The 112,161-nt window shown below is 60.2% G+C and carries 105 protein-coding genes, 2 tRNA genes, 1 other RNA gene, 3 pseudogenes and 1 riboswitch (2 of these 112 cut by a window edge); of the genes and pseudogenes, 61 read left to right on the forward strand and 50 right to left on the reverse strand.

The genetic code is table 11. From position 1 onward, the window contains the following. Together K5Y35_RS12200 and rimI are read left to right on the forward strand one after the other, a co-directional pair. On the forward strand, nt 1-489 hold the 3' portion of the coding sequence (locus K5Y35_RS12200; protein ID WP_222834454.1) for an energy transducer TonB. The gene continues 258 nt to the left of window position 1, outside the view; 489 of the gene's 747 nt are visible here — the last part of the coding sequence; the start codon falls outside the window, past its left edge; the stop codon is at nt 487-489. Continuing rightward, the gene (gene rimI / locus K5Y35_RS12205) at nt 482-934 is read left to right on the forward strand and encodes a ribosomal protein S18-alanine N-acetyltransferase (RefSeq protein ID WP_128614071.1); all 453 of its coding nucleotides are present in this window, start codon (nt 482-484) and stop codon (nt 932-934) included. The genes K5Y35_RS12200 and rimI overlap by 8 nt, the downstream gene beginning before the upstream one ends. A gap of 132 nt (nt 935-1,066) precedes the next feature. Here the strand turns inward: rimI and K5Y35_RS12210 are convergent, their stop codons facing one another. Beyond that, entirely contained in the window at nt 1,067-1,471 is a 405-nt protein-coding gene (locus K5Y35_RS12210; RefSeq protein WP_222834297.1) for a serine kinase/phosphatase, read from the reverse strand. Between the two features lie 140 nt (nt 1,472-1,611). On the opposite strand from K5Y35_RS12210, the gene can reads away from it, so the two are divergent. Further along, entirely contained in the window at nt 1,612-2,256 is a 645-nt protein-coding gene (gene can, locus K5Y35_RS12215) for a carbonate dehydratase (RefSeq protein WP_123376595.1), read from the forward strand. Nucleotides 2,257-2,263: 7 nt separating this feature from the next. On the opposite strand, the gene K5Y35_RS12220 is transcribed toward can, so the two are convergent. The 4 genes from K5Y35_RS12220 to K5Y35_RS12235 all read right to left on the reverse strand — a co-directional run bounded on the left by K5Y35_RS12220 (nt 2,264) and on the right by K5Y35_RS12235 (nt 7,542). Beyond that, entirely contained in the window at nt 2,264-2,788 is a 525-nt protein-coding gene (locus K5Y35_RS12220) for an SET domain-containing protein-lysine N-methyltransferase (RefSeq protein ID WP_123462996.1), read from the reverse strand. 183 nt (nt 2,789-2,971) lie between these two features. Beyond that, entirely contained in the window at nt 2,972-4,159 is a 1,188-nt protein-coding gene (locus K5Y35_RS12225; RefSeq protein ID WP_123462998.1) for a hypothetical protein, read from the reverse strand. A 120-nt stretch (nt 4,160-4,279) separates the two neighbouring features. Further along, complete coding sequence (acpA, locus tag K5Y35_RS12230; RefSeq protein ID WP_186748008.1) at nt 4,280-5,974, reverse strand: acid phosphatase; 1,695 nt, start codon at nt 5,972-5,974, stop codon at nt 4,280-4,282. Between the two features lie 149 nt (nt 5,975-6,123). After that, nucleotides 6,124-7,542, reverse strand: coding sequence for a short-chain fatty acid transporter (locus K5Y35_RS12235; protein WP_222834298.1), 1,419 nt, complete (start codon nt 7,540-7,542; stop codon nt 6,124-6,126). A gap of 259 nt (nt 7,543-7,801) precedes the next feature. Between K5Y35_RS12235 and K5Y35_RS12240 the strand changes: the two genes are divergently transcribed. The 5 genes and pseudogenes from K5Y35_RS12240 (at nt 7,802) to K5Y35_RS12255 (ending at nt 12,017) form a co-directional block, all read left to right on the forward strand. Then, nucleotides 7,802-9,115 carry an MFS transporter gene (locus K5Y35_RS12240; protein ID WP_123463004.1) on the forward strand — a complete coding sequence of 438 codons (1,314 nt, stop codon included), beginning with the start codon at nt 7,802-7,804 and terminating at the stop codon, nt 9,113-9,115. A gap of 204 nt (nt 9,116-9,319) precedes the next feature. Continuing rightward, nucleotides 9,320-9,958, forward strand: a pseudogene (locus K5Y35_RS28165) (PAS domain-containing protein); the annotation flags it as partial. Nucleotides 9,959-10,108: 150 nt separating this feature from the next. Next, a pseudogene (locus tag K5Y35_RS28170) lies at nt 10,109-10,546 on the forward strand (methyl-accepting chemotaxis protein); the annotation flags it as partial. Nucleotides 10,547-10,720: 174 nt separating this feature from the next. Then, complete coding sequence (locus K5Y35_RS12250) at nt 10,721-11,320, forward strand: flavin reductase family protein (RefSeq protein WP_222834299.1); 600 nt, start codon at nt 10,721-10,723, stop codon at nt 11,318-11,320. 64 nt (nt 11,321-11,384) lie between these two features. Beyond that, the gene (locus K5Y35_RS12255; RefSeq protein WP_222834300.1) at nt 11,385-12,017 is read left to right on the forward strand and encodes a LysE family translocator; all 633 of its coding nucleotides are present in this window, start codon (nt 11,385-11,387) and stop codon (nt 12,015-12,017) included. An 81-nt stretch (nt 12,018-12,098) separates the two neighbouring features. On the opposite strand, the gene ggt is transcribed toward K5Y35_RS12255, so the two are convergent. Then, nucleotides 12,099-13,931: a gamma-glutamyltransferase gene (gene ggt, locus K5Y35_RS12260; RefSeq protein WP_222834455.1), complete on the reverse strand. Its 1,833-nt coding sequence runs from the start codon at nt 13,929-13,931 to the stop codon at nt 12,099-12,101. Between the two features lie 263 nt (nt 13,932-14,194). On the opposite strand from ggt, the gene K5Y35_RS12265 reads away from it, so the two are divergent. Next, complete coding sequence (locus K5Y35_RS12265; protein ID WP_222834301.1) at nt 14,195-15,307, forward strand: DUF2817 domain-containing protein; 1,113 nt, start codon at nt 14,195-14,197, stop codon at nt 15,305-15,307. Between the two features lie 77 nt (nt 15,308-15,384). On the opposite strand, the gene K5Y35_RS12270 is transcribed toward K5Y35_RS12265, so the two are convergent. Beyond that, the gene (locus K5Y35_RS12270; RefSeq protein WP_128616316.1) at nt 15,385-15,657 is read right to left on the reverse strand and encodes a bacteriocin immunity protein; all 273 of its coding nucleotides are present in this window, start codon (nt 15,655-15,657) and stop codon (nt 15,385-15,387) included. 7 nt (nt 15,658-15,664) lie between these two features. Continuing rightward, complete coding sequence (locus K5Y35_RS12275; RefSeq protein ID WP_222834302.1) at nt 15,665-16,912, reverse strand: S-type pyocin domain-containing protein; 1,248 nt, start codon at nt 16,910-16,912, stop codon at nt 15,665-15,667. Between the two features lie 235 nt (nt 16,913-17,147). Between K5Y35_RS12275 and K5Y35_RS12280 the strand changes: the two genes are divergently transcribed. Next, the gene (locus tag K5Y35_RS12280; protein WP_222834303.1) at nt 17,148-17,684 is read left to right on the forward strand and encodes a helix-turn-helix domain-containing protein; all 537 of its coding nucleotides are present in this window, start codon (nt 17,148-17,150) and stop codon (nt 17,682-17,684) included. A gap of 68 nt (nt 17,685-17,752) precedes the next feature. Here the strand turns inward: K5Y35_RS12280 and K5Y35_RS12285 are convergent. Both K5Y35_RS12285 and K5Y35_RS12290 read right to left on the reverse strand, forming a co-directional pair. Continuing rightward, nucleotides 17,753-17,829 (reverse strand) — tRNA-Met (locus tag K5Y35_RS12285). Between the two features lie 115 nt (nt 17,830-17,944). Then, nucleotides 17,945-20,002 (reverse strand): methyl-accepting chemotaxis protein, encoded by a 2,058-nt coding sequence (locus tag K5Y35_RS12290; protein WP_222834304.1) that lies wholly within the window; start codon nt 20,000-20,002, stop codon nt 17,945-17,947. Between the two features lie 332 nt (nt 20,003-20,334). Here K5Y35_RS12290 and K5Y35_RS12295 point away from each other — a divergent pair, with 332 nt between their 5' ends. After that, nucleotides 20,335-21,552 carry an MFS transporter gene (locus K5Y35_RS12295; protein ID WP_186748002.1) on the forward strand — a complete coding sequence of 406 codons (1,218 nt, stop codon included), beginning with the start codon at nt 20,335-20,337 and terminating at the stop codon, nt 21,550-21,552. 187 nt (nt 21,553-21,739) lie between these two features. Here the strand turns inward: K5Y35_RS12295 and ychF are convergent, their stop codons facing one another. The 8 genes from ychF to K5Y35_RS12335 all read right to left on the reverse strand — a co-directional run bounded on the left by ychF (nt 21,740) and on the right by K5Y35_RS12335 (nt 28,660). After that, nucleotides 21,740-22,840, reverse strand: a complete 1,101-nt coding sequence (gene ychF, locus K5Y35_RS12300; protein WP_103306068.1) for a redox-regulated ATPase YchF — start codon at nt 22,838-22,840, stop codon at nt 21,740-21,742. A 22-nt stretch (nt 22,841-22,862) separates the two neighbouring features. Next, on the reverse strand, nt 22,863-23,447 hold the full coding sequence (gene pth, locus K5Y35_RS12305; protein ID WP_003228164.1) for an aminoacyl-tRNA hydrolase: 585 nt from the start codon (nt 23,445-23,447) through the stop codon (nt 22,863-22,865). 171 nt (nt 23,448-23,618) lie between these two features. Beyond that, complete coding sequence (locus tag K5Y35_RS12310; protein ID WP_123463023.1) at nt 23,619-24,221, reverse strand: 50S ribosomal protein L25/general stress protein Ctc; 603 nt, start codon at nt 24,219-24,221, stop codon at nt 23,619-23,621. Between the two features lie 141 nt (nt 24,222-24,362). Further along, nucleotides 24,363-25,304, reverse strand: coding sequence for a ribose-phosphate pyrophosphokinase (locus tag K5Y35_RS12315; protein ID WP_003171603.1), 942 nt, complete (start codon nt 25,302-25,304; stop codon nt 24,363-24,365). Between the two features lie 45 nt (nt 25,305-25,349). Beyond that, a tRNA-Gln gene (locus K5Y35_RS12320) sits at nt 25,350-25,424 on the reverse strand. A gap of 36 nt (nt 25,425-25,460) precedes the next feature. Continuing rightward, nucleotides 25,461-26,312 (reverse strand): 4-(cytidine 5'-diphospho)-2-C-methyl-D-erythritol kinase, encoded by an 852-nt coding sequence (gene ispE, locus K5Y35_RS12325; protein WP_123463025.1) that lies wholly within the window; start codon nt 26,310-26,312, stop codon nt 25,461-25,463. Nucleotides 26,313-26,314: 2 nt separating this feature from the next. Further along, on the reverse strand, nt 26,315-26,932 hold the full coding sequence (lolB, locus tag K5Y35_RS12330; protein WP_128614697.1) for a lipoprotein insertase outer membrane protein LolB: 618 nt from the start codon (nt 26,930-26,932) through the stop codon (nt 26,315-26,317). A gap of 3 nt (nt 26,933-26,935) precedes the next feature. Next, nucleotides 26,936-28,660, reverse strand: a complete 1,725-nt coding sequence (locus tag K5Y35_RS12335) for a tetratricopeptide repeat protein (protein WP_222834305.1) — start codon at nt 28,658-28,660, stop codon at nt 26,936-26,938. Between the two features lie 261 nt (nt 28,661-28,921). Here K5Y35_RS12335 and hemA point away from each other — a divergent pair, with 261 nt between their 5' ends. The 6 genes from hemA (at nt 28,922) to K5Y35_RS12365 (ending at nt 34,282) form a co-directional block, all read left to right on the forward strand. Next, the gene (gene hemA / locus K5Y35_RS12340; RefSeq protein ID WP_102356846.1) at nt 28,922-30,208 is read left to right on the forward strand and encodes a glutamyl-tRNA reductase; all 1,287 of its coding nucleotides are present in this window, start codon (nt 28,922-28,924) and stop codon (nt 30,206-30,208) included. Beyond that, on the forward strand, nt 30,205-31,287 hold the full coding sequence (gene prfA, locus K5Y35_RS12345; protein WP_123463031.1) for a peptide chain release factor 1: 1,083 nt from the start codon (nt 30,205-30,207) through the stop codon (nt 31,285-31,287). Before hemA ends, prfA begins: the two co-directional genes overlap by 4 nt. Next, nucleotides 31,288-32,118, forward strand: a complete 831-nt coding sequence (prmC, locus tag K5Y35_RS12350; protein ID WP_186748001.1) for a peptide chain release factor N(5)-glutamine methyltransferase — start codon at nt 31,288-31,290, stop codon at nt 32,116-32,118. Continuing rightward, complete coding sequence (locus K5Y35_RS12355; protein ID WP_123463035.1) at nt 32,112-32,867, forward strand: molybdopterin-synthase adenylyltransferase MoeB; 756 nt, start codon at nt 32,112-32,114, stop codon at nt 32,865-32,867. The genes prmC and K5Y35_RS12355 overlap by 7 nt, the downstream gene beginning before the upstream one ends. After that, a complete protein-coding gene (gene murI, locus K5Y35_RS12360; RefSeq protein WP_222834306.1) occupies nt 32,860-33,651 on the forward strand; it encodes a glutamate racemase in 792 nt (263 codons plus the stop codon). The genes K5Y35_RS12355 and murI overlap by 8 nt, the downstream gene beginning before the upstream one ends. A 112-nt stretch (nt 33,652-33,763) precedes the next feature. Then, a complete protein-coding gene (locus tag K5Y35_RS12365) occupies nt 33,764-34,282 on the forward strand; it encodes an acyloxyacyl hydrolase (RefSeq protein WP_222834307.1) in 519 nt (172 codons plus the stop codon). A gap of 107 nt (nt 34,283-34,389) precedes the next feature. Here the strand turns inward: K5Y35_RS12365 and K5Y35_RS12370 are convergent, their stop codons facing one another. The 12 genes from K5Y35_RS12370 to K5Y35_RS12425 form a co-directional block, all read right to left on the reverse strand. Then, entirely contained in the window at nt 34,390-34,695 is a 306-nt protein-coding gene (locus K5Y35_RS12370) for a YkgJ family cysteine cluster protein (protein WP_123463041.1), read from the reverse strand. Nucleotides 34,696-34,747: 52 nt separating this feature from the next. Continuing rightward, a complete protein-coding gene (locus K5Y35_RS12375; protein ID WP_222834308.1) occupies nt 34,748-35,239 on the reverse strand; it encodes a DUF2878 domain-containing protein in 492 nt (163 codons plus the stop codon). Continuing rightward, on the reverse strand, nt 35,232-36,497 hold the full coding sequence (locus K5Y35_RS12380; RefSeq protein ID WP_123463045.1) for an SAM-dependent methyltransferase: 1,266 nt from the start codon (nt 36,495-36,497) through the stop codon (nt 35,232-35,234). The genes K5Y35_RS12375 and K5Y35_RS12380 overlap by 8 nt, the downstream gene beginning before the upstream one ends. Then, the gene (locus tag K5Y35_RS12385) at nt 36,484-37,299 is read right to left on the reverse strand and encodes a DUF1365 domain-containing protein (protein WP_123463047.1); all 816 of its coding nucleotides are present in this window, start codon (nt 37,297-37,299) and stop codon (nt 36,484-36,486) included. The genes K5Y35_RS12380 and K5Y35_RS12385 overlap by 14 nt, the downstream gene beginning before the upstream one ends. Then, nucleotides 37,296-38,543, reverse strand: a complete 1,248-nt coding sequence (locus tag K5Y35_RS12390) for an NAD(P)/FAD-dependent oxidoreductase (protein ID WP_222834309.1) — start codon at nt 38,541-38,543, stop codon at nt 37,296-37,298. The genes K5Y35_RS12385 and K5Y35_RS12390 overlap by 4 nt, the downstream gene beginning before the upstream one ends. Further along, the gene (locus tag K5Y35_RS12395; RefSeq protein WP_123463051.1) at nt 38,540-39,322 is read right to left on the reverse strand and encodes an SDR family NAD(P)-dependent oxidoreductase; all 783 of its coding nucleotides are present in this window, start codon (nt 39,320-39,322) and stop codon (nt 38,540-38,542) included. Before K5Y35_RS12395 ends, K5Y35_RS12390 begins: the two co-directional genes overlap by 4 nt. Further along, nucleotides 39,319-39,741 carry a nuclear transport factor 2 family protein gene (locus K5Y35_RS12400; protein ID WP_123463053.1) on the reverse strand — a complete coding sequence of 141 codons (423 nt, stop codon included), beginning with the start codon at nt 39,739-39,741 and terminating at the stop codon, nt 39,319-39,321. Before K5Y35_RS12400 ends, K5Y35_RS12395 begins: the two co-directional genes overlap by 4 nt. Further along, nucleotides 39,734-41,176: a deoxyribodipyrimidine photo-lyase gene (phrB, locus tag K5Y35_RS12405; protein WP_222834310.1), complete on the reverse strand. Its 1,443-nt coding sequence runs from the start codon at nt 41,174-41,176 to the stop codon at nt 39,734-39,736. The genes K5Y35_RS12400 and phrB overlap by 8 nt, the downstream gene beginning before the upstream one ends. A gap of 19 nt (nt 41,177-41,195) precedes the next feature. Then, nucleotides 41,196-42,137 (reverse strand): MerR family transcriptional regulator, encoded by a 942-nt coding sequence (locus K5Y35_RS12410; protein WP_123463057.1) that lies wholly within the window; start codon nt 42,135-42,137, stop codon nt 41,196-41,198. Beyond that, the gene (locus K5Y35_RS12415; RefSeq protein ID WP_222834311.1) at nt 42,137-43,099 is read right to left on the reverse strand and encodes a YbgA family protein; all 963 of its coding nucleotides are present in this window, start codon (nt 43,097-43,099) and stop codon (nt 42,137-42,139) included. The genes K5Y35_RS12410 and K5Y35_RS12415 overlap by 1 nt, the downstream gene beginning before the upstream one ends. 178 nt (nt 43,100-43,277) lie before the next feature. After that, a complete protein-coding gene (locus K5Y35_RS12420) occupies nt 43,278-43,496 on the reverse strand; it encodes a TIGR02450 family Trp-rich protein (RefSeq protein WP_123463061.1) in 219 nt (72 codons plus the stop codon). After that, nucleotides 43,493-44,479, reverse strand: coding sequence for an NAD(P)/FAD-dependent oxidoreductase (locus K5Y35_RS12425; protein WP_222834312.1), 987 nt, complete (start codon nt 44,477-44,479; stop codon nt 43,493-43,495). Before K5Y35_RS12425 ends, K5Y35_RS12420 begins: the two co-directional genes overlap by 4 nt. Before the next feature lie 197 nt (nt 44,480-44,676). Between K5Y35_RS12425 and K5Y35_RS12430 the strand changes: the two genes are divergently transcribed. Together K5Y35_RS12430 and hemH are read left to right on the forward strand one after the other, a co-directional pair. Beyond that, a complete protein-coding gene (locus K5Y35_RS12430; RefSeq protein ID WP_222834313.1) occupies nt 44,677-45,579 on the forward strand; it encodes a TIGR01777 family oxidoreductase in 903 nt (300 codons plus the stop codon). Between the two features lie 13 nt (nt 45,580-45,592). Further along, a complete protein-coding gene (gene hemH / locus K5Y35_RS12435; RefSeq protein WP_123463067.1) occupies nt 45,593-46,618 on the forward strand; it encodes a ferrochelatase in 1,026 nt (341 codons plus the stop codon). Nucleotides 46,619-46,719: 101 nt separating this feature from the next. On the opposite strand, the gene K5Y35_RS12440 is transcribed toward hemH, so the two are convergent. Then, complete coding sequence (locus K5Y35_RS12440) at nt 46,720-47,994, reverse strand: uracil-xanthine permease family protein (RefSeq protein ID WP_186747995.1); 1,275 nt, start codon at nt 47,992-47,994, stop codon at nt 46,720-46,722. Nucleotides 47,995-47,996: 2 nt separating this feature from the next. Continuing rightward, entirely contained in the window at nt 47,997-48,635 is a 639-nt protein-coding gene (gene upp, locus K5Y35_RS12445) for a uracil phosphoribosyltransferase (RefSeq protein ID WP_123463070.1), read from the reverse strand. Between the two features lie 175 nt (nt 48,636-48,810). Between upp and K5Y35_RS12450 the strand changes: the two genes are divergently transcribed. The 3 genes from K5Y35_RS12450 (at nt 48,811) to K5Y35_RS12460 (ending at nt 50,377) form a co-directional block, all read left to right on the forward strand. Further along, a complete protein-coding gene (locus K5Y35_RS12450; protein ID WP_123463072.1) occupies nt 48,811-49,368 on the forward strand; it encodes a hypoxanthine-guanine phosphoribosyltransferase in 558 nt (185 codons plus the stop codon). 178 nt (nt 49,369-49,546) lie between these two features. After that, the gene (locus tag K5Y35_RS12455; RefSeq protein ID WP_128614482.1) at nt 49,547-50,026 is read left to right on the forward strand and encodes a hypothetical protein; all 480 of its coding nucleotides are present in this window, start codon (nt 49,547-49,549) and stop codon (nt 50,024-50,026) included. A 63-nt stretch (nt 50,027-50,089) separates the two neighbouring features. Then, nucleotides 50,090-50,377: a PA4642 family protein gene (locus tag K5Y35_RS12460; protein WP_123463076.1), complete on the forward strand. Its 288-nt coding sequence runs from the start codon at nt 50,090-50,092 to the stop codon at nt 50,375-50,377. Nucleotides 50,378-50,502: 125 nt separating this feature from the next. Here K5Y35_RS12460 and mqo read toward each other — a convergent pair whose 3' ends face one another. Together mqo and K5Y35_RS12470 are read right to left on the reverse strand one after the other, a co-directional pair. Continuing rightward, nucleotides 50,503-52,011 (reverse strand): malate dehydrogenase (quinone), encoded by a 1,509-nt coding sequence (gene mqo, locus K5Y35_RS12465; RefSeq protein ID WP_123463077.1) that lies wholly within the window; start codon nt 52,009-52,011, stop codon nt 50,503-50,505. A 706-nt stretch (nt 52,012-52,717) separates the two neighbouring features. After that, entirely contained in the window at nt 52,718-52,951 is a 234-nt protein-coding gene (locus tag K5Y35_RS12470) for a hypothetical protein (RefSeq protein WP_123463079.1), read from the reverse strand. A 205-nt stretch (nt 52,952-53,156) separates the two neighbouring features. Here K5Y35_RS12470 and K5Y35_RS12475 point away from each other — a divergent pair, with 205 nt between their 5' ends. Continuing rightward, nucleotides 53,157-53,741, forward strand: a complete 585-nt coding sequence (locus K5Y35_RS12475; RefSeq protein WP_123463081.1) for a YajG family lipoprotein — start codon at nt 53,157-53,159, stop codon at nt 53,739-53,741. 268 nt (nt 53,742-54,009) lie between these two features. Here K5Y35_RS12475 and K5Y35_RS12480 read toward each other — a convergent pair whose 3' ends face one another. After that, the gene (locus tag K5Y35_RS12480; protein ID WP_123463209.1) at nt 54,010-54,216 is read right to left on the reverse strand and encodes a hypothetical protein; all 207 of its coding nucleotides are present in this window, start codon (nt 54,214-54,216) and stop codon (nt 54,010-54,012) included. 193 nt (nt 54,217-54,409) lie between these two features. On the opposite strand from K5Y35_RS12480, the gene K5Y35_RS12485 reads away from it, so the two are divergent. Continuing rightward, entirely contained in the window at nt 54,410-54,688 is a 279-nt protein-coding gene (locus K5Y35_RS12485; protein WP_123463083.1) for a hypothetical protein, read from the forward strand. Between the two features lie 92 nt (nt 54,689-54,780). Here K5Y35_RS12485 and K5Y35_RS12490 read toward each other — a convergent pair whose 3' ends face one another. Next, complete coding sequence (locus K5Y35_RS12490; protein ID WP_177490484.1) at nt 54,781-55,944, reverse strand: 1-acyl-sn-glycerol-3-phosphate acyltransferase; 1,164 nt, start codon at nt 55,942-55,944, stop codon at nt 54,781-54,783. Between the two features lie 142 nt (nt 55,945-56,086). Between K5Y35_RS12490 and K5Y35_RS12495 the strand changes: the two genes are divergently transcribed. Genes K5Y35_RS12495 through K5Y35_RS12505 form a run of 3 tightly spaced genes read left to right on the forward strand, consistent with a single transcriptional unit; the run spans nt 56,087 to nt 57,199 of the window. Beyond that, nucleotides 56,087-56,269 (forward strand): CPXCG motif-containing cysteine-rich protein, encoded by a 183-nt coding sequence (locus tag K5Y35_RS12495; RefSeq protein WP_123463087.1) that lies wholly within the window; start codon nt 56,087-56,089, stop codon nt 56,267-56,269. A 9-nt stretch (nt 56,270-56,278) separates the two neighbouring features. Beyond that, nucleotides 56,279-56,539: a putative signal transducing protein gene (locus K5Y35_RS12500; RefSeq protein WP_025109321.1), complete on the forward strand. Its 261-nt coding sequence runs from the start codon at nt 56,279-56,281 to the stop codon at nt 56,537-56,539. 36 nt (nt 56,540-56,575) lie between these two features. Then, nucleotides 56,576-57,199 carry an SOS response-associated peptidase gene (locus K5Y35_RS12505; protein WP_123463089.1) on the forward strand — a complete coding sequence of 208 codons (624 nt, stop codon included), beginning with the start codon at nt 56,576-56,578 and terminating at the stop codon, nt 57,197-57,199. 206 nt (nt 57,200-57,405) lie between these two features. Here K5Y35_RS12505 and K5Y35_RS28175 read toward each other — a convergent pair whose 3' ends face one another. Further along, a complete protein-coding gene (locus tag K5Y35_RS28175) occupies nt 57,406-58,248 on the reverse strand; it encodes a methyl-accepting chemotaxis protein (RefSeq protein ID WP_409202050.1) in 843 nt (280 codons plus the stop codon). Between the two features lie 60 nt (nt 58,249-58,308). Then, nucleotides 58,309-59,607 (reverse strand): annotated as a pseudogene (locus tag K5Y35_RS28180) (methyl-accepting chemotaxis protein); the annotation flags it as partial. A 203-nt stretch (nt 59,608-59,810) separates the two neighbouring features. On the opposite strand from K5Y35_RS28180, the gene K5Y35_RS12515 reads away from it, so the two are divergent. Further along, entirely contained in the window at nt 59,811-60,629 is an 819-nt protein-coding gene (locus tag K5Y35_RS12515; RefSeq protein ID WP_027612207.1) for a M48 family metallopeptidase, read from the forward strand. Nucleotides 60,630-60,791: 162 nt separating this feature from the next. On the opposite strand, the gene K5Y35_RS12520 is transcribed toward K5Y35_RS12515, so the two are convergent. The 3 genes from K5Y35_RS12520 to K5Y35_RS12530 form a co-directional block, all read right to left on the reverse strand. Then, nucleotides 60,792-61,376, reverse strand: coding sequence for a TMEM165/GDT1 family protein (locus tag K5Y35_RS12520; RefSeq protein ID WP_077574495.1), 585 nt, complete (start codon nt 61,374-61,376; stop codon nt 60,792-60,794). A gap of 88 nt (nt 61,377-61,464) precedes the next feature. Beyond that, nucleotides 61,465-61,587: riboswitch (yybP-ykoY riboswitch) on the reverse strand. A 51-nt stretch (nt 61,588-61,638) separates the two neighbouring features. Next, complete coding sequence (locus tag K5Y35_RS12525) at nt 61,639-62,637, reverse strand: class I SAM-dependent methyltransferase (RefSeq protein ID WP_123463094.1); 999 nt, start codon at nt 62,635-62,637, stop codon at nt 61,639-61,641. Nucleotides 62,638-62,670: 33 nt separating this feature from the next. Continuing rightward, complete coding sequence (locus tag K5Y35_RS12530) at nt 62,671-63,636, reverse strand: 2-hydroxyacid dehydrogenase (RefSeq protein ID WP_123463096.1); 966 nt, start codon at nt 63,634-63,636, stop codon at nt 62,671-62,673. A 303-nt stretch (nt 63,637-63,939) separates the two neighbouring features. On the opposite strand from K5Y35_RS12530, the gene K5Y35_RS12535 reads away from it, so the two are divergent. Continuing rightward, nucleotides 63,940-64,569: a LysE family translocator gene (locus tag K5Y35_RS12535; RefSeq protein ID WP_222834315.1), complete on the forward strand. Its 630-nt coding sequence runs from the start codon at nt 63,940-63,942 to the stop codon at nt 64,567-64,569. A 48-nt stretch (nt 64,570-64,617) separates the two neighbouring features. Here the strand turns inward: K5Y35_RS12535 and K5Y35_RS12540 are convergent, their stop codons facing one another. Next, nucleotides 64,618-65,382, reverse strand: a complete 765-nt coding sequence (locus K5Y35_RS12540) for an AraC family transcriptional regulator (protein ID WP_128614459.1) — start codon at nt 65,380-65,382, stop codon at nt 64,618-64,620. An 85-nt stretch (nt 65,383-65,467) separates the two neighbouring features. Here K5Y35_RS12540 and K5Y35_RS12545 point away from each other — a divergent pair, with 85 nt between their 5' ends. The 5 genes from K5Y35_RS12545 (at nt 65,468) to K5Y35_RS12565 (ending at nt 75,049) form a co-directional block, all read left to right on the forward strand. Then, nucleotides 65,468-66,652 carry an MFS transporter gene (locus tag K5Y35_RS12545; RefSeq protein ID WP_222834316.1) on the forward strand — a complete coding sequence of 395 codons (1,185 nt, stop codon included), beginning with the start codon at nt 65,468-65,470 and terminating at the stop codon, nt 66,650-66,652. A gap of 146 nt (nt 66,653-66,798) precedes the next feature. After that, complete coding sequence (locus K5Y35_RS12550; RefSeq protein WP_186747991.1) at nt 66,799-68,481, forward strand: fatty acid--CoA ligase; 1,683 nt, start codon at nt 66,799-66,801, stop codon at nt 68,479-68,481. Nucleotides 68,482-68,818: 337 nt separating this feature from the next. Next, nucleotides 68,819-70,708: a DUF1302 domain-containing protein gene (locus K5Y35_RS12555; RefSeq protein WP_123463105.1), complete on the forward strand. Its 1,890-nt coding sequence runs from the start codon at nt 68,819-68,821 to the stop codon at nt 70,706-70,708. A gap of 28 nt (nt 70,709-70,736) precedes the next feature. Further along, nucleotides 70,737-72,101, forward strand: coding sequence for a DUF1329 domain-containing protein (locus tag K5Y35_RS12560; RefSeq protein WP_123463107.1), 1,365 nt, complete (start codon nt 70,737-70,739; stop codon nt 72,099-72,101). Between the two features lie 212 nt (nt 72,102-72,313). Beyond that, complete coding sequence (locus tag K5Y35_RS12565; protein ID WP_222834317.1) at nt 72,314-75,049, forward strand: LuxR C-terminal-related transcriptional regulator; 2,736 nt, start codon at nt 72,314-72,316, stop codon at nt 75,047-75,049. Between the two features lie 108 nt (nt 75,050-75,157). Here K5Y35_RS12565 and K5Y35_RS12570 read toward each other — a convergent pair whose 3' ends face one another. Then, nucleotides 75,158-79,555, reverse strand: coding sequence for a M10 family metallopeptidase C-terminal domain-containing protein (locus K5Y35_RS12570; protein ID WP_222834318.1), 4,398 nt, complete (start codon nt 79,553-79,555; stop codon nt 75,158-75,160). 202 nt (nt 79,556-79,757) lie between these two features. Here K5Y35_RS12570 and K5Y35_RS12575 point away from each other — a divergent pair, with 202 nt between their 5' ends. Then, the gene (locus K5Y35_RS12575) at nt 79,758-80,402 is read left to right on the forward strand and encodes an MBL fold metallo-hydrolase (RefSeq protein WP_222834319.1); all 645 of its coding nucleotides are present in this window, start codon (nt 79,758-79,760) and stop codon (nt 80,400-80,402) included. Nucleotides 80,403-80,518: 116 nt separating this feature from the next. Continuing rightward, nucleotides 80,519-81,256 (forward strand): OmpA family protein, encoded by a 738-nt coding sequence (locus K5Y35_RS12580; protein WP_222834320.1) that lies wholly within the window; start codon nt 80,519-80,521, stop codon nt 81,254-81,256. Between the two features lie 228 nt (nt 81,257-81,484). Here the strand turns inward: K5Y35_RS12580 and K5Y35_RS12585 are convergent, their stop codons facing one another. Continuing rightward, complete coding sequence (locus K5Y35_RS12585) at nt 81,485-81,919, reverse strand: YhcB family protein (RefSeq protein ID WP_064392879.1); 435 nt, start codon at nt 81,917-81,919, stop codon at nt 81,485-81,487. A gap of 144 nt (nt 81,920-82,063) precedes the next feature. Here K5Y35_RS12585 and K5Y35_RS12590 point away from each other — a divergent pair, with 144 nt between their 5' ends. The 3 genes from K5Y35_RS12590 (at nt 82,064) to zapE (ending at nt 85,258) form a co-directional block, all read left to right on the forward strand. Next, entirely contained in the window at nt 82,064-82,693 is a 630-nt protein-coding gene (locus tag K5Y35_RS12590; RefSeq protein ID WP_123463211.1) for an alpha/beta hydrolase, read from the forward strand. Between the two features lie 24 nt (nt 82,694-82,717). Continuing rightward, nucleotides 82,718-84,073: a tryptophan--tRNA ligase gene (locus tag K5Y35_RS12595; protein WP_222834321.1), complete on the forward strand. Its 1,356-nt coding sequence runs from the start codon at nt 82,718-82,720 to the stop codon at nt 84,071-84,073. Between the two features lie 90 nt (nt 84,074-84,163). After that, nucleotides 84,164-85,258 (forward strand): cell division protein ZapE, encoded by a 1,095-nt coding sequence (gene zapE, locus K5Y35_RS12600; RefSeq protein ID WP_123463119.1) that lies wholly within the window; start codon nt 84,164-84,166, stop codon nt 85,256-85,258. A 134-nt stretch (nt 85,259-85,392) separates the two neighbouring features. On the opposite strand, the gene K5Y35_RS12605 is transcribed toward zapE, so the two are convergent. Further along, entirely contained in the window at nt 85,393-86,289 is an 897-nt protein-coding gene (locus K5Y35_RS12605; protein WP_185015770.1) for a GlxA family transcriptional regulator, read from the reverse strand. Between the two features lie 250 nt (nt 86,290-86,539). Here K5Y35_RS12605 and K5Y35_RS12610 point away from each other — a divergent pair, with 250 nt between their 5' ends. Then, complete coding sequence (locus tag K5Y35_RS12610; protein ID WP_123463123.1) at nt 86,540-87,676, forward strand: acyl-CoA dehydrogenase family protein; 1,137 nt, start codon at nt 86,540-86,542, stop codon at nt 87,674-87,676. A gap of 106 nt (nt 87,677-87,782) precedes the next feature. Here the strand turns inward: K5Y35_RS12610 and K5Y35_RS12615 are convergent, their stop codons facing one another. Beyond that, complete coding sequence (locus tag K5Y35_RS12615; RefSeq protein ID WP_222834322.1) at nt 87,783-88,823, reverse strand: NADP(H)-dependent aldo-keto reductase; 1,041 nt, start codon at nt 88,821-88,823, stop codon at nt 87,783-87,785. Nucleotides 88,824-89,067: 244 nt separating this feature from the next. On the opposite strand from K5Y35_RS12615, the gene rplM reads away from it, so the two are divergent. The 7 genes from rplM (at nt 89,068) to K5Y35_RS12650 (ending at nt 93,954) form a co-directional block, all read left to right on the forward strand. Continuing rightward, a complete protein-coding gene (gene rplM, locus K5Y35_RS12620) occupies nt 89,068-89,496 on the forward strand; it encodes a 50S ribosomal protein L13 (protein ID WP_003228062.1) in 429 nt (142 codons plus the stop codon). 14 nt (nt 89,497-89,510) lie between these two features. Continuing rightward, a complete protein-coding gene (gene rpsI / locus K5Y35_RS12625; protein ID WP_127648153.1) occupies nt 89,511-89,903 on the forward strand; it encodes a 30S ribosomal protein S9 in 393 nt (130 codons plus the stop codon). A 270-nt stretch (nt 89,904-90,173) separates the two neighbouring features. Then, a complete protein-coding gene (gene petA / locus K5Y35_RS12630) occupies nt 90,174-90,767 on the forward strand; it encodes a ubiquinol-cytochrome c reductase iron-sulfur subunit (RefSeq protein WP_003228055.1) in 594 nt (197 codons plus the stop codon). Beyond that, a complete protein-coding gene (locus K5Y35_RS12635; protein ID WP_122590050.1) occupies nt 90,767-91,978 on the forward strand; it encodes a cytochrome b in 1,212 nt (403 codons plus the stop codon). Before petA ends, K5Y35_RS12635 begins: the two co-directional genes overlap by 1 nt. After that, complete coding sequence (locus tag K5Y35_RS12640) at nt 91,978-92,760, forward strand: cytochrome c1 (protein ID WP_123463127.1); 783 nt, start codon at nt 91,978-91,980, stop codon at nt 92,758-92,760. Before K5Y35_RS12635 ends, K5Y35_RS12640 begins: the two co-directional genes overlap by 1 nt. Nucleotides 92,761-92,906: 146 nt before the next feature. Beyond that, nucleotides 92,907-93,524, forward strand: coding sequence for a glutathione S-transferase N-terminal domain-containing protein (locus tag K5Y35_RS12645; RefSeq protein ID WP_003228048.1), 618 nt, complete (start codon nt 92,907-92,909; stop codon nt 93,522-93,524). A 16-nt stretch (nt 93,525-93,540) separates the two neighbouring features. Then, nucleotides 93,541-93,954: a ClpXP protease specificity-enhancing factor gene (locus K5Y35_RS12650; RefSeq protein WP_003228047.1), complete on the forward strand. Its 414-nt coding sequence runs from the start codon at nt 93,541-93,543 to the stop codon at nt 93,952-93,954. Nucleotides 93,955-94,005: 51 nt separating this feature from the next. Here K5Y35_RS12650 and K5Y35_RS12655 read toward each other — a convergent pair whose 3' ends face one another. The 4 genes from K5Y35_RS12655 to K5Y35_RS12670 all read right to left on the reverse strand — a co-directional run bounded on the left by K5Y35_RS12655 (nt 94,006) and on the right by K5Y35_RS12670 (nt 97,449). Further along, a complete protein-coding gene (locus K5Y35_RS12655; RefSeq protein ID WP_123463129.1) occupies nt 94,006-94,584 on the reverse strand; it encodes a BON domain-containing protein in 579 nt (192 codons plus the stop codon). Then, on the reverse strand, nt 94,581-95,174 hold the full coding sequence (locus K5Y35_RS12660; RefSeq protein ID WP_008082788.1) for a phosphoheptose isomerase: 594 nt from the start codon (nt 95,172-95,174) through the stop codon (nt 94,581-94,583). The genes K5Y35_RS12655 and K5Y35_RS12660 overlap by 4 nt, the downstream gene beginning before the upstream one ends. 101 nt (nt 95,175-95,275) lie before the next feature. Continuing rightward, complete coding sequence (locus K5Y35_RS12665; protein ID WP_123463131.1) at nt 95,276-95,638, reverse strand: YraN family protein; 363 nt, start codon at nt 95,636-95,638, stop codon at nt 95,276-95,278. Beyond that, nucleotides 95,638-97,449, reverse strand: a complete 1,812-nt coding sequence (locus K5Y35_RS12670) for a penicillin-binding protein activator (RefSeq protein WP_123463132.1) — start codon at nt 97,447-97,449, stop codon at nt 95,638-95,640. The genes K5Y35_RS12665 and K5Y35_RS12670 overlap by 1 nt, the downstream gene beginning before the upstream one ends. A 177-nt stretch (nt 97,450-97,626) precedes the next feature. Here K5Y35_RS12670 and rsmI point away from each other — a divergent pair, with 177 nt between their 5' ends. The 14 genes from rsmI to K5Y35_RS12740 all read left to right on the forward strand — a co-directional run. Continuing rightward, nucleotides 97,627-98,532, forward strand: coding sequence for a 16S rRNA (cytidine(1402)-2'-O)-methyltransferase (gene rsmI, locus K5Y35_RS12675; RefSeq protein WP_123463134.1), 906 nt, complete (start codon nt 97,627-97,629; stop codon nt 98,530-98,532). 73 nt (nt 98,533-98,605) lie between these two features. After that, nucleotides 98,606-98,959: RNase P RNA component class A (gene rnpB, locus K5Y35_RS12680), an RNA gene on the forward strand. Between the two features lie 403 nt (nt 98,960-99,362). Beyond that, nucleotides 99,363-99,818, forward strand: a complete 456-nt coding sequence (gene mraZ, locus K5Y35_RS12685; RefSeq protein WP_007917012.1) for a division/cell wall cluster transcriptional repressor MraZ — start codon at nt 99,363-99,365, stop codon at nt 99,816-99,818. After that, nucleotides 99,815-100,762 (forward strand): 16S rRNA (cytosine(1402)-N(4))-methyltransferase RsmH, encoded by a 948-nt coding sequence (rsmH, locus tag K5Y35_RS12690; protein WP_409202041.1) that lies wholly within the window; start codon nt 99,815-99,817, stop codon nt 100,760-100,762. Before mraZ ends, rsmH begins: the two co-directional genes overlap by 4 nt. Further along, on the forward strand, nt 100,759-101,052 hold the full coding sequence (ftsL, locus tag K5Y35_RS12695) for a cell division protein FtsL (RefSeq protein WP_085700842.1): 294 nt from the start codon (nt 100,759-100,761) through the stop codon (nt 101,050-101,052). The genes rsmH and ftsL overlap by 4 nt, the downstream gene beginning before the upstream one ends. Further along, nucleotides 101,052-102,791, forward strand: a complete 1,740-nt coding sequence (locus K5Y35_RS12700; protein ID WP_185015771.1) for a peptidoglycan D,D-transpeptidase FtsI family protein — start codon at nt 101,052-101,054, stop codon at nt 102,789-102,791. Before ftsL ends, K5Y35_RS12700 begins: the two co-directional genes overlap by 1 nt. Then, on the forward strand, nt 102,791-104,254 hold the full coding sequence (locus K5Y35_RS12705) for a UDP-N-acetylmuramoyl-L-alanyl-D-glutamate--2,6-diaminopimelate ligase (RefSeq protein ID WP_222834323.1): 1,464 nt from the start codon (nt 102,791-102,793) through the stop codon (nt 104,252-104,254). Before K5Y35_RS12700 ends, K5Y35_RS12705 begins: the two co-directional genes overlap by 1 nt. Continuing rightward, nucleotides 104,247-105,614 carry a UDP-N-acetylmuramoyl-tripeptide--D-alanyl-D-alanine ligase gene (murF, locus tag K5Y35_RS12710; RefSeq protein WP_123463140.1) on the forward strand — a complete coding sequence of 456 codons (1,368 nt, stop codon included), beginning with the start codon at nt 104,247-104,249 and terminating at the stop codon, nt 105,612-105,614. Before K5Y35_RS12705 ends, murF begins: the two co-directional genes overlap by 8 nt. Beyond that, nucleotides 105,614-106,696: a phospho-N-acetylmuramoyl-pentapeptide-transferase gene (mraY, locus tag K5Y35_RS12715; RefSeq protein ID WP_015096766.1), complete on the forward strand. Its 1,083-nt coding sequence runs from the start codon at nt 105,614-105,616 to the stop codon at nt 106,694-106,696. The genes murF and mraY overlap by 1 nt, the downstream gene beginning before the upstream one ends. A gap of 5 nt (nt 106,697-106,701) precedes the next feature. Further along, nucleotides 106,702-108,048, forward strand: coding sequence for a UDP-N-acetylmuramoyl-L-alanine--D-glutamate ligase (gene murD / locus K5Y35_RS12720; RefSeq protein ID WP_123463142.1), 1,347 nt, complete (start codon nt 106,702-106,704; stop codon nt 108,046-108,048). Next, a complete protein-coding gene (gene ftsW / locus K5Y35_RS12725) occupies nt 108,045-109,262 on the forward strand; it encodes a putative lipid II flippase FtsW (RefSeq protein WP_047296416.1) in 1,218 nt (405 codons plus the stop codon). The genes murD and ftsW overlap by 4 nt, the downstream gene beginning before the upstream one ends. Further along, a complete protein-coding gene (gene murG, locus K5Y35_RS12730; protein WP_123463144.1) occupies nt 109,252-110,322 on the forward strand; it encodes an undecaprenyldiphospho-muramoylpentapeptide beta-N-acetylglucosaminyltransferase in 1,071 nt (356 codons plus the stop codon). The genes ftsW and murG overlap by 11 nt, the downstream gene beginning before the upstream one ends. Then, nucleotides 110,315-111,775 carry a UDP-N-acetylmuramate--L-alanine ligase gene (murC, locus tag K5Y35_RS12735; protein ID WP_123463146.1) on the forward strand — a complete coding sequence of 487 codons (1,461 nt, stop codon included), beginning with the start codon at nt 110,315-110,317 and terminating at the stop codon, nt 111,773-111,775. Before murG ends, murC begins: the two co-directional genes overlap by 8 nt. Further along, a protein-coding gene (locus K5Y35_RS12740) for a D-alanine--D-alanine ligase (RefSeq protein ID WP_128615092.1) crosses the window boundary here: on the forward strand, nt 111,772-112,161 show its 5' end (the start). 570 nt of this gene lie beyond the right edge of the window; only the first 390 of its 960 coding nucleotides appear in the window; the start codon lies at nt 111,772-111,774; its stop codon lies beyond the right edge, outside the window. The genes murC and K5Y35_RS12740 overlap by 4 nt, the downstream gene beginning before the upstream one ends.

The following is a 112,161-nucleotide window of genomic DNA, read 5'->3' on the forward strand; positions in this document are numbered from 1 at the left end:
CCGGTGCCCCCACCGCGCTTCGCCCTGCAATTACTGCGCGCCGGGCGCTGCCTGCTGCTGGTGGAGTTACCCACAGGCGAAGCCTTCCAGAGCCGCGATCCGGCCTATCTGCTGCTCAAAGACATGCTGCGCGCCGCCGGTCTGCCGGACGCGCCGCAGATCGTTGGCGAGCCGGTGCGTTGGCCGTGGTTGAACCGGGGCACGCTGGATCAGGGCCCGGAAGCAGCGCGCGACTTCGTTCAGGGCTTTCTGTCGGTGCAAATGGAAGCGGCGCCGTGCGCCTGCCTGTGGCTGATCGGCTTGCCGGCGGTAAGGTTTGCCGGTGAAGCGGATGCTGAAGCGTTCAATCGTGAATTGCAGATCGAAGGCCTGGGCTCGGCCTGGGCGATTCCCGGTCTGGAATTGTTAATGGAAGAGCCACAGCGCAAGGCCGCTGTGTGGCAAGCGATGCGTCGGCTGATGGCGCGCTGGAAAGAATCGAATGAGTGACGCTGTAACGTTCCGCCCGATGACCGAAGCGGATCTGGACGCCGTACTGAAGATTGAGTTCGCTGCCTACAGCCACCCGTGGACGCGGGGGATTTTTCTCGACGGGCTGGGCAAGTACCAGATCTGGCTGATGTTCGAAGGTCAGCAGCAGGTCGGTCATGGTGTAGTGCAGATCATTCTGGATGAGGCGCATCTGCTTAACATCACGGTCAAACCGGAGAATCAGGGGCGCGGGCTGGGGCTGACGCTGCTCGAACATCTGATGTCGCGGGCATATGCCGCAGAGGCACGCGAGTGCTTCCTGGAAGTGCGCGACAGCAACACCGCAGCTTTCAAGCTGTATGAGCGGTATGGCTTCAACGAGATTGGCCGGCGGCGCGATTATTATCCGGCGGTGGGTGGGCGTGAAGACGCGGTGGTCATGGCCTGCACCCTGGTTGACTGATTCAGCTTAAAAGCATCGCCAGCAGGCTGGCTCCCACACTGGATCGGGTTCGTGCACACACACACAGTGTGACCAACCCAAAAACCTGTGGGAACCGGCCTGCGGGCTTAGCGGTGTGACGGGCAAGCAAAATCAGCGATTGCCATCCAATGGATCGCGCCGCGCCAGTTCCGCCTCATCCAGCCCATTACCACCGCCGATGTCATCTTCATAGACCAGGCTCAAATCCCAATCCGCCGGGCTGCCTTCGCCAGCCTCTTCGGCATCTCGCGCGCCGTCTTCACGAATCAGCTTTTCCGGGCTCATATCATCGTCGGTTGGTTCATGGTCAGCGGTCGATGCGCCGGTGAGCCCGGCTTCACGCACCCGCTCGTCGGGCATCAGGTGCTCGCGTTCACGCTCAGGAATCTCGTCACCGATCTTCGCACTGGGTTCGTCCTCATCGAAATCCAGCTCGTGCACCGAGCCCATGCGGTCTTCATTATCATCGATGGGCTCCGGTTGCACCGCATCGTAGGGGCGTCGTGAATCAGTCATGGCAAATCCTCATACTGTGGGCCTTACTAGGTGGACTCACCGCATCCACGAGAATTCCAACGAAAACACTTGCGATCTTCTCGTGACCCCGACGGGTGGGCGTCTGTCATACCTGCGCATCTTTCTTGAGGCCTTACAGCATGCACGACTTACAAGACCTGATTGATAACAACGAGCGTTGGGCTGACGCGATCACCAAGGAAGACCCGGATTTCTTCGCCAAGCTGGCGCGCCAGCAAACGCCGGAATACCTGTGGATCGGCTGTTCCGATGCGCGAGTGCCGGCCAACGAAATCGTCGGCATGCTGCCGGGCGATCTGTTCGTGCACCGTAACGTCGCCAACGTCGTGCTGCACACCGACCTCAACTGCCTGTCGGTGATCCAGTACGCGGTCGACGTACTTAAAGTCAAACACATCCTCGTCACCGGCCACTACGGTTGCGGCGGCGTGCGCGCCTCGATGCAGGACCGCCAGTTCGGCCTGATCGACGGCTGGCTGCGTTCGATCCGCGATCTGTACTACGAAAAACGCGAAGAGCTGGCCAAACTGCCGACCGAAGAAGAGCAGGTTGATCGCCTGTGCGAGCTTAACGTCATCCAGCAAGTCGCCAACGTTGCCCACACCAGCATCATCCAGAACGCCTGGCATCGCGGGCAAAGCCTGTCGATCCACGGTTGCATCTACGGCATCAAGGACGGTCGCTGGAAGAGCCTGAACACCACCATCAGCGGTTTCGAGCAGTTGCCGCCGCAGTATCGCCTGCGTCCGGTCGGCGCGTTGTAAGCGCTGGTCAGCGCGAGCACTGGCGCCGCCAGCACTGCAAAAAGTGCTGGCCCTCCAGGCTCGGTGGCTCGTTGTGTCCGGTGATCCAGCCACGGCAACGTGGCGAACCGCAACCGCAGGCAAACTGGCGCAGCAGTTTGTCTTCGGTGGCGGCGTAGTCGATGGTCAGCCGCTCGCCGCTGTGGATATCTTTCAGCGCCCATAGCCATAACTCGCTCATGTCGAGAAACACGTTGGGATCGCAGGCGTGTTCGAGCAATCCGCAGAAGCGTGGATCGTAGAGGTGGATACCGTTCAGCAACTGTCGGGTCTGTCGGCAGCGATAGGGCAACAGCTGTCCCGAAACCCGACACATCCGCCGGGTGTGCAGAAATTCGCGGCGCACCGCCACCGCCAAGGGTGCGCCGTACTCGTCGTGAATGATTTCGAAGTCGGCGCGAGAGGGAAATCCGAGGCGCACGGGCAGGCCGGCAAACGGATAAATGCCTTCGGTATCGCGTGGCGCGATGTGCGCCAGGGTACGGGTGTTCATAACGATCCTTGTCGCAAGGTGCTTGCGACTTCCTTGGGTTGACGTCCTGTCAGTGCTGCGGTGTTTCAATTTGGATCCAATCTTCGCGTAACAGGTATAACCGGTCTACTGTCAGATCTGACAGGCGATATAGACGCTTTCCCGCGTCAGCCAGGGCTGACACGGGAATCAAGCCTCTACCGATTACAGGTGCGGTGCAGGTACCACGGCGTCGGGCAACGGCGCCTTCAGTTGCTGCAATTGCGCTTTGATTGGCGTGGAGGCGCACTTGGCGGCAGCGTCTTGCTGACTCAAGTTGCGAATCGAGGTGTAAAACAGTTCGCAGGTTTTGACTTTCTGCGTGACTTGCCAGGTTTGCGTGCAGCTGTTGAGCAGCGTCGAAGGATCCGTGCCCGGTTTGCTGCCCATGCCAGCCTGCCAGCAGGCCGCGCTCAAATCCTGGCCCATGACTTTCAGGCCTGCGGCGTCAGCCTTGGCTTGTGCATCGTCGCCGGTGTAGCTTTTCGGGTCGGCGGCGTACCAGATGTAACTCGGGTGGTTCGACCCCAGCACCGGGACTTTCACGCCAGCGCTCGGGCTGATGGTCGCCAGGCCCAGCACATTCACCGTCGGCCCATACTGCTGCTTGATCCAGTTACGCACCGGCGCGCCGAACGCGACCATCGGCAGCGTCGTGCCGTTGCCGGTCTGGCTGAACTGCTTGACCAGGGTGGTCTGGTAATCCTTGAAGTAGTCGTACACACCTTCCAGATCACTGCCCGCGTTCGATGGCGCGGCGATCGGGGCGATGTCGATGATGGTCTGATAGGCCGGCGTCTGCTCAGCCGGGATGCCGTTGACGGTCAGCAGCGTGGCCCAGCGATCGGTGGTGTTCGAGCGCAGATAATCCTGGGCCTGGGTCAGCGAGTAATCTGGCGGGAAGTGCAGCAGTTCGACGCTCTTGCGGTTTTCCAGGGCCATGCCCAGTGGCAGGAACAGATACCAGCTATACGCCCATTTGCCATCGGCATTGAGCTTGCTGGCGCCGGTATACGCCAGGTCGCCGGCATCGAGCAGCGCTGACAGCGGCTTGTCGTAGCCTTTGGGCACGCCACTGATCTCGGCGTAAATCTGCCCGTTATCGTTCTTCACCAGTACCTTGGCATTGGTGTAGCCATCGCGTTGCACGCTTTGGCTCAGGTAATGCGCGACGGTCTGTTCCAGCGTCCAGTTGCGGAAGCAGATCACGTTGCAGTTGTTGGGAAAGGCAAAGAGGCGGGTGACGCGTTCGGTGCTGCCCAGCTTCAGATCGACATCGGCGTGGGCGGCCGCGCTCAGTGTGAGCGCAGCCAGAGCCAGTGCGGCGGGGGTAAGTCCTGCGAGTTTGAACATGCTCAGATCCTTTTCAGCGTGGGTTCCCCCGCGAGTCGGGGGCGCTTCATATTGGATCAGCCGTGTTGCACAGAGAAGCCGTCATTCACGGATTTTTGCGTCAGCCCGCAGGACCGGGTTTCAGGCCGGAAAGTGCAGGGCGTTGGTCAAGTCGCCCATGGGTTGCTGGCCACGGGCGATCATTGCCTCGTCACGCTGCTTGAGACCGTCGAGGGTTTCGAGCTGGAACACCCGGGTAATCAGGCGCAGGATCGACGCCGTGTCGTAGACCGTATGATCCACCGTGCCCTTGCGGGCGAACGGCGACACCACCAGCGCCGGCACCCGTGACCCCGGCCCCCAACGATCGCCCTTGGGCGGCGCGACGTGATCCCACCAGCCGCCGTTTTCATCGACGGTGACGATCACCACCATGTTTTTCCACTGCGGGCTTTCGCGCAGCACCTTCAGGGCGCGAACGATGTGCCGATCCCCGGACGCCACGTCGGCGTAACCGGCGTGCATGTTCAGGTTGCCTTGAGGCTTATAGAACGTGACCGCCGGCAGCTTGCCGGCCTCGGCATCGGCGAAGAACTTGTTGGTACTCGACTCCTCCCCCAGACCGGCATCGCGCAGGCGCTTGTTGCGCTCCTGCGGGTTTTCCGGACCTTGTTGCTTGAAATAGTTGAACGGCTGGTGGTGATACTGGAAGTTCGGGATTTTCGGAATGCCGCCGGAATCCTTGTACTGCTCCAGCGTCGCTTGCCAGGCCCCGGCATACCACGCCCAGTCAACGTTTTTCTTCGACAGCTTGTCGCCGATGTGCTCGTGGGTCTGTGGCACCAGCACGTTGGGCAGATCCGGTTTGGAATACGCCGGGCGCTCCGGGTCGCGAATCCACGTCGGCCAGTAGGGCGGAGCAAGGGTGTTGACGCCGAAGCCATCCGGGGTCAGCGCGCTCGGGCCGAATTGTGGCGGCCCGCTCATGGCGCTCGCCGGCGATTGCTCCAGCGGCTTGAGGCGCGGGTCGGCGGGATCGGCGCTTTGCAGCGTGGCAATCTGCGACTTGGCCACCGAATTGGCCGCGTCCGGATAGAACGGCGCGGTGGCGCTGATCAGGTACTGGTGATTGAGGAACGAGCCACCGAAGGCACCCTGGAAGAAGTTGTCGCACAGCACGAACTCCTGCGCGACATCCCACAAACGCAGCGAGTAACGGCTCTGTGCATAGTGGCCCATGGTCAGGCCACCGGAATCGGCCCAGGCGACGAAACCGTCGTTCTTGCCACCGTTGATCTGCATCTGGTTCTGATAGAACACGTGCCACAGGTCGCGGGTGACCAGGCCGAATGGCAGGTCTTCGCCGTTCGGGCCTTTGAGGGCAAACGGCGCGTTGGGCAGGTTTTCCTGGAACTGGGTAGCGCTGGGGTAGGTCACGCCATCGAGGGTTTGCGGGCCGATCTGCAGCACGCCGCCCCAGACGGGCGGCAAGGTTTGCAGCAGCGAGCCATCGCGATCACGTTGTTGATAGTCGGCAGGTTTGAGCGCCGACAGCGGCTTTTCAACACCGGGGAAGTCGCCGAACAGGTTATTGAAGCTACGGTTCTCGGCGTAGATCACCACCACGGTTTTGACCTGGTCGCGCAGGGCCTTGTCCAGCTCGGCCGGGGTCAGCGGGTGCTCCGCCGGTTTGCCGGGCTGATCGCTGGCGTTGCCGCATCCGGCGAGCGTTGCGCCCACCCCGAGTACCGCGACCCCGCCGAGGAAGCGGCGGCGGCTGGTGTCGGAGGGTTGGTCGGATTCAGGTGCGTCAGTGGCGTCTGTTTCGTCTTTCATCTGTCAGCCCGTTTTTACTTAATTGTTTCAGTATGTTTCGGGCGGACGCTAACAATTGAATGTGACGGTTGGGTGACGACTTGATGCCGCCACGGAACAAATGTGGGAGCCAGCTGGCTGGCTCCCATCGGGTATGTGTTGCTTCTGACTTACGGCATCACCGGCGGCGTATACGCCAATGTCGTTCCCAGCGCCCACAGCAACAGCAACACCAGCGGCGTGTGCACCAGCAATTGCACAAACGAGAAGCCGATCAGATCCCGGGCCTTCAGCCCGAGTACGCCCAGTAACGGCAGCATGTAGAACGGGTTGATCAGGTTCGGCAGCGCTTCGGCAGCGTTGTAGATCTGCACCGCCCAGCCGAGGTGGTATTGCAGATCATTGGCGACCTGCATCACGTACGGCGCTTCGATGATCCATTTGCCACCGCCGGACGGGATGAAGAACCCGAGAATCGCCGAGTACACCCCCATCAACAGCGCATAGGTGTCGTGGGAGGCGATGCTGACGAAGAATGTCGAAATGTGATGCGCCAGGGTTTGCGCGTCGGTGCCTTTGACCGTGGTCATCAATGCGGCAATCGAGCCGTACAGCGGGAACTGGATCAGCACGCCGGTGGTGGTCGGCACGGCGCGGGCCACGGCGTCGAGGAAACTGCGCGGACGCCAGTGCAGCAACGCACCGAGCATGATGAACAGGAAGTTGTAGGTGTTGAGGCCGGAAATCGCGGTAATCGCCGGTTTGGTCGAGAATTCGTGGAACAGCCACCCCGCCGCCAGCAGCACCAGCACGATGATCAGCAGGGGACTGTGCTCCAGCCATTCGCCAGGGCGCGTGCGCGGTTGCAGCGGTGGCAGGTTGAAGGCCGGGTCGATGCCGCAGGCCTTGGCGTCTCGTGCCGAATGGGGGCCGGGTGCGGTGGCGTAGGCGATGATGATCGAGACCACGATCAGGGCCAGCAGCATCACGCCGGACTGCCAGAGGAAAATGGTTTCGGTGAACGGGATCACCCCGGTGATCGACAGGATCGACGGCGGCAGGCTGGCCGGGTTGGCCTGTAACTGTGCGGCCGACGATGACAGACCCAAGGCCCACACTGCGCCAAGGCCCAGATAGGCAGCGGCGCCAGCGGCACGGTAATCCATGTTCAGATCGGTACGGCGGGCGAGGGCGCGTACCAGCAAGCCGCCGAACACCAGCGACAGACCCCAGTTGAGCAGGGACGCGACCATCGAGATCAACGCGACCCAGGCCACCGCGGAGCGCCCGTTTTTCGGGATCCGCGCCAGACGATCAATCAGTTTCACCGCGGGCGGGGAACTGGCGACCACATAGCCGCCGATCACCACGAAGGCCATTTGCATGGTGAACGGAATCAGGCTCCAGAACCCGTCACCGAACGCCATCGCGGCATCGGTGGGTTTGGCGCCCATGGCCAGGGTGGCGAGCGCAACGATGATCACCGCCAGTGCGGCGAATACCCAGGAGTCGGGAAACCAGCGTTCGGCAAAGTTTGAACAGCGCAAGGCAAAGCGCGCAGAGCGGCTATCTTCGATATCAACGGCCACAGGAAGTACCTCGGATTTTTATGGTTATTGTGGTCTTGCGGACGAAACACATATCCCCTGTAGGCGTGAGCCTGCAAGGATCTCGGCATGACTTGCCGATGGTGGTTCACCTGGCAGGACAGGCGATAACAGTAATTCAACTGCCAAGGCTTTGTGAGCAGGTTTTGCAAAACCGGGACTATGGTCTAACGGGTTGTCCATCCGTGCTTTTGCGTAGACCATGAGCGCCTTGGTTTTTTGCCTGCCAGAGTGCTTTGCCATGACTGTCCAATCCACAGCCCGACCGGCACCGTTCAGCCGTTCCGACTACAAGACCCTCGGCCTTGCGGCCCTTGGCGGGGCGCTGGAGATCTACGATTTCATCATTTTCGTGTTCTTCGCCCTGACCCTCAGCCAGTTGTTCTTCCCGCCCGAAATGCCCGAGTGGCTGCGGTTGCTGCAAAGCTTCGGGATTTTCGTCACCGGTTATCTGGCGCGGCCGCTGGGCGGGATTCTGATGGCGCATTTCGCCGACAAACTCGGGCGCAAGAAAGTCTTCAGCCTGAGCATCCTGATGATGGCGCTGCCGTGTCTGCTGATCGGCATCATGCCGACCTATGCGCAGATCGGTTATTTCGCGCCGTTGCTGTTGCTGGCGCTGCGCATTCTGCAAGGCGCGGCGGTGGGCGGAGAGGTGCCGAGTGCCTGGGTGTTCGTCGCCGAACACGCGCCGGCCGGCCATCGCGGTTATGCCTTGGGCTTTTTGCAGGCCGGGCTGACGTTCGGTTACTTGATTGGCGCGTTGACCGCGACCTTCCTTGCCCAAGTGTTCACCCCGGCGGAAATCCTCGATTACGCCTGGCGTTATCCGTTCCTGCTCGGTGGCGTGTTCGGCGTGATTGGCGTGTACCTGCGCCGCTGGTTGAGCGAAACCCCGGTGTTCATGGCCATGGAAGCGCAGCGCGAAGCGCGGGTCGAACTGCCGTTGCGCACCGTGCTGCGCGAGCATCGTCTGGCGATGTTGCCGGCCATGTTGCTGACCTGCGTGTTGACCTCGGCAGTGGTGGTGTTCGTGGTCATTACGCCGACCATGATGCAGAAAACCTTCGGCATGACCGCCAGCCATACGTTTGCCCTCAGCGCGTTGGGCATCGTGTTCCTCAATATCGGCTGTGTAATCGCCGGGCTGCTGGTCGACCGTCTGGGCGCCTGGCGCACGGTGATGCTCTATAGCCTGCTGCTGCCGCTGGGCATTGGCGTGCTCTACGGCTGCCTGATCATGGGCGGCAATTGGGTGGGTCTGGCCTACGCCGTGGCCGGTCTTGCCTGCGGCGTAGTCGGTGCGGTGCCTTCGGTGATGGTGGGGCTGTTCCCGGCGCGTATTCGCGTGTCGGGCATTTCCTTCACCTACAACATTGCCTACGCCGCATGGGCGAGCATCACCCCGCTATTGCTGATCGGGCTGATGCCGTGGAGTCCGTGGATCTGTGTGATGTTCTGTGCGGTGATGGGCGTGGTTGGCGTTGTCAGCGCGGCTTATTTCGGTTCGCGAATGCCGCGCACGGGCCCGTGTCAGGTGGCGGGAACTGCCTGACTGCAAACGCCATGACTTTTTTCGACTGACGGGTCGCAATCGCTCTTCAGAAAACTTTTCCAAGGCCGATGGTTAGGTGCATCCCGCTTTCTACCCAGCCATCGGTACTTTTCCATGTTCAACAAACGCCTGAAGCAAGAGCTGGCCGCTCTTCGTGAAGAACTGTCCAGCCTCCTTCAAGTCAAGGACAGCCTGGAAAGCGAGATGCTGGTGCTGACTCTGGAGCCCGACGGACGCGTGCAGTCGGTCAACCAGAACTTCCTCAACGAGATGCTCTACAAAAGCCACGACCTGATTGGCCGTGCGATTGAGGACATTGTGCCGGCACATGTGAAGGCCGATGAGTTCCATCATCGTTTCAAGGCTGCGCTGACCCGTGGCGAACATTTCGCCGGGGCCGTGCGCCTGATGCGCGGTAATGGCGAGGAGGCGTGGCTGCGTTCGATTGTGCAGCCCGTGCGTTCCTCGGACGGGCGGATCAGGCATTTCTCGATCTTCTCCAGCGACCTGACCCGCACCATCGAAGCCTCCCGCGAGCACGAAAACCTGATCGGTGCGCTGGTGCGCTCCACGGCGGTGATCGAGTTCGACCTCAACGGCAACGTGCTCAACGCCAACGAACGCTTCCTCAGCGGCATGGGTTACAGCCTGGCGCAGATCAAGGGCAAGCATCACCGGATGTTCTGTCTGCCTGAGGAGTACAACAGCGCCGAGTACCAGAACTTCTGGCGTCGTCTGAACAACGGTGAGTTTGTGGCTGAGCGCTTCAAGCGGGTCGACAGCCATGGTCGTACGGTGTGGCTGGAGGCGTCCTACAACCCGGTGCTCGATGCCAACAACAAACTGTACAAAGTGGTGAAGTTCGCCACGGTGATCACCGATCAGGTCAATCGCGAACAAGCGGTTGCCGACGCGGCGAGCATTGCCTATAGCACCTCGCAGCAAACCGACAGCACCGCGCAACGTGGCACCACCGTGGTCACTGAAGCGGTGAACGTGATGCGTGATCTGTCGCGACACATGCAAGCTGCCGGTGAGGGCATCGAAGCGTTGAACGAGCAGTCGCAGGTGATCGGCACCATCGTCAAGACCATCAGCGGTATTGCCGAGCAAACCAACCTACTGGCGCTCAACGCCGCCATCGAAGCGGCCCGCGCCGGTGAACAGGGTCGCGGCTTTGCGGTGGTGGCCGACGAAGTGCGGCAACTGGCGTCGCGCACCAGTCAGGCGACTGAAGAGATCGTCGGTGTAGTGCGGCAGAACCAGGAAATGGCGCGCAACGCCGTGGCCCTGATGACCGATGGCAAGCTGCAGGCCGAACAAGGCCTGGCGCTGGCGGCAGAGGCGGGTACGGTGATTGTCGAGATTCAGGACGGTGCGCAGAAAGTGGTGGATGCCGTCGGCCAGTTCGCCAATCAACTGACTCACTGACCTGCACTGATCCCTTGTGGGAGCGAGCTTGCTCGCGAAAGCGGTGTGTCATTCAACATTGATGTGACTGACCTTTCGCCTTCGCGAGCAAGCTCGCTCCCACAGGTTTTTCGCCCGCCTTCTTTCTGTGGTCTGGCGCTACAATCGGCTCCTTTTCCCCCGGAGCTGATCCCCATGAGCGATTCCCACCGCCGCCCGGTGCCCCTGAACAAAGCCTACCGTTTGCTCAACCACGGGCCGACCGTGCTGGTCAGCGCCGCCCATGATGGCAAGCGCAACATCATGGCCGCCGCCTGGGCGATGCCGCTGGATTTCGAACCGCCGAAAGTCGCGGTGGTTCTCGATAAGTCCACCTGGACCCGCCAGTTGCTCGAAGCGTCCGGCACCTTCGTGCTCAACGTCCCGTGCGCCAATCAGGCCGACATCGTGCAAACCGTCGGCAATACGTCGGGCCTGGAAATCAGCCAAGCCCAAGGGCAAGACAAGTTTCAGGCTTACGGCTTGCAGACCTTTGCCGGTGAACAAGTCGAAGCCCCGCTGCTTGAGGGCTGTGTCGCCTGGCTCGAATGCCGTTTGCTCCCGGAGCCGCGCAACCACGAGCAATACGACCTGTTCCTCGCTGAAGTCATCGCCGCCCACGCCGACGAGCGAGTGTTCCGTGAGGGGCGTTGGCATTTCGAGGGGCATGATGGTTTGCGTACTTTGCACCATGTGGCCGGCGGGCATTTCCTGAAGATTGGTGATGCGGTGGTGGGTAAGACGTTAGCGGGCTGATGGCAAAATATTGCCGGATGTTGCAAGGTGGAGGGCATCGTCAAGCCAATCAGGCGCATGCCCCATGGATCTTTCCCTTTCGAGTTATCTGGCGCCATTGCTGTCGTTGGCCCTGTTGTGGACGGTGGCCGTGGTCACGCCCGGCCCGAATTTCTTCAACATCGCACAACTGGCGGTCAGCCGTTCCCGCCGTCATGGCGTTATCGCTGCGCTCGGCGTGGCCAGCGGAACCGTGTTGTGGGGTCTGGCGGGTGGCTTGGGCATTCAGTCGCTGTTCAGTGCCGCGCCGACGCTGTACCTGAGCTTCAAGATCGCCGGTGGCTGCTACCTGATCTACCTCGGGCTCAAGCAGTTCAAGCGCAAGGCGCCGATCGTCCCAGGCACGCTCGATGCCTCGGAGCAGACATTGCTCGGCGCGTACGGGCGGGGCTTTCTGGGCAACATGACCAATCCCAAGTCCGCACTGTTCGTCGCAACCATTTTCGCCACCGCCATGCCGGCTCACATCCCGCCATTGTTGCTGGCGCTGGCGGTGCTGACCATGGCGACGTTGTCGTTCAGCTGGTATTGCTGCGTGGCGCTGTTCTTCGCCAGCCGGCGGATTGCCGGTGTGTATGAGCGTTCGCGGCAATGGCTGGATCGCTTGGCCGGTGGTTGTTATTTGCTGTTTGGGGCGCATCTGGTGGCTAATCGCTGAGCCGAGTGATCTCCCGAGTTAATCAGTTGCATGAAAAAAGGCCTACCTCGCGGTAAGCCTTTTTTGTTTTGCGTCCTAGCCTCAATCCCCTAGCGCTTCGCCTTCCCGCCGCGGATCCGCGCCACCTTCCAGCGACGCTTTCCCCTGCGCATCCTTGACCCGCACGATGGCCTGGGTGCCGCTGGTCATGTCGATTTCATTCACCGCATGCCCTTTGTCTTTCAGCGCCTGGATCAGTACCGGGCTGAACTGGCCTTGTTCCAGTTCGGTCGGGCCGTTGCGGCTGCCGAAGTTGGGCAGGCTGATGGCGCTTTGCGGGTCGAGGTTCCAGTCGAGCAGGCCGACGGTGGTTTTCGCCACGTATTCGATGATTTGCGAACCGCCCGGCGAGCCAACCGTGGCGACGAATTCACCGCTGTTGCGATCGAAGATCAGCGTTGGCGCCATTGACGAGCGCGGGCGTTTTAAGGGCTCGACGCGGTTGGCGACTTTCTGCCCGTTCTCTTCGGGGATGAACGAGAAGTCGGTCATCTGATTGTTCAGCAGAAAACCCTGAACCATCAGGTGCGAGCCGAACGCGGCTTCGATGGTGGTGGTCATCGACACCGCGCCACCGAGGTCATCTACCGCGACGACTTGTGAGGTGGAGATGCGCAGCGGCGAGCGGTCCGGGGCGTAGGCCACTTGCACGCCCGGCGGGGTGCCCGGTTTGGCGCTGCCCATGCTGCGTTCACCGATCAGGCTGGCGCGGCTGGCGAGGTAACCCGGGTCGACCAGGCCTTTGACCGGCACCGGGACGAAGTCGGTATCGGCGACGTATTGCGCACGGTCGGCATAGGCCAGACGCTCGGCTTCGGCGATCAGGTGCACGGCTTGCGGATCCGGTTCAATGCCGGCCGGTTTATTGGTTTTCAGCGGTTTGAGCGGTGTCAGGGAAAGACGTGGATCGCGGGTTTCCAGCGCCTGCAACGTACCGAGAATCTGCGCCACCGCGATCCCGCCCGACGACGGTGGCGGCATGCCGCACACCTGCCAGCGTTTGTAGTCGGTGCACAGTGGTGCGCGCTCTTTGGCCTGGTAGCCTTGCAAATCATTCAGCGACAGGCTGCCGGGGTTGGCGTGGCCTTGCACCTTGGCGACGATCTCTTCGGCGATCGGGCCTTTATAGAGCGCGTCCGGGCCTTCGTTGGCGATGCGTTTGAGCACGGCGGCCAGCGCAGGGTTTTGCAGACGGGTGCCCACGGCTTTGACGCTGCCGTCGCGGTTGAGGAAATACGCGGCCATGTCCGGAGATTGGCGGATCATCGGGTCGGACGCCAGCAGCGAATGCAGGCGCGGTGAAATCGCAAAACCTTGCTCGGCGAGTTTGATCGCCGGCTCGAACAGTGTGGCCCAAGGCAGGCGACCATGTTGTTTGTGCGCCAGTTGCAGCGCACGCAGCACACCCGGTGTCCCGACCGAGCGCCCGCCGATCTGCGCCTGCTGGAACGCCATCGGTTTGCCGTCGGCCTGCAGGAACAGCTTCTCGGTGGCGCCGGCCGGTGCGGTTTCGCGACCGTCGTAGGTGCGTACCTGTTTGCCGTCCCACAGCACGATCATCGCGCCGCCGCCGATCCCGGAAGACTGCGGTTCGACCAGCGTCAGCACCGCTTGCATCGCAATCGCCGCATCAATCGCCGAACCGCCCTTACGCAGCATCTCCCGACCGGCTTCGGCGGCCAGCGGATTGGCGGCAGCGGCCATGTGCTGGCTGGCGTGACGGGTTTGCAGATCGGTGCGGTAACCGGAAGCGGCTTCCGGGGCCAGCGGCAGGGTCGAAGAGGGCGGGGCGTTGCACGCCGTGAGGGTCAGGGCGCTGACGAGCAGCGTCAGGGCTGGCAGGCGAAAGCGGCGCAGGGGCAGGGCTGGAAACACGTGGTGCTCTCCGTCCGTGGGGTGAAAGGTCTGACGGACTTTATCGACCGCTCGGTCGCGACGCAAACCGATGGGCATTTTTGTCTTTCTTTTCGGGGTGGATGTTCGCTAGGGTCAACCGCAAATCCGTTGAGCTGCACTGAGCACCTGTGGGAGCGAGCTTGCTCGCGAATGCGCAGTGTCAGTCGGCAGAAATGTTGAATGTACAACCGCTTTCGCGAGCAAGCTCGCTCCCACAATTACAAGATCAACAAGAGACCGATATGCACAGCGAGTTCCCCTCCGAGTCCAGCTACCGCGATCAACGCGAGCAGTTCATCGCCGCCGCCAATGCCGCCGGCGCCACGCTCACTTCCTACGCACATCCACGTTGCGGGCCATTCGGCGAACCCCTGAGCACCGACGTCGCCGTGCTCGGCGATCCGCAGGCCAAACGTCGGCTGGTAGCGCTCAGCGGCACGCACGGGGTCGAGGGCTATTACGGCTCGGATTGTCAGATCGAATGGTTGAAAGCCTTCGTGTCGGGGTCGCTGCCCAAGGATGTCGCGGTGGTCATGGTTCACCTGATCAACCCTTGGGGCACCGCGTGGCTGCGGCGGGTCAACGAAGACAATATCGACCTCAACCGCAATCACCTGGATTTCACCGGACCGTTGCCGGAAAACAGCGCTTACGCCGCTCTGCATGAAATCTACGCCTGCACCGACTTGAACGGCCCGCAGCGCGCGCGGGCCGATGCCTTGCTCGATGCACAGATTGCCGAACACGGCTGGCCGGCGGTGATGTCGATTGTCGAGGGCGGTCAGCACAGCCATCCCGATGGCCTGTTCTACGGCGGCCGCGCGCCGAGCTGGTCGAATCGCACGTTGCACCAAATCATCGAAACGCATCTGGCGGGTGCGGAAACCGTGATGTGTTTCGACCTGCACACCGGCGCCGGTGAGTACGGTCATCCGATGTTGCTGACCATCACCCAGGCGCCTTACCCGGCGCTGGCGCACGCCCAGTCGATCTACGGTCCATGGCTTTACACCCTGCACACCGGCGCCGACACCTTGAGCGAAACCGGCGTCGCGGCGACGGCTACCGGGTACACCTCGCAGGCGTTGCTCAATGCGCTGCCGGGCGTGCAGTTGATGCCATTCGTGATCGAGTGCGGGACGTATCCGGGGCCGGATGTGCATCGGCATTTGCGTGATGACCAGTGGCTGCATTTGCACGGTGATCCGCTGGATGCTGTAGGACGTGAAATCAAACTGAATCTGCTCGAGCAGTTCTATCCAGCTGATCCGGATTGGCGCGCAATGGTCGGTTTGCGCACGCGGCAGATCTGGGTGAAGGGTTTGGCAGCCCTATCGGCAGAGAAGCCTGAGTAGATCAGGCATAGCCTTGTGGTGGGGAGGTTTATCCCCTTGCCACACGTTCGGTGTGGTCTCGAGATATTTAAAAGCACTTACTGCTTGAAGCCCGGCAAACCCTGCGCTGCTCGCCATTCTTTTACAATTTTCGTTACGCCCTGAGGGGAGCTATCCGCACCAGGCTTCGGGTAATAGATCAGATCCGACCCAGCTGGGTGTTCGCTGATTTTCTCGAAGTGCAACAGCAGCAAGTCAGCGCGATCGTCGCTTTCGGCTTCTTCATCTTCTTTAGCGAGTTCTTCCAGCAGCGCGATGAACTCGGCCTCGGTGTACTCCGAAATGCTGTTTTTCAATAACTTGTCTGTCATGGCTAACCTATTCGTTCCGGTGGATATCGATGTGGTTTCGCGGCGTGTTCACTCGCAGATTATCTACGTCGTAAACGCCGCCGCCCTCTGATATTTTTTCGAGGTGATGAAGTTCGTAAGATCTTCTACCTCCGACGCTATCGACTTTGCGCACACGTGGTGCTTTGCCTTTACGCATACGGCCAGCGTTCTGTTTGATGAACTGATCCACCACGGCTGACTCCGAAACGGCTTTCCAAAGGGCTGCTCTGAACGAGTCGAAGCTTTTGAAGTCGCGTCCACGCAGTGAGTCTGCCACGTCCGTCGGAATTGAAACTCCTACCCCAGAGCTTGCTCCGATGAGCCATATCCCCGAAACATCCTCGCCAACCCCCGTCACTGTACCCGGCGTCAGTCTGGCCGGCCTCGAAAACACCACATACAGTGACTTCAAACCAGTGTCCGCCGGGAACACCAGAATACAATCCTCGGCAGTAATGTCCTCGCCGGGCAGGCCTTCTATCTGGGTATCAGTGTTCTCGGGAATCGGATGAACAAGGATCGTGTTCAGTTGCTCGCCGTGTTCTGGATAAACCAGCGGCGGCATTGAACCGAGTGGCCCGCGTTGCGGCGTCCACAAAATCGTGATGCCGTTGAGCTTGGCCTCCATCGCAGTCTTGTCGCTGTTCCACTCGACTTTGACGGTACGCACCGAGTCATCGCCCGAAGCGCCGGCGTGGATGCCGTAAACCTGCATGACCCCTTCGGCATCACGCCGAAATTGGAAGCGCACACGAGTGGCGGCGCGGCTCATGCGGCGCAGTTGTTCATCGGTATGCAGCGTGCCGTCACCCATGCGGGTCGGCAGCATCCCGAGGACGAACACGCTGGCCGGCCCACCGGCGCCGCGAATTGCCCAGTTGAGGCGCTGTTGCAGAATCCCGCCGCCCGCCAAACGCCCCAAGGCCAGATCGGCGCCTATCGCTGTCGCCACAGCGGTGCTGGCAGAGGGCAAGAGCATGGCGCCGGCGACCATGACCTTGCCGAAGTTGCTGGCGGGTTCGGGTGCCGTACCGGCGTCCGTTCGGCACCAGTTATCCACAGTGCAGGACTTGGCGAATACCTGATCTTCGCGGGGCTTGGGCGTTGGCCATTCATCCTTTTCGACGTACACCGGCTCCGGAGGGGGAGGCGGATTCCAAGCGGCCCACGAGCCGTTCCATCTCGGACGTTCCCAAGGCCAATCTTCATCGAAGAGAGATTTGAATAGAGCCATGCCAACTCCCTGTATGGCTTTGAATCGAGCCAGGGAAGCTTGTCGGTCAATGGGGAATTCGGGCAAACCGATGGGGTAAGTTTCAGGCGCTTGGTTTTACGAAAAATCCAATTCGTACCTGAATCGGACCTGTTTCCTACAGCGCTCTCTCGGCCTGTTGATTGGCGATTGATTCAGATGAACCAGCGGTGTTTCGCGCTTGTAGTCTTTCGCTTTGGATGGAGGGCGCGTCTGAATGTTTCCTACAGATTTTTCAGGTCGACAACTTACGCGCCTTTACCTGAGGATATTTTCTGTTGTTTTTCCAGGATGGATTTCAGATGAAAAGGATGAGTCCGTTGCCATTCAACTCTATGTTCAGTCGGCCATTGTCATGAGTGTTTCCAATGAGGACCGCGATTCTCTGGTGGCGATGGGCAGTCGCATTGCTCACTTACGCACAGTTCACGAGATCACACAGACTCGGTTTGCACGGGCTTTAGGTCTTTCCCGGCAAACCTTTCAGGGCTACGAGGAGGGCACTCGCAGCATGCCGGTCACGACACTGGTGAAGATGGCATTTGCGCTTCGCGTGCCTGTTGAAGACCTGCTCGGCGTTCCCTCGTACACGGAGAGGCCCAGACGCAGCTTGACCTCGACGTGGTATCGACGGTTGCAGTCGATCAATGAGCTTTCGAAGGTCCAGCAGAAGGTCATTGCGCAGATGCTTGACGCCTTGATCGCACAGGCAGCGACCAAAACGAGCAACGAACAGAAGGATATTTTGAAGTAACAGATTACCGAGACTTTTCTCGAGGCATAAAAAAACGGCCTACCTTTCGGTAAGCCGTTTTTAGTACTTGGTGGCTACACAGGGACTTGAACCCCGGACCCCAGCATTATGAATGCTATGCTCTAACCAACTGAGCTATGTAGCCAAGTGGCGCGCATTATTCCCCTGAAATGGAAAAGCGTCAAGCGTAAATTTAAAATATTTCTTCTTATTTTCAACCGCTTATCCTCCGGCCCGCGAAATCCGGGCCGGGCGGGGCATCAACGCAGCTGAAATCTTGCGGTATTCGCGCTCAAGGCATCGCTGCCCTGACTCAAGGTGTCGGCTGCCAGATTCACCGCCCGCGCACCTTCGAGCAATCGCACAGCGGCTTGATCGACCTGCTGGATATTGGCGCTGACCTCGTCGGCGGTGCTCGCCTGTTCCTCAACCGCCGTAGCGATCTGCGCCAGGGTATCGGTGACGCTCTGCACAGCGCTGGCAATTTCGCCCAAACGCTCACCCAGACCGGTGACCGACTCGGCATCGGTTTGCGCCTGGCCGCACGCGGCTTCCATCAGACTCACCGCTTCATTGACCGTGGCGCGCAAGCTGTCGACTGTGCCGGCGATCTGCGCGGTGGACGACTGTGTACGCTGCGACAAGCTGCGTACTTCATCGGCCACCACGGCGAAACCGCGTCCCTGTTCACCGGCGCGTGCGGCTTCGATGGCCGCATTGAGTGCGAGCAGGTTAGTTTGCTCGGCGACACCACGAATGGTGTCGACGACCAATTGAATCTGCTGGCCTTGCTCGCTGACCCGGCCGAGTGCCGCTGCAGTTTCGTTCAAACGCTGATTGAGCTGCTGAATACTCGCCGTGGTGCGCTGGCTGTCACGGCTGCTGTCGGCGGCAATGCGCCGGGTGTGCTGAGCGCTGCCGGAGGCCTGTTCGCAACTTTGCGCCACGCCTTGCGAGGTGGCGGCCAATTGCGTCGCAGCGGCGGCGATCTGGCTGATCTGCAATTGCTGCGCTTCGACTTCGCTGAGGGCGCCGCTGGAGTGTTCGTTGAGGCTGCGCACCGCGTTGCTCAGTTGCGAGGTCTCGTGATCGACACCGAGCATGCTGCTGCGCAACTGCACCACGGCCACGTTGAGCGCAGTGCTGATCGCCGCCAGCTCATCACGACCGACCACGGGCACTTGCAGGCTCAGGTTGCCGTCGCGCAGGGCTTCAGCGAGCAGGGTGATGCCGCTGGCGCTGCGGCGGATCGAGGCTTGCAGGCAGATAAACAGGTACAACGCTGCGAGCAGCAGGCAGCCAAAGATCACCGCGACCATGATGAATTGGCGAATCGCCGAGCTGTGGTAGGCGTCAAGCCGTTGATCCAGCGCCACCAGTGATTGCTGGCGCAGGGCGGCGAGGTCGCTCAGCAAGGCGTCGAGGCTGCGTTCGAAGTCGTCCGGCTTGAGGTTGATGCTGCCGCCGAACACGCCGTCATCAAGGACCTTCAAGCCGCTGTCGAGGTGTTTCAGGCTGTCGTGGTATTGGCTGGCCCAGCGTTGCTGATCTTTCGGCAGGCGCGCTTCGAGCAGCGTGGCGGTTTTGACCAGTTGCTCGCGGGCATCGCCGATACGGCTGCGCAAGTCGCGCAATTGCAAACGGCTTTGCAGGGTGAACTGGCCGGAGACTACCGAGGCCTGGCCGACCGCTGCCAGACGTCCGACGCGCTCGATCAGATCCGGCGCGTGCTGCGTGGAGATCTGCGTCAGCAGATAGGTTTCCAGCCACGGCGCGAGGGTCAGGCGGTTATCCATGACAATCTGCTCGCGTAATGCTTGCAGCGCGCTGAGGGCGTTGGTGAATCGGTCGTAGCCGTCCGGCCACCAACCGACACCGCTGAGGCTTTTCGAGTCCAGGCCGTTGAGCGCCGTTTGCAGCGCCTGATAGCGGGTGAGTGTTTCGCCCTCGGCACCTTCATTTTTCAGTGCAGTGCCCAAATCGGTGGTGGCTTGCAGGACGGCCGGTTGCACCGCATCGAACGCGCCCATGGCGGCGAGGGTGGCCGGCGTCGGTTGGCGATTGGTTTCCGTGGCGCGCCAGCGGGCGGCGCGGTCACGTTGGGCCGCGAGCAGGTTGTCCAGCGCATCGAGCGCGAGCAACTGGCGCACGCCGGCGCGTTCGCCGGAAATCAGATTGAGCTTGTCGCGATAGTCCTGGCCGATCATCAACAGGCTGCCGGCCAACGGCAGAATGAACAGCAGAAACAACAACTGGAATTTACCTGCGAAGCCAAACCGCCCCAGCAATTTGATCCCCGGTGAAAGGAAAGCCTGCATGCCTCATGACTCCTCTGGACACCACGCACCATCGGCGTGCATCGCGGTCGTGCGACGTTGATGGGGTGCCCTGCTAAAAGGCCTCGAAAGTTCACTCTCGCCCGCTCTGTGGGCCGGCTCTGTAGCGAAACTTCCCATTGTCGGTGCCCTTTGTAAGGGCGCCGCGTTCAAGGGGAGAAGCAAGGCAAGATTCAGACCATGGCGTTGCGCTATCACCTTGCAGTCGACGATCAGTCAGTTAGTTAGCTGGCTAAGGGGATGGCGTTCACGCACCGAAAAATGGCACATTGACGCACTTGCCTGCGCGCACCCATCTGCTGTCCGGAATTCCCATGGCTATCAGCAACGTTCAGACCGCCGCTGCCTCAGCGTCCGCTCCTCCCCAAAGCAGTCCGTTAGTGATGCGCATCATCGGCGCGGTCGCGCTGGCGCATTTGATCAATGACCTGATTCAGTCGGTGTTGCCGTCGATCTATCCGATGCTTAAGGCCAATTACGGTCTGAGCTTCACTCAGGTCGGCCTGATTACCTTGACCTTTCAACTGACCGCGTCGCTGTTGCAGCCGTGGGTCGGTTATCACACCGATCGGCATCCCAAGCCGTGGCTGTTGCCGGCAGGTTCGATCTGCACGCTGATCGGCATCGTGATGATGTCGGTGGTCGGCAGTTTCCCGTTGATTCTGCTGGCGGCGGCGCTGATCGGAATCGGTTCCTCGACCTTCCACCCCGAGGCCTCGCGGATTGCGCGACTGGCTTCGGGTGGGCGCTTTGGTCTGGCGCAATCGACTTTCCAGGTGGGCGGTAATGCCGGTTCCGCTTTCGGCCCGTTGCTGGCGGCGGCGATCATCATTCCGTTCGGTCAGGGCAACGTCGCGTGGTTCGGTCTGTTCGCGGTATTTGCGCTGTTCGTGCTGTACCGCATCAGTCGCTGGTACGCCCATCACCTGAACCTGTTCAAACTCAAGGCCGGCCAGGCGGCGACTCATGGGCTGTCGAAGGGCAGGGTGACCAGTGCGCTGGTGGTGCTGGGGCTGTTGGTGTTCTCCAAGTATTTCTACATGGCCAGCCTGACCAGTTACTTCACGTTTTACCTGATCGAAAAGTTCGACCTGTCGGTGGCCAGTTCGCAGTTGCACCTGTTCCTGTTTCTTGGCGCGGTGGCGGCGGGTACGTTCTTCGGCGGGCCGATCGGCGACAGGATCGGGCGGAAGGCGGTGATCTGGTTCTCGATCCTCGGTGTGGCACCGTTCACGCTGCTCATGCCCCACGTGGATCTGTTCTGGACCACCATTCTCAGCGTGATTATCGGCTTCATCCTCGCCTCGGCGTTCTCGGCGATTGTGGTGTACGCGCAGGAACTGGTGCCAGGCAATGTCGGGATGATCGCCGGGATCTTTTTTGGTTTGATGTTCGGGTTTGGCGGGATTGGTGCGGCGTTGCTGGGGCATCTGGCGGATGTGCACGGGATTGAGTACGTGTATTTCCTGTGTTCGTTCCTGCCACTATTTGGCGTACTGGCGATTTTCCTGCCACGCACCAAAAAGACCTGATCCCACAAACATCCCCTGTGGGAGCGAGCTTGCTCGCGAAGGCGTCGTGTCAGTCGACGAATGCTTTGCTGACACTCCGCTTTCGCGAGCAAGCTCACTCCCACAAATTCTCAGGTGGTGCGGCGGAGAGTATTTCAGGCACAAAAAAGCCGCGTATCAAACGCGGCTTTTTCTTGAACGGTGTTGCTTAGACGTTGAAGCGGAAGTGCATCACGTCGCCGTCTTTAACGATGTAATCCTTGCCTTCCAGACGCCATTTACCGGCTTCTTTGGTACCGGCTTCGCCCTTGTACTGGATGAAGTCGTTGTAGGCGATCACTTCGGCGCGGATGAAGCCTTTCTCGAAGTCGGTGTGGATCACGCCGGCCGCTTGTGGTGCGGTGGCACCGACTTTGACGGTCCAGGCGCGGACTTCTTCGACACCGGCGGTGAAGTAGGTCTGCAGGTGCAGCATTTCGTAGCCGGCGCGGATCACGCGGTTCAGGCCAGGCTCTTCCAGGCCCAGGGCCTCGAGGAACATGTCCTTCTCTTCGCCGTCGTCGAGCTCGGCGATTTCCGCTTCGATCTTGTTGCAGACCGGAACCACCATCGCGCCTTCTTCCTCGGCAATGGCCTTGACCACGTCCAGGTGCGGGTTGTTCTCGAAACCGTCTTCAGCGACGTTGGCGATGTACATGACCGGCTTGGTGGTCAGCAGGTGGAAGCCCTTGATCACGGCCTTTTCGTCAGCGCTCATGTTCTTCATCAGGCTGCGCGCCGGCTTGGCTTCGGTGAAGTGTGCGATCAGTTGCTCCAGCAGAGCCTTCTGAACCACGGCGTCCTTGTCACCGCCCTTGGCGTTGCGCGCGACTTTCTGCAGTTGCTTCTCGCAGCTGTCGAGGTCGGCGAAGATCAGTTCCAGGTCGATGATTTCGATGTCGCGCTTCGGATCGACGCTGTTCGACACGTGGATCACGTTGTCGTCTTCGAAGCAGCGCACCACGTGAGCGATGGCGTCGGTTTCGCGGATGTTGGCCAGGAACTTGTTGCCCAGGCCTTCACCTTTCGACGCGCCGGCCACCAGGCCTGCGATGTCGACGAATTCCATGGTGGTCGGCAGGATGCGCTTCGGATTGACGATGGCCGCCAGGGCTTCCAGACGAGGATCGGGCATCGGCACGATGCCGCTGTTCGGCTCGATGGTGCAGAAGGGGAAGTTCTCGGCCGCGATACCGGATTTGGTCAGGGCGTTGAACAGGGTGGACTTGCCGACGTTAGGCAGGCCGACGATGCCGCAATTGAATCCCATGGTGTTTCCCCTCGGATTAGAGTCAGGCCTTCTGGCTGTGCAGGTTTTTCATCGCGCGGTTCCATTCCCCGGCGAGGATATCCGGCAGCACGCCGAGGGCAAAGTCGATGCTGGCATCGAGTTTTTCCTGTTCGGCGCGTGGCGCACGACCCAGGACGAAATTTGAAACCATACTGGCAACGCCTGGGTGGCCAATGCCAAGCCGCAGGCGGTAGAACGTATTCTGATTACCCAGTTGCGCGATGATGTCGCGCAACCCGTTGTGACCGCCATGGCCGCCGCCCTGTTTGAGCTTGGCGACGCCCGGAGGCAAGTCGAGTTCGTCATGCGCCACCAGGATTTCTTCAGGCTTGATGCGGAAGAAACCGGCGAGTGCCGCCACGGCCTGGCCGCTGCGGTTCATGTAGGTGGTGGGAATCAGCAGACGAACATCCTGACCCTGATGCGAATAGCGCCCGGTCAGGCCGAAATACTTGCGATCGGCCACAAGGTTCACACCTTGCGCGGCAGCGATGCGCTCAACAAAAAGGGCCCCTGCGTTATGCCGGGTCTGTTCGTATTCGGCGCCTGGATTTCCCAGGCCAACGATCAGTTTGATGGCAGTCACGATAGGGGCCCTTCCTTGGAGTGGTGGATAACATCGCCGCAATCGGAGGCTGCGGCGAAAGTGGACGAAAATTGCTCATTTACCATGAATGTAAACTCCGCGTTCTCGCCCGCTTTCTCGCTACGTTCCAGTCCGCGATGTTACTTGCTCACTCCGGCGTAACAGAGTGAATTACTCTGCTGCGCCTTCTTCGGTAGCTTCTGGAGCAACACGTGGAGCGTGGACGTTGGCAACAGCCTTGTCATCGCCGTGTGCCAGAGCAACGAACTCAACGCCTTTAGGAGCTTTGAGGTCCGACAGGTGAATGATCGAACCGATTTCAGCGTCAGCCAGGTCGACTTCGATGAACTCAGGCAGATCTTTCGGCAGGCAGGTCACTTCGATTTCAGCAACAACGTGCGAAATCTCGCCGCCTTTCTTCACTGGAGCAGCTTCGTTGATGAAGTGCACAGGAACGATAGCGGTCAGTTTCTGGCCAGCGACAACGCGTACGAAGTCAGCGTGCATCACGTGGCCTTTGGCCGGGTGACGCTGCAGAGCTTTGATGATTACGTTTTGCTTGGTGCCACCAACGTTCAGCTCGATGATGTGGCTGTAAGCCGCTTCGTTTTCGAGCAGTTTGGCAACTTCTTTGGCCAGCATGCTGATGGATTCAGGGGCTTTTTCGCCACCGTAAACAACAGCTGGAACCAGAGCGGCGAGACGACGCAGGCGGCGGCTCGCACCTTTCCCCAGGTCGGAACGCACTTCAGCATTCAGAGTAAATTCGTTCATTTTGTATCTCCAAAATAGCCATGACCGAGTGGCGTTTGCGACCAGCGCCAAACACGGTATGGGCAAAAAAGCCCCGCCCCGGCAGGAATGCCGGGGCGGGGCGCTTTTCGTCAACGAGACATTTCGAGAAGGGCAGGGCCCTTAACGGAACATCGCGCTGATCGATTCTTCATTGCTGATGCGGCGAACCGCTTCGGCAACAACCGGTGCGATATCCAGTTGACGGATACGTGCACAGGCTTGTGCTGCAGCGGACAGCGGGATGGTGTTAGTCACCACCAGCTCGTCCAGCACGGAATTTTCGATATTCTCGATGGCCCGACCCGACAGCACAGGGTGTGTGCAGTAGGCAAAGACCTTGGCTGCGCCATGCTCTTTCAGGGCCTTGGCCGCGTGGCACAGGGTGCCGGCGGTATCGACCATGTCATCGACCAGAATGCAGGTACGCCCTTCGACATCACCGATGATATGCATCACTTCAGAGTGATTGGCTTTCTCACGGCGTTTGTCGATGATCCCGAGATCCACGCCCAGGGATTTGGCAACGGCACGTGCACGCACGACGCCACCAATGTCCGGGGACACGATCATCAGGTTTTCGAAGCGCTGATCTTCAATGTCATCCACCAGAACCGGGGAGCCGTAGATGTTATCTACCGGAATATCGAAGAAGCCCTGAATCTGGTCAGCATGCAGATCAACCGTGAGAACACGGTCGATGCCGACTACGGTAAGCATGTCAGCGACGACTTTCGCGCTGATAGCCACACGTGCGGAACGCGGACGGCGATCCTGACGGGCATAACCAAAATAAGGAATAACAGCAGTGATACGAGTAGCTGAGGAGCGGCGGAAGGCATCAGCCATCACTACCAGTTCCATCAGGTTATCGTTGGTCGGGGCGCAAGTCGGCTGAATAATGAAAACGTCTTTACCGCGAACGTTTTCATTGATCTCGGCAGTAATTTCGCCGTCGGAAAACTTACCGACAGAGATGTCACCGAGAGGGATATGCAGCTGACGTACAACACGCCGAGCCAGATCGGGGTTAGCATTCCCCGTAAAGACCATCATCTTGGACACGCGCAGTACCTAGAGGCTGAGGGTAACCTGGATGAGTATAGAAAATGGCAGGGGCGGCTGGATTCGAACCAACGCATGGCAGGATCAAAACCTGCTGCCTTACCGCTTGGCGACGCCCCTGTATCTGTTGCATCAAGTGCCGAGCACTTGGTTCCTTTAGAGCAGACTTTGCAGCTTGCGGTGCAACATTGAAATGTTGCTGCCTTTTGCTACAAACCCTGTAAGGGTCTCTGTCAGAAGGGCCGAGACTTTATCAGCTTCAGCTTTGCTTGGGAAGCCCCCAAACACACAACTTCCAGTTCCGGTGAGCTTTGCTTCGGTAAATTTACCTAACAAATCCAACGCGTTACGCACTTCTGGATAACGCCTTGCAACCACCGGCAAGCAGTCATTTCGACTGTTTCCCTCGGGAACGGGGCGCACTTTAATGGGCGGCGTGTTACGTGTCAACAAAGGATCGGAAAAAATTTCTGCCGTACTTACAGAGACTTGCGGCACGAGCACCAGATACCACGGTTCTTCGGGATCGACCGCGGTCAGTTTCTCGCCCACACCCTCGGCAAACGCTGCATGGCCACGGACGAAAACCGGCACGTCGGCACCCAGCGACAGGCCCAGTGCGGCCAGGCGATCTTCATCCCAGCCCAACTGCCAGAGATGGTTGAGCCCCAGCAGAGTGGTCGCCGCATTTGAACTGCCGCCACCAATGCCGCCGCCCATGGGCAGAACCTTGTCGATCCAGATATCAATGCCCAGCGTGCAGCCGGATTGCTGCTGCAACATTTTTGCCGCGCGCACGATCAGGTTGCTGTCGTGGGGCACGCCGGCGAATTCGGTGTGCAGCTGAATTACACCGTCATCGCGCACGGCGAAGGTGATTTCATCGCCGTAATCGACAAATTGAAACAGCGTCTGCAATTCGTGGTAGCCATCTGCGCGACGACCAAGAATGTGCAGCATCAGATTGAGCTTGGCCGGCGACGGCAGGGTCAGGCGTGCTGCGGTCATGCTTATTGCCCCAGCTTGCGTGGCTGCCAGGTCTTGATCACCAGCGTCACGTCCAGGTCGGTGCCGTGCAGTTTAATGCGCTCGGGCAACCAGTAACCGTTTTGTTCGGTGTAGGCGGTGTATTCGACTGTCCAGCCATCCTGTTCAAGATTGGCCAGGCGGCTGTTAGCGTCCAGATTGAGACGGCTTTTGCTGTTGGGCGCCGGCAGGCCGCGCACCCACCAGGCCAGATTCGAGACCGGCAGTTTCCAGCCCAGCTGTTCTTCGAGCAGCGCGTCCGGCGACTCGGAGTCATAACGACCCTGATTGGCGACTTCCAGCGACACCTTGCCCGGACGCCCGGTCAGGCGGGCCGCGCCACGACCCAGCGGGCCGGACAGGCGAATGTCGTAGTAATCCTGACGTTGCAGCCAGAACAGCGTGCCGCTGCCCGAGTCTTTCGGGGCGCGAATGCCGATCTTGCCGTCGATCTGCCAGCCGTCGAGGCCAGCCAGCTGTTGTTTGTTTGCGGCCCATTGAGCCGGGCTGCCGTGGCCCTCGACCGATTCGCGAGCACCGAAGCCCGCGCAACCGGCGAGCAGGGCGATGAAGCTGAAAACAATAACGTGGCGCAAAAACATGAGTTAGAGAGTCTCGGATCCGGTCAGGCGCTTGATGGTACTGCGCAGAATGGTGCTGTCGGGCTGGTCCTTGAGGAACTTGCCCCAGATCTGTTTGGCTTCCCGTTGGTTGCCCTTGATCCACAGCACTTCGCCCAGGTGAGCGGCCACTTCGTGATCAGGGAAGCGCTCCAGCGCCTGACGCAGATATTTCTCGGCGTCGTCCAGGTTGCCCAGGCGGAAATTCACCCAGCCGAGGCTGTCGAGTACCGCCGGATCTTCCGGGTTGATCTGGTGCGCCTGCTCGATCAGCGCCTTGGCTTCAGCGTAGCGGGTCGTACGGTCAGACAGGGTGTAGCCCAAAGCGTTCAGCGCCATGGCGTTGTCCGGATCGCGCTTGATGATCAGGCGCAGGTCCTTTTCCATCTGTGCCAGGTCGTTGCGTTTTTCCGCGAGCATCGCCCGGGTGTACAGCAGATTCAGATCGTCCGGGTACTGCTGCAGGGCTTGCTGCAAGACTTTCCAGGCCTTGTCGTCCTGTTTGTTGGCCGACAGGGTTTCCGATTCGATCAGGTACAACTGAATCGCATAGTCAGGCTGGGCATCGCGTTCGGCGGCCAGTTTGCTCTGGGCTTCAGCGGTCTTGCCGTTGTTCATCAGGATGTCGGCCTGACGCAACTGCGCTGGCAGGTAATCGTTGCCCGGGCCGACCTGGGCGTACTCGATGAGCGCGCCTTGCGGGTCGTTGCGTTCTTCGGCGATGCGGCCGAGGTTCAGGTGCGCCGAATCGACGTGGCTCTCACGGGCGATCAGGTCTTCCAGATAACCCTTGGCTTCTTCCCAGGCCTTGGCTTCCAGGCAGACCAGTGCCAGCGAATAGCGCAGTTCGTCGTCTTCCGGGTATTGCTGAACCAGGCTGGAGAACTCGGCCTTGGCGTCGTCCATTCGGTCCTGTTCGACCAGCATGCGCGCGTAAGTCAGGCGCAGGCGCTTGTCGTCCGGGTATTTCTTGATGCTTTTTTGCAGCAGCGGCAGGGCTTCGTCGCCACGGTTCAACAGCTGAAGCAGGCGCGCGCGCAGCAGAATCGGCGCGATTTCGCCGTCTTCCGGCGGGTGGTCTTCGAGCAGGGCCAGCGCCGCTTTGTTGTCGCCGTCCTGCTGCAGGAGCAGGGCCTTGCCGAAAATCAGCTGACTGTTGTTCGGGTGACGCTGCAACAAACGGTCGAAACTTTTCATCAGACCGTTGCGGGTTTCCTGATCGGTGTCGGCGGCCGACAGTGCGAGGAAGTCGAAATGGGTGTCGCCCTTGCCCTGCAGGACTTTCTCCATATAGACCATGGAGTCGTCATATCGCCCGGCGCGTGCCAGTTGCACGGCCGCGGCGCGTTGCGCTTCGAGGTCTTCCGGGGCGTTTTTTGCCCAGATCAGTGCGGTGTCCAGCGCCGGTTGATCCGCGCCGAGGTATTCGGCAATGCGGAAAGCGCGCTCGGAAACGCCCGGATCCTGGGTATTGATCGCCTGGGTCACGTAGTTGTCCAGGGCAATGTCGAAACGATTGCGCTGGCCGGCGAGTTCGGCACTCAACAGGCTGAAAACGGTTTCCTCGCTGAACGAGCTGTAAACCTTGGGCTTTTCAGGCGCGGGTGTGGTGCCTTCGACCGGCGGCGTGCCGTCCGGCGAAACGGGGGCCAAGGCCTGGCAGCCGCTGAGGAAGACAAAAGCGAGGAGCAACGCGGAAGATCTATTCATATAGGAAGAGGACGACTAACCTGCGGTCGGATCATCATGACACAAGCTTTCGGCCAAACATAACCGCTGAGGCAATTAAGACATCTGCGCATCTCTATGTAGGTGCAGGCTTCGGCAGCGCTGCCGGGGGCGGTGTGTACATAAACGAGAATGGATCGCAGCAGGCGGTGGATACAATAAGGGTGATAGATATCCAATAGTTGTTCTGAATCTGACGAAGTAGGACAATTGCCGGCTTCACGTCACCATCAGCGACCTTGAATGGCCTTCCTTGCACTCGGTATTAACCACAAGACTGCGTCCGTAGACGTCCGCGAGCGCGTGGCCTTTACGCCTGAGCAGCTGGTTGAGGCCTTGCAGCAGCTCTGCCGACTCACCGACAGCCGCGAAGCTGCGATCCTCTCCACCTGCAATCGCAGTGAGCTTTATATAGAACAGGATCAGCTGTCGGCTGACATCGTGCTGCGCTGGCTGGCCGATTATCACCATTTGAGCCTCGACGAGCTGCGTGCGAGTGCTTATGTGCACGAAGATGATGCGGCAGTTCGTCACATGATGCGCGTCGCCTCCGGGCTCGATTCGCTGGTGTTGGGCGAACCGCAGATTCTCGGTCAGATGAAGTCGGCCTACGCCGTGGCCCGAGAGGCCGGCACCATCGGGCCGTTGCTCGGGCGCCTGTTCCAGGCGACGTTCAACGCCGCCAAGCAAGTGCGTACCGATACGGCGATCGGCGAGAACCCGGTGTCCGTGGCGTTTGCGGCGGTCAGCCTGGCCAAACAGATTTTCAGCGACTTGCAACGCAGCCAGGCGCTGCTGATCGGCGCCGGCGAGACCATCACCCTGGTCGCCCGCCACTTGCATGAGCTGGGGGTCAAGCGCATCGTCGTCGCCAACCGTACGCTGGAGCGTGCGAGCCTGCTGGCCGAGCAGTTCGGCGCGCATGCGGTGTTGCTCTCGGACATCCCGGCGGAACTGGTGCGCAGTGACATCGTCATCAGTTCGACCGCCAGTCAGTTGCCGATCCTCGGCAAGGGCGCCGTCGAAAGCGCGCTGAAGCAGCGCAAGCACAAGCCGATCTTCATGGTCGACATTGCCGTGCCTCGGGATATCGAACCGGAAGTCGGCGAGCTCGACGACGTTTACCTCTATAGCGTCGACGATCTTCACGAAGTCGTCGCCGAAAACCTCAAGAGTCGCCAGGGCGCAGCGCAAGCGGCCGAAGAAATGGTCTCGGTCGGCGCCGACGACTTCATGGTGCGCCTGCGCGAATTGGCGGCGGTCGACGTGCTCAAGGCCTATCGTCAACAGAGCGAACGCCTGCGCGACGAGGAGCTGCAAAAAGCCCTGCGTCTGCTGGCCAACGGCGGTAACGCTGAAGACGTGCTGGGGCAACTGGCCCGTGGCCTGACCAATAAATTGTTGCACGCGCCCAGCGTGCAACTGAAAAAGCTTTCTGCCGAAGGCCGCCTCGATGCGCTGGCCATGGCCCAGGAACTCTTTGCCCTCGAGGGCTCACCGGATAGCTTTTCGGATAAAAAACCGCAATGAAAGCGTCACTGCTCAATAAGCTGGACATCCTCCAGGACCGTTTCGAGGAACTGACCGCACTGCTCGGCGACGGCGAGGTCATTGCCGATCAGGCCAGGTTTCGCGCCTACTCCAAGGAATACGCCGAACTCGAACCGGTCGTACACGCCTATAAAAAGCTGCTCAGCGTGCAGGGCGATCTTGAAGGCGCGCAGGCGCTGCTCAAGGATAGCGACCCGGACATGCGTGAAATGGCCGTGGAAGAAGTCCGCGAAGCCAAAGAATTGCTGATCACGCTGGAATCCGATCTGCAGCGAATGTTGCTGCCCAAGGATCCCAACGACGGTCGCAACGTCTTCCTCGAAATTCGCGCCGGCACCGGTGGCGACGAGGCGGCGATTTTCTCCGGCGACCTGTTCCGCATGTACTCGCGTTACGCCGAACGTCGTGGCTGGCGGGTGGAGATCCTTTCGGAAAACGAAGGCGAACACGGTGGCTATAAAGAAGTCATCGCCCGCATTGAAGGCGACAACGTCTACGGCAAGCTGAAATTCGAATCCGGCGCGCACCGCGTACAGCGTGTGCCGGCCACCGAATCCCAGGGCCGTATCCACACCTCGGCCTGCACCGTGGCGGTGTTGCCCGAGCCGGATGAGCGCGAAGCCATCGAGATCAACCCGGCGGACTTGCGCGTCGACACTTACCGTTCCTCCGGGGCTGGTGGGCAGCACGTCAACACGACCGATTCGGCGATCCGCATCACGCACATACCGACCGGCACCGTCGTTGAGTGTCAGGAAGAACGTTCCCAGCACAAGAACCGTGCCCGCGCCATGGCGTGGTTGTCGGCCAAGCTCAACGATCAACAAACCGCTGCGGCGGCCAATGCGATCGCCAGCGAGCGTAAATTGCTGGTGGGCTCGGGCGACCGTTCGGAGCGCATCCGCACCTACAACTTTGCCCAAGGCCGGGTCACTGACCATCGCGTCAACCTGACCCTGTATTCCCTGGATGAAATTCTTGCCGGTGGCGTTGAAGCGGTGATCGAGCCGTTGCTGGCCGAATACCAGGCTGACCAACTCGCAGCGATAGGTGAATAAATGACCATCATTGCCAGCCTGTTGCGCGCCGCCGAATTACCGGACTCACCGACTGCGCGCCTCGACGCCGAACTGCTCCTCGCTGCTGCGCTGGGCAAGTCGCGCAGCTTTCTGCACACCTGGCCCGAGCGCATCGTGCCGACAGAGGCCGCGCTGACGTTCGCCGAATACCTGCAACGGCGTCGTGGCGGCGAGCCGGTGGCCTATATTCTGGGGCAGCAAGGTTTCTGGAAACTTGATCTGGAAGTGGCGCCGCACACGCTGATCCCGCGTCCGGACACTGAGTTGCTGGTGGAAGCCGCGCTGGAGTTGCTCCCCGCGACCCCGGCCAAAGTCCTCGACCTTGGCACTGGCAGCGGCGCGATTGCTTTGGCGCTGGCCAGTGAGCGTCCGGCGTGGCGTGTCACGGCGGTCGATCGGGTGCTGGAAGCCGTCGCTCTGGCCGAGCGCAATCGCCAGCGTCTGCACCTGGACAACGCCACGGTGTTGAGCAGTCACTGGTTCAGCGCACTGGCAGGCCAGCGGTTTCAATTGATCATCAGCAACCCGCCCTATATTGCAGCGGCAGACCCGCACCTGGTCGAGGGCGATGTACGCTTCGAACCGGCCAGTGCTTTGGTCGCCGGCGTGGACGGGCTCGACGATCTGCGCCTGATCGTCGCCCAGGCGCCGGAGCATCTGGAGGCGGGTGGCTGGCTGATGCTCGAGCATGGCTATGATCAAGCCGAAGCCGTGCGCGATTTGCTGCTGACCCGCGGTTTCGAAGAAGTCCACAGCCGCACCGATCTGGGCGGCCATCAACGGATCAGCCTGGGGCGCCTGCCGTGCTGAATGATCAGGAATTGCTGCGTTACAGTCGGCAGATTCTCCTGCAACACATCGACATCGACGGCCAACTGAAGCTCAAAGACAGCCGCGTGTTGATCGTCGGCCTCGGCGGGCTCGGTGCACCGGTTGCGTTGTATCTGGCGGCGGCGGGGGTCGGTGAGTTGCATCTCGCGGACTTCGACACGGTCGACTTGACCAACCTGCAACGCCAGATCATCCATGACACCGACAGCGTCGGCATGAGCAAGGTCGACTCGGCGCTCAAGCGACTGGGCGCGATCAACCCCGAGATTCGGCTGATCGCCCATCGTCAGGCGCTGGACGAGGACTCCCTCGCCGCGGCAGTGGCGGCGGTGGATCTGGTGCTCGATTGTTCCGATAATTTTTCGACGCGCGAGGCGGTCAACGCTGCGTGTGTGGCTGCGGGCAAACCGCTGGTCAGCGGCGCGGCGATTCGTCTTGAAGGGCAGCTGTCGGTGTTCGACCCGCGACGTCCCGAGAGCCCTTGCTACCACTGTTTATACGGGCACGGCAGCGAAGCCGAACTGACCTGCAGCGAAGCCGGCGTGGTCGGGCCGCTCGTGGGACTGGTCGGCAGCCTGCAAGCGCTGGAAGCCTTGAAGGTACTGGTCGGTTTCGGTGAGCCGCTGGTGGGCAGGCTGTTGTTGATCGATGCGTTGGGTTCGCGTTTCCGTGAACTGCGGGTCAAGCGCGATCCGGGATGCAGTGTCTGTGGATCGGCTCATGCGTGACGCACCGATCGCGGTGTTCGACTCCGGTGTCGGCGGCCTGTCGGTGCTGGCGGAAATCCAGCACTTGCTGCCCAATGAATCGCTGTTGTACTTCGCCGATTGCGGACACATCCCCTACGGCGAGAAAACCCCGGAGTTCATTCGCCAGCGTTGCAGCGTGATGGCCGGGTTTTTCCGTGAGCAGGGCGCCAAGGCCCTGGTGATCGCCTGCAACACCGCCACGGTGGCGGCGGTTGCCGAATTGCGCCGCGACTTCCCCGACTGGCCGATGGTCGGCATGGAGCCTGCGGTCAAGCCGGCAGCGGCGGCCACCCGCAGCGGCGTGGTCGGCGTACTCGCCACCACCGGCACTTTGCAGAGCGCAAAATTCGCCGCTTTGCTTGATCGTTTCGCCACGGATGTACGCGTCATTACCCAGCCATGCCCCGGTCTGGTCGAGCTGATCGAAAGCGGCGACCTGCACAGCGCCGAGTTGCGGCAGATGTTGCAAGGCTACGTCGAACCGCTGCTGGCCAATGGTTGTGACACGATCATTCTCGGCTGCACCCACTATCCTTTTCTCAAGCCGATGCTCAAGTCGATGATTCCGGCGGACATCAGCCTGATCGACACCGGCGCGGCGGTGGCGCGACAACTTCGGCGGTTGTTGGCCGAGCGCGATCTGCTTGCCGAGGGCCCGAACCGGGCGGTCAGATTCTGGACCAGTGCCGATCCGCAGTACTTCAAAAGTATTTTGCCGCTGTTGGGGCAAACAGCCGGCGATGTGCAAAACTTCAGCTTGTAAAAATAGTGTGAAATAACTAAAAAAACAGCTGAACTTCTGCGTAGGCCCTGGCTTCTATAGCGGTGATGCAACTAGAAAACCAAACGATCGTTCCGGAAAAGGAAGTTTCAAAGTGAAGCGACTATTCTGCTTGGCCGCGATTGCGGCCGCACTGATGGGGCAAAGCATTACCGCACAGGCTGCTGGCGTCGAGTTCGCCGTCGGTGCAACAAGCGATTCGACCATGACTTATCGCCTGGGGATGAATTTCGACTGGGACAAGAGCTGGCTGCAGAGCGACGTCGGTCGCCTGACCGGTTACTGGAGCGGCGCCTACACCTACTGGGAAGGTGACAAGACCTCCAGCAACAACAGCCTGTCGTTCTCGCCGGTGTTCGTTTACGAGTTTGCCGGCCAGTCGGTCAAACCGTATGTCGAGGCGGGTATTGGCGTGGCGGCGTTTTCCAACACTAAATACGAATCCAACAATATCGGCGGCTCTTTCCAGTTCGAAGACCGTTTCGGTTTTGGTCTGCGTTTCAATGGCGGGCATGAAGTCGGGATTCGTGCAACGCACTATTCCAACGCCGGCCTCTCCAGCGACAACGATGGGGTAGAAAGTTACTCGCTGCATTACACGATGCCGCTGTAACGGCTACATCTAATCCCTGTAGGAGTGAGTAGCGCAGTGTCAGTCAGACCAATGTTGACTGACACTGCGCTACTCACTCCTACATTTGTTTTGGGATGGTTTCGACGTTAGCGATACACCGTGGCAATACCTTTGCGCTCTTCGATGCATTCAGGCGCGCCCATTTCGAACTCGCGACAGATCAGCGGGCGCTTCTCGTAGATCGTGCACATCATGGTGTTGCGATCCAGCGCTGCACACCAGCCGTCGTCCAGACGCAGCATCACTTCTCCGCCCCAGTCATCGGTATCAATAAAGCGCTCGGGCACGCCAGTGTCGGTGATCAGCATCACTTCCAGCTGACAGCAGCAGGCCGCGCAGGTCGAGCACGTGACCGCAGGTTCGACGATTTGCCGGTGGGGAATGGTTTTCATGGCGGCAGTGTAAGGCAGTGACCGATGCGTGTGTGAACGCTCTGACAGACGCTCAGTGGCTCAACCGTCGGGCTATCGCATGCAGCAGCGGAAACAGCAGCGCCCAGAGCAGGCCGATGCCGATCAGGGTCGGTATCTCGCCATAGGGGAATTGCACGCCGGCCAGCCTTCCGCCGGCGTAATACGACAAGCCGCCGCCGACGGCGCCGAGCATGCTCGCCAGCCACCAGGGCCGTGCGCTCCATGCAAGGCAATGGCGCAGGGTGGTGGCCAGCAGGGCCCAGAGCAGCATCAGCCACAGTGGAATCAGCGGTGAAAGATCCTGAAACTCGAATACGTTCAAACCGCGCAACACGCTGTCCACCGCCGTGCCGACAATCACCACGCTCAGAATCAGCCGGCCTTCCTCCACCCAACTGCTGATCCAGCGCAGATGAATCACCAGCACGGCCAGCGCCAGCAGCAACCACAAACTGTTGCCGCCGAGCACGCAGGCCAGCCAGCCGATCTGGAACAGCAGCGCATTAGCCAGCCGCTCAAGCATCGAAGCGACCGAGCAGTGGCATCGGCATCGCCGCCGGTTTGGCCAGCAACAATTGCGCGGTGCCGATGGTGCGCTCGAGGAAGCCGCCCTCGCAGTAACACAGGTAGAACTCCCACAACCGCAGGAAGTAATCGTCGTAGCCCAACTCGCTCAGGCGCCCGTGGGCGTGGCGAAAGTTTTCGTGCCACATACGCAGGGTGCGCGCGTAGTGCAGGCCGAAATCTTCCATGTGCAGCAGGTTCATGTCGGTGTCGCGGCTGACCACTTCGAGCATTTTCTGCACACAGGGCAGGGCGCCGCCCGGGAAGATGTAACGCTGGATGAAATCGACTCCGCGTTTGGCCTGTTCATAGCGCTGATCGCGGATGGTGATCGCCTGCAACAGCATCAGGCCGTTGCTTTTAAGCAGCTGTGCGCACTGCTTGAAGTAGGTCGGCAAAAAGCGATGGCCGACCGCTTCGATCATCTCGATCGACACCAGTTTGTCGTACTCGCCGGTGAGGTCGCGATAGTCCTTGAGCAACAGGGTGACGCGTTCCTGCAAGCCGAGCTGTTCGATGCGTCGTGCGGTAAACGCGTACTGCTCTTTGGACAGCGTGGTGGTGGTTACGCGGCAGCCATAATGCTGCGCCGCGTAGAGCGCCATGCTGCCCCAGCCGGTGCCGATCTCCAGCAGATGGTCAGTGGGTTTGAGCGCGAGTTTCTGGCAGATCCGCTCCAGTTTGTTCAGTTGTGCCTGTTCCAGGCTGTCTTCGGGCGAGAGGAATTGTGCGGCCGAGTACATCATGGTCGGATCAAGAAACTGCTCGAACAGCTCGTTGCCCAGGTCGTAGTGCGCGGCAATGTTTCGCTGCGAGCCCTTGCGCGTGTTGCGATTGAGCCAGTGCAAACCCTGCACCAGCGGACGGCCGAGGCGCGCCAGGCCACCCTCCATCGCGTCGAGCACATCAAGGTTGCTGACGAACACCCGTACCACCGCCGTCAGGTCTGGCGAACTCCAGTAGCCATGGATAAACGCCTCGCCGGCACCGATTGAGCCATTGCCGGCCACCATGCCCCACACGGCCGGATCGTTGACGTGGATTTCCCCGAGCACCGGACTGCCCGGCGTCCCGAACGTCAGGTGCTCGCCCTCCTCGATGACCCGCAGTTGCCCGTGTTTGAGCTGGGCCAGTTGGCGCAACACGCCACGGCGCAATAGCGATCCGGTCAGGCTGTGGGGGCTGAACCGGCTGACCGACAGGCTAGAGGATTTCATGGTGATGTTTCCTGGGAGGGACAGTGGCGGTTTGAAAGCTGCCGTCGGCAGCCTGATGAGCGAAAAGGGGCGCGCGTTTGCACAGCAGGCGCAGTGCTTGCCAATAAATCGCCAGGGCCGTTTTCGCGGTCATCCACGGAAAACGCCGCAGGTAACGGTGCAGGCTGCGGCGGTCGAGAGGCTCGCGTTGCAGGTTGAGGGTGGCGTCGAACAGTTTGTGTTCGCCCTGCCAGTCAGCCATGTGCACACCAAGGGTTTGTGCGGCGGGGCTGAAACTCATGCGGTATTCGAGGTCGCGCGGCAGAAACGGCGACACATGAAACGCCTTGGCCACGGCGAAGTGTTGATGAAAGTCCAACAGGTCGACTGGTGTGCGGGCCGGCAATACATAGTGATAGCGTTCACGCCACGGTGTGTTGGTGACTTCACAGACAATCGCCGCCAGTTGTCCGTCAGCCTCATGGCAATAAAAGAAACTCACCGGATTGAACGACAGGCCCCAACTGCGGGGTTGCGTCAGCAGGCAGACCGACCCTTGCGGGGCATGGCCGATGGCAGCGGCGACCTGCTGACGCACCGCGTCGATCAACCGCACACCGCGCTGGGTGAAGGTTTTGAGGTAATCGGTTTCGCGGAAGGAAAAGGGCGCAAACCTGCTCCGCCCCGCCAGTGGCGACAGCGCAAACACTTCGTCCTGTTCGCTCAGGTCGAGGTAGAGCAAACCGATCTTGTAGCGGAACTCATGCCGGCGCGGCGCGAAGCGCCGATGGCCGATCCAGCCGCTGTAAAGGGCACTGTTCATAAGGTCTCCCCGAACGCCGCAGCCACGCGTAACGCGCTGACCACGCCGTCTTCATGGAAGCCGTTGGCCCAATAGGCGCCGCAATAATGGGTGTGCGCGACCCCGTCCAGTTCACTCCAGCGTTGTTGTGCCGCCACGGCGGCGAGGCTGTATTGCGGGTGGGCGTAGGTGAAGCGCGCCAGGATTTTGTCCGGGGAGATGCCGGCGCTCTGATTCAGGCTGACGCAGAACGTGGTGTCGCTCTGAATACCTTGCAGGATGTTCATGTCGTAGGTCACGGCGGCCTGGGTGTGACCGGCGCCGCCGAGGCGATAGTTCCAGCTCGCCCAGGCCAGTTTGCGCGTGGGCAGCAGGCCGGTGTCGGTGTGCAGCACCACTTCATTGTCGGCATAGGGCAGGGCGCCGAGGATCGACCGTTCGGCAGCGCTCGGGCTGGCGAGCAGTTGCAGGGCCTGATCGCTGTGACAGGCGAATACGACTTTGTCGAAGTGTTCGATGCCTGCCGGGCTGTGGATAAACACACCATGTTCGTCGCGCTCGACGCGGGTCACTCCACAGTTCAGGCGAATGTTGTCTTTGAACGATTCCGTCAACGGCGCGATGTACGCGCTGGAACCCCCCTCGACGACCCGCCATTGCGGACGATTGCTGACCGACAGCAGACCGTGGTTCTTGAAGAACCGTACGAAGAATTGCAGCGGAAACTTGAGCATCTCGGCCATCGGCATCGACCAGATCGCCGCGCCCATCGGCACGATGTAATGCAGGATGAAGCGCTCGCCATACCCGCCGGCCTTGAGGTAGTCGTCGAGCGTCATGTCGCTGGCGATGCGCCGTTCGGCGAGGTCGCGCTGGGCCTCTTTATTGAAGCGCAGTATGTCGCGCAACATGCCCCAGAACCCCGGTGACCAGAGATTGCTGCGCTGGGCGAACAGACTGTTGAGGTTGTTGCCGTTGTATTCCAGGCCAGTGTCCGGATCGCTCACCGAGAAACTCATCTCGGTCGCTTTGCTCGCCACGCCGAGCTGGTCGAGCAGGCGAATGAAATTCGGATACGTCCAGTCATTGAACACGATGAACCCGGTATCCACCGCGTACTGGCGTCCGTCGACCGTGACCGGCACCGTGTGCGTGTGACCACCGACCCAGTCGCTGGCCTCGAACACCGTGACGTCATGTCGACGATCGAGCAGGTACGCGCAGGTGAGCCCGGCGATCCCGCTGCCGACGATAGCGATCTTCATGTTGGATCCGTCAGCGGAGGCGACTTGCGCACCATGCGCTTGCCAATGGCCAACTGCACACGTGCCGGCAGTTTCGACAACGGCCACAAGGCCGCCATGAACAGCGCCGGAAAAGCGATTTCCAGCGGGCGGTCCTTGAGCCTGGCGAAGATGTGACGTGCGGCTTTATCCACAGGCCAGCTGAGGGGCATCGGGAAATCGTTTTTGGCGGTCAGCGGGGTCTCGACGAAACCGGGGCTGACCACGGTGACTTCAATGCCTTCATCCGCCAGATCAATGCGCAGCGATTCGAACAGGTAACGCAGCCCGGCTTTCGATGCGCCGTAGGCTTCGGCTCTGGGCAACGGTAGATACGTCACCGAACTTGCGACCCCGACTAGGTGCGGTGCGGTGCCTTTGCGCAACAGCGGCAGGGCGGCTTCGATGCAGTAACTGCTGGCGAGCAAATTGGTACGCACCACGTGCTCGACGATGGAGGCGTCGAACTGCTTTGCATCGACATATTCACAGGTGCCGGCGTTGAGAATCACGGTGTCCAGTGAGCCCCATTCGGCGCTGATCTGTTCGCCGATCTCGCGCACTACCTGACTGTTGGTCAAATCGCCCGCGACCACCAGCACTTGCCCTGGATAACGCTGCGCCAACACTTTCAGTGGCGCCACCTGACGCGCACTGACGGCCAGATGCGCACCGGTTTTCAGGATCTCTTCGGCGAGTGCTGCGCCGATGCCACTGCTGGCACCGGTCAGCCAATAACGCCGGGCAAGGGTACGACTCATCCCATTCTCCTTTTTAGCCACCTGATCAGCTGGCCCAATACGGGTAAATGTTCATACAACAGCGCACCGGCATCGAAATAATCCCGGTGGCGATAAACCTTGTCGTGCCAGAGCAGATGCGAGCAGCCGCTGACACGAATCACCTGGCCCCCCGCCAGTCGCGGATGGCGATAACTCATGACCCAACGCAAGTAGCCTTCGCCGTCGCCGATCGGGTCGAAACCATGAAAGTCGAACCGCAGCTCGCTGACATTGCTGTACAGCTCGCGAAAGTAATCTCGCAATTGCACCAGTCCCTGTACTTCGTGCAACGGGTCGGTGAAGTGAATGTCATCGCTGTACAGCTCGCCCAGGCGGTGCAGGTTGTCTTTATTCAACTGCGCGAATTGCCGGGCAAAACCGTGCAGGAATTCACTCATCACCTGCTCCTGTCGAGCGCGAAGGCAGGCTCTTGAACGCGGCCAATGCGCGATCGCGGGAGGTGCTGAGGTTGACGATGGGCGAAGGGTAGTCCGCCACGCCGAACAGCCCGCCGAGATTGGCCGGATTATGTATTTCCTTTTTATTCAACCGGGCCAGTTCAGGCAGCCAGTGCTTGATGAACAGGCCTTCGCTGTCGAATTTTTCCGACTGGCTCAACGGGTTGAAAATGCGGAAATACGGCGCCGAATCGGTACCGGTCGAAGCACTCCATTGCCAGCCACCGTTGTTCGCTGCCAGATCGCCATCGATCAGATGACGCATGAAAAAACGTTCGCCTTCGCGCCAGTCGATCAGCAGGTTTTTGGTCAGGAACATCGCCACCACCATGCGCAGGCGATTGTGCATCCAGCCGGTTTCGAGCAGCTGGCGCATGGCGGCATCAATGATCGGCAGGCCGGTACGCGCTTGTTGCCAGGCGGCGAGTTCGTCCGGTGCATGGCGCCATGCGAGGGCTTCGGTTTCCGGGCGGAAGGCACGATGGCGCGACACCCGTGGATAGCCGACCAGGATGTGTTTGTAGAACTCGCGCCACAGCAGCTCGTTGATCCAGGTGACGGCACCGACCTTGCCGCTGTCGAACTCGCCCTGATTGCTTTGCAGGGCGGCGTGCAGGCATTGACGCGGCGAAATCACTCCGGCAGCGAGGTACGCGGAAAGTTGACTGGTGCCGGGTTTTGCCGGGAAGTCGCGTTCGCTTTGGTAGTAATCGATTTGTGCGTCAGCGAAGGTGTCGAGGCGCCGCCGGGCTTCTTGTTCGCCGGCGGGCCACAGGGCGATCAAGGCCTCGCTCGGTGTTTCGAAACCTTTTATGGCGGCCGGCACCGGATCGCTGTCGATCGCCTGCGCGGCCTGTTTGCCGGGTGTCTTGACCAGCGCCGGCACCGAGCGGTGCAACCGTTCATAGCAGACCTTGCGGAACTGGCTGAACACCTGAAAGTAGGTGCCGGTGCGGGTCAGGACCGTGCCTGGCTGGAACAGCAACTGGTCGAGGTAACTGTGAAATTCGATTCCTTCGGCCTTCAGCACTTCGGCCACGGCGGCATCGCGACGGCTTTCGTGGATGCCGTATTCCTCGTTGACGTGCACCGCCTCGACCTTGAGTTCCCGGCAGAGCTTGAGCAACTGCGCCGGGGCCTGATGCCAATGCCCGGCCGTACGGATCAGTAAGGGAATATTCAGTTTGCCGAGGCTGTCACTCAGTTCGCTCAGGTTGCGCAGCCAGAAGTCGACCTTGCACGGCGCGTCGTCATGTTCCTGCCACTGCTGTGGGCTCAACAGATAAACGGCCACCGTCGGGCCGCGGGCTGCGGCGGCCGCGAGGGCGGTATTGTCATGTTGGCGCAAGTCGCTGCGCAGCCAGATCAGTTGCATGATGTTTCTCGCAAACGCATTAAATCAACCCACGCTGAAGCAGTGCCTGGTGTGCCGATAACGGATCTTCGGCCAGGTACAAATCAGCGATCTCGGTGGTTCTTACGGACAACTCGGCGTGGTGGATGCATACCGTTGGTCCAGCGATCATTGTTGTGCAATTAATGCCATTCAACAGCTTTGGCAACTGCGCCAGGTTCATCGCTTTGCTGGAGTACAGCAGCACGCCACGGGCCTGCAGGTGCTCGACAGTCAAGGCCAGTTCGCCGGGCGGCAGCGGCCAGTCAAATACTTGCACCGGGCAATCGGTACTGCTGATCAGCCACGCGCATAGCCACAGATGAGGTTCCATGTGCAGGTCTGATTGGTTGATCAAGAGCAACGGTGCGGAATGCAACTGACGGTTGTTATGGTAGATGCGTGCGCCGAATTTGCTGCGTAACCAGGAATAAAAGAATGTGCGCTCCATCTGCGCACCGAACTGTCCCTGCCAGCGTTGTTCGAGTTCGGCCAGCAGTGGCATCAGCAATTGCTCGCACAGGGTGCGCGGCGGATACAGCGCCATCGCCTGATTGACGCTGTCATCGAGGGTACGTTCGTTAAGGCGGGTGACGGCGTTCAGCAGGGTCTGGCGCAGCAGGTGCCAATCGTTTTCCACGACTTCGCCGGACGCTGGCGCGGTGTCGAGCAGCGGCTTGACCTGGCTGACGGCGACGCCACGGTTAAGCCAGGTGAGGATGGTCAGAATCCGTTGCACATGTTCGGCGCTGTACAGTCGATGGCCTTTGGGCGTGCGCTGCGGCACGACCAGCCCGTAACGGCGCTCCCATGCCCGCAGGGTGATCGCGTTGACGCCGGTCTGCCGCGCCACTTCGCGAATCGGCAACCAGCCCTCATCAAGGGCTTTCTTGAAGTCGGCGCCGAGGTCTTCCTGGGCGCTGGTGTCGGGTTTATCGTTCATTAAATGGCGTTTCGCAGGCTGAGGTTTTCCGGATGCGGTTGCAGGTAAACCTGCTGCGCAATGTACGGATCCGGATGGAGGCGGAAGTGATGCTTGAGCAGCGTCAGCGGGACCACCAGGGGCACGATGCCGAGGCGGTACTGGCCGATGACATGTTGCACTTCCTGTTTTTCATCGGCACTGATTGCCTGTTTCAGGTAACCGCTGATGTGCAGCAGAACGTTGCTGTGGGTGCCGCGTGTGGCGCATTTTTTCAACGCCTGCATCAGCTCGCTGAAGTAGCGCGGACCGAGTTCGGCAGGGTCGTTGTTCGCCATGTTGCCCAACAGTTTGCCCAGCGCTTTGTATTGCACCGGGTTGTGGGCCATCAGCAGGTATTTGTAGCGCGAATGAAACTCGGTGAGCGCGCGCCGGCTCAGCCCCTGTTCGAGCAGGTGCTGCCACGCGCTGTAGGCGAAGACGCGGGTAATGAAGTTCTCGCGCAGCACCGGGTCGTTCAGGCGTCCGGCTTCTTCCACCGGCAGGTCTGGGTGTTCGGCGCAGAATGCCTGGGCATAGATGCCACGGCCGCCGCCGTTCACCGGTGCGCCATTGGCTTGATAGACCTTGACCCGCTCCAGGCCACACGACGGTGACTGCTGCATGAAGATATAGCCGCAGATGCCATTGAGTTCGCCGGCCATTTTCTGACCGTACGCGGCGAGGGGTTCGGTGACGTTGATCGACGGGTTGACCGTGCCGATCGCCTCGGGCTGATCGGGATTGCCCACCAGCCGAATCGGCTCGCGAGGAATGCCCAGGCCGATGGCCACTTCCGGGCAGACCGGGATGAAGTCGAAATATTCCGTGAGGGTCCGGCTGCACAAGCGCGATTCCTTGTGTCCGCCGTTGTAACGCACTTCAGCACCCATCAGGCAGGCACTGATCGCGATTTTTGGCCGGGATGAGGAAAGATCGGACATGAACACCTCGAAGCTAAACCTGTACAGTGGACTTTATCTGTACAACATGTGCTTAGCATAGATTCAAAGGTGTACAAGTCAAACTATTTGTATAAGTTTTTGCAGGAGGCGCTGTAGATTCCGATCTTATGGTCAATCTCCAGGATTACGATCAGACGATTGCAGCCTTTGGCAGCGCCTAGAGTTGCCAGCCGAATTTCCAGTGGGCGGGGTTTTGCAGGGCCTGCCAGTCGAGTCGTTCGGTGCGCTTGGTCAGCACCGCCTGCAGTTCGACGGCCAGTACTGTGCCTTCCTCGTCGCGGAACAACTCGGTGACCAGAAAATGTTTTTCACGATTTTGCGGGTGAGCTGCTGTCCATTTCGACAGCAGCAGCTTCTGCGGATTGATTCGATTCATTGCAGATGTTCGTGCAAGCGTCTTGCAGCCTCCTGACCACTGAGCCAGGCACCTTCTACGCGGCCGGACAGGCACCAGTCACCACAGGCGTACAAGCCCAGATCGGCATCGGCCAGCGTGCCCCATTCATGGCTGGAGGCCGGACGGGCATAGAGCCAGCGGTGGGCGAGGCTGAACGTGGGCGCGGGCATCGCGCTGTGCAACAGTTCGGCAAAGGCACCGTGCAATTGCTCGATCACCGCCTCCTTGGACAGGTCGATGTGTTGCCGGCTCCAGGCGCTGGTGGCGTGCAGCACCCAGGTGTCGAGGGTGTTGTCGCGTCCGGGTTTACTGCGGTTGCGCGCCAGCCAGTCGAGTGGGCTGTCCTGAACGAAGCAGCCCTCGATGGGCGTATCCAGCGGAGTTTCGAAGGCAAGGGCGACAGCCCAGGTCGGGTCCATTTTCACCCCGGCGGCGGCACCGGCGAGTTTCGGTGCAGCGGCCAGCAAGGCCGTGGCTTGCGGTGCCGGCGTGGCGATCACGACATGGCTGAAGGGGCCGTGAGTGAATCCCTCGGCATCCTGCAGGTGCCAGTGTTGTTCGCCGCGATAGACCTCGGTGATCCGACAGGCGAAATGCACTTCCAGCCCTTCGAGCAGGCCGCGGGTGATGGCGCTCATGCGTGGCGAACCGACCCAGCGCGTCTGCTCGTCCGGCGACAGATTCAGTTGCCCGCCATGGAAGGTATAGAGCTGCGGTGTCCACTCGGCGACCCAGCCCTGGCTTTGCCAGCGCTGCACCTCGGTGACGAAGCGCCGGTCGCGGGCGGTGAAATATTGCGCGCCCATGTCCAGCGAACCGGCGTCGCTGCGTTTGCTCGACATGCGTCCGCCGCTGCCGCGACTTTTATCGAACAACTGGACGGTGTGCCCGGTCTCTGTCAGAGCCTGGGCCGCCGAAAGTCCGGCGATGCCGGTGCCGATGATTGCGATAGGTACAGTCATAGGGGCCTCGTTTACCTTTCTGTACAGACTACGCCGTGATTGAAACCTGTACAATTTTGTTTTTTGGTATAACTTCTAGCGTTCTCGTTCTGGCAGCTTGGCCTATGGTTAAACAATAGAGCCTGCCCGTACGAAAAGATCCCTGCTTATAAAAATAGACTAGTGATCCGGGTAAAACGCCACGCGAGGAAGATGTCATGCACATATTGCTGACCGGCGGTACTGGTTTGATAGGACGTCAGCTCTGCCGGCATTGGTCGCAGCAGGGGCATCGCCTGACCGTGTGGAGCCGTCGCCCGGAAAAAGTCGCGCAACGCTGCGGCGCGCAGGTGCGTGGCATAGCGCGTCTGGAGGACCTGGGCGAGGAGCCTGTGGATGTCATCGTCAATCTCGCCGGTGCGCCGATTGCCGATCGACTCTGGACCCATCGGCGCAAGGCGCTGTTGTGGAGCAGTCGGATCACGCTCACGGAAACCTTGCTGGCCTGGCTTGAAGCGCGAACGCAGAAACCTGCGCTGCTGATTTCGGGCTCGGCGACAGGCTGGTACGGCGATGGCGGCGAGCGCGAGTTGACTGAAGAGTCGCCACCGGTGATCGACGATTTCGCCAGCCAGCTGTGCATCGCCTGGGAGGAAACCGCGCAACGTGCCGAAGCGTTTGGCGTGCGCGTGGTGCTGGTACGAACCGGTCTGGTGCTGTCGGCCGAGGGCGGCTTTTTGTCGCGGCTGCTGCTGCCGTTCAAGCTTGGACTGGGCGGGCCTTTGGGCAATGGCCGGCAGTGGATGCCGTGGATTCATATCGAGGATCAAATCGCCTTGATTGATTTTCTTCTGCACCGCGATCAGGCCCGTGGTCCTTATAATGCGTGCGCGCCGAAACCGGTGCGCAATCGCGAATTTGCCAAGACGCTGGGCAGCGTGTTGCACCGCCCGGCGTTCATGCCGATGCCGACCCTGGCCTTGAAGGTCGGTCTGGGCGAAATGTCTTTGCTGTTGCTGGGCGGCCAACGGGCGATGCCGGCACGCTTGCTGGAAGCGGGCTTCACTTTCCGGTTCACGGATTTACGCGCGGCTCTGGATGATCTCTCCAGCCGCCTCTGAAATAGGACGTTGCATGACCGATCACGCTTTGCTTCTGGTCAACCTGGGCTCTCCGGCCTCCACCTCGGTGGCCGATGTGCGCAGCTACCTCAATCAATTCCTGATGGACCCGTACGTGATCGACCTGCCGTGGCCGGTGCGGCGTCTGTTGGTGTCGCTGATCCTGATCAAGCGCCCCGAGCAGTCGGCCCATGCCTATGCCTCGATCTGGTGGGAGGAAGGCTCGCCACTGGTGGTGCTCAGTCGCCGTCTGCAACAGCAGATGACAACGCAATGGAGCCACGGGCCTGTGGAGCTGGCGATGCGTTACGGCGAGCCGTCGATTGAAACACGGTTGCTGCAACTGGTTGCGGCAGGGCACAAACGCATCACCCTGGCGCCGCTTTATCCACAGTTCGCCGACAGCACGACGACCACCGTGATCGAAGAAGCCCGGCGCGTGATTCGCCAGAAGAACCTCGACGTGCAGCTGTCGGTGCTGCAACCGTTTTACGATCAGCCGGAATACATCGAGGCCTTGGCCGCCAGCGCCAGACCGCACTTGCAGCAGGATTACGATCACCTGTTGCTGAGCTTCCATGGCTTGCCGGAGCGGCATCTGACCAAGCTCGATCCGACCGGCAATCATTGCTTCAAGAATCAAGACTGCTGCAAGAACGCATCACCGGCGGTACTCGCGACCTGTTATCGCGCGCAATGCCTGCGTACAGCGGCATTGTTCGCCGAGCGCATGGGCTTGCCGGATGGCAAGTGGTCGGTGTCGTTTCAGTCGCGCCTGGGGCGAGCGAAATGGATCGAACCCTACACTGAAGCGCGGCTGGACGAACTGGCGAAAAGTGGCGTGAAGAAAATTCTGGTGATGTGCCCGGCGTTTGTCGCCGACTGCATCGAGACGCTGGAAGAGATTGGCGATCGCGGCCAGGAACAGTTCCGCGAAGCGGGGGGCGAGGAGTTGGTGCTGGTGCCGTGCCTGAACGACGACCCGCAATGGGCGAAGGCGTTGGCCACCCTATGCGAAAGAGCGCCGCTGGCCCTCTGAAAGTATCGTCAGCAGGCTCACTCCTACAGGTAGTGCGTTGACCTTGTAGGAGTGAGCCTGCTCGCGATAGCTATCTGTCAGGCAATAAAAATCTTCAGACTTTAAATCAGCGGCTCATCCGCCTTCTTGTGCTTCCAGCTGTCATTGCCCGGCAGGATCAGGTTCAGCGCAATCGCCACCACCGCGCACAGCGCGATGCCTTTGAGGCCGAAGTCGTCCGGGCCAGTCCCGGTGCCGACCAGCACACCGCCAATCCCGAATACCAGGGTCACCGAGACGATCACCAGATTACGTGCTTCGCCCAGGTCGATCTTGTGACGGATCAGGGTGTTCATCCCCACCGCCGCGATCGAGCCGAACAACAGGCACAGAATCCCGCCCATCACCGGCACCGGAATGCTCTGCAGCAGCGCGCCGAACTTGCCGATGAACGCCAGGCTGATGGCGAAGATCGCCGCCCAGGTCATGATTTTCGGGTTGTAGTTCTTGGTCAGCATCACGGCGCCAGTCACTTCGGCGTAAGTGGTGTTTGGCGGGCCGCCAAACAGACCGGCGGCGGTGGTGGCAATGCCGTCACCGAGCAAGGTGCGATGCAGGCCCGGCTTCTTCAGGTAATCGCGACCGGTCACGCTGCCGACTGCAATCACGCCGCCGATGTGCTCAATGGCCGGAGCCAGTGCCACTGGAACGATGAACAGAATCGCCTGCCAGTTGAACTCCGGCGCGGTGAAGTGCGGGATCGCAAACCATGGCGCGGCAGCAATCTTCGCGGTGTCGACTACGCCGAAATAGAACGCCATGGCAAAACCGACCAGTACACCGGAAATGATCGGCACCAGGCGGAAGATGCCTTTACCGAACACCGCCACGATCAACGTGGTCAGCAGCGCTGGCATCGAGATCATCATCGCGGTCTGGTAGTGGATCAGTTCAGCACCATCGCCAGCCTTGCCCATCGCCATGTTCGCGGCAATCGGCGCCATGGCCAGGCCGATGGAAATGATCACCGGACCAATCACCACTGGCGGCAGCAGACGGTCGATGAAACCGGTGCCTTTGATCTTCACGGCAAGGCCGAGGAAGGTGTAGACGAAACCGGCCGCCATCACGCCGCCCATGGTCGCGGCGAGGCCGAACTGGCCCTTGGCGAGAATGATCGGGGTGATGAACGCGAAGCTCGACGCCAGAAACACTGGCACCTGACGCCCGGTGACGATCTGGAACAGAATCGTCCCCAGACCCGCGGTGAACAGTGCCACGTTCGGGTCAAGGCCGGTGATCAGCGGCATCAGCACCAGGGCGCCGAAAGCCACGAACAGCATCTGGGCGCCGGAGAGCACCGTGCGCCAGAGCGGATCGTTGAACTCTTGCTGCATGGTTACGCGTCCTTCTGCTTGGTGCCGAAGATCTTGTCACCGGCGTCGCCAAGTCCAGGAATGATGTAACCGTGCTCGTTCAAGCGCTCATCAATGGACGCGGTGTAGATGGTCACGTCCGGGTGAGCCTGTTCGACGGCAGCAATGCCTTCCGGCGCGGCGACCAGCACCATTGCGCGGATGTCCTTGCAACCGGCTTTCTTCAGCAGGTCGATGGTCGCGACCATCGAGCTGCCGGTGGCGAGCATCGGGTCGATGATCATTGCCAGGCGTTCGTCGATTTCCGGAACCAGTTTTTCCAGATAGGTGTGCGCTTGCAGGGTTTCTTCGTTGCGGGCCACGCCCACAGCGGAAACCTTGGCGCCCGGGATCAGGCTCAGCACGCCTTCGAGCATGCCAATGCCGGCGCGCAGGATCGGCACGACGGTGATCTTCTTGCCGGCGATTTTCTCGACCGACACGGTGCCGCACCAACCCGGGATATCGTAGGATTCGAGCGGCAAATCTTTTGTAGCTTCATAGGTCAACAGTGCGCCGACTTCCTGAGCGAGCTCGCGGAAATTCTTGGTGCTGATATCGGCACGGCGCATCAGGCCGAGTTTATGACGGATCAGCGGATGGCGGATCTCGAGGATGGGCATGGAAAAACTCCGGCGGCGGGCAAAAAAACCGGCCTAGATTAATCTATCCGAGGGTGATGTCCTATAGGACATACAGTACGTTAGTCCATAAAGGCTTGATTCGGCCGTGCGAGATGCGTACCTTTGCCCGCTTTTCGCGGCTATACCCCCCGCCAACCACCCCCCGGAGAGCGCCATGTCCGCTGATCTCGAGCATATCCGTCAAGTCATGCGAGAGGCTGACTGCCTGTACACCGAAGCTGAAGTCGAGGCTGCCATTGCCCGCGTCGGTGCACACATCAACGAACAACTGGCCGAGAGCAACCCTGTGGTGTTCTGCGTGATGAACGGTGGCCTGATCTTCTCCGGCAAACTGCTGACTCATCTGCAGTTCCCGCTGGAAGCGTCCTACCTGCACGCGACCCGCTATCGCAATGAAACCAGCGGTGGCGACCTGTTCTGGAAGGCCAAGCCGGAAGTCTCGTTCATCGACCGCGACGTGCTGATCATCGACGACATCCTCGATGAAGGTCACACCCTGGGCGCGATCATCGACTTCTGCAAACACGCCGGCGCGCGCAAAGTGCACACCGCCGTGCTGATCGACAAGGATCACGACCGCAAAGCGCGTCCCGACCTGAAAGCCGATTTCGTCGGCCTGCCATGCGTTGACCGTTACATCTTCGGTTACGGCATGGACTACAAAGGCTACTGGCGCAACGCCAACGGGATCTTCGCCGTTAAAGGCATGTAAGAAACCTGCACTATCCCCTGTGGGAGTGAGCCTGCCCGCGATAGCGGTCTGTCAGCAACGTTAATGTTGACTGATACGACGCTATCGCGGGCAGGCTCACTCCTACAGTTGTTTTGTGTGTGCTGATCCATCCGCGACACCCATGCTAGAGTGCTCGGCCCCGCCCCCGGAGCCTGTCATGCGCCTCTTGATCCGCAGCCTTGCCGCCCTGTTATTGACCCTCAGCCTGCCGCTGTCCGCCGCGCCGATGCACAGTCAGTTCCTGCCGCCGGACGACTTGACCCTGCGCGATGCCGAGCCCGAGCAGCAACAACTGTTGCAAGTCACCGATTATTCCGTGGTCGTGGGCGCGCAACGTCAGTCCAATCAGCAACCCATACCGGTGACCTCGTCGCTGATGATCCGCCTTAAAGGCAAATCGCTGAACAAAGGCGCGACTGTCAATCAAGTGCTCGTCAGTTTCGACGGTGAAAGCAAAAGCCTGAAAAAACCGGTGTATGACGATAAAAGCAAAACCCTGACGCTGTTTTACCCACTGGCGCAGTACCGCGTGGTGATTGATCTGTTGCGCAACGATACTGTGTATGTGCAATTCCTCAGCTACGCCAACGGCCATATCTGGGCCGATTTGCACACTGGCAGCGTGCGCGCGCGTTGAGCCCGGTGGCAGGGCAGGGGTAAACTGCCCGCCCCGTGTAATGTCTGCGAGCTGGAGTCGGCAATGCGTAAAGATAAGAAACAGGTGATTGGTGACGAGATCGGCGATGAGCAGATCAAGCTGTTCCTCGATTTTGAACCGGTCGACGCCACTTCGCCGTCGCTGCACAAACTGGTCAAGGCTTACCGTGGTTTGCGCATCGACGATTTCGAGCGCTTTCTGACGTTCTTCGTTGAAGCTGGCTATGACGTGGATGGCAAGGACGAGCAGGGCAAGACCTTTGTTGACCTGATTGCCGATCAGCGTAACGCTCAGGACTATATCGAACTGATCAACAAGTCACGCACCTGAGATTTCCCGATACCTGTGGCGACGGTTCGCTAAATCCCCTCGCCACAAAGGTCCGGGTTTCAAATTTCAGGCATAAAAAAACGCCCCGCACTCACTGAGTACGGGGCGTTTTTTATGCGGCGCGATCAAGCGAAGCTTGGGGTCTCGCTGCTTTCTTCAACCAGTTCCAGGGCAATGTTGTTCTGCGTGTTGATCTTGCGATACAGCGCAGCATCGGTTTCCAGAACCTTCTCGCGGGCCGGGAAGATCTCTGCCAGTTTGGCAGCCCATTCACCCTTGGCCTTGGCCGGGAAGCATTTCTCGATCAGTTCCAGCATGATCGAAACGGTCACCGAGGCTCCTGGCGAAGCACCGAGCAGCGCGGCGAGGGAACCGTCCTTGGCCGCGACCAGTTCGGTACCGAATTGCAGGATGCCGCCCTTTTTCGGGTCTTTCTTGATGATCTGCACCCGTTGGCCGGCCACTTCCAGGCGCCAGTCTTCGGCTTTCGCCTGCGGGTAGAAACGGCGCAGGGAATCCAGACGCTGCTCCATCGACTGCATCACTTCGCTGACCAGGTACTTGGTCAGGTCCATGTTGTTTTTTGCCACCGCCAGCATCGGCCCGATGTTGCCGGCGCGAACCGACAGCGGCAGGTCCATGAAGGAGCCGTGCTTGAGGAACTTGGTGGTGAAGCCGGCGTATGGCCCGAACAGCAGGGACTTCTTGCCGTCGACCACGCGGGTGTCCAGGTGCGGCACGGACATTGGTGGCGAACCCACGGCCGCCTGGCTGTAAACCTTGGCCTGGTGCTGCTTGACCACTTCCGGGTTGTCGCAACGCAGCCACTGGCCGCTGATCGGGAAGCCGCCGAAGCCTTTGCTCTCTTCGATGCCCGAGGCCTGCAGCAACGGCAGCGCCGCGCCACCGGCGCCGAGGAAGACGAACCTGGCGTCGACTTCACGGCTGCTGCCGCTGTTGACGTCCTTGATGCTGACGGTCCAGCCGTTGCCGTTACGCTTGAGACCGGTGACGCGCTTGCAGTATTTGACTTGCGTGTCGGGTGCGCTGGTCAGGTGCTTGAGCAACTGATTGGTCAGGGCGCCGAAGTTGACGTCGGTGCCGTTCATCACGCGGGTCGCGGCGAGGACTTCGTCCGGCGAGCGGCCCGGCATCATCAGCGGCATCCACTCGGCCATTTTGGCCTTGTCTTCGGTGTACTCCATGTCGGCGAAGGCGTGGTGCTTGTGCAGAACCTCGAAACGCTCCTTGAGGAAGGAAACGCCTTTGTCGCCCTGGACGAAACTCAGGTGTGGCACCGGGCTGATGAACGACTTGCACGAGCCGAAGGTGCCTTTTTTGGTCAGATACGACCAGAACTGCTTGGACACTTCGAACTGGGTGTTGATGTGCACGGCTTTCTTGATGTCGACGGTGCCGTCGGCAGCCTGCGGGGTGTAGTTCAGCTCGCACAGGCCGGCGTGGCCGGTACCGGCGTTGTTCCATGGGTTGGAACTTTCCGCGGCACCGGAATCCATCAGCTCGACGACTTCCAGCTTGATCGCGGGGTCGAGCTCTTTGAGCAGCACTGCCAGGGTGGCGCTCATGATGCCGGCCCCCACCAGAACTACGTCGACTGCTTCGTTATGCGCCATTTAACGCGTCTCCAAAATCTGCAGCACCAAATTGTCGGCATGGCTGCCAGGCATTCAGGGACAGGTCAATTGTGTCCCGGCTATCCGTGGTCAGGTTCGCCATGTCCGAATCTTCGCAATTTTTCGCAACTTCGACGGATGCAGGCGGCCTGGCTTCAAGAGTCACATGAACTCATTTCAGCACGTGGCTGGCAATTCGACTTATGGTCGAGACATCCGTTTTTGTGCAACCAAATCCGTAGCGGACAGGCTTCAGGCTCCGGTATTCGAGGTATATCCGGTCCTGTGTCGTTGGGCTGTTTCAGACGCTAATGGTGCATGTTCAGACGCAAAACTATTCATTTGCTCGCCACACTCTTGTGAAGTTGTGAAAACCCGTTTTTTTCACGCTCTTTTGAAGACGTGAACCTCAAAAAGGGCTGTCCCAGCCTGGCACCCTGCCCGCAAAGGCAAAACAACGCGGTGGCCGAGCGTATGACAGCTCTGCAGATTCGCGAAAAGCAGGGGTTTTGCCGGAAGAACAGGCAAGCGCGCCAACTTCACTCGATCTGTGTGGGCGGCTCTCTGTGGGCGGTTTTGATGTCGATGCATGCGCATTGACGCTGTCGCGGGGCCCGATCAGGAGACGTCCTTATAATCGGGGGGAGATTGTATCGAAGAAATGCGCGGTGTTGCTCGTGTTTAATGACTTTTATTAGGCATCCGGTCAGATGCTCAACATCGCCTGAGCGCGTGCGCGGGGCTGCGACGGTATGACGCGGGCGCTGGCCGGCAGTGGCTGGTGCAACCAGTTGAGGCGGATTTCTTCGATTTCGACCCAGCCGTCGCCCATTGGCTGCAGGCTGCATTGCTTGAACGCCTGGCAATGGCCATTGCGATCGAGCAGGGCAAAGCTGCGGTGAAGTGGGCGTGGAGCGAACAACGAGATCAGATAACGCATGGCCGAGTACCTTGTTGGAGGACTGACTGCAAGGTTGCCGGCGGACCATGACGTCATGGTGTATAGGCAGTGAAGAATGTGTGACAGGAACCGCGTTCGACAGGGTTTGTCAGACATTTCAGTATTCATGGTGTGACGCTGGTGACCCGCAGTGGCCCACCGCTATACTGCCGGCCTGTTTGTGCCTGATTCTGGAGATAAGAGCATGTTGCAACGCCTGTTGTTCGGTTTGATCACTGTGGCCGGTTTGACACTGGCCGGCTGCGCCCACAGCCCGCAACAACTGAGTCCGGAGCCGAAGCTGACCACGCAACTGGCACCGGTCGGTCGTGGCCAGCCAGTCATCGTGCGCGTGGTTGACGGTCGTCCGTCGCCAACCCTGGGCACCCGTGGCGGCCTGTACCCGGAAACCAGCGCCATCACCGTGCAGCGCGAGCAGATCCTGCCGAAGCTGCAGGCTCAGGCGGAAGCGGCCGTACGTTTGCTCGGTTTCACCCCGACCAACAACGCGCCTAACGCTCCACAACTGACCGTGACCCTGGCCGAACTGAAGTATCAATCGCCCAAAGAAGGCATGTACGTGACCGAAGCGACCATCGGTGCAACGTTCCGCTCCGACGTACAGAATGCCAATCGCCGTTACAGCGGTCGTTATGGTGCGTCGCTGGATCAGCGTTTCGGCATGGCGCCGAATCAGGAAACCAACACCAAACTGGTCAGCGACGTGTTGAGCGACGCCTTGACCCGTCTGTTCAAGGATCCGACCGTGGGCCAGATCCTCGCCGAATAAGTGTTCGGTAGATGTGAAAAAGCCCGGGGCCAGTGATGGTTTCGGGCTTTTTTGTGGGTGCAGAGTTTGAGAGTTGTGTTGTCGGGAAGATCCTTTCCCCCTCACCCCACCCCTCTCCCCCAGGGGGGCGAGGGGGAAAGGGAGCCGATTTGCGTTGTTCTTGAGGTCTACATTCACCTCGAAGTTTCAGGTCTATGTACCTCGACCAGACAACCCGGTCAGTCCTCTCTCCCTCCGGGAGAGGGCCAGGGTGAGGGTGCTTTTGCTTTCAGGCTGCCTGCGAGTAGAAGTCGAGAACGCTGACACCCGTCAGCAAGTCGGTCTCGGGCAAATCCGCATGCTGATGCCCGCCGAGGGCGCAATACACCAGCCAATGGCGATCCTGCACATTGAAGGCGAGACCGCCGACGAGGCTCTGTTGTTCTTCGTAAGGGGTGATGAGGTACAGACGATCCTGGTTTTCAGCGTGAAGCATGTCGCGTTCCATGTGTGTTTCGAGGCGCGCAGGGTGGCGTATCCACATGACGAAGCCGTGACACAGGACAGCCATCGGTCGATTGTCGGGTTATTTGTCGCAAAGGGTAGGGTAGTGAAGGAGGCTTTCGGTAGAATCCGTGCCGCGGTCGTCGATCTGGCGCCTGCCACACCGATTTAGTCTGAGGTCTGTGATGTCGCTGCACTTGATGACGCTGTTTACCGCCCATCCCGCCAAATTGATCAACCTGCTGGCGCTGGCCCTGGCCTTTCCGGGCAGTTGGCTGCTGCACGCGACCCGTCGTCGTGAACAACGCGCCATGGCCAGCATCGCCGCGCAACGCCAGGCCTTGCCGGACGCCGAGCCGATTCTGGATTGGGCGACGTTGCGCATGAACCGGTTTTTCTATCGCTTCGGATTTGCCTGCCTCGGCCTGGCCCTGCTCATCTCCTGGATCAGCACCCGCTTCTGAAGTTGAGTACATGACCCTCGCCACAAAAGTATGAGGCAGGCATAAAAAAAACGGCGCCCGAAGGCGCCGTTGTCGCGTCTGGTGCATGCCGCTTACAACGGCAACCCAGCCTTGACCCGGTACTGATTGCGCACCGGCGTCGCATATTGCAGCACCAGATACGGACGGTGCTCTTCAGGGCAGGCGTCCAGTCGGCTCTGCCACTCTTCCTGCGCCTTGGCCAGTTCATCGGCCGGGAACACCTCGGCGGCTTTCGGCACGTTCAGTTGCGGATCGGCATCCGCCCACATCGCATACGCCAGGTAGTGCACCGGGAACAGGCGATACCCGCCGAGAATCTGCTTGTCCATCTCGATCGCCAATTGCTTGGTGTCTTCGAACAATTCAGTGATCGGCGCGGCAAAGTTCACGTGCACCCGGCCCTTGTAGCCGGTGATCCCCTTGGCAATGCTTACGTCATCCTCGCCCGGCGCCTTGGCGTAGGTGCCAGTGGTGGCGCGGATGTACAGCTCGCGGGCCTTGGCCTGGTCGCACGGGTCGTATTCGTAGCTGATCGACACCGGGGTCAGGTTCAGCGACTGGATGACTTCGCCGAACGGCTCGTCCTTGCGGCTCATGTGGAACATCTTGAGGATCGCCGACTCGGTACGGTCGTCGCCGTCCTTGGCCCGGCCTTCGGCCTGCGCGATCCAGATCGACGCGCAATCGTTGCGGATCGAGTGGTTGATGTACGCCGACAGCAATTGGTACGCGGCCATTTTCTCGCGACGTCCGGTGATCGAACGATGCACGATGAAGCTCTTGTTCAGGCGCATCAGGTCGCTGACGAATGGCTTTTGCAGCAGGTTGTCGCCAATCGCGATGCGCGGGGTCGGCAGGCCGGCGTGGTACACGGCGTAGTTGACGAAGGCCGGGTCCATCACGATGTCACGATGGTTGGCGATAAACAGATAGGCGCTGCCGGATTTGAATTGCTCGACACCAGTGTAGGTCACGCCGTCGGTGGCGCGCTCGATGGTGTGGTCGACGTAGAACTCGACTTTGTCCTGCAAAGTGGCCACCGAATTGACGTCGGCGAACTCACGACGCAAACGATGGGCTATAAGAGGTTTGAGCATCCAGCCGAAGGCACCGGCAAAACGCGGGAAGCGGAAGTGGGTGAGGATATCTAGAAACGCCTTGTCGCCGAGCAGTCGTGCCAGTACCGCAGGTACTTCGCTGTCGTCGTAAGGTCGGATGGCATCGAATTCGCCCATCATGCTCTCTTGTTGGAAACGGCTAGGGTAAGTAAAGGTTTTGATCGAAAACCCGCGAGGCACGGTCTGAAAAAGTAGCCAGACAAAAATAGCCCTGCAAATAGACCGGCGATTATACGCACAAGTCACCTGGGAGACCGCGATGCTGGAAAGCGCACTGTATGAATGTCCGTATTGTGGGGAAGAGGTCGAGACGACATTGGACCTGTCCGGTGGCGACCAGATCTACATCGAGGACTGTCAGGTGTGTTGTCGACCGATCAAGTTTGTCTTGCAGGTGCACGACGGGGACTGGTTTCTGGAAGTGTTCAGCGAAAACGAGTGAGGGGCGCCCATGCAGCGAATCTACGAGCCGGAAAACCTGATGGAAGGCGAGATGCTCAAGGGCATGCTCGCCAGCGAAGGCATCGAGGCGCATCTGGTGGGCCGCGATTTGCTCGGTGGCACGGGGGAGTTGCCGATTTTCGGTCTGCTGGGGCTGTCGGTCGATAACGATCAGGCCGAATACGCCCGCGAGCTGATCACCGCGTACAATGCCGCGCTGCCGCTGCCCGGCGATGAACCGGAGAGCTTCCCCGGGACGCTGGTCTGTTAGGCTGCCGTTCGTTTTCTTTCTGAGTCGTGTTGCCCCATGTGTGGACGTTATGCCCTGTTTCGCTGGAACCGCGATTTCGCGGCCCTGCCCGGTTTTCCCGCCGATCAGCAGGCGCAGTGGAACATTTCTCCCAATGATTCGGTGTTGATGCTGCGGGCCGAAGCCGATGGCCAGCGCACGCTGGCCCGCGCCCGTTGGGGGCTGACGCCGCCGTGGCTGACCGACTTGTCGAAAACCCCGGCGCACGCCCGTGCGGAAACCGTGGCCGAACAACCGATGTTTCGTGAAGCCCTGCGCCAGCGCCGTTGCCTGCTGCCGGCCAACGGCTTCTATGAATGGCGCGGGACCCAGCGCAAACGGCCGTTCTGGCTGACGCCGGGGGAGGGCTCGTCACTGTTTTTCGCGGCGATCTGGGAGGCCTATCCGGTGCAGGAGCAGGTCTGGTTGAGCACGGCAGTGATTACGCAGCCGGCCTCGAGTCAGCGCCGGCCATTGATTCTCGATGAGGCCGGGCAGGCGGCGTGGCTTGATCCCGAGACGCCGCTACATGTGTTGCAGGGTTTGCTGGCCAGTGAACCTGCGGCGTTGCGCGAGCGGGTGCTGGCGAATCTGATCAATGATCCCAAGCTCAATGGGCCGGAGTGTCTGACCCCGGGCTGAAGCCGGCAGATCAAAAGCCCCTCACCCTAACCCTCTCCCGGAGGGAGAGGGGACTGATTGGGGGATATTGACGGAATACACCGACTGGAAGGTTTTTCACCGAATCCATAATCGCCACGATTTTTCAGGTCGATGTATGACGGTAGACAACTCGGTCAGTCCCCTCTCCCTTTGGAAGAGGGCTAGGGTGAGGGCCTTTTGGCTTTTCAGACCTTGAACTGATTGATCAACCGCCGCTGCTGCTCCGCCAGTTTGGTCAAATCCGCGCTCGCTGAACTCGACTCATCCGCACCGCCCGCCACTTCATTCGCCACCTGACCGATATTGATCACGTTACGGTTGATGTCATCGGCCACCGCGCTCTGTTCTTCCGCCGCGCTGGCAATCTGCGTATTCATGTCGTTGATCACCGACACCGCCTGGGTGATCGTCTCCAGCGCCTCGGCGGCTTTCGCCGCGTGCTGCACACTTTCGTCGGTGCGGTTCTGGCTGTCTTCCATGACCCGCACCACATCGCGGGTGCCCTGTTGCAATTGCTGGATCATGGTCTGGATTTCTTCGGTGGCTTTCTGGGTCTTCTGCGCCAGATTGCGTACTTCGTCCGCCACCACGGCAAAACCACGACCCTGCTCGCCGGCACGCGCCGCTTCGATCGCCGCGTTCAGCGCCAGCAGGTTGGTCTGTTCGGCAATCCCGCGAATCGCGGTGAGGATCGCATTGATGTTCTCGCTGTCCTTGGCCAAGTTCTGCACCACATCCACTGCTTTACCGATTTCCAGCGCCAGTACGCCAATCGAATTGGACGTGTCGCGCACGATCTGCATGCCCTGACTGGCTGCCTGATCCGCATGACTGGCGGCTTGTGCGGCCTGAGTGGCATTGCGCGCGACATCCTGCGCGGTGGCGGTCATTTCCTGCACCGCCGTGGCGACCTGATCGATTTCGGCCATTTGTTTCTGGATGCCGATGTTGGTGCGAATCGCGATATCAGCCGTGTGTTCCGAGGAATCGCTGACGCTCTGCACTGACGTCACCACTTGGGTGATCATCGCCTGCAACTTGGCCAGAAACGTGTTGAAGCCCTTGGCGATCGAACCCAGTTCATCGCTGCGATCACTGCTCAAACGACGGGTCAGATCGCCTTCGCCCTGGGCGATGTCATTGAGCATCGCAACCATTTGCTTCAGCGGTCGGGCGATGCCGTGGCCGACCAGCCAGATCACCAGCAGACCGATACCGGCGATGATCAGGCCGACCATGGCCATGCCGAAGGTGTCGGATTTGCGCTGGGCCTCCAGATCGCCCTGCAGTTTTTGCAGGTCGGCCATCACCGCGTTGAGCGGTAATTGCAGCATCAATGTCCAGCGTGCGTCGGTCTGACCGATGCCGAAGGGCAGGTACAGTTCGATGCGGCCCTTGTCCTTGTTCACCGAATAGGTGACTTCGCCGCGCTTGAGACTGGCCATGCTGGCGATCTGTTCGGCGTCAAGAATGTCGCTGACCTTCTCACCGAATTTGCTCGGGTCCTTGGTGTAGGCAACGATCCGGCCATTGCCGCCGATCAGGGCCATTTGTCCGGCGCCACTGTAGAGTTTCTGGTTGGCGCCCAGAAGCATTTCCTGGATGAAGTTCACCGACAGGTCAGCGCCAACGATGCCCTGGAACGCGCCGTTGAGCATGATCGGTTCAATGAACGAGGCGAGCATGACGATCTTGTCGCCGACTTTGTACGGCGCCGGATCGATCACGCAGGATTTCTTGGTTTCTTTCGAGCACAGGTAGTACTCGCTGGCGCGCACGCCGGTGGACAGGGTTTTCTGGTCGTCGACGTCCACCAGTTTGTCTAGGCCGAGGGTGCCGTCATCGTTGCGGAACCACCACGGCAGGAAACGTCCGTTGGCCGCGTCGATCCCTACCACGCTGGTGCCGACATAGGCCGCGTCATTGTGGTCGAGGGCGTTTTTCTCCCAGCCGATGTAGATGCCGAGAATTTTCGGGTTCTTTTCAACGTTCTCTTTGATCAGGCTGATCAGTTGTTCGCGGCTGACGGTCAGACGTGGCTGGCCGTCGGCACCTGGTGTGCCGAGCAGGGCGTTGACCCGCACCAGGCCGCCGGCAATCAACAGTGGCGCTTCGAGTTCACGCTGGATCTGGCTGACCTGAGTCTGCGCCAGCGAGGTCAGGCGCTGTTCGATGACCTGCTCGAACTGGGTCTGGGTGCGCTGTTGCACCATCTCTTGCGTGCGGGCGCCGGAGAACAGCGCATACAGCACCAGTGCAACGACCACGCTGAGCACGATGGCGCCGGCCAGGGCGGCGACGGAAAACTGAATCGACTTGAACTTCATGGGAGCTCCGCACGCAAGAGGACGTCTGCGCTGTTGTATCGGCAGCCGGCATTGGGCCATGAGTGCGAGCAGGTGCAATTGAAAGCCGATGTCGCAAATGGATCAGTGCGCGACGCAGTTGCACGGGACTTGGCGGTCGCTGTGAATTTTTTACGACAGCGCTGGTGGGAAACATCTGAAAGTCGCTGCAACACGTCCGTTGTATCTGGCGTCGATACAATTACCCGCCTAGGATACGCGGCAGGTTTTCAGGGAGCTTTTGAATGAACAAGACATTGGTTGTAAGTGCACTGAGCGCAGCGCTGTTGCTGGCCGGTTGTCAGTCGGTCAACACCACCAGCGGCGGCGCCGTGGGTGTGGAGCGCAAGCAGTACATGTTCAGCATGCTGTCCTCGCAAGAGGTCGACCAGATGTATGCCCAGTCGTATCAGAAGACCGTTGGCGAGGCGTCCAGCAAAGGTGTGCTCGACAAGACCAGCCCGGAGGCCAAACGGGTGCAGGCGATTGCCAACCGCCTGATCGCCCAGGCGCCGAACTTCCGTCCGGATGCGGCGCAGTGGCAGTGGGAAGTCAATCTGATCAAGAGCGATGAGCTCAACGCCAACTGTGGGCCGGGCGGCAAGATCATTTTCTACACCGGGCTGATCGACAGCCTGAAACTGACCGACGATGAAATCGCCGCGGTCATGGGCCATGAAATCGCCCACGCCTTGCGCGAGCACGGTCGTGAAGCGATGTCCAAGGCCTATGGCATTGAAATGGCCAAGCAAGGCGCGGGTGCACTGCTCGGTCTTGGTCAGGACAGCCTGGCGCTGGCCGACACCGTGGCCAACTACGGCATGACCCTGCCCAACAGCCGCGCCAACGAAAACGAAGCCGACCTGATCGGTCTCGAGCTGGCCGCCCGCGCCGGGTACAACCCGAACGCGGCGATCACCCTGTGGAACAAGATGAGCAAGGCCTCGGAAGGCGCACCGCCGGAGTTCATGAGCACGCACCCGGCGTCGTCCAGCCGGATCGCCTCGTTGCAGGCGGCGATTCCGAAGGTCATGCCGCTGTACGAAAAAGCCCCGAAATCCTGATGGATTTTCAGGGCTGCTGATGGCCCCTTCGCAAGCAAGCTCGCTCCCATAGGGTTTGCGGTGATCACAGACAGTGTGAACTCACTGCAACTTGTGGGAGCTAGCTTGTCTGCGGGCGGCGTTCCGACGAAGAACGATGACTCGGTCTATCGGCTTATGCCGTCAAACCCAGCCACTGCTCTGCATCGCCTTGTACACCGCCACGATTGCCAGAATCATGAATGCCGAGGCCGCGAGGCGACGGATCAAGGTCAGCGGCAATTTGTCCGCAGCAAAGTTACCCGCCAATACCACTGGCACGTTGGCAATCAACATGCCCGCCGTAGTACCGATAATCACCAGCCACAGTTCCGGATATTGCGCGGCGAGCATCACCGTCGCGACCTGAGTCTTGTCGCCCATTTCGGCGAGGAAAAACGCAATCAGCGTGGTCAGAAACGGCCCGAACTTGCGTGCGGTGCTGGTTTCATCGTCATCCATTTTGTCCGGAACCAGCGTCCACAGCGCAGTGGCCGTAAAGCTTGCGGCGAGAATCCAGTGCAGCGTCGCATTCGAGAAGAAGCTGCCAAACCAGGCACCTACCGCACCGGCTGCCGCGTGGTTGGCCAAGGTCGCGGCGACAATACCGGCAATGATCGGCCAGGGTTTGCGAAAGCGAGCGGCGAGAATCAGTGCGAGCAGTTGCGTCTTGTCGCCGATTTCGGCCAAGGCAACGATTGCGGTGGGAACGAGTAACGAGTCCAGCATCAGGATTTCCTAAGGGGCGGGTCGACACGGCTATGACACGTACAGCCTTCCCGCCCCGGGTAAGGTGTGCGTGTCATAGGTCTTGTCAAACCCTGCGAACCGTCTGGTGCGGTCGCTTGGGTCGCATGCGCCATGATCTGAGGATCAAGTATGTTGACGCATGCCGGACGAGCTTGGCGCTCGTGGGAGACTACTCCCCTAGGACGGAGCGGATTCTGCCTAGGCAAATCCGATAGAGCAAGCCTCTTTTTGAAAAGAAGTTTCAGCCGCGCTTGGCCCGGTAAATCCGGAAACCATTGCCTTCGGCCTTGATCGCACACACGCCCAGATGCTCTTCGATCAGTGGCTGATACTTCAGGAAGCTGTTCGCAACTAGCCGCAGTTCGCCACCGTTTTTCAGATGTTTCGCCGCTTTTCGCAGCAAGTTCTCCGTGGCGAAATAATCCGTGTGCACGCCGACATGGAACGGCGGATTGCTCAGGATCGCGTTCAAACCCATCGGCGCAGCGTCGATGCCGTCGCCAGTGATCACCTCGGCTTCCAGACCATTGGCCGCCAAGGTGAGGCGACTGCTTGCGGCGGCGAAGGCATCGACATCCAGCAGCGTGACCTGATTGTGTGGGTAACGACGCTTGACCGCCGCGCCCAGTACACCGGCACCACAACCGAAATCGAGCAGATGTCCGCTCGGCAGTTTGTCCAGGTGTTCCAGCAGCAAGGCGCTGCCGCGATCCAGTCGGCCGTGGCTGAACACCCCCGGCAGGCTGATGACTTTCAGCGGGCCTTCGGCCAGTGGCAGCTCGTAAGTCTGGGCCAGGCTTTCCAGGGATTTGGCTTCAGGCGCGTTGGCCACGGTGACTTGCCACAGTTGGCAGTGTCGCGCGCTGTCGAGTTTGCGCGGCTTGCCAAACGGGTTGAGTTGCTTGGACGCACCCTCGATGCCACTGCGTTTTTCGCCAACCAGAAACACCTCGCGCCCGGCCAGACGCGAGGCCACGGCGTTGAGGATGTAATCGGTCAGGTCTTTGGACTTGGGCAAAAACACCACGGCGCTGTCGAACTCACGCTGAGGAATCTCCACGCCAAAATGGCTGCGACCCTCGAAACGCGCGTCGAGTGCGGCTTGATCGCCCGCGTGCCAGCACCAGCCAAACGCATCGGGCAGGCGCCCGAGCAAATCGTCGGCGGGCAAACCGGCGAGCAACAGCGAACCCTGGAATAACTCGGCCTGACGAAGCAGTACTTCACTGCGCGGATCCATAACTGCTCCTCGAAAAAAAAGTGCCGCAGTTTATCAACTGACGACCCGCAGCGCCTTACCGCTGAAGAACGCCTGAGCGTTTTCGGTCAATTGACCCACGATGCGCTGCCGCGCTTCGCGGCTGCCCCAGGCATTGTGCGGGGTGACGATCAGGCGCGGGATGTCGGCGGCCAGCAACGGATTGCCGTTGACCGGTGGCTCGACACTCAATACGTCGGTGGCCGCACCGCCCAGATGACCGTTGCGCAAGGCATCGGCCAGGGCTTGTTCATCGACCAGCCCGCCACGGGCAGTGTTGACCACGAAGGCGCCGGGTTTCATCGACGCCAGTTCGCGGGCACCGATGAAGTGGCGGGTGTGTTCGTTGAGCGGGCAATGCAGGGTCAGGGCATCAATCTGTGGCAGCAATTCGTTCAGGGGCAAGCGATCCGGTCGGGCAGGGCGCCCCGGAATCTGCCCGAGCAGTACGCGCATGCCAAAGGCCTCAGCCAGTCGCGCGACGGCGCCGCCGAGTTCGCCGTGACCGAGCAGGCCGAGGGTTTTGCCTTCCAGTTCGACGATCGGGTAGTCCAACAGGCAGAACTGTTTCGCTTGCTGCCAGCGACCGGCGGCAACGGCTTTCTGGTAATCGGCCAGGCGCGTGGCGAGGTTGAGCAGCAGCATGATGGTGTGCTGCGCCACGGATGGCGTGCCATAACCCTGACAGTTGCACACCGTGATGCCGTGGTCGCGGGCCGCGTCCAGGTCGACGTTATTGGTGCCGGTGGCGGTGATCAGGATCAGCTGCAGATCCGGGCTGGCGGCCATCGCAGCGGCGTCGATGCGGATTTTGTTGGTGATCGCTACCGTGGCGCCGTGCAGGCGCTCGCTGACTTGTTCGGGCAAGGTCTGGGCGAACAGTTGCAAGTCACTGAAGCAGGCATGCAAAGGGCCAAGGTCGAGATCGCCGAGATCCAGTGAAGGGTGGTCAAGGAATACGGCGCGGCGCGGGTTCGTCATCAACTGTACCTTTTGTGCTTGGAACGGAAGGCGTAATCTGCCGAGCCTACCAGATGAAACAATTGGTTACTCAGAGCACAAAAGTCTGATGCGATGCATCGCCATGTGGATAACGCTGTGACGAGGGGATTTATCCCGTTGGCGCGCGAAGCGCGCTCTGAAACTGGTAATCGTGTTTAAACAGTGACAGCGCATGCACTGAATTTACGACTGCTGCGCAGCCGAACGGGGATAAATCCCCTTGCCACAGGTTCGAGTTCGCCGCGCATTTATTTTTGACCAAGCTGCCCCAGAGGAGCCCCCATGTACTGGACCGAGTTCTTGACCGTTGCATTGATCCACCTGCTGGCCGTGGCCAGCCCCGGCCCGGACTTTGCCGTGGTGGTGCGCGAGAGCGTGACCCACGGGCGCCGCGCCGGCACCTGGACCGCGCTCGGTGTGGGCACGGCGATTTTCCTCCACGTCGGTTATTCGCTGCTGGGCATCGGTCTGATCGTGTCGCAATCAATCATGCTGTTCAACGCGCTGAAGTGGGCGGCGGCGGCTTATCTGCTGTATATCGGCTTCAAGGCGTTGCGCGCGCAACCGGCGAAAACCGTGACCGATGATCTGCACAAGGAAGCCGGCGTGCGCACAGCCCGCGGTGCGTTCACTTCGGGCTTCGTCACCAACGGCCTGAACCCGAAAGCGACGCTGTTCTTCCTGTCGCTGTTCACCGTGGTGATCAACCCGCACACCCCGCTGGCGGTGCAGGCCGGTTACGGGATTTACCTGGCAGTCGCGACTGCGATCTGGTTCTGCCTGGTGGCGATGCTGTTCAGCCAGCAACGCGTACGCGCTGGTTTCACCCGCATGGGCCATTGGTTTGACCGCACCATGGGGGCGGTGCTGATCGCGCTCGGCGTGAAAATCGCCTTCACCGAAATGCACTGATCGCACACCCCACGATTCAATACTGTGGGAGCGGGTTGTTTGCGATTTCTAAGCGAGTTCGCTGAGTTTGCTCAGGGTATTCAGATACTCGCGGGGATTTTCCCCAAGCAAACGGCAAAACATCGCACTGAACGCCCGCGCGCTGCCGTAACCCAAGTCCCGCGCCACACGCTGCACGCTGTCCCCGGCGAGCAGGCGTGGCAGGGCTTCCATCAGGCGCAGTTGCTGGCGCCAGGCGTTGAAACTCATCTGCAATTGCTGCTGAAACAGCCGTGCCAACGTGCGTGAGCTGGCGCCGACCTGCTGCGCCCAGTCTTCCAGCGTATTGGGATGGTCGGGGCTATGCAGCAGCGCCAGACAGATGTTTTGCAGACGCCGGTCAGTCGGCATCGGAATGTGCAGCGGCAGGTTTTCCAGGCTGGCGAGTTCTTCCAGCATCAACTGTTGAATCAGTGGATTGTCGGCATGCGGCGGCCCTTGCACCGCGCGCAGAATCAATTCGCGCAGTAACGGCGTCACCGCCAATACGCAGCAATGTTGCAGGCTGGCGGGCGACAGTTCTGGCGCGATGAACAGCGAACGCATCTGCACATCGCCGCTCATGAAAATCTCGTGCGCGACCTCGGGCGGAATCCACACCGCGCGACTCGGCGGAATCACCCACGCGCCCGATGCCGTGACCACACGCATGATCCCGCTGGCCGCATACAACAACTGCGCCTCCCGGTGCAGATGCAGCGGTTGGTGCGCACCGTCCAGATAATCCCGGGGGTAAGCGCTCACCGGGCCGTGTTCGAAGTGGCTGATCAACATGTCTGATTCAATGACTTGGTAGGCAGAAATGTGCTTTCCGGCCAACTTAGCATAAGCGGCTCATTACTACGTAAAGCGTGCTGCCATGAATCAATCGACTAATGTCATCCGTTACATCAACGCCGCCCATGTGATCGATCACATGTTCATGCTGATTTTTCCCGCCGCCGTGCTCGGCATGACGCAGGCCTTCGGTCTCGACTACGCCACGCTGATCGGCTTGTCACTGGGCGGTTTCATTGCCTTCGGCGCCTGTTCGCTACCCGCCGGTTGGCTGGGTGATCGCTGGAGTCGGCGGCAGATGATGCTGGTGTTTTTCTTCGGCATCGGTGCCTCGGCTATTTTTACCGGCCTGAGTAACAGTCCGACGATGCTGGTGATCGGCCTGACCCTGATCGGTATTTTCGCCGCGATTTATCACCCGGTCGGTACGGCGATGCTGGTCGCTTACGCGCAGAACCGTGGCCGCGAAATCGGCATCAATGGCATGTGGGGCAATCTTGGCGTGGCGTTTTCGGCGCTGGTCACCGGGCTGCTGGTGGCGCAATTTGGCTGGCGCTCGGCGTTTCTGTTACCCGGCGCGGTGGCCGTTGTGCTGGGTTTTGGTTTTGCCTGGCAGGTGCGTGAAGAACCGATTCCGATACGTCCGCACACGCCTCTCAAAGGCGCCGCCGGACAGCGTATTTCGATGGTCATGGTTTTTGGTGTGCTGGCGCTGGCCACAGCCACCGGCGGCGTGGTGTTCAACGCCACCACCATGACTTATCCGAAACTGTTCCAGGAGCGTTTGCAGGAGCTGTTCGCCTCACCGCAAACCCTTGGCGTGGTGGTCAGTCTGGCCTATGCCTTTGGTGCGGTGGCGCAGTTGAGCATTGGCCGGGTGTTGCACCGGCTCAGCCTGAAGTGGCCGTTTGTCGTGCTGACGTTGTGCCAGGCGCCGCTGCTGTTTGCGCTGGCTTATGCCGATGGCGGGGCGGTGATCGCACTCGGTGCGGCGTTCATGTTCGTGGTGTTCGGTCAGGTCACGGTGAACGATGCGATGGTCGCGAACTTCGTCGCCCCGCAGTGGCAATCGCGGGTGTTTGCCCTGCGTTACTGTTTATCGTTCGGTGCCAGTGCGACGGCGATTCCGCTGATTTCCTATGTCGAACCGCGCCATGGTTTTGTAGGCCTTTACTTGATTCTCGCGGGTTTCGGCGCATTGACCTTCCTCGGGGCAATGGTTTTCCCGCGGACGCCTTCTGAAGAGGCTGTAGGACAAACAGCCTGATAGCTGACGAAAACCGGCAAATGCTGGCGCAAAGCTAGCATTTGTGCGGTTCTGCAAATCATTCCTTTGGCTGATTTGGCTGGCGTATAAGGGTTCTAGAGTACCAATCTCTACGCCAACACCGTGCAGCCAGAAAAGGGATTCATATGTTGCAGACTCGCGTCATTCCCCCGGCCGATGGGGCCTACCAGTATCCATTGCTGATCAAGCGGCTGCTGATGTCCGGCGCCCGTTACGAGAAAACCCGCGAGATCATCTACCGTGACCAGTTGCGCTACAGCTATCCGACCCTGATAGAACGTGTGGCGCGCCTGGCCAACGTGCTGACGGCCGCCGGTGTGAAGGCCGGTGACACGGTGGCGGTGATGGACTGGGACAGCCATCGTTACCTGGAATGCATGTTTGCCATTCCGATGATCGGCGCGGTGATCCACACCATCAACGTGCGTCTGTCGCCGGAACAGATCCTCTACACCATGAACCACGCCGAGGACCGCTTCGTGCTGGTCAACAGCGAGTTCGTCGGGCTGTATCAGGCCATCGCGCCGCACCTGACCACGGTCAAGAAAACCCTGTTGCTGACCGATCTGCCGGAAAAAACCGCCGAGCTGCCGAATCTGGTCGGCGAGTACGAGCAGTTGCTGGCCGCCGCGAGTGCGCAGTACGACTTTCAGGACTTCGACGAAAATTCGGTCGCCACCACGTTCTACACCACGGGCACCACCGGCAACCCGAAGGGTGTGTACTTCACCCATCGGCAACTGGTGCTGCACACCATGGGCGTGTCGACCATCATGGGCGCGATCGACAGCGTGCGCCTGCTCGGCACCAACGACGTGTACATGCCGATCACGCCGATGTTCCACGTGCACGCCTGGGGGCTGCCGTACGTGGCGACCATGCTCGGCCTCAAGCAGGTTTATCCGGGGCGTTACGACCCGGAATTCCTGGTCGAGCTGTGGCGCAAGGAAAAGGTCACGTTCTCCCATTGCGTGCCGACCATCCTGCAAATGCTGCTCAACGCCAAAGGCGCGCAAGACACCGACTTCGGCGGCTGGAAGATCGTCATCGGTGGCAGCGCGCTCAACCGCACGCTGTATGAAACCGCCAAGGCGCGCGGCATCCAGCTGACCGCCGCGTATGGCATGTCCGAGACCGGGCCGCTGGTGTCCTGTGCCCACCTCAATGATGAACTGATGGCCGGCACCGAAGACGAGCGCACCACCTACCGGATCAAGGCCGGTGTGCCGGGGCCGCTGGTCGAGGCAGCGATCGTTGACGCAGAGGGCAACTTCCTGCCCGCCGACGGCGAAACCCAGGGCGAACTGGTGCTGCGTGCGCCGTGGCTGACCGAAGGTTATTTCAATGAGCCGCAGAAGGGCGCCGAGCTCTGGGCCGGCGGCTGGCTGCACACCGGCGATGTGGCCACGCTCGACAGCATGGGCGTGATCGACATCCGCGACCGCATCAAGGACGTGATCAAGACCGGCGGCGAATGGATCTCTTCGCTGGACCTCGAAGACCTGATCAGTCGTCACGCGGGGGTACGCGAAGTAGCAGTGGTGGGCATTGCCGATCCGCAGTGGGGCGAGCGCCCGTTTGCCTTGCTGGTGATCCGTGAAGGGCACGTGATCGGGGCGCGCGAGCTCAAGGAACACCTCAAGCCGTTCGTGGAACTGGGGCACCTGAGCAAGTGGGCGATTCCGAGTCAGATTGCCCTTGTTACCGAAATTCCCAAGACCAGCGTCGGCAAGCTCGACAAGAAGCGCATCCGCCTCGACATCACCGAATGGCAGGCCAACAACAGCACCTTCCTCTCGACACTTTGAGTGTCTGCTGGCGCGCCGAAAACGGCGCGCCAGACCCACCAAGCAAGCGCTTGGCTTGTGAAATCGAAAAAATCAGCCATCCTTGCCGTGCCGACTTGTGTCGGACTGGCGAAAGGACTGTTCCAGAGTGGTTGGCGACTGCAAATCACACTTTAGAGGGATCAAGCAGTACCACCTGCTGGCTATAGTCCGCTCAAGGATTTTTAAGAACGGGGCACACGCACAAAACGGGGCGATGCATCTTTGGAGTGGTTTCGGGTTGTCTCTGGCACCCGGTCCTTCAGGCGTTTTTAAAAGTACTCACTGCCATAACAATAATGCACATGGAGTAGCGTCGATGACCTCAGTAAACCAGTTCTGGCGCCGGGCGAAACTGCCTCTGGCGGTCAGTCTTGCTTCTTCGCTCGCCGGGCCCGCATTCGGCGTCAGTTTCAACGTCGGTGAAATCGAGGGCCAGTTCGACTCGTCCCTGTCGATTGGTGCCAGTTGGTCTACTCAGAGCCCGAACAAGAACCTGATCGGCGTCAACAACGGCGGCCACGGCCTGTCGCAGACCTCCGATGACGGTCACGCCAATTTCAAGAGCGGTGAAACCTTCTCGAAGATCTTCAAGGGTATCCATGACCTTGAACTCAAGTATGGCGACACCGGCGTGTTCGTCCGTGGCAAATACTGGTACGACTTCGAACTCAAGGATGAAAGCCGCGAGTTCAAGGACATCAGCGATTCGGGCCGCAAGGAAGGCGCCAAGTCGTCCGGCGGGCAGATCCTCGACGCCTTCGTCTACCACAACTATGCAATTGCCGATCAGCCGGGTTCCGTGCGTCTGGGCAAGCAGGTCGTGAGCTGGGGTGAAAGTACCTTCATCGGTGGCGGCATCAACTCGATCAACCCGATCGACGTGTCTGCGTTCCGTCGTCCGGGTGCCGAGATCAAGGAAGGCCTGATCCCGGTCAACATGTTCTACGTCTCGCAGAGCCTGACCGAAAACCTTTCGGCCGAAGCGTTCTACCAACTGGAGTGGGACCAGACCGTCGTCGATAACTGCGGCACGTTCTTCTCGCAGCCGGACATCGTCGCCGACGGTTGCAACGACAACCTGCGCGTGCTGAACAAACGTTCGCAAATTCCGGCCATCGCCTTGGGGCCGTTGGCGGCCAACGGTGTCAACGTCAACGAAGAAGGCGTTCTGGTGCGCCGTGGTCCGGACCGTGATGCCCGTGACAGCGGCCAGTGGGGCGCGTCCTTCAAGTACATGTACGAACCGCTGGACACCGAGTTCGGCGCCTACTTCATGAACTACCACAGCCGTGCGCCGATCTTCAGCGCCACCGGTGCTCCGCAATCGGTCTACAACACCGCGCGCGCGCTGCCGGGGCCGTTTGCGGCACTTGCGCCATTGCTGGTCGCGGGCAACTCGAATTACTTCATTGAATACCCTGAAGACATTCGCCTCTACGGTCTGAGCTTCTCCACCACGCTGCCTACCGGTACTGCGTGGAGCGGTGAGATCAGCTACCGTCCGAACGCGCCGGTACAACTGAACTCCACCGACATCCTGTTCGCCGGTGTGCGTCCGATCGGCGGGGCACTGACCAACGCTTCGATCCTCAATGGCGTACCGGGTCAGGATCTGCACGGTTACGAGCGCAAGGAAATCACCCAGATCCAGACCACGTTCACGCACTTCTTCGATCAGGTCATGGGCGCCAGCCGTCTGACCCTCGTCGGCGAAGTCGGCGCGACCTACGTCGGCGGGCTGGAAAGCCGTTCCGACAAGCGCTATGGCCGCGATCCGGTGTACGGTCCGGGTGAATTGCCGGCCACTGGCGGTGTGAATACCTGCGCCAACATTCTCAACGCCAGCACCATCAATGGTGCCGGGCCGGGTTCACCGCAGAACAACCGCAGCCGCAATTGCGAAAACGACGGCTTCACCACCTCGATGTCGTGGGGCTACCGCGGTCGCGCCATCTGGGAATACAACGACGTGTTTGCCGGCGTGAACCTCAAGCCGAACGTGGCCTGGTCCCACGACGTCAGCGGTTACTCGCCAGGCCCTGGCGGCAACTTCGAGGAAGGTCGCAAGGCGGTCAGCCTGGGCGTCGACGCCGAGTACCAGAACACCTACACCGCAAGCCTGGCTTACACCAACTTCTTTGACGGCAAGTACACCACCGTGGATGACCGTGACTTCGTTGCGCTCAGCTTTGGCGTGAACTTCTAAGCACTGCATTTTCAGGACGAACGAATTTATGAAAATAACAAAGAGTCTGTTCCACGCCGGTGTTCTGGGCCTGTCATTGCTGGCGACCGGCGTCATGGCCGCGGTGCCTGCCGCCGAAGCCGACAAGCTGGGCAAGAGCCTGACCCCGATGGGCGCCGAAATGGCCGGCAACGCCGACGGTTCGATCCCGGCCTGGAAGCCGCTGCCGAAGAACGCTGGCAGCGTCGACAGCAAAGGTTTCCTGTCCAACCCGTACGCCAGTGAACAGCCGCTGTTCACCATCACTGCCAAAGACGTCGACAAGTACAAGGACAAGCTTGCACCGGGCCAGTACGCGATGTTCAAGCGTTATCCGGACACCTTCAAAATGCCGGTCTATCCGTCCCATCGCGGTGCGACCGTGCCGGATGAAGTGTTTGCCTCGATCAAGAAGAACGCCACCAACACCAATCTGGTGTCCGGCGGCAACGGTCTGGAAAACTTCGAAACGGCGGTGCCGTTCCCGATTCCGAAAAGCGGCGTGGAAGTCATCTGGAACCACATCACCCGCTATCGCGGCGGCAGCGTGACCCGTCTGGTGACCCAGGCCACACCGCAGCCGAACGGCTCGTTCAGCCTGGTGTACTTCCAGGATCAGTTCGTGTTCCGCGACAAGATGAAGGACTACGACCCGAAAAATCCGGGCAACATCCTGTTCTACTTCAAGCAGAAAGTGACTGCGCCGGCGCGTCTGGCCGGTGGTGTGCTGCTGGTGCACGAGACCCTCGACCAGGTGAAAGAGCCACGTTCGGCGTGGGTCTACAACGCCGGTCAGCGTCGTGTGCGCCGTGCGCCACAAGTGTCCTATGACGGTCCGGGTACTGCCGCCGACGGTCTGCGTACCTCCGACAACCTCGACATGTACAACGGTGCACCGGATCGCTACGACTGGAAGCTTGAAGGCAAGAAAGAGATGTACATCGCCTCCGACAGCTACAAGCTCGACGATCCGAAGCTGAAATACACCGACATCATCAAGGCCGGTCACATCAACCAGGATCTGGCGCGTTACGAGCTGCGCCGCGTCTGGCACGTGGTTGCAACCCTGAAAGAAGGTCAGCGTCACATCTACGCCAAGCGTGACTTCTACATCGACGAGGACACCTGGCAGGCCGCCGTGATCGACCACTACGACGGTCGCGGTCAGCTGTGGCGCGTAGCCGAAGCGCATGCCGAGAACTACTACGACAAGCAAGTGCCGTGGTATGCCCTGGAAACCCTCTACGACCTGCAATCGGGCCGTTACCTGGCGCTGGGCATGAAGAACGAAGAGAAGCAGGCGTATGACTTCGGCTTCACCGCCACCACCAGCGATTTCACCCCGGCCGCGCTGCGTCAGGACGGTGTTCGCTAAACCGTTGTAAAAACCGAGGCCGCATCCTCGTGGAACGCCCCGACTGGTTCGGGGCGTTTTTTTTGCTTTTGCAGGCGTTGCCGGAAGACGTGTGCAGGGACGTGTAGTCTTTTTGTAGCCATTTGTAGCAGTAACCTTCATAACCGGTTCGTTTAAGGCTAGTCTGCGGACATCTGCAACGCCGCCAACAGCAATTCGAACAAGAGCCGGCCATGACTGATCTGTCCCCGCTTCCGGGTCCCGCAAGTGTTGCCGTCACGGCATTGGACGGGCGTTTTTTTCGCCCGCCGTTGCCGGACGGCTACGTGTTGCGACCACGCCTTTGCGAGCGCCTGCAAGCCGGGCTCGGTGGACGGCTGTTGCTGGTCAGTGCCCCCGCCGGGTTCGGCAAGAGTTCACTGGCGATAGAGTTCTGTCAGAGCTTGCCGGAGCATTGGCAAAGTCTGTGGCTGGGTTTGAGCCCGCGTGACAGCGATCCCGGACGCTTTCTCGAACGTCTGCTCGAAGGCTTGCAGGACTATTTCCCGCAATTGGGTAGCCGCGCACTCGGCCTGTTGAAAATGCGCCAACGCCATCAGCCCTTTGCCTTCGAGGAATGGCTCGACGGCATGCTCGATGAGTTGGCGCTGCACCTCGACCCTGCGACACCACTGTTACTGGTACTCGACGATTACCATCTCGCCCAAGGGCCGGTGCTCGACCGCTGCCTGCAATTTTTCCTCAATCATCTGCCCGATGGCTTGCTGGTCATGGTCACCAGCCGCCAGCGCCCGGACTGGCATCTGGCGCGCTTGCGGCTGTCGCGCCAACTGCTTGAACTCAATGAGCAGGATCTGCGCCTGACCCACGACGAAGCCTTGTCTCTGCTTGATCGACACAGCACGTCACTGCGCGGCGAGGCGCTGGAGAACCTGATCCAGCGCAGCGAGGGCTGGGTCGCCGGGTTGCGTTTCTGGCTCCTGGCAGCGTCCGAAGCCGGCAGCGAGGCGGCGTTGCCGCAAGCGCTGAACGGCGGGGAAGGGCTGATCCGTGATTACCTGCTTGAAGAAGTGATTGATTGCCTGCCGCCCGAAGTACAGGCGTTTCTCTATGACACGGCGCCGCAGGAACGTTTCTGCAGCGAACTCTGCGACGCCGTGCGCGAAGCCCATGACAGCGGCGAGATCCTGCGTTTTCTGCTGGCGCACCAAGTGTTTCTGGTGCCGCTGGACGAACACGGCCACTGGTATCGCTATCACCATCTGTTTTCCGATCTGTTGCGCAGTCGGCCATTCGCTCAGGCGCTGGTGCCGACCGCCACTCTGCACTTGCGCGCCTGTCGCTGGTTCAACGCACAGGGCTTGCTCGACGAGGCCGTGGAGCAAGCGTTGCGTGCCGGCCATCTCGATGTGGCGGCGAATCTGGTGCAGAACCTGTCCGAGGAGCAATTGCTGGCCGAGCAAAACGTCGGCATGTTGCTGCGCTGGAAAATGGACTTGCCCGACAGCCTGCTGATCAGCACCCCGCGCCTGATCGTGCTGTACAGCTGGGCGCTGGGGCTGGCGTGTCAGCTCGATGCTGCCGAGGAGCTTGCCAGCCATTTGAGTCGTTTCCTGCCGGCACCTTCGGCCACCGCGCAAAAGTCGATGCTGGCGCAATGGCTGGCGTTGAGCGGGATCATCGCCCGGGGGCGCGGACATCGAGAACTGACGATCCGATATTGCACCGAGGCTTTGGAGAGCTTGCCAGCCAAGCGCTACGGCCAGCGGTTGATGTGCCTGTCGACATTGTCCAACCTCGCGATTGCCGACGGCGACCTGTGGCGCGCCCGAGGCTTGAATCGTGAATCCCTCGAACTCGCGCAACGCGTCGGCAATCCCTTGTTCGAGGCACTGGCGCATTACGACCGTGCCCGCGTCCTGCAATCGCGTGGCGAGATTCTGCGCGCACTGGATGAAGTGCATCAGGGCCTGGAACGCTTGCGTGGCCTGTCGCCGCAACGCTTGTATGCGGTGCGCGCACGGTTGACGTTGTACGAAGGCTTCCTGCTGGCGATGCGCTTGCAGCCTCAGGCCGCACGCGTGCGATTACTGGCCGGTATCGGTGAGGCACGAGCCTGTCGCGACATCAGTGTGTTGATCGGGCACTGCGTGATCGCCAGGCTGGACGGTGCGACTGGCGAGTTCGCCAAGGCCTTCGCCGAACTGGCCGAAGCGGAGCGTCTGATGCACATCTGGGATGTGCCGCCGATTTACTATCTGGCGATGATCACCCTGGTCAAATGCGAATTGTGGCTGGCGCAGGGGCGCACCGATCTGGCCGAGGCCTGGCTGGCGCGACTCGGGCAAACCTACACCGGTGAGCGTGCGGCGGCGCCGCCGGAGTTTCATCCGCAATTGCCGTTGCATGTCGAACTGCAGCAGGCACTGCTCGACATGATTCAAGGGCAACCGATGCTCGCCGAAGGACGCTTGAACGTGCTGCATGAAAACGGCCAGCAGACCGGGCGGCAATTGCTCAGCGTGATGGCGTTGACGCAGAAAGTGGCGTTACTGCTGGCGACCGGTCGCGAACCGGAAGCGCGCAAGGCGCTGGCTCAGGCACTGGAGGCCGCCAATGGCGGCGTGCTGCAACCTTTTGATGGCTTGTTCAAGGATCATCCGCACTGGATGCGCGGACAACTGACGCTGATCTCGCAACATCCGGTCGGGCAACAATTGCTGGAGCTCTTTCCGGTGACCGAGGTACGCCCCACCGTCGAGTGTTCAGCAACAGAGCAGTTGAGCAGTCGAGAACTGGCAGTCCTGCGGTTGATTGCTCAGGGGTGTTCGAATCAGGAAATCAGCGAGCAACTGTTCATCTCGCTGCACACGGTGAAAACCCATGCCAGCCATATCAATAGCAAGCTGGGTGTCGAGCGGCGTACGCAAGCCGTGGCGCGGGCCAAGGCGTTGGGCGTGTTGAGCTGAAAAAAACCTGGATATGAGCACAAAACAAACGCCCCGAACCAGTCGGGGCGTTTGTTTTGTGGATTACCGGTCTGTTCTGCAGACCGGGTCAGGTGAAGGCGTCGGGCGTCAGGCCACCAGATCGTTGGCGCTGAAGCTGTTCACACCGACCAGCTGGATTTCGAAGTCCGCCCCGGCATTACCGCTGACATTGCCCGAAAGCACATGGTCGACGAAACGCAACTGTCCGGCACCGGTGAAGTCATTGGCGCCGATAAAAGTGAAAGCGTCCATGCCGCCTTGCAGCAGATTGGCATCGAATTTCGTCAGGTCGATCTTGTCACCCTGCAGACTGCTGAAGTCGGTGATTACATCACGGTTGGCACCCAGGCCCATATCGCTGCGCGAACTGAAGACGAAGGTATCCGCCCCGGCGCCGCCGGTCAGTGTGTCTGCACCTGCTCCACCATCCAGAATGTTGTCGCTGGCGTTACCGTAAATGGCATTGTTCAGCGCGTTGCCGGTGCCCTTGATCGCTGTACCGACAAGGTTGAGGATTTCAACGTTGGCGCCCAGGGTGTAGTCGACGTAGGAATAGACCGTGTCGATTTCCGACAGCGAGGTACCGGTCTCGATCACCGTGTCGCCGATGTTATCGACGATGTAGGTGTCGTTGCCAGCGCCACCGTTCATGGTGTCGGCGCCCTTGCCACCGTTGATGAAGTTGGCATCAGCGTTGCCGATCAGGACGTTATCCAGGCTGTTGCCGGCCAGAGTGAATGCACCGCCGCCGAGCACTGTCACGTTTTCAACGTTTTGCAGGTTGTTCAGATTCAGATCGATGATGCTGTTCACTGGCGATGCGTTGAACAGCGTGATCAGCGTGTCGTTACCTTCGTTGGCGTTTTCCTGAATCAGGGCCAGTTCGGCAAATTGGTCGAGGGCGTAGGCATCGTTGCCCTTGCCGCCGATCATGGTATCGATGCCGGCACCGCCATTGAGCTGGTTGTTGCCATCGTTGCCGGTCAAAACGTTGTTCTGATTGTTGCCAATGGCGTTGATGTCGGCGGTGCCAGTGAGAACGAGGTTTTCCAGGTTCGCGCTAAGGGTGTAAGTGACAGACGCGCGAACGGTGTCGATCTCGTTGGCCAGCGTGCTGGTTTCACTGATCACGTCACCGACGTTGTCGACGATATAGGTGTCGTTGCCCGTGCCACCGGCCATGAAGTCGGCACCCAGTCCGCCATCCAGAACGTTGTTGCCGGCATTGCCGTAGATCACGTTGTTCAGCGCGTTACCGTTGGCGTTGAGGTTGGCGCCGCCCGCCAGGGTCAGGTTCTCGACATTGGCGCCCAGCGTGTAGTCGATGTAGGAGTAGACCGTGTCGATTTCCGAGAGAGAGGTACCCGTCTCGACCACCACGTCGCCAATGTTGTCGACGATGTAGGTGTCATTGCCGGCGCCGCCGGTCATGGTGTCAGCACCCTGGCCGCCGTTGATGAAGTTGGCGTCGGCGTTGCCGATCAAGACGTTGTTCAGGCTATTGCCGGCGAGGGTGAACTCACCAGCGCCGAGTACCATGACGTTCTCGACCTGCTGCAGGCTGGCCTGGTTCAGATCGATGATGTTGGTCTGGGCGGTGGCGTTGTACTGGATAAACAGCCTGTCGATGCCTTCATTGGCGTTTTCCCGCACAAGTGCCAGCTCGGCAAACTGGTCAAGGGCGTAATCGTCATTGCCTTTGCCGCCGATCAGGGTGTCGATCCCTGCACCGCCGTTGAGCTGATTGTTGCCATCGTTACCGTAAATGACGTTGTTCAACTCGTTGCCGATGCCTATCAGGTCCCCGGCGCCGACCAAGGTGAGGTTTTCGACATTGGCGGACAGCGTATGACCGACGTAGGAGTAGACCGTATCGATTTGCGTCGGTGACGCATCGGTTTCGATGACCTTGTCCAAGACATTGTCGACGATGTAGGTGTCGTTGCCACCTCCGCCCTGCATGATGTCTGCGCCTTTGCCACCGTTTATGAAGTTGGCGTCGGCGTTACCGATCAGGGTGTTGTCCAAGTCGTTGCCCGCCAGTGTGAAGGCGCCTGCGCCTACTACACTCAGGTTCTCGACGTTTTTCAGGTTGTTTCTGTTGAGGTCTATCGTGCTGTTCAGGTCTGTCGCGTTGAAGAGCGTAATCAGCGTGTCGTTACCCTCGTTGGCGTTTTCCTGAATCAGAGCCAGTTCGGCGAACTGGTCGAGGGCGTAGGCATCGTTGCCCTTGCCGCCGATCATGGTGTCGACGCCGCCACCGCCATTGAGCTGGTTGTTGCCATCGTTACCGGTCAACACGTTGTTCTGGTCGTTGCCGATTGCATTGATGTCGGCAGTGCCGGTGAGGACGATGTTTTCCACGTTGGCGCTGAGGGTATAGCTGACCGAAGCTCGAACGGTGTCGACTACGCCGACCAAGTCCCAGTCTTCAAAGATCACGTCACCGACGTTGTCGACGATGTAGGTATCGGCCCCGAAACCACCCGCCATGTAATCGGCGCCCAGGCCGCCATCGATCAGGTTGTTGCCGGCGTTGCCGTAGATCGCGTTGTTCAACGCGTTACCGGTGGCATTCAGATTCGCTGAGCCGGCCAGGTTCAAGTTCTCGAGGTTGGCGCCCAGTGTGTAATCGAGGTAGGAGTAGACCGTATCGATTTCCGAAAGCGAGGTGCCGGTCTCGATGATCACATCGCCAATGTTGTCGACGATGTAGGTGTCATTGCCCGCGCCGCCATTCATGGTATCGGCGCCCTGGCCACCATTGATGAAGTTGGCATCGGCGTTGCCGATCAGGACGTTGTCCAGGCTGTTGCCAGCCACAGTGAATGCGCCGGCGCCGAGCACTGTGACGTTTTCAATGTTTTGCAGGTTGCTCAGGCTGAGGTCGATGGAGTTGTATTGCGCGGTGGCGTTGAAGAGGGTAATCAGCGTGTCATTTCCCTCGTTGGCGTACTCTCGGATCAGACCCAGTTCGGCGCCTTGGTCCAGTGCATAGGCATCGTTACCCTTGCCGCCGATCATCATGTCGACGCCGGCACCGCCATTAAGCTGGTTGTTGCCGTAGTTGCCGATCAGAACATTGCTCAGCGAGTTGCCTATAGCATTGATGTCGGCGTTGCCGGTAAGAACGAGGTCCTCCACATTGGCGCCAAGGGTGTAACTGATCGAGGCGCGAACAGTGTCGATCTCGGTGTACAGGGCTCGGGTTTCAATGACAACGTCGCCGACGTTGTCGACGATGTAGGTGTCATTGCCGGCACCGCCGATCATGGTGTCGGCGCCCAGACCACCGTCCAGAACGTTATCACCGGTATTGCCGTTGAGTACGTTGTTCAGCGCGTTGCCGGTCGCGGTCAGATTAGCGCTGCCCGTCAACGTCAGGTTCTCGACGTTATCGCCCAGCGTGTAATTGATGTAGGAAATAACGTTGTCGATTTCCGAGAGCGAAGTACCGGTCTCAACCACCACGTCACCGATGTCATCGACGATGTAGGTGTCGTTGCCGGCACCGCCGGTCATGGTATCGGCCCCTGCCATGCCATTGAGCAGGTTATCCAGCGCGTTACCGATCAAGGTGTCGTTAAAACTCGACCCGATGGCGTTTTCGATCTTGGCGCCAAAGGCAATCGCCAGCCCTTCGTTGAAGTCTGCGCCATCGGGGTCGGTGAAGACTTTGCCGATCTTGCTGTATGCACCTTCGTTGAGATTGATGCGTACCGCTGCGGCCTGGTTGCTGGCGTCGATCGAGTCGACACCGCCGGCATCCCAGATCGTTTCGAACACCGATTGATCCGCCGCCCAGGAGTAGGTGTTGTTGCCCGTCATCCAGCGCATGTTGGCGCCATAGAGATTCTGGATTGCCAGAATATCGAGGAGCATGGGCGTGGTCGGGTGATAGGAGTATGAGTTGTTGTAACTCATGATCGTATGCGTGATGTCATCCAGTGCAGGATCCATCGTGGTCGCATTTCCGGTGCTCGGCGCGAAGGGGTGCTTGAGACCCAGCGCATGCCCGATTTCATGGACAAACGTCATGTAATCGTAGGTGCCTTTGACCGGCGAAGGATCGCTGGTATTGGGCCCGATCCAGATGTCGCCAGCCCTTGGCGAGTCGCCGGGTGTGTAGGCCCAGGCGGCAGCGTCATCGTCCATCAGCAAATAGCCGCCAAACCGGATGTCGCCGACGTTTACGATGTTGTCACTGGTTTCGCGAAGGGTGATGTTGGCCACCGCGCTCCAGGCGCTTATGGCGCTGCGGGCAGTAGCTTGCTGCGCAATGGTCAATGAGTACCCGGCCTGGTACTCATTCGCTGCGCTGTAGTCGGTTACGAAATATGATCTTTGCGGGTTGATGAAGCTGTAAGTCAGGCTGACGCCCATTCCATCATCAGCCCATTTGGTACCGGATAGAAGACTGTCGAGGTATTTGATACCGGTCAGTGAAACAAGCTGGCTTTCGGTCGATTCGGTCGGGCGTGGCATTGCGCAATTCCTGAATGGGCTGCGGCCCTTCCTGAAATGTGGCCGCTACAGTGGGTGATTTTGCACCAGTATTTGTACATATGACATCATTGAGCCACTATTTTCTGATTAGTGGCGTCAATTAACTGACCTGGCGCTCTGTATCGGCAGGTGCAGTAGAATCCTGAAGCGAACGTCAATGCCGTCTGTCCAGGATCCTTTCATGTCTGCCTCAACCTCCGCCCTCATCCGTGAAACTTTCCCCGTCGGCCCTTTGCAGTGCAACTGCACCATCATCGGCGACCCGATCACGAAAAAAGCCATCGTCGTCGATCCGGGTGGCAATCCCGATCTGATCATGGCGCGTCTCGACGCTTTGGGGTTGAAGGTGGTCAGCATCATTCACACCCACGCGCATCTCGATCACTTCCTCGCTTCCGGGCAGATGAAAGAAAAAACCGGTGCGACCCTGCATCTGCATAAAGACGATCAGTTCCTCTGGGACAACCTGGAGATGCAATGCCAGATGTTCGGGGTGCCTTACACCCCGGTGCCATCACCGGACCGCTGGCTGAGCGATGACGAAGAGCTGGCGTGCGGCTGCGGCGTGGCGCTGCACACGCCGGGGCATACGCCAGGTTCCATGAGCTTTTGGTTTTCCGAGGCTAAGCTGTTGATTGCCGGCGACACGCTGTTTCGTCGCGGGGTAGGGCGCACTGATTTATGGGGCGGCGATCAGGCCACCATCGTGCGTTCGATCAAGCAGCGGCTGTACACCCTCGACGAAAACGCAATCGTCGTTGCCGGACATGGTCCGGACACGCGTCTCGGGGACGAAATGCGGGAAAACCCGTTCGTGCGCGCCTAAACATTTTGTCATGAGTGTGTGGCGGAATTTTTCGGCATTGTCATGATCCAACGCCCGCATAGGTCTATTGCCTAGGGCCGCTGCCACACAGAATGCGAAAAAACCAGGAGCTCTTCATGTTCACCACGCCTCGTTTGATTATTGTTGCTACCGCTGTGGCCATGTTGGCCGGCTGCGCCTCGCCCAACCCGTATGACAATCAGGGCCAGGCCGACGGTGGCTCGCAAGGCATGAGCAAAACCGCCAAATACGGTGGCCTCGGCGCGCTGGCCGGTGCACTGGCCGGTGCCGCCATCGACCACAACAACCGTGGCAAGGGGGCCTTGATTGGTGCCGCAGTGGTGGGGGCGTCGGCAGCCGGTTACGGTTATTACGCCGACCAGCAAGAAAAAAAGCTGCGTGCGAGCATGGCCAACACTGGGGTTGAAGTGCAGCGTCAGGGCGATCAGATCAAGCTGATCATGCCGGGCAACATCACGTTTGCCACCGATTCGGCGAACATCGCGTCGAGCTTCTATCAGCCGTTGAACAACCTGGCCAACTCGCTGAAAGAGTTCAGCCAGAACCAGATCGAAATCGTTGGCTACACCGACAGTACCGGCAGCCGTCAGCACAACATGGACCTGTCCCAGCGGCGTGCGCAGAGCGTGGCCACCTACCTGACCTCGCAAGGTGTCAGCGGTGCCAACCTGTCGGCCCGTGGCGCCGGTCCGGATAACCCGATTGCCAGCAACGGTGACGTCAATGGCCGGGCGCAGAACCGCCGCGTTGAAGTCAACCTGAAGGCGATTCCGGGTCAGCAGTACGGTGGTCAGCAGCAACAGCAGCCGGGTACGGTTCAGCAGTATCCGTAAGCGATTGCCTGAATGAAGAAATGCCCGGTCCTGTGATCGGGCATTTTTGTGTGTGGCCTTTGCCGGCTCCTTCGCGAGCAGGCTCGCTCCCACAGTGGAATGCATTTCAAAATGTAGGAGTCAGCCTGCTCGCGATGGCGATCAAATCGGCACCACAAAACCATCAGGCACAAAAAAGCCCCCGGACAACGGAATTGTCCGGGGGCTTTTTGTTGCGCGCGAAGCTGATTACTTCTTCAGACCATAGTGCTCATCGAGCATGCCCGGCGAGTTCGGGGTCTTCGGTGCGTAGTCGCGTGGCGGCTCCTGATCGCGCGGTGGCGTCAGGCGTTCGCGCGGTGCCTGTGCGGCATCGGCGTGCAGGGCGGCGATCAGGCGCTGGCGGGTCTGCTCGTCCAGGGCCAGACGATTGGCGCCCTCGGCGAGATGATCCTGCACTTCCTGATAGCTCTGGGTCAGCTTCTTGACCAGCATCGCGGTGCTGTTGAAGTGGGTGACCACCTCGTTTTGATAACTGTCGAAGCGCTCCTGGATATCATCCAGTTGACGCTGCGTGCGGCTCGGTGCGGCGTTCGGCGCAACGCGCGCGATCAGGAATCCAATGGCGACACCCACAACCAGGGCAAGAGTCGGTAACAACCAAACTAAGAGCGAGTGTTCCACGAGTCCTTCCTCTATAAACGGCTTTGCTTTACGTTAACGGCTCGAACCTGCGCTGTATACCGCGATTCACTCGCAATAGATTGGCACAGACAATTTGCTAGACGAGTCGACCCGATTCGAGGTCACGGAGTTCCTTCCTTGCTGATGCGTGAAACCCCTGTAGTGATTGACGGCCCGGTGGGCCAACTTGAGTCTCTGTACCTGGATAACGAGCAGCCAATCGGCATCGCGTTGATCTGTCATCCGAACCCGGTACAGGGCGGTACCATGCTCAACAAGGTCGTCTCGACCCTGCAGCGCACCGCGCGCGACGCCGGCCTGATTACCTTGCGCTTCAACTATCGCGGCGTCGGTGCCAGCGAAGGTTCCCATGACATGGGCAGCGGTGAAGTCGACGATGCTCAGGCTGCAGCCGCATGGCTGCGGGAAAAACACCCGGATCTGCCACTGACCCTGTTCGGTTTCTCCTTCGGCGGATTTGTTGCAGCAAGTCTCGGCGGTCGTCTTGAGGCCGAGGGCGTGCCGCTCAAGCAGCTGTTCATGGTGGCGCCGGCGGTCATGCGCCTGGGCGATCAGGATCAACTGCCGCAGCACGGCGAGCTGACTGTGATCCAGCCGGAAACCGACGAAGTGATCGATCCGCAACTGGTCTACGACTGGTCGGAAAAACTCCAGCGCCCCCATGAGCTGCTGAAAGTGGCAGAATGCGGACACTTTTTTCATGGCAAGCTGACCGATCTCAAGGATCTGATCCTGCCGCGTCTTTCGAATTGATTGCAGTCTGACAAGCGATTACCCATGACGAACCGTACCCGCATCCTCACCGGCATCACCACTACCGGCACGCCGCACCTGGGCAACTATGCCGGCGCCATCCGCCCGGCGATCCTTGCCAGCCGCGACAGCAATGCCGACTCGTTCTACTTCCTGGCCGACTACCACGCCCTGATCAAATGCGATGACCCGCTGCGCATTCAGCGCTCGCGTCTGGAAATCGCCGCGACCTGGCTGGCCGGTGGCCTGGATGTCGACCGCGTAACCTTCTACCGCCAGTCCGACATCCCGGAAATCCCTGAGCTGACCTGGCTGCTGACCTGCGTCGCCGCCAAGGGCCTGCTCAACCGTGCGCACGCCTACAAGGCCTCGGTGGACAAGAACGTCGAGACCGGTGAAGACCCGGATGCCGGCATCACCATGGGCCTCTACAGCTACCCGGTGCTGATGGCGGCGGACATCCTGATGTTCAACGCACACAAGGTGCCGGTCGGTCGTGACCAGATCCAGCACGTGGAAATGGCCCGTGACATCGGCCAGCGCTTCAACCACCTGTTCGGCCAGGGCAAAGAGTTCTTCACCATGCCCGAAGCGCTGATCGAGGAGAGCGTGGCGACGTTGCCGGGCCTCGACGGGCGCAAGATGTCGAAGAGCTACGACAACACCATCCCGTTGTTCTCCAGCGCCAAAGAGATGAAGGACGCGATCTCGCGGATCGTCACCGACTCCAAAGCGCCAGGCGAAGCCAAGGATCCGGACAACTCGCACCTGTTCACCCTGTTCCAGGCGTTTGCCACACCGGCGCAGGCTGACGAGTTCCGCAGCGAACTGCTCGGCGGTCTGGGTTGGGGCGAGGCGAAGAATCGCCTGTTCCAGTTGCTCGACAACGAACTGGGCGAGGCGCGCGACAAGTATCACCAGTTGATCGAACGTCCGGCAGATCTGGAAGACATCCTGCAGATCGGCGCGAAGAAAGCCCGTGCCGTGGCAACGCCGTTCCTCAACGAACTGCGCGAAGCCGTGGGCCTGCGTTCCTTCGTCAATCAAGTGCAAGTCGCTGCGACCACCAAAAAGAAGGCCGCGAAAGCCGCGCGCTTCGTCAGCTTCCGTGAAGACGATGGCAGCTTCCGCTTCCGTCTGCTGGCGGCCGATGGCGAGCAACTGCTGTTGTCGCGCAACTTCGCCGACGGCAAAACTGCAGGCCAGGTGACCAAGCAACTGCAATCCGGCCAGCCGCTGGATGTGCGCAATGAAGACCTGAGCTTCAGCGTATGGCTGGAAGGCGAGTGCGTCGGCGACAGCCCGGCGTTCGCTGATACCGCTGCGCGGGACGCGGCCGTCGAGGCGCTGCGCGTTGCGCTGACCCCGGTTCAGGACTAAACAACGGCGCGGCCCGACCAAGGGCTGATTGCCATTCCTACGGGCCGTCGCTACAGTGACGGCCCGTTTTTGTTGCCTTGCTAACGAATTATGACGCCCCTAGAACGATACCAAGCTGATCTGAAACGCCCGGACTTCTTCCATGACGCCGCGCAGGAAACTGCTGTGCGTCATTTGCAGCGTCTGTATGAAGATCTCATTGCTGCCGACCAGAACAAGCCGGGTTTGCTGAGCAAGCTGTTTGGCAAAAAGGATCAGACGCCGGTCAAGGGTCTGTATTTCTGGGGCGGCGTGGGTCGCGGCAAGACCTACCTGGTCGACACCTTCTTCGAAGCGCTGCCGTTCAAGGAAAAGACCCGCACCCACTTCCACCGCTTCATGAAGCGTGTGCACGAAGAGATGAAAACCCTCGGCGGCGAGAAAAACCCGCTGACCATCATCGCCAAGCGCTTCGCGACCGAGTCGCGGGTGATCTGTTTCGATGAGTTCTTCGTCTCCGACATCACCGACGCGATGATCCTCGGCACGCTGATGGAAGAACTGTTCAAGAACGGCGTGACTCTGGTCGCGACCTCGAACATTGTTCCGGATGGCCTGTACAAGGACGGTCTGCAACGCGCGCGTTTCCTGCCGGCGATTGCGCTGATCAAGCAGAACACCGAGATCGTCAACGTCGACAGTGGCGTCGACTACCGTCTGCGTCACCTCGAACAAGCCGAGCTGTTCCACTATCCGCTCGACGAAGCGGCGCACGAAAGCCTGCGCAAGAGCTTCCGCGCACTGACGCCGGAGTGCACTGCCGCGATCGAGAACGATGTGCTGATCATCGAAAACCGTGAGATCCGTGCCCTGCGCACGTGCGACGACGTGGCCTGGTTCGACTTCCGCGAACTGTGCGATGGCCCGCGCAGCCAGAACGACTACATCGAACTGGGCAAGATCTTCCACGCCGTGCTGCTCAGCGGCGTCGAGCAGATGAGCGTCACCACCGACGACATCGCCCGGCGCTTCATCAACATGGTCGACGAGTTCTACGACCGTAACGTCAAGCTGATCATTTCTGCCGAAGTCGAGTTGAAAGACCTGTACACCGGCGGGCGCCTGACGTTCGAGTTCCAGCGCACGCTCAGCCGTCTGCTGGAGATGCAATCCCACGAATTCCTGTCGCGGGCGCACAAGCCTTAAACAGAATCGGCGTACAAAAAAAGGGCCTGCAATTGCAGGCCCTTTTTATGCGCTGAAGAAAAACTCGAACGCACTGCAATCCTTGTGGGAGCTGGCAAGCCAGCTCCCACAGGTTTTGTATTTGCTTCGGGGGGTTATGCAGCCTGCTGAAACTGCTGCCGATACTGGTTCGGCGACAGCTCGGTGTGCTGGCGGAACAACCGCGCAAAGAAGCTCGCATCGTCGTAGCCGACCTCATAACTGATGGTCTTGATGCTCTTGCGGCTGCCGGACAACAGGCCCTTGGCGGTCTCGATGCGCAGGCGTTGCAGGTAATGCAGCGGCTTGTCGCCGGTGGCGGTCTGGAAGCGGCGCATGAAGTTGCGGATGCTCATGCCGTGCTCACGGGCGACGTCTTCGAAGCGGAACTTGTCGGCGTAGTGCTCTTCGAGCCAGTGCTGGATCTGCAGGATGATCACGTCCTGATGCAGCTTCTGCCCGCCGAAGCCAATGCGCCCTGGCGAATAGCTGCGCTGCACTTCGTAAAGGATGTCGCGGGCCACGGCTTGCGCCACGTTGGCGCCGCAGAAGCGTTCGATCAGGTAGATATAGAGATCGCACGCCGATGTCGTGCCGCCGGCGCAATACAGGTTGTCGGCGTCGGTCAGGTGCTTGTCCTGATTCAGGTAAACCTTGGGGAATCGCTCGGCGAAGGCATTGAAGAAGCGCCAGTAGGTGGTCGCTTCCTTGCCATTGAGCAAGCCGGCCTCGGCCAGCCAGAACACGCCGGTGGCTTCGCCGCAGAGCACGGCGCCACGGGCGTGCTGTTCACGCAGCCACGGCAAGACCTGAGGATAACGGCTGCAAAGGGTATCGAAATCATCCCAGAACGCCGGAAGGATGATCACATCGGCGTTTTCCAGGCCGCCGTCCACCGGCATCACCACGTCACTGAAACTGTTCACCGGTTTGCCGTCGGGGCTGACCAGGCGCGTTTCGAACGCCGGTGTCAGGCCGTGGCCCAGTTGTTTGCCGTAACGCAGGCTGGCCAGGTGGAAGAAATCCTTGGCCTGCATGAGTGTGGATGCGAAAACCCGGTCGATTGCCAGGATGCTGACGCGCCGCAAGGGCGTGGAGACTTGCTTGGACATAATTCAACTTTTGTTTTGTTTTTATAAGGGAAAGTGGTCACCAGACGGCTGGATCGTCTTATTTTTTGTCGGATGTGTCCAGTGTCCTGTATCGGAGGTGAGGCATAGTCTCTGAAGGTCATCTCCCTCCAACAAGAAAGAAAGGTGCCGCATGATCCCTAGAACCTTGTTCAGCTCCGAGCACGAATTGTTCCGCGACAGCGTACGAACCTTTCTCGAAAAAGAGGCTGTGCCGTTCCATGCGCAATGGGAGAAACAAGGCCACATCGACCGCAAACTGTGGAACAAGGCGGGGGAGGCGGGGATGCTCTGCTCGCACTTGCCCGAAGAGTACGGCGGCCTGGGCGCGGACTTTCTCTACAGCACCGTGGTGATCGAGGAGGTGGGGCGGCTGGGGCTGACCGGCATCGGCTTTTCGCTGCATTCGGACATCGTTGCGCCGTACATCCTGCATTACGGCAGCGAGGCGCTGAAGCACAAGTACCTGCCCAAACTGGTCTCGGGCGAGATGGTCACGGCTATCGCCATGACCGAGCCGGGCGCTGGTTCCGACCTGCAAGGCGTGAAGACCACCGCTGTGCTGGATGGCGATGAGTACGTGATCAACGGCTCCAAGACCTTTATCACCAACGGCTTTCTCGCGGATCTGGTGATCGTTGTCGCCAAGACCGATCCGAAGGCTGGCGCCAAGGGCACCAGCCTGTTCCTGGTCGAAGCCAATACGCCTGGCTTCGAGAAGGGCAAGCGCCTGGAGAAGGTCGGCATGAAGGCCCAGGACACGTCGGAATTGTTCTTCCAGGACGTCCGTGTACCCAAGGAAAACCTGTTGGGGCAGGCCGGGGCGGGGTTCGCTTATTTGATGCAGGAATTGCCGCAGGAGCGCCTGACCGTGGCAATCGGCGGGCTGGCTTCAGCCGAAGCTGCGTTGCAGTGGACGCTGGATTACACCCGTGATCGCAAGGCCTTCGGCAAGGCAATTGCCGATTTCCAGAACACCCGCTTCAAGCTGGCGGAGATGGCCACCGAGATTCAGATCGGCCGGGTCTTCGTCGACCGCTGTCTCGAGTTGCATTTGCAAGGCAAGCTGGATGTGCCGACGGCGGCGATGGCCAAGTACTGGGGCACCGACCTGCAATGCAAGGTGCTCGACGAGTGCGTGCAATTGCACGGCGGGTACGGCTTCATGTGGGAATACCCGGTGGCCCGGGCGTGGGCCGATGCGCGGGTGCAGCGGATCTATGCCGGCACCAATGAAATCATGAAGGAGATCATTGCGCGGTCGCTGTAGGTTTTCGGTGGCTGTCAGACCGCTATCGCGAGCAGGCTCGTTCCTGCAGAGGAACGCATTCCAAAATGTAGGAGTGAGCCTGCTCACGATTTGATTTATGGATTAATCAAGGCGCCGGATTCGGATGATCCTTGTGAATCGCCTCAATCCCGGCCAGCACTTCGTCGGAAAGCTTCAGCTCGAAACTGGCAATGTTGCTGTCCAGTTGCTCAAGGGTCGTCGCGCCAATGATGTTACTGGTGACGAACGGTTGCTGGGTCACGAATGCCAAGGCCATTTGCGCCGGGTCCAGGCCATGTTCGCGGGCCAGGGCCACGTAACGGCTGCACGCCGCTTCCGACTGCGCGTTGAAATAGCGGCTGAAGCGGCTGTAGAGGCTCAGGCGACCTTTTGGCGGGCGGGCGCCACCTTCGTACTTGCCCGACAGGAAACCGAACGCCAGCGGCGAATAGGCGAGCAGGCCGCACTGTTCGCGGATGGCGATTTCCGCCAGGCCGATTTCGAAGCTGCGGTTGAGCAGGTTGTACGGGTTCTGGATCGACACCGCGCGCGGCCAGCCACGGGCTTCGGCCAGAGCGAGGAAACGCATGGTGCCCCACGGGGTTTCGTTGGACAGACCGATGTGGCGGATCTTGCCGGCCTTGACCTGTTCGTCGAGGGCTTCGAGGGTGTCTTCGAGCGGCGTCAGGTTGGCTTCGATCTTGTGCTTGTAGCCCAGCTGTCCGAAAAAGTTGGTGCTGCGCTCCGGCCAGTGCAATTGATACAGGTCGATGTAGTCGGTCTGCAGGCGCTTGAGGCTGGCATCGACCGCTTCGGTGATGTGTTGACGGTTGTGGCGCAGGTTTTTGTCGCGGATGTAGTCGATGGTGTTGCCGGGGCCGGCGATCTTGCTGGCGAGGATCCAGTCGGCGCGGTCACCGCGACTTTTGAAGTAATTGCCGATGTAGCGCTCGGTGGTGGCGTAGGTTTCGGCTTTCGGCGGCACCGGGTACATCTCGGCGGTGTCGATGAAATTGATCCCCGCTTCCTTGGCCCGTTCGATCTGGGCAAAGGCTTCAGCTTCAGTGTTTTGCTCGCCCCAGGTCATGGTGCCGAGGCAGATTGCACTCACGTTCAGGTCGGTACGGCCTAGCTGGCGATAGTCCATCGGGTGCTCCTTGGGCAAAACAATCATAAAAGCAGGTTGAAAATTTTTTCGCAATCTGCATAATTGCCGACCTCTTTCTGCAGTGGAAGTGATGCGCCGCCGCCGAAGAATCTTGCCGTTGAACGGACGCGCCGACCCGAGCCCCCGAAAGCGTCTGTATCCGGCTGCCTTTGACTTGTCAAAGTACGCACTATTCAGTAAGATCCGCCGTCTTATTTACAGGCGGCCCCTGAGGCTATAAAGAATGAAAACTTTTACTGCTAAACCGGAAACAGTAAAGCGCGACTGGTTTGTCGTCGACGCTGCTGGTCAGACCCTGGGTCGTCTGGCCACCGAAATCGCGAGCCGTCTGCGTGGCAAGCACAAGCCTGAGTACACTCCTCACGTTGACACCGGCGACTACATCGTCGTAATCAACGCCGAGCAGATCCGTGTTACCGGCGCTAAAACCACTGACAAAATGTACTACTCCCACTCCGGTTTCCCGGGCGGCATCAAGTCGATCAACTTTGAAAAGCTGATCGCCAAAGCCCCTGAGCGCGTGATCGAGACCGCGGTTAAAGGCATGCTGCCTAAGAACCCGCTGGGTCGTGACATGTACCGTAAGCTGAAAGTCTATGCGGGCGCTGCACACCCTCATACTGCTCAGCAGCCCCAAGAACTGAAGATTTAACGGAATAGTTCATTATGTCGGCGACTCAAAATTACGGCACTGGCCGTCGCAAGACCGCAACCGCACGCGTTTTCCTGCGTCCGGGTACTGGTAACATCTCCATCAACAACCGCTCCCTGGACTCGTTCTTCGGCCGCGAAACTGCCCGCATGGTAGTTCGTCAGCCGCTGGAACTGACCGAGACTGTCGAGAAGTTCGACATCTACGTCACCGTCATCGGCGGCGGTGTAAGTGGTCAAGCTGGCGCAATCCGCCACGGTATCACTCGCGCTCTGATGGACTACGACGAAACCCTGCGCGGCGCTCTGCGCAAAGCTGGCTTCGTTACTCGCGACGCCCGTGAAGTTGAACGTAAGAAAGTCGGTCTGCGTAAAGCGCGTAAGCGTCCGCAGTACTCGAAGCGTTAATTCCGCTTCCGCGTTCAAAAAAAACGCCCGATTCCTCACGGAAGCGGGCGTTTTTTTATGCCTGCGATTTATCAAAAGAATTGCGCTGTGACAACTTGCCTCATCCGTAGACCCCCTATACTGCAAGGCTTGGGGGTGGAAGCTCCGGGTAATTCCCTTGTCAGAATTGGGGCTTTTCATTACCATTCGGCAAAATTTTTATAAGTAACATTGATTTATTTAGTAGATGCCTGATTTAACAGGCCACAAAAGCTGATGGGAGAGGACTGAATGAGCAATGACGGCGTGAATGCAGGCCGGCGTCGCTTCTTGGTAGCAGCCACATCCGTGGTGGGTGCTGCAGGAGCGGTGGGGGCTGCGGTCCCGTTCGTGGGGTCATGGTTTCCCAGTGCCAAGGCGAAAGCCGCCGGCGCACCGGTGAAAGTGAATGTCAGCAAAATCGAGCCAGGGCAGCAGATGATTGCTGAGTGGCGCGGCCAGCCGGTGTTCATTGTCCGCCGTACTGCGGAAATCCTGGGGAATCTCAAAAAGATCGAGGGCCAGCTCTCCGATCCGACTTCCAAAAACTCCACGCAACCTACTTATGTCGATCCTGAAGTGCGTTCGATCAAGCCGGAAATTCTGCTGCTGATCGGGATCTGCACGCACCTGGGTTGCTCACCAACTTTCCGTCCCGAAGTGGCACCCGCGGATCTGGGTAAAGACTGGGTCGGTGGCTATTTCTGCCCTTGCCACGGTTCCCACTACGATCTGGCTGGCCGCGTCTACAAGTCGCAACCTGCGCCTTTGAACCTGCCAGTTCCCCCGCATTCCTATGAGACCGATGACCTGATTGTCATTGGCGTCGATACGGAGAAAGCGTGATGAGCAAGTTCATGGATTGGGTTGATGCGCGCTTTCCCGCCACAAAAATGTGGGAAGACCATCTCAGCAAGTATTACGCTCCAAAAAACTTCAACTTCTTCTACTTCTTCGGCTCCCTGGCGCTGCTGGTGCTGGTCAACCAGATCGTCACCGGTGTCTGGCTGACGATGAGCTACACGCCGTCGGCGGAAGAAGCGTTCGCTTCCGTCGAATACATCATGCGCGATGTCGAGTACGGCTCGATCCTGCGTCTGCTGCACTCCACCGGTGCTTCGGCATTCTTCATCGTGGTCTATCTGCACATGTTCCGTGGCTTGCTCTACGGTTCGTATCAGAAGCCGCGTGAACTGGTGTGGGTGTTCGGCATGCTGATTTACCTGGCGCTGATGGCCGAAGCGTTCATGGGTTATCTGCTGCCGTGGGGTCAGATGTCCTACTGGGGTGCCCAGGTGATCATCTCGCTGTTCGGTGCGATTCCGGTCATTGGTAACGACCTGACCCAGTGGATTCGTGGTGACTACCTGATCTCCGGGATTACCCTGAACCGCTTCTTCGCCTTGCACGTTGTCGCGCTGCCGATCGTGATTCTCGGTCTGGTGGTGCTGCACATCCTGGCGCTGCACGAGGTCGGTTCGAACAACCCTGACGGCGTCGACATCAAGAAGCACAAAGACGAGAACGGTATCCCGCTGGACGGCATTGCCTTCCACCCGTACTACACCGTGAAAGACATCGTCGGTGTGGTGGTGTTCCTGTTCATCTTCTGCTTTATCGTGTTCTTCTTCCCGGAAATGGGCGGCTACTTCCTCGAAAAACCAAACTTCGAGCAGGCCAACCCGTTCAAGACGCCAGAGCACATTGCACCGGTCTGGTACTTCACGCCGTTCTACGCGATCTTGCGTGCGATCCCGGACAAACTCATGGGCGTGATCGCCATGGGTGCTTCGATCGCCTTGCTCTTTGTCCTGCCCTGGCTTGACCGCAGTCCGGTCAAATCGATGCGCTACAAGGGCTGGATGAGCAAGATCTGGCTGGTGGTGTTCTGCATTTCCTTCGTGATTCTCGGCATTCTCGGTGTGCTTGCGCCGACGCCGGAGCGCACGCTGGTATCGCAGATCTGCACCTTCCTGTACTTCGCCTACTTCATTCTGATGCCGTTCTACACCAGGCTCGAGAAGACCAAACCGGTTCCGGAAAGGGTGACTGGCTGATGAAAAAGTTATTTTTTGCTCTGATTTTTGCTGCGCTGCCTGTGCTGTCTTTCGCCGCTGTACACGGTGGTCCAGAACTGGAAAAGGTCGACATTGACGTGTCCGACAAGGCTGCCCTGCAAGATGGCGCGCGCACTTTTGCCAACTATTGCATGGGTTGCCACAGTGCCAAGTTCCAGCGTTACGAGCGGGTGGCCGATGACCTCGGCATTCCACACGAAATGATGCTGGAGAAGCTGGTGTTCACTGGAGCCAAGATCGGCGACCACATGAACATCGGCATGCAGCCGGCGGACGCCAAGACCTGGTTCGGTGCAGCGCCACCGGATCTGACCCTGGTGGCGCGAGTGCGCGGTACCGACTGGCTCTACGGTTACCTGCGCTCGTTCTACGAAGATCCTGCGCGTCCATGGGGCGTGAACAACAAGGTCTTCCCGAACGTCGGCATGCCTAACGTGCTGGTCGGCCTGCAAGGTCGTCAGGTGGTTGGCTGCAAACAAGTGCAGATCGTCGAAGACGGCAAAAAGCAATATGATCCGCTGACCGGTACGCCGCTGACTCATGAAGCGTGCGATCAGTTGACCATCGTGCCGAAAACCGGTGCTCTGAACGAAGAGCAGTTCGATGAGAAGGTCAAGAATCTGGTAACCTTCCTGGCTTACTCGGCTAACCCGGTTAAGCTGCAACATCAGCGCATCGGTACTTACGTCTTGCTGTACCTGGCGTTCTTCTTTGTGTTCGCCTACCTGCTCAAGCGTGAATACTGGAAAGACGTGCACTGATACGCTTCAAGCATTGCTGTTAATCGCGCGCGCCCAAGGGCGCCTCTGATAACGCAACGTCTGGTCAGCCAGAGGTTGCGGGAGGCGCCCTCTGGGCGCGCGCGTTTTTCCGGTTCCGACAATTTCAACAAGCGAGGAGGATCGCCATGGGCGTGACCAATCGGTTGGCCTGTTACTCCGACCCCGCCGACCACTATTCCCACCGAGTGCGCATCGTACTTGCAGAGAAGGGTGTCAGCGCCGAGATCATTTATGTGGAAGCTGGTCGCCAGCCGCCTAAACTGATTGAGGTGAACCCTTACGGCAGTCTCCCTACGCTGGTCGATCGTGACCTGGCGCTCTGGGAGTCGACCGTGGTGATGGAATATCTGGATGAGCGTTACCCGCACCCGCCCTTGATGCCGGTTTATCCGGTGGCGCGTGCCAACAGTCGTCTGCTGATTCACCGCATCCAGCGCGACTGGTGTGGTCTGGTGGATCTGATTCTGGATCCGAAAACCAAGGAAGCCGCGCGTGTCGTGGCGCGCAAGGAATTGCGTGAAAGCCTGACCGGCGTGTCGCCGCTGTTCGCCGACAAGCCGTTTTTCCTCAGCGAGGAACAAAGTCTGGTGGATTGCTGCCTATTGCCAATACTCTGGCGTTTGCCGATTCTGGGTATTGAACTGCCGCGGCCGGCCAAGCCGCTGCTTGATTATATGGAGCGCCAGTTTGCGCGTGAGGCTTTCCAGGCGAGTCTGTCTGGCGTCGAACGCGATATGCGCTAAGGCTTAAGGAGCCGCTATGAACTCCAGTCGACCTTATCTGGTCCGCGCGCTCTACGAGTGGATTGTTGATAACGATTGCACCCCGCACATGCTGGTCAATTCCGAATACCCGGCGGTGCAGGTGCCGCAGGGTTTCGCCAGTGACGGACAGATTGTCCTGAACATCTCGCCCAGTGCCGTGCGCCATCTGCACATGGATAACGACGTGGTGACCTTCGAAGGTCGCTTCGGCGGTGTTCCGCACAGCCTGTACGTGCCGATCAGCGCGATCCTGGGGATCTATGCCCGGGAGAACGGTCAGGGCATGGTGTTCGATCTTGAGTCGCCGATGGATGACGAAGACGACATCGAGCCGGATGACGACTTGCCGCCGCCGGACAGCGAGCCGCCGCGCCCGAGTGGCCGGCCAAGCCTGAAGGTGGTGAAGTAAAAAAAAGGCGACCCGAAAGGGTCGCCTTTTTTATTGCGCAGGTGCTGCAAATCAGTCGATGTATTCGAACAGCTTCACGATCTTCTGCACGCCAGAAACGCTTTGCACCAGATTGGTTGCCTGTTGCGCTTCCTGCTTGGTCAGCAGGCCCAGCAGGTAGACGATACCGTTCTCGGTCACGACCTTGATGCGCGAGCCGGGAATACTGGCGTCGGTCAGCATCTGAGTCTTGATCTTGGTGGTCAGCCAGGCGTCGTTCTGGCGGGCGAGGAAGCTTGAAGGTGCAATCACTTGCAGTTCGTTGTGCACCTTCTTCACACGCTGGACGTTGGCGGCAGCCTGTTCGGCTTTGGCCTTGAGGTCTTCGCGCGGCGTCTGGCCGGCCAGCAGCACGACGCCGTTGAAGCTGGTGACGACGATGTGCGAGCCGTTGTCCAGGGCCGGGTCGGCCTTGGCCACGTTCACGCCCACTTTGGTTTCGATCAACGAGTCGTCGATCTTGCTGCCGAAGGTGCGGGTGCCGCGGTCGTCTTCGATCGGCGCTTCACGGCTGGCGTTCACCACCGAGGTGCAGCCGCTGATGCCGAGGCACAGGGTCAAGGCCAGAAGGCCAAGGCGATTAGGGGTCATTCTTCACTCCCGAACAGTTGGCTGTCGATCAGATCGCAGAGGCAATGGATCGCCAGCAAGTGGACTTCTTGAATACGTGCAGTGACGTTGGCCGGTACGCGAATTTCGACATCCTCGGGCAACAGCAGCGACGCCATGCCGCCGCCATCGCGTCCGGTCAAAGCTACGACAATCATTTCGCGATCATGTGCGGCCTGGATCGCCTGAATAATGTTCGCCGAGTTGCCGCTGGTCGAAATCGCCAGCAAGACATCGCCCGGCTGGCCGAGCGCACGGATCTGTTTGGAGAACACTTCGTTGTAGCTGTAGTCGTTGGCGATCGAAGTGATCGTCGACGTGTCGGTGGTCAGCGCGATGGCTGGCAGGCTCGGGCGTTCGCGCTCGAAGCGGTTAAGCAGCTCCGAGGAAAAGTGCTGGGCGTCGCCAGCGGAGCCGCCGTTGCCGCACGAAAGCATTTTGCCCTCGTTGAGCAGGGCGTTGACCATGATCTGGCTGGCTTGCTCGATGTGCGGTGCAAGTACGTCCATCGCCTGTTGCTTGGTGTCGATACTGGCCTGGAAAAGCTGGCGAATTCGGGATTGCATGTCCATCTGTGTGACCTTAAGTAGCGCGGCTGTCCGGCACATGAATGTGCAGCCCGCAAAGCAAAGAGCAAAATGTGTCGGGTGAAAATCCGGTCGGGTACAGGCGATCAGCTGTCGAACGCATTCTGCAACCAGTTCAGCTGATCCGGATGGCTGTCGATGGCCACCACGTCGAAGCGGCAGGGGGAATTGGCCCAACGCGACTCGCGCTGAAGAAAATACTGCGCAGCAAAAATCAGTTTCTGCTGCTTGCGCTCATCAATGCTAGCGAGCGCGCCACCCCATTGAGTGTTTTTTCTGTAGCGAACTTCAACGAATACTACTGTATCGCCATCAAGCATGACCAGATCAAGCTCGCCGCGTTTACATAACCAGTTCTGCGCCAACAGGCGCAGCCCCTGGTTCTGCAGATGCTCGAGCGCCTGGCGCTCGGCATCCTTGCCGCTTTGCGAGCGTGACCTGTCAGGCATCAGCGCGGAGTGTCAGGCAGGCGTTGAACCTGACCGCTGACGAACTGTGCCCACGGCAGCTGACGCACGACACGCTGGGTCTGGGTCATGCCGAGGCTGCCCGACTCGCCGTCGATGCGGCTGTCCGGCAGTGCCTTGAGCTGACCCAGGCGCGGAGCCAGGCGATAAGCATCGACGCCCATGGCGTACAGGCGACCGAGGCTGCCGGCAGCCTGTGGCCACTGTGCAACCACTTGCTGACGCAGCGGGTCGCTGGTTTCCAGCAGCCACGGGGTTTCGCAGAAGCGAATGCCGTTCATGTCGTTGTACTGGTTGACGTCGCCACTGGCGCTGTACACGTGTGAGGTCGCGTACACCGGTACGTCACCGGCGTACTGGAAGTTCAGGGTCGGCTTGATCTGTTGCGCCTGTTGCGGAGTGGCGGCCAGGAAGATGAATTCGATGTCCTGACGACGCGAAGGCTGCGCGGCCACGTTGGTGCCGGCGGCATTCTGCAGACTCTTGGCGCGGGCTTCGCTCTGGCGCAGCTGGAACATGTCGGCGATCTGCTGGGCCAGTTGCACTGGCTGATCAACTCGTTCGGTGGCAACGATGCTGCCACCGTTGGCCTGCCAGTCCTGGCTGAACGCACGCAGTACGCGCTCGCCCCATTCGCCTCTCGGTACCATGATTGCGGCGCGATGCAGGCCGTCGGCACGTGCGCGGCGCGAGACTTCGCGGGCTTCGTCTTCAGCGGCCAGACCGAACTGGAACAGCTGCGCCGGGCCTTGATCGCCTTCGCTGTAGTTAAGCGCGAGGGTCGTGATCGGCAGTTGCGGGCGAGTGCTCAGTTGTTTGACCAGCGGTTTTTCCAGCGGGCCGACTACCAGTTGCACACCGTCAGCCTGAGCCTTGCGGTAGAACTCGTCCATCGAGGTCAGTTTCGAGCTGTCATAGAACTCAATGGCTGGCGGCTTCTGGCCGGCCTGTTGGGCCTGGTAGTGCGCAGCCATGAAGCCTTCACGCAGGGCTTTGCCGACCGAGGCCAGCGGGCCATCCTGCGGCAGCAGCAGCGCGATTTTGCTCAGGGGCTGGCTGGCCAGCTCCTTGAGTTTGGTCAGTGGCAGCGGCAGGTTGATCGCGGCCGGGTGCTTCGGATTCTGCGCACGCCAGGCGTCGATCGCGGCTTGTTGCTGTTCCAGGGTGCCCGCGGATTTCACCGCCAGGGCCAGGCCCATCCAGCCGCCGAGGTCGTCGCTGGTGTTCGGTTGCAACTGGTCGGTTGGCAGCGAGCCGATCAGCGTCCAGATCGCTTCGTGGTTCTTGCTCGCCGCCTCGCCTTGCAGCATCGGCGCGATGAACACGCGCTCACGGGCGGCGGCCAGTGTCTGCCCATCGGCTTCCAGTGCGCGGGCATGCACGGTGCCGGTGCGCACCTGCTGCTCTTCCGGCATTTCGCCCAGGTGTTGCAGGCTTGGGTGGCTCAGGGCAGTCAGCGCGGCTTTCGGCTGATTGCGGGTCATGGCCAGTTCGGCGGACAGGGTGCTGGCGAAAATCTGCTGGCCTGGCTTCAACTGCTCGATTGGCACTTGTTGCAGGATTTGCGCGGACTGGCCGGCATTGCCCTGGCGATAAGCCAGGTCTGCCGCGCTCAGGCGCAACAGGGCAGCTTTTTCCGGGGTTTTAGCCTGGGTGGCCTGTTCGAGCAGTTGCTCGATGCTGGCATCCGGGGTCCGTGGAAGTTCGCCAAGGCTGGAGGAAGGGGAGCTGGCGCAGGCCGCCAGCAAGGCAGCGAGGCAGAGGGCAGTGAACAGCCGCAGGCAAGCGATCATGTAAGTGTTCCTGATACTCGATCAAATTAGCGTCGAATTGTACCCAAGCACTGGCCGGGGCGCGATGTTAGTGGCGTGAAACGGACAATTTAGCTGGAGCAAATGTTGCAGTGGCGCACAACCGAGGGAAAAACCGTGCCTGGGCGGAGCGCCGCGCACGCCTCGTGACGCGCTACAATGGCCGCTTTTACCGATCACGAGGTGTGCGCTTTGACTGCTCCAGGTTCCCTGAATTCCGCTGCTGGCTCGCTTTATGTGGTGGCGACGCCCATCGGCAACCTGGACGACATCAGCGCCCGGGCCCTGAAAATCCTGCGCGAAGTGGCGCTTATTGCGGCCGAAGACACGCGGCACTCGGCGCGCCTGATGCAGCACTTCGGCATTGCTACGCCGCTGGCTGCCTGCCACGAACACAACGAGCGCGATGAAGGCAGCCGCTTTATTACCCGTTTGCTGGCAGGCGATAACGTGGCGCTGATCTCCGACGCCGGCACGCCGTTGATTTCCGATCCGGGTTATCACCTGGTGCGTCAGGCCCGCGCTGCCGGGATCAATGTCGTACCGGTGCCGGGTGCTTGCGCATTGATTGCGGCGCTGTCGGCGGCGGGGCTGCCGTCCGACCGTTTTATCTTCGAAGGCTTTCTGCCAGCCAAGTCGGTCGGGCGCAAGGCGCGTCTCGAGGCCGTCAAGGAAGAGCCACGTACGCTGATTTTCTATGAGGCGCCGCATCGCATCCTTGAGTGTCTGCAGGATATGGAAGAGGTCTTCGGCGGTGAGCGCCAGGCTTTGCTGGCCCGCGAGATCACCAAGACGTTCGAGACGCTCAAGGGCCTGCCGCTGGCTGAGTTGCGCGCATTCGTTGAATCCGACAGCAATCAGCAGCGCGGCGAATGTGTCGTGCTGGTCGCGGGCTGGGCGGCGCCAGAGTCGGAAGATGCGGTCAGCAGTGAGGCGATGCGCATCCTCGATCTGTTGCTTGAAGAGATGCCGCTCAAGCGCGCCGCTGCTTTGGCAGCGCAGATCACCGGCGAGCGCAAAAACGTGCTGTATCAGGTGGCGCTGGATAAACAGAAGGGCGTGTAAGCCGTCGCCCATAGCGGTCTTGAGGCTTTTAGCGCTTGTTCTTCAGGCGCTCTGCCGTTAACCTTCGCGGCGGAGAGTCGATCGGACAGTCGCTGCCCTCTATGAAAATTAGGGGGGGGAGGAAAGTCCGGGCTCCATAGGGCGAAGTGCCAGGTAATGCCTGGGAGGCGTGAGCCTACGGAAAGTGCCACAGAAAATAACCGCCTAAGCGCTTCGGCGCCGGTAAGGGTGAAAAGGTGCGGTAAGAGCGCACCGCACGTCTGGCAACAGTTCGTGGCTAGGTAAACCCCACTTGGAGCAAGACCAAATAGGGTCCCAAGGCGTGGCCCGCGCTGGGACCGGGTAGGTTGCTAAAGATGTCCAGTGATGGCCATCGTAGACGAATGACTGTTCAAGACAGAACCCGGCTTACAGATCGACTCTCCACCTTTTTCTTTTCCCTGCTTGAATTAAAGGCGACAGGGCTGTTTATTATCAGCAGGCCTGGGCTGGATATCCGGCAGCGGCAAACTCAGTAATAGCCATTTCCCACCTTGCTTCAATCAACAGCAGAAGCGCCTTTGTAATACCGAAAAAATCTTACTCTTAACAAATTACTTTAACTTTCGAGCGCAGCTTTCAGTGCTGCCTCAAGTTATGGGTCGAATGCATCCGCCAGATTCTCGTTGCTTCTTCTTTTATGCTCCTAAATCTCCGTTCTGTAAGGGTTTTCCTTTAATCCGCGCCTTGACGGTGTGGTGGGCGCATTCCTATAGTGTGCGCAAGTGGCGGAAAGTGGCATGAAGTGGGTTTTTTGAGCTCAAAACGATAAAAATTGGAGAAACGCTGACGTGTTTCGCGGAGCTAACGCTATCAGTCTCGACGCAAAGGGCCGTCTCGCCATGCCGAGCCGGTACCGTGACGAGCTCGATTCGCGCAGTTCCGGCCAATTGATCGTGACCATTGATGCCGTTGATCCGTGTCTGTGTGTCTATCCGCTCGACGAGTGGGAAATTATTGAAACCAAGTTGCGCGCGCTCCCTTCGCTTCGCGAAGAGAACCGTCGCCTGCAGCGTTTGCTGATTGGTAATGCCGTCGACCTCGAACTCGATGGCAGTGGTCGTTTTCTGGTTCCACCGCGTCTGCGCGAATACGCCAAATTGGATAAGCGCGCGATGCTGGTAGGCCAACTGAACAAGTTCCAATTGTGGGACGAGGATGCATGGAACGCGGTGTCTGCCGCTGACCTTGCTGCTATTCAACAACCGGGCGCGATGCCTGATGAACTGCGTGATTTGATCCTGTGACTATTGATAGCGGCTTTAACCACATCACCGTACTGCTTGACGAAGCCGTCGAGGCTCTCGCTGTACGTCCTGATGGCTGCTATCTGGACGGCACGTTCGGGCGCGGCGGGCATAGTCGGCTGATCCTCAGCCAGCTCGGGACGGACGGGCGGCTCATCGGATTCGACAAAGATCCACAAGCGATTGCCACCGGGCAAGCGCTAGCGGCCGAAGACGGCCGCTTTGTCGTTGTGCAGCGCAGCTTTGCCGAGCTCGGATCGGTGGTTGCCGAGCGCGGCCTGGCGGGCAAGGTCAGCGGCATTCTGCTGGATCTGGGCGTGTCGTCGCCGCAGCTCGATGACGCCGAGCGCGGCTTCAGCTTCCTCAATGACGGCCCGCTGGACATGCGCATGGATCCGTCCCGTGGCATCAGCGCGGCGGAATTCGTCAATACCGCACCGGTGGAAGAAATTGCCCGGGTGTTCAAGGAATACGGCGAAGAACGTTTCTCCGGTCGCATGGCCCGTGCCGTGGCCGAGCGTCGCGATATCAAGCCTTTCGAGCGCACCGCCGACCTGGCTGAAGTGCTGAAAGTCGCCAACCCGGCGTGGGAAAAGGGCAAGAACCCGGCCACCCGTGCGTTCCAGGGTTTGCGCATTCACGTCAACAACGAGCTGGGCGATCTGGAGGCCGGCCTTGATGCCGCGCTGGAAGCGCTGGAAGTGGGCGGCCGCCTGGTCGTGATCAGCTTTCACTCGCTGGAAGACCGCATCGTCAAACTGTTCATGCGCAAGCTGGTGAAAGGCGAAGCCGACAACCTGCCGCGCAACCTGCCGGTTCGCCACGTGGCGTTCGAACCGAAAATCAAAATTCATGGCAAAGCGCAGACGGCCTCCGATGCCGAACTCAAAGCCAACCCACGTTCCCGTAGCGCCGTCATGCGCGTCGCGGAGAAGTTGCGGTGAGCAAGCTTTTCGCCAAGCCCCTGCCGGGCGGCAGCTTTTTGATGCTGCTGCTGTTTATCGGCGTGCTCGTGTCGGCCATCGGCGTGTCTTACAGCGCGCACTGGAACCGTCAGTTGCTCAACACCCTGTATAACGAGCTCAGCGTGCGCGACAAGGCGCAGGCCGAGTGGGGGCGCCTGATTCTCGAGCAAAGCACCTGGACCGCGCACAGTCGGATCGAAGTGCTGGCCACCGAACAACTGAAAATGCACATCCCTGGCGCGGCTGACGTGAAGATGGTGGCGCCATGATGAAACTCGAAGGGGCACTCTTTCCGTGGCGCTTCCGGTTGATGGTGGCGCTGCTCGGCATCATGGTTGCAGCGATCTGCTGGCGCATCATCGACCTGCAAGTAATCGACCGTGATTTCCTTAAAGGGCAGGGCGACGCGCGCAGCCTGCGTCACATTCCGATTCCGGCGCACCGCGGCCTGATCACCGACCGTAACGGCGAGCCGTTGGCCGTGAGTACCCCGGTGACCACGCTGTGGGCCAACGCCAAGGAAATGCAGACGGCCAAAGAAAAGTGGCCAGCACTCGCCGCCGCGCTGGGGCAGGATCCGAAAGCCCTGACTGAACGCCTCGAGGCCCAGGCCAACAAAGAATTCATTTATCTGGTGCGTGGGTTGACCCCCGAGCAGGGCCAGGCCGTGCTCGACCTTAAAGTACCGGGTGTGTATGGCATCGAAGAATTCCGCCGGTTCTACCCGGCCGGTGAAGTCACCGCGCACATGGTCGGCTTTACCGACATTGACGATCACGGGCGCGAAGGCGTTGAGCTGGCCTACGACGAGTGGCTGGCCGGGGTGCCGGGCAAACGACAGGTCATCAAGGATCGGCGCGGACGGCTGATCAAGGATGTCCAGGTCACCAAAAACGCCAAGGCCGGCAAGCCCTTGGCGTTGTCCATTGACCTGCGTCTGCAGTATCTGGCCAACCGCGAACTGCGTAACGCCATCATCGAGAACGGCGCCAAGGCCGGTAGCCTGGTGATCATGGACGTGAAGACCGGCGAGATTCTGGCCATGGTCAACCAGCCGACCTACAACCCGAACAACCGGCGCAACCTGCAACCAGCGATGATGCGTAACCGCGCGATGATCGACGTGTTCGAACCGGGTTCGACCATGAAAGCCATCTCGATGAGCGCCGCGATCGAAACCGGCCGCTGGAAGCCGAGCGACACCGTCGAGGTGTATCCGGGTTCGCTGCAGATCGGCAAATACACCATCAAGGACGTGTCGAAGACCGAAGGTCCGGTGCTCGACCTGACCGGCATTCTGATCAATTCCAGTAACGTCGGCATGAGTAAGGTCGCGTTCGATATCGGCGGCGAAACGATTTTCCGCCTCGCGCAGAAAGTCGGCCTCGGCCAGGACACCGGCCTCGGTTTCCCGGGCGAGCGCGTCGGCAACCTGCCGAACTACCGTGAGTGGCGCAAGGCTGAAACCGCAACGCTGTCGTACGGTTATGGTATTTCCGTGACCGCGATCCAGCTGGTGCACGCGTTCTCGGCGCTGGCCAACAACGGTCGTCTGGCACCGCTGACCCTGATCAAAACCGACAAGATGCCGCAGACCACGCAAGTGCTGCCGGAAGCCGTCGCGAAAACCATGCAAGGCATGCTGCAGCAAGTGATCGAAGCGCCGCGCGGCGTATTCCGTGCGCAGGTGCCGGCGTATCACGTGGCGGGCAAGTCGGGTACTGCGCGTAAGACCTCGGTGGGCACGAAAGGCTACGCGGAAAACTCTTATCGCTCGCTGTTCGCCGGTTTCGGCCCGATGAGCGATCCGCGTTACGCGATTGTTGTGGTGATTGATGAGCCGTCCAAGGCCGGTTACTTCGGTGGTCTGGTTTCCGCGCCGGTGTTCAGCCGTGTGATGTCCGGCACCCTGCGCCTGATGAACGTGACGCCGGACAACCTGCCGACGACGCAACAAGCCAACGCCACCCCGGTCGTTCCGCTGAAAGCCAATGGAGGGCGCGGCTGATGTCATTAAGTCTGAACAAAATATTCCCCCACGCCGGCCACGATCTGTTGATCCGTGAATTGGCGCTGGACAGCCGCAACGTGCGCGCCGGCGATTTGTTCCTCGCGGTGCCAGGCAGCAAATTCGATGGCCGTGCGCACATCGCCGATGCCTTGCAGCGCGGCGCGGCAGCGGTGGCCTATGAAGTGGAAGGCGCCACTGTGCTGCCGATCACCGAAGTGCCACTGATTCCGGTCAAAGGTCTGGCGGCGCAGCTGTCGGACATCGCCGGACGTTTTTACGGCGAGCCGAGCCATCATCTGAACCTGATTGGCGTGACCGGCACCAACGGCAAGACCAGCGTGACCCAATTGGTCGCACAGGCGCTGGATCTGCTCGGCCAGCATTGCGGCATCGTCGGGACCCTGGGTTCCGGCTTCTATGGCGCACTGGAAAGCGGCCTGCACACCACGCCGAATCCGATCGCCGTGCAAGCGACCCTGGGCGACCTGAAAAAGGCCGGCGCCAAAGCCGTGGCCATGGAAGTCTCGTCCCACGGCCTGGATCAGGGCCGGGTCACGGCGCTGGCGTTCGACGTCGCGGTGATGACCAACCTGTCCCGCGATCATCTGGATTATCACGGCACCATGGAGGCGTACGCCGAGGCCAAGGCCAAGCTGTTCGCCTGGAATGATCTGAAGTGCCGCGTGGTCAACCTCGACGACGATTTCGGTCGGCAACTGGCCGCTGCAAAACGTGAGTCGCGCCTGATCACCTACAGCTTGCTCGACAGCAGCGCTTATCTGTTCTGCCGCGAAGCGCAGTTCGACGACCATGGCGTGCGCGCCACATTGGTGACGCCGCAGGGCGAGCATCATTTGCGCAGCACGCTGCTGGGGCGTTTCAACCTGAGCAACGTACTGGCTGCCGTCGGCGCCTTGCTCGGTCTGGACTACGCCCTCGACGAAATACTCAAGGTTTTGCCGAAACTCGAAGGCCCGGCCGGTCGCATGCAGCGTCTGGGCGGCGGCACACAGCCGCTGGTGGTGGTCGATTACGCCCACACCCCGGACGCGCTGGAAAAAGTCCTGACAGCATTGCGCCCGCACGTCAAAGGTCAGTTGCTGTGCCTGTTCGGCTGCGGCGGCGACCGTGATCGCGGCAAGCGTCCATTGATGGCCGAAGTGGTCGAGCGTCTGGCCGATCAGGTACTGGTTACCGACGACAACCCGCGCACTGAAGATCCTGCGGTGATTTTCGATGACATCCGCGCCGGGTTCACCGCTGTGGAAAAAGTCACGTTCGTGGCGGGCCGTGGTCAGGCGATTGCGCAATTGATTGCCGGCGCGTCGGCTGACGACGTGATCGTCCTGGCCGGTAAAGGTCACGAGGACTATCAGGAAATCAACGGCGAGCGCCACGCGTTCTCCGATCTGGTCGAAGCCGATCATGCCCTCACCGCATGGGAGGTGGCCCATGCTTAAAGCCCTGACATTAAGTGAACTGACCAACGTGCTCGATGCACGTCTGATCAGCGGCGATGCGCGTTTCGACGGCGTCAGCATCGACAGTCGCGCGATCAAGCCCGGCCAGCTGTTCATTGCCCTGACCGGTCCGCGTTTCGACGGTCATGACTACCTGAACGATGTTGCCGGCAAAGGCGCCGTCGCTGCCTTGGTCGAACGCGAAGTCGCTGACAGCACCTTGCCGCAATTGCTGGTCAAGGACACCCGTCAGGCCCTCGGTCAGTTGGGTGCATTGAACCGCGCCGCGTTCACTCAGCCGGTCGCCGCCATTACCGGCTCCAGCGGCAAGACCACGGTCAAGGAAATGCTCGCGAGCATCCTGCGCACTCGCGGCGCCGTGCTTGCCACTCGCGGTAATCTGAACAACGACCTGGGCGCACCGCTGACCTTGCTCGAACTGGCCCCGGAACATACCGCGGCCGTGATCGAGCTGGGGGCTTCGCGCCTGGGCGAAATCGCCTACACCGTGGGCTTGACCAAGCCGCACGTGGCGATTCTGAACAATGCCGGCACCGCTCACGTCGGTGAGTTCGGCGGCCCGGAAAAAATCGTCGAGGCCAAAGGCGAGATCATCGACGGCCTGGCGGCTGATGGCGTGGCGGTGCTCAACCTCGACGACAAGGCTTTCGGTATCTGGAAGCTCCGAGCCGGCGGACGCAAGGTGCTGACCTTCTCCCTGGGCAATCCTCAGGCAGACTTTTACGCCAGTGACCTGAGCACCGATGCCCGGGGTTGCCCGGCTTTCAACCTGCATACACCTGAAGGTGTCGAGCATGTTCAGTTGAACCTGCTCGGTACCCATAACGTCGCCAATGCCATGGCCGCCGCCGCTGCCGCCCACGCCTTGGGCGTGTCGCTGTTCGGCATCGCCACCGGGTTGGGTGCCGTGCAACCGGTCAAGGGCCGCACCGTCGCGCAACTGGCGAAAAACGGCATGCGCGTGATCGATGACACTTACAACGCAAACCCCACCTCCATGTGCGCCGCCGTTGATATACTCGCCGGCTTTTCCGGCCGCACCGTTCTGGTGCTCGGGGATATCGGCGAGTTGGGCGATTGGGCGGAGCAGGGGCACCGCGACGTGGGCGAGTACGCCCGGGGCAAGGTTTGCGCACTTTACGCAGTCGGACCGAATATGGTTCACGCCGTAAAGGCATTCGGTGAACAGGCGCATCACTTCGGCACGCAAGCCGAACTGATCCAGGCCCTCGACGCCGAGCAGGACACAAACACCACCATTTTGATCAAGGGTTCGCGCAGTGCAGCGATGGAAAACATCGTTGCGGCTCTGTGCGGGTCCAGTCTGGAGAAACATTAATGCTGCTGCTGCTAGCGGAGTATCTGCAACAGTTCTACAAAGGCTTCGCGGTCTTCCAGTACCTGACCCTGCGCGGGATCCTCGGTGTACTGACCGCGCTGGTTTTGTCGCTGTGCTATGGCCCGTGGATGATCCGCACCCTGCAGAACCGTCAGATCGGTCAATCCGTTCGTAACGACGGTCCGCAATCGCACCTGTCCAAATCCGGTACGCCGACCATGGGCGGTGCGCTGATTCTGTCTTCGATCGGTGTCAGCACCCTGTTGTGGGCTGACTTGAGCAACCGTTACGTGTGGGTCGTGTTGCTGGTGACCCTGCTATTCGGCGCCATCGGCTGGGTCGACGATTACCGCAAGGTCATCGAAAAGAACTCCCGTGGCTTGCCGAGCCGCTGGAAGTACTTCTGGCAGTCGGTGTTCGGCCTCGGTGCGGCGATCTTCCTTTATATGACCGCTGCCACCCCGGTGGAAACCACCCTGATCCTGCCGATGCTCAAGGATTACAGCATTCCGCTGGGCGCCGGTTTCATTGTGCTGACCTACTTCGTGATCGTCGGTTCGAGCAACGCGGTCAACCTGACCGACGGCCTCGACGGTCTGGCGATCATGCCGACGGTGATGGTCGGCGGTGGCCTGGGCATTTTCTGCTACCTGTCGGGTAACGTGAAATTCGCCGAATACCTGCTGATTCCTTACGTTCCGGGCGCGGGCGAGCTGATCGTGTTCTGCGGCGCGCTGATCGGTGCCGGCCTGGGGTTCCTCTGGTTCAACACCTATCCGGCACAAGTGTTCATGGGCGACGTCGGTGCACTGGCGCTCGGCGCGGCACTGGGCACCATTGCGGTGATCGTCCGGCAGGAAATCGTCCTGTTCATCATGGGCGGCGTGTTCGTGATGGAAACCTTGTCAGTGGTCATTCAGGTTGCCTCCTTTAAGCTGACCGGTCGCCGTGTGTTCCGCATGGCGCCGATTCACCACCACTTTGAACTCAAGGGCTGGCCCGAGCCGCGCGTGATCGTCCGTTTCTGGATCATCACCGTGATTCTCGTGCTGATCGGCCTTGCCACCCTGAAGCTGAGGTAGAACGAGTGTCTCTGATCGCTTCTGACCACTTCCGCATTGTTGTCGGCCTCGGCAAGAGCGGCATGTCCCTGGTTCGCTTCCTGGCGAACCGGGGCGTGGCGTTTGCTGTGGCCGATACGCGGGAGAATCCACCGGAACTGGCCACGCTCAAGCGTGACTATCCGCACGTGGAAGTGCGTTGTGGCGAGCTGGACGTGGAATTCCTGTGCCGTGCCGACGAACTCTACGTGAGCCCCGGCCTGGCGCTGGCGACCCCGGCCCTGCAAGCCGCTGCAGCGCGAGGCGTGAAACTGTCCGGCGACATCGAGCTGTTCGCGCGTAACGCGCAGGCGCCGATCGTGGCCATCAGCGGTTCCAACGCGAAAAGCACCGTCACCACCCTGGTCGGCGAGATGGCGGCAGCGGCGGGCAAGCGCGTTGCGGTCGGCGGCAACCTCGGCACTCCGGCGCTGGATCTGCTCAGCGACGACGTCGAGCTGTACGTGATGGAACTGTCGAGTTTTCAGCTGGAAACCACCGACCAGCTCAACGCCGAAGTGGCCACCGTGCTGAACATCAGCGAAGACCACATGGACCGCTACAGCGGCCTGCCGGCGTATCACCTGGCCAAACACCGGATCTTCCGTGGCGCGAAGCAGTTCGTGGTCAACCGTCAGGATGCGCTGAGCCGTCCGCTGATGGGCGAGGGCCAGCCTTGCTGGACCTTCGGCCTGACCAAACCGGACTTCAAGGCTTTCGGTATCCGTGAAGAGAACGGCGAGAAGTATCTGGCCTTCGAATTCCAGAACCTGATGCCGGTGCGCGAGCTGAAGATTCGTGGCGCGCACAACCAGTCCAACGCCCTCGCGGCATTGGCGCTCGGCCATGCGGTGGGCCTGCCGTTCGATGCGATGCTCTCGGCCTTGCGCACTTTCGCTGGCCTCGAACATCGCTGCCAATGGGTGCGTGATCTCGATGGCGTGGCGTACTACAACGATTCCAAAGCGACCAACGTTGGTGCTGCTCTGGCCGCCATCGAAGGCCTCGGTGCGGACATCGCCGGCAAGGTCATTCTGATTGCCGGTGGCGATGGCAAGGGTGCCGAATTCAACGATCTGCGCGATCCGGTAGCGGCCAACTGCCGCGCCGTGATCCTGATGGGCCGCGACTCTGACAAGATCGGCGAAGCCATTGGCGACGCCGTGCCGCTGATTCACGCCGGTTCGCTGGTCGAAGCCGTCGAGCAATGCCGTGCGGTCGCCCAACCGGGTGACGTGGTGCTGCTGTCGCCAGCCTGCGCCAGTTTCGACATGTTCAAGAATTACGAAGACCGTGGTCACCAGTTCGTCCGCGCCGTGGAGGATCTGGTATGAGTCTGCGCAATATCATCAAGCCGTACCCGTCGCCGATTATCACCGGGCGTGGCATCGACCTCGACTTCCCGATGCTCGCCGGTTGCCTGGCGCTGCTGGGCCTGGGCCTGATCATGATTGCCTCGGCGTCCACCGAAGTGGCGGCGGCGCAGTCGGGCAGCGCGCTGTACTACATGATTCGCCACCTGATTTACGTGGCGCTGGGCCTGGGTGCCTGCATCGTGACCATGATGATTCCGATCGCCACCTGGCAGCGTCTGGGCTGGATGATGCTGATCGGCGCATTCGGTCTGCTGGTGATGGTGATCGTCCCGGGGATCGGCCGTGAAGTGAACGGGTCGATGCGCTGGATCGGTTTCAGCTTCTTCAACGTTCAGCCCTCCGAGATCGCCAAGGTGTTTGTGGTGATCTACCTCGCCGGTTATCTGGTACGTCGTCAGAAAGAAGTGCGCGAAAGCTGGATGGGCTTCTTCAAGCCATTCATCGTGCTGCTGCCAATGGCCGGCCTGTTGCTGATGGAACCGGACTTCGGTGCCACCGTCGTGATGATGGGGGCGGCAGCAGCCATGCTGTTCCTCGGCGGGGTCGGGTTGTTCCGCTTCTCGCTGATGGTGGTGTTGGCGGTCGGCGCCGTGGTCCTGCTGATTCAAATGCAGCCGTACCGGATGGCGCGTCTGACCAACTTCGCCGACCCGTGGGCCGACCAGTTCGGCGCCGGCTATCAGTTGTCGCAGGCGTTGATCGCTTTCGGTCGCGGTGAGTGGCTGGGCGTCGGCCTGGGCAACAGCGTGCAGAAACAGTTCTACCTGCCTGAAGCACACACCGACTTCGTGTTCTCGGTACTGGCCGAAGAGCTGGGCGCGGTCGGTTCGCTGTGCACCGTGGCGCTGTTCGTGTTCGTGTGTATTCGCGGCATGTACATCGGCCTGTGGGCCGAGAAAGCCAAACAGTTCTTCGCCGCTTATGTGGCTTACGGTCTGTCGTTCCTGTGGATTGGTCAGTTCCTGATCAACATCGGGGTGAACGTCGGCCTGCTGCCGACCAAAGGCCTGACCTTGCCGTTCCTCAGTTATGGCGGCAGTTCCCTGGTGATCTGCTGCGCCTGCCTCGGCTTGTTGCTGAGGATCGAGTGGGAGAGTCGAACCCACCTGGGCAGTGAAGAGATGGAATTCCATGAGAGCGACTTCGCCGAGGAGCCGAACCATGGGCGCTAACGTATTGATCATGGCCGGCGGCACCGGCGGCCACGTGTTCCCGGCGCTGGCCTGTGCCCGCGAGTTTCAGGCGCGCGGCTACACCGTGCACTGGCTCGGCACACCACGCGGGATCGAAAACGATCTGGTCCCGGCGGCCGGCCTGGAACTGCACCGCATCCATGCCACCGGTTTGCGTGGCAAAGGCAAGCTGTCGCTGCTCAAGGCGCCGTTCATGCTGCTCAAATCGGTGTGGCAGGCGCGGGCAATCATTCGTCGGCTGAAGCCGGTGTGTGTCGTCGGCTTCGGTGGTTATGTGACCGGTCCAGGCGGTCTTGCCGCGAAACTGGCCGGTGTGCCGGTGATCGTTCACGAGCAGAACGCCGTGGCCGGCACCGCCAATCGGTTGCTGGTGCCGTTCGCCGCCCGGGTGTGTGAAGCGTTCCCCGACACCTTTACTCTGTCGGACACCCGCCGTACCACCGGAAACCCGGTGCGCAGCGAGCTGTTCCTCGAAACATCGCGACCTGCCCTGGCCGGCCGCAAAGCGCGTTTGCTGATCCTTGGCGGTAGCCTGGGCGCAGAACCGTTGAACAAGTTGCTGCCTGAAGCCCTGGCCCAAGTCGCTGCCGATTTGCGCCCGGAAGTGTTTCATCAGGCCGGCAAAAACCACGATGAAGTGACTGCAGAGCGCTACCGCGCCGCCGGCGTGGACGCGCAGGTGCAGCCGTTCATCAAAGACATGGCCCAGGCCTATGGCTGGGCTGACCTGGTGGTGTGCCGCGCAGGCGCGTTGACCATCAGTGAGCTGGCTGCCGCCGGTCTGCCGTCGATGCTGGTGCCCTTGCCCCACGCAATCGACGATCACCAGACCCGCAACGCCGATTATTTGGCCCGCGAAGGCGCTGCCTTCCTGATGCCGCAAAGAACGACTGGTGCTGCGGACCTTGCCGCGCGCCTGACAGAGGTCTTGATGCAACCGCAACGACTTGAAGAAATGGCCCGAGCGGCCCGCCGTCTGGCGAAACCCGATGCCACCCGTAGCGTGGTCGACACCTGTCTGGAGGTGGCTCATGGTTGAGAATCAGAAAGCCATGCCACAACCGGAAATGCGCCGCATCCGACGCATCCACTTCGTCGGTATCGGCGGCGTGGGCATGTGCGGCATCGCCGAAGTGTTGCTGAACCTGGGCTATGAAGTGTCCGGTTCCGACCTGAAAGCCTCGCCGGTGACCGAACGCCTGGAATCGTTCGGTGCGCACATCTTTATCGGCCACCGTGCCGAGAACGCCGCGACTGCCGATGTGCTGGTGGTCTCGAGCGCTGTGAACACCTCCAACCCGGAAGTGGCGACCGCCCTCGAGCGTCGCATTCCGGTGGTGCCGCGTGCCGAAATGCTCGCCGAACTGATGCGCTATCGCCACGGCATCGCCGTCGCCGGTACGCACGGCAAAACCACCACCACCAGCCTGATCGCTTCGGTGTTCGCCGCCGGTGGCCTGGATCCGACGTTCGTCATCGGTGGTCGTCTGAACGCGGCGGGCACCAATGCCCAACTGGGCACCAGCCGTTACCTGATCGCCGAAGCCGATGAAAGCGATGCGAGCTTCCTGCACCTGCAACCGCTGGTGGCAGTGGTGACCAACATCGACGCCGACCACATGGCGACCTATGACGGTGACTTCAACAAACTGAAGAAAACCTTCGTCGAATTCCTGCACAACCTGCCGTTCTACGGTCTGGCGGTGATGTGCCTGGACGATCCGGTGGTGCGGGAAATCCTGCCGCAGGTCAAACGTCCGACCGTGACCTACGGCTTCAGCGAAGACGCCGACGTACGTGCGATCAATGTGCGCCAGCAAGGCATGCAGACGTTCTTCACCGTGCTGCGTCCGGATCGTGAGCCACTGGAAGTCTCGGTGAACATGCCGGGCAACCACAACGTACTCAACTCGCTGGCGACCATCTGCATCGCCACCGACGAAGGCGTCAGCGATGAAGCCATCGTCCAGGGCCTGTCCGGGTTCCAGGGCGTGGGCCGACGTTTCCAGGTCTACGGCGAACTGCCAGTGGACGGCGGCAACGTGATGCTGGTCGACGACTACGGTCACCACCCGACCGAAGTCGCCGCGGTGATCAAGGCCGTGCGCGGTGGCTGGCCGGAGCGCCGTCTGGTGATGGTCTACCAGCCACACCGCTACAGCCGCACCCGCGACCTGTACGACGATTTCGTCAATGTCCTGGCCGACGCCAACGTGCTGCTGCTGATGGAAGTCTATCCGGCCGGCGAAGAGCCGATTCCGGGTGCCGACAGCCGCAAGCTGTGCAACAGCATCCGCCAGCGCGGTCAGCTCGACCCGATCTACATCGAGCGTGGCGTCGATCTGGCGCCGCTGGTCAAGCCGCTGCTGCGTGCCGGTGACATTCTGCTGTGCCAGGGCGCAGGTGATATCGGCGGACTCGCGCCGAAGCTGTTGAAAAGTGAATTGTTCGCCGGCGCCGTGGCCGCGTCGGTCGAGGGGAAGTTGAAATGACTGCTGCCTACGCCAACCTGTTCTCCACTATCGCGCCGAAAGACTTCGGCCGTGTCGCCGTGCTGTTCGGTGGCCTGAGTGCCGAGCGTGAGGTTTCGCTGAAGTCCGGTAATGCTGTGCTCGAAGCGCTGCAGAGCGCCGGTGTGGACGCGTTCGGCATCGACGTTGGTGCCGACATTCTGCAACGTCTGCTCAGCGAAAAGATCGACCGCGCCTTCATCATTCTTCACGGCCGTGGCGGTGAAGATGGCTCGATGCAGGGCCTGCTCGAAGTGGCGGGCATTCCGTACACCGGCAGCGGCATTCTGGCCTCGGCCCTGGCGATGGACAAACTGCGCACCAAGCAGGTCTGGCATAGCCTCGGGATTCCGACGCCGCGTCACGCC

It is taken from the genome of Pseudomonas sp. SC3(2021), from assembly GCF_019856535.1.
In the GTDB taxonomy this organism is placed as follows: domain Bacteria; phylum Pseudomonadota; class Gammaproteobacteria; order Pseudomonadales; family Pseudomonadaceae; genus Aquipseudomonas; species Aquipseudomonas monsensis.

What these genes read in the sequence shown, in the direction of transcription:
- rimI (WP_128614071.1), top strand. Translation starts at nt 482, where the DNA reads ATGAGTGACGCTGTAACGTTCCGCCCGATGACCGAAGCGGATCTGGAC.
- K5Y35_RS12210 (WP_222834297.1), bottom strand. Translation starts at nt 1,471, where the DNA reads ATGACTGATTCACGACGCCCCTACGATGCGGTGCAACCGGAGCCCATC.
- can (WP_123376595.1), top strand. Translation starts at nt 1,612, where the DNA reads ATGCACGACTTACAAGACCTGATTGATAACAACGAGCGTTGGGCTGAC.
- K5Y35_RS12220 (WP_123462996.1), bottom strand. Translation starts at nt 2,788, where the DNA reads ATGAACACCCGTACCCTGGCGCACATCGCGCCACGCGATACCGAAGGC.
- K5Y35_RS12225 (WP_123462998.1), bottom strand. Translation starts at nt 4,159, where the DNA reads ATGTTCAAACTCGCAGGACTTACCCCCGCCGCACTGGCTCTGGCTGCG.
- acpA (WP_186748008.1), bottom strand. Translation starts at nt 5,974, where the DNA reads ATGAAAGACGAAACAGACGCCACTGACGCACCTGAATCCGACCAACCC.
- K5Y35_RS12240 (WP_123463004.1), top strand. Translation starts at nt 7,802, where the DNA reads ATGACTGTCCAATCCACAGCCCGACCGGCACCGTTCAGCCGTTCCGAC.
- K5Y35_RS12250 (WP_222834299.1), top strand. Translation starts at nt 10,721, where the DNA reads ATGAGCGATTCCCACCGCCGCCCGGTGCCCCTGAACAAAGCCTACCGT.
- K5Y35_RS12255 (WP_222834300.1), top strand. Translation starts at nt 11,385, where the DNA reads ATGGATCTTTCCCTTTCGAGTTATCTGGCGCCATTGCTGTCGTTGGCC.
- K5Y35_RS12265 (WP_222834301.1), top strand. Translation starts at nt 14,195, where the DNA reads ATGCACAGCGAGTTCCCCTCCGAGTCCAGCTACCGCGATCAACGCGAG.
- K5Y35_RS12270 (WP_128616316.1), bottom strand. Translation starts at nt 15,657, where the DNA reads ATGACAGACAAGTTATTGAAAAACAGCATTTCGGAGTACACCGAGGCC.
- K5Y35_RS12275 (WP_222834302.1), bottom strand. Translation starts at nt 16,912, where the DNA reads ATGGCTCTATTCAAATCTCTCTTCGATGAAGATTGGCCTTGGGAACGT.
- K5Y35_RS12280 (WP_222834303.1), top strand. Translation starts at nt 17,148, where the DNA reads ATGTTTCCTACAGATTTTTCAGGTCGACAACTTACGCGCCTTTACCTG.
- K5Y35_RS12290 (WP_222834304.1), bottom strand. Translation starts at nt 20,002, where the DNA reads ATGCAGGCTTTCCTTTCACCGGGGATCAAATTGCTGGGGCGGTTTGGC.
- K5Y35_RS12295 (WP_186748002.1), top strand. Translation starts at nt 20,335, where the DNA reads ATGGCTATCAGCAACGTTCAGACCGCCGCTGCCTCAGCGTCCGCTCCT.
- ychF (WP_103306068.1), bottom strand. Translation starts at nt 22,840, where the DNA reads ATGGGATTCAATTGCGGCATCGTCGGCCTGCCTAACGTCGGCAAGTCC.
- K5Y35_RS12310 (WP_123463023.1), bottom strand. Translation starts at nt 24,221, where the DNA reads ATGAACGAATTTACTCTGAATGCTGAAGTGCGTTCCGACCTGGGGAAA.
- ispE (WP_123463025.1), bottom strand. Translation starts at nt 26,312, where the DNA reads ATGACCGCAGCACGCCTGACCCTGCCGTCGCCGGCCAAGCTCAATCTG.
- lolB (WP_128614697.1), bottom strand. Translation starts at nt 26,932, where the DNA reads ATGTTTTTGCGCCACGTTATTGTTTTCAGCTTCATCGCCCTGCTCGCC.
- K5Y35_RS12335 (WP_222834305.1), bottom strand. Translation starts at nt 28,660, where the DNA reads ATGAATAGATCTTCCGCGTTGCTCCTCGCTTTTGTCTTCCTCAGCGGC.
- hemA (WP_102356846.1), top strand. Translation starts at nt 28,922, where the DNA reads ATGGCCTTCCTTGCACTCGGTATTAACCACAAGACTGCGTCCGTAGAC.
- prfA (WP_123463031.1), top strand. Translation starts at nt 30,205, where the DNA reads ATGAAAGCGTCACTGCTCAATAAGCTGGACATCCTCCAGGACCGTTTC.
- prmC (WP_186748001.1), top strand. Translation starts at nt 31,288, where the DNA reads ATGACCATCATTGCCAGCCTGTTGCGCGCCGCCGAATTACCGGACTCA.
- murI (WP_222834306.1), top strand. Translation starts at nt 32,860, where the DNA reads ATGCGTGACGCACCGATCGCGGTGTTCGACTCCGGTGTCGGCGGCCTG.
- K5Y35_RS12370 (WP_123463041.1), bottom strand. Translation starts at nt 34,695, where the DNA reads ATGAAAACCATTCCCCACCGGCAAATCGTCGAACCTGCGGTCACGTGC.
- K5Y35_RS12375 (WP_222834308.1), bottom strand. Translation starts at nt 35,239, where the DNA reads ATGCTTGAGCGGCTGGCTAATGCGCTGCTGTTCCAGATCGGCTGGCTG.
- K5Y35_RS12380 (WP_123463045.1), bottom strand. Translation starts at nt 36,497, where the DNA reads ATGAAATCCTCTAGCCTGTCGGTCAGCCGGTTCAGCCCCCACAGCCTG.
- K5Y35_RS12385 (WP_123463047.1), bottom strand. Translation starts at nt 37,299, where the DNA reads ATGAACAGTGCCCTTTACAGCGGCTGGATCGGCCATCGGCGCTTCGCG.
- K5Y35_RS12390 (WP_222834309.1), bottom strand. Translation starts at nt 38,543, where the DNA reads ATGAAGATCGCTATCGTCGGCAGCGGGATCGCCGGGCTCACCTGCGCG.
- K5Y35_RS12395 (WP_123463051.1), bottom strand. Translation starts at nt 39,322, where the DNA reads ATGAGTCGTACCCTTGCCCGGCGTTATTGGCTGACCGGTGCCAGCAGT.
- K5Y35_RS12400 (WP_123463053.1), bottom strand. Translation starts at nt 39,741, where the DNA reads ATGAGTGAATTCCTGCACGGTTTTGCCCGGCAATTCGCGCAGTTGAAT.
- phrB (WP_222834310.1), bottom strand. Translation starts at nt 41,176, where the DNA reads ATGCAACTGATCTGGCTGCGCAGCGACTTGCGCCAACATGACAATACC.
- K5Y35_RS12410 (WP_123463057.1), bottom strand. Translation starts at nt 42,137, where the DNA reads ATGAACGATAAACCCGACACCAGCGCCCAGGAAGACCTCGGCGCCGAC.
- K5Y35_RS12415 (WP_222834311.1), bottom strand. Translation starts at nt 43,099, where the DNA reads ATGTCCGATCTTTCCTCATCCCGGCCAAAAATCGCGATCAGTGCCTGC.
- K5Y35_RS12420 (WP_123463061.1), bottom strand. Translation starts at nt 43,496, where the DNA reads ATGAATCGAATCAATCCGCAGAAGCTGCTGCTGTCGAAATGGACAGCA.
- K5Y35_RS12425 (WP_222834312.1), bottom strand. Translation starts at nt 44,479, where the DNA reads ATGACTGTACCTATCGCAATCATCGGCACCGGCATCGCCGGACTTTCG.
- K5Y35_RS12430 (WP_222834313.1), top strand. Translation starts at nt 44,677, where the DNA reads ATGCACATATTGCTGACCGGCGGTACTGGTTTGATAGGACGTCAGCTC.
- hemH (WP_123463067.1), top strand. Translation starts at nt 45,593, where the DNA reads ATGACCGATCACGCTTTGCTTCTGGTCAACCTGGGCTCTCCGGCCTCC.
- K5Y35_RS12440 (WP_186747995.1), bottom strand. Translation starts at nt 47,994, where the DNA reads ATGCAGCAAGAGTTCAACGATCCGCTCTGGCGCACGGTGCTCTCCGGC.
- upp (WP_123463070.1), bottom strand. Translation starts at nt 48,635, where the DNA reads ATGCCCATCCTCGAGATCCGCCATCCGCTGATCCGTCATAAACTCGGC.
- K5Y35_RS12450 (WP_123463072.1), top strand. Translation starts at nt 48,811, where the DNA reads ATGTCCGCTGATCTCGAGCATATCCGTCAAGTCATGCGAGAGGCTGAC.
- K5Y35_RS12455 (WP_128614482.1), top strand. Translation starts at nt 49,547, where the DNA reads ATGCGCCTCTTGATCCGCAGCCTTGCCGCCCTGTTATTGACCCTCAGC.
- K5Y35_RS12460 (WP_123463076.1), top strand. Translation starts at nt 50,090, where the DNA reads ATGCGTAAAGATAAGAAACAGGTGATTGGTGACGAGATCGGCGATGAG.
- mqo (WP_123463077.1), bottom strand. Translation starts at nt 52,011, where the DNA reads ATGGCGCATAACGAAGCAGTCGACGTAGTTCTGGTGGGGGCCGGCATC.
- K5Y35_RS12470 (WP_123463079.1), bottom strand. Translation starts at nt 52,951, where the DNA reads ATGCGTTATCTGATCTCGTTGTTCGCTCCACGCCCACTTCACCGCAGC.
- K5Y35_RS12475 (WP_123463081.1), top strand. Translation starts at nt 53,157, where the DNA reads ATGTTGCAACGCCTGTTGTTCGGTTTGATCACTGTGGCCGGTTTGACA.
- K5Y35_RS12480 (WP_123463209.1), bottom strand. Translation starts at nt 54,216, where the DNA reads ATGCTTCACGCTGAAAACCAGGATCGTCTGTACCTCATCACCCCTTAC.
- K5Y35_RS12485 (WP_123463083.1), top strand. Translation starts at nt 54,410, where the DNA reads ATGTCGCTGCACTTGATGACGCTGTTTACCGCCCATCCCGCCAAATTG.
- K5Y35_RS12490 (WP_177490484.1), bottom strand. Translation starts at nt 55,944, where the DNA reads ATGGGCGAATTCGATGCCATCCGACCTTACGACGACAGCGAAGTACCT.
- K5Y35_RS12495 (WP_123463087.1), top strand. Translation starts at nt 56,087, where the DNA reads ATGCTGGAAAGCGCACTGTATGAATGTCCGTATTGTGGGGAAGAGGTC.
- K5Y35_RS12500 (WP_025109321.1), top strand. Translation starts at nt 56,279, where the DNA reads ATGCAGCGAATCTACGAGCCGGAAAACCTGATGGAAGGCGAGATGCTC.
- K5Y35_RS12505 (WP_123463089.1), top strand. Translation starts at nt 56,576, where the DNA reads ATGTGTGGACGTTATGCCCTGTTTCGCTGGAACCGCGATTTCGCGGCC.
- K5Y35_RS28175 (WP_409202050.1), bottom strand. Translation starts at nt 58,248, where the DNA reads ATGATCACCCAAGTGGTGACGTCAGTGCAGAGCGTCAGCGATTCCTCG.
- K5Y35_RS12515 (WP_027612207.1), top strand. Translation starts at nt 59,811, where the DNA reads ATGAACAAGACATTGGTTGTAAGTGCACTGAGCGCAGCGCTGTTGCTG.
- K5Y35_RS12520 (WP_077574495.1), bottom strand. Translation starts at nt 61,376, where the DNA reads ATGCTGGACTCGTTACTCGTTCCCACCGCAATCGTTGCCTTGGCCGAA.
- K5Y35_RS12525 (WP_123463094.1), bottom strand. Translation starts at nt 62,637, where the DNA reads ATGGATCCGCGCAGTGAAGTACTGCTTCGTCAGGCCGAGTTATTCCAG.
- K5Y35_RS12530 (WP_123463096.1), bottom strand. Translation starts at nt 63,636, where the DNA reads ATGACGAACCCGCGCCGCGCCGTATTCCTTGACCACCCTTCACTGGAT.
- K5Y35_RS12535 (WP_222834315.1), top strand. Translation starts at nt 63,940, where the DNA reads ATGTACTGGACCGAGTTCTTGACCGTTGCATTGATCCACCTGCTGGCC.
- K5Y35_RS12540 (WP_128614459.1), bottom strand. Translation starts at nt 65,382, where the DNA reads ATGTTGATCAGCCACTTCGAACACGGCCCGGTGAGCGCTTACCCCCGG.
- K5Y35_RS12545 (WP_222834316.1), top strand. Translation starts at nt 65,468, where the DNA reads ATGAATCAATCGACTAATGTCATCCGTTACATCAACGCCGCCCATGTG.
- K5Y35_RS12550 (WP_186747991.1), top strand. Translation starts at nt 66,799, where the DNA reads ATGTTGCAGACTCGCGTCATTCCCCCGGCCGATGGGGCCTACCAGTAT.
- K5Y35_RS12555 (WP_123463105.1), top strand. Translation starts at nt 68,819, where the DNA reads ATGACCTCAGTAAACCAGTTCTGGCGCCGGGCGAAACTGCCTCTGGCG.
- K5Y35_RS12560 (WP_123463107.1), top strand. Translation starts at nt 70,737, where the DNA reads ATGAAAATAACAAAGAGTCTGTTCCACGCCGGTGTTCTGGGCCTGTCA.
- K5Y35_RS12565 (WP_222834317.1), top strand. Translation starts at nt 72,314, where the DNA reads ATGACTGATCTGTCCCCGCTTCCGGGTCCCGCAAGTGTTGCCGTCACG.
- K5Y35_RS12570 (WP_222834318.1), bottom strand. Translation starts at nt 79,555, where the DNA reads ATGCCACGCCCGACCGAATCGACCGAAAGCCAGCTTGTTTCACTGACC.
- K5Y35_RS12575 (WP_222834319.1), top strand. Translation starts at nt 79,758, where the DNA reads ATGTCTGCCTCAACCTCCGCCCTCATCCGTGAAACTTTCCCCGTCGGC.
- K5Y35_RS12580 (WP_222834320.1), top strand. Translation starts at nt 80,519, where the DNA reads ATGTTCACCACGCCTCGTTTGATTATTGTTGCTACCGCTGTGGCCATG.
- K5Y35_RS12590 (WP_123463211.1), top strand. Translation starts at nt 82,064, where the DNA reads ATGCGTGAAACCCCTGTAGTGATTGACGGCCCGGTGGGCCAACTTGAG.
- K5Y35_RS12595 (WP_222834321.1), top strand. Translation starts at nt 82,718, where the DNA reads ATGACGAACCGTACCCGCATCCTCACCGGCATCACCACTACCGGCACG.
- zapE (WP_123463119.1), top strand. Translation starts at nt 84,164, where the DNA reads ATGACGCCCCTAGAACGATACCAAGCTGATCTGAAACGCCCGGACTTC.
- K5Y35_RS12610 (WP_123463123.1), top strand. Translation starts at nt 86,540, where the DNA reads ATGATCCCTAGAACCTTGTTCAGCTCCGAGCACGAATTGTTCCGCGAC.
- K5Y35_RS12615 (WP_222834322.1), bottom strand. Translation starts at nt 88,823, where the DNA reads ATGGACTATCGCCAGCTAGGCCGTACCGACCTGAACGTGAGTGCAATC.
- rplM (WP_003228062.1), top strand. Translation starts at nt 89,068, where the DNA reads ATGAAAACTTTTACTGCTAAACCGGAAACAGTAAAGCGCGACTGGTTT.
- rpsI (WP_127648153.1), top strand. Translation starts at nt 89,511, where the DNA reads ATGTCGGCGACTCAAAATTACGGCACTGGCCGTCGCAAGACCGCAACC.
- petA (WP_003228055.1), top strand. Translation starts at nt 90,174, where the DNA reads ATGAGCAATGACGGCGTGAATGCAGGCCGGCGTCGCTTCTTGGTAGCA.
- K5Y35_RS12635 (WP_122590050.1), top strand. Translation starts at nt 90,767, where the DNA reads ATGAGCAAGTTCATGGATTGGGTTGATGCGCGCTTTCCCGCCACAAAA.
- K5Y35_RS12640 (WP_123463127.1), top strand. Translation starts at nt 91,978, where the DNA reads ATGAAAAAGTTATTTTTTGCTCTGATTTTTGCTGCGCTGCCTGTGCTG.
- K5Y35_RS12645 (WP_003228048.1), top strand. Translation starts at nt 92,907, where the DNA reads ATGGGCGTGACCAATCGGTTGGCCTGTTACTCCGACCCCGCCGACCAC.
- K5Y35_RS12650 (WP_003228047.1), top strand. Translation starts at nt 93,541, where the DNA reads ATGAACTCCAGTCGACCTTATCTGGTCCGCGCGCTCTACGAGTGGATT.
- K5Y35_RS12655 (WP_123463129.1), bottom strand. Translation starts at nt 94,584, where the DNA reads ATGACCCCTAATCGCCTTGGCCTTCTGGCCTTGACCCTGTGCCTCGGC.
- K5Y35_RS12660 (WP_008082788.1), bottom strand. Translation starts at nt 95,174, where the DNA reads ATGGACATGCAATCCCGAATTCGCCAGCTTTTCCAGGCCAGTATCGAC.
- K5Y35_RS12665 (WP_123463131.1), bottom strand. Translation starts at nt 95,638, where the DNA reads ATGCCTGACAGGTCACGCTCGCAAAGCGGCAAGGATGCCGAGCGCCAG.
- K5Y35_RS12670 (WP_123463132.1), bottom strand. Translation starts at nt 97,449, where the DNA reads ATGATCGCTTGCCTGCGGCTGTTCACTGCCCTCTGCCTCGCTGCCTTG.
- rsmI (WP_123463134.1), top strand. Translation starts at nt 97,627, where the DNA reads ATGGCCGCTTTTACCGATCACGAGGTGTGCGCTTTGACTGCTCCAGGT.
- K5Y35_RS12700 (WP_185015771.1), top strand. Translation starts at nt 101,052, where the DNA reads ATGAAACTCGAAGGGGCACTCTTTCCGTGGCGCTTCCGGTTGATGGTG.
- K5Y35_RS12705 (WP_222834323.1), top strand. Translation starts at nt 102,791, where the DNA reads ATGTCATTAAGTCTGAACAAAATATTCCCCCACGCCGGCCACGATCTG.
- murF (WP_123463140.1), top strand. Translation starts at nt 104,247, where the DNA reads ATGCTTAAAGCCCTGACATTAAGTGAACTGACCAACGTGCTCGATGCA.
- mraY (WP_015096766.1), top strand. Translation starts at nt 105,614, where the DNA reads ATGCTGCTGCTGCTAGCGGAGTATCTGCAACAGTTCTACAAAGGCTTC.
- ftsW (WP_047296416.1), top strand. Translation starts at nt 108,045, where the DNA reads ATGAGTCTGCGCAATATCATCAAGCCGTACCCGTCGCCGATTATCACC.
- murG (WP_123463144.1), top strand. Translation starts at nt 109,252, where the DNA reads ATGGGCGCTAACGTATTGATCATGGCCGGCGGCACCGGCGGCCACGTG.
- murC (WP_123463146.1), top strand. Translation starts at nt 110,315, where the DNA reads ATGGTTGAGAATCAGAAAGCCATGCCACAACCGGAAATGCGCCGCATC.